Source organism: Rhizobium sp. FG113 (assembly GCF_057809895.1).
The window spans coordinates 332968-443674 of the sequence record NZ_JBMDKV010000002.1; the positions used below are offsets into that span (position 1 = coordinate 332968).

Annotated in this window: 110 protein-coding genes and 2 pseudogenes (1 of these 112 cut by a window edge); 47 read left to right on the forward strand and 65 right to left on the reverse strand. The window is 63.0% G+C overall.

Annotation, left to right across the window (positions count from 1 at the left end; all coding sequences use genetic code 11):
• Positions 1-14 precede the first annotated feature (14 nt).
• The 10 genes from ACODTZ_RS08770 (at position 15) to ACODTZ_RS08815 (ending at position 9711) form a co-directional block, all read left to right on the forward strand.
• Entirely contained in the window at positions 15-188 is a 174-nt protein-coding gene (locus tag ACODTZ_RS08770; protein WP_489025170.1) for a hypothetical protein, read from the forward strand.
• A gap of 56 nt (positions 189-244) precedes the next feature.
• Positions 245-1105: a 16S rRNA (cytidine(1402)-2'-O)-methyltransferase gene (rsmI, locus tag ACODTZ_RS08775; protein WP_051110797.1), complete on the forward strand. Its 861-nt coding sequence runs from the start codon at positions 245-247 to the stop codon at positions 1103-1105.
• Positions 1095-1478 (forward strand): YraN family protein, encoded by a 384-nt coding sequence (locus ACODTZ_RS08780; protein ID WP_489025172.1) that lies wholly within the window; start codon positions 1095-1097, stop codon positions 1476-1478. The genes rsmI and ACODTZ_RS08780 overlap by 11 nt, the downstream gene beginning before the upstream one ends.
• Before the next feature lie 123 nt (positions 1479-1601).
• Positions 1602-2930: a sn-glycerol-3-phosphate ABC transporter substrate-binding protein UgpB gene (gene ugpB, locus ACODTZ_RS08785; protein WP_112981618.1), complete on the forward strand. Its 1329-nt coding sequence runs from the start codon at positions 1602-1604 to the stop codon at positions 2928-2930.
• 66 nt (positions 2931-2996) lie between these two features.
• A complete protein-coding gene (gene ugpA, locus ACODTZ_RS08790) occupies positions 2997-3881 on the forward strand; it encodes a sn-glycerol-3-phosphate ABC transporter permease UgpA (RefSeq protein ID WP_112981617.1) in 885 nt (294 codons plus the stop codon).
• A gap of 14 nt (positions 3882-3895) precedes the next feature.
• Positions 3896-4744, forward strand: a complete 849-nt coding sequence (gene ugpE, locus ACODTZ_RS08795; protein ID WP_018899335.1) for a sn-glycerol-3-phosphate ABC transporter permease UgpE — start codon at positions 3896-3898, stop codon at positions 4742-4744.
• 2 nt (positions 4745-4746) lie between these two features.
• On the forward strand, positions 4747-5850 hold the full coding sequence (locus ACODTZ_RS08800) for a sn-glycerol-3-phosphate import ATP-binding protein UgpC (RefSeq protein ID WP_489025174.1): 1104 nt from the start codon (positions 4747-4749) through the stop codon (positions 5848-5850).
• Positions 5851-5999: 149 nt separating this feature from the next.
• Complete coding sequence (locus tag ACODTZ_RS08805; RefSeq protein ID WP_113010939.1) at positions 6000-6488, forward strand: cupin domain-containing protein; 489 nt, start codon at positions 6000-6002, stop codon at positions 6486-6488.
• A gap of 133 nt (positions 6489-6621) precedes the next feature.
• On the forward strand, positions 6622-7569 hold the full coding sequence (gene gshB, locus ACODTZ_RS08810) for a glutathione synthase (RefSeq protein WP_018899338.1): 948 nt from the start codon (positions 6622-6624) through the stop codon (positions 7567-7569).
• A 609-nt stretch (positions 7570-8178) separates the two neighbouring features.
• Positions 8179-9711 (forward strand): YifB family Mg chelatase-like AAA ATPase, encoded by a 1533-nt coding sequence (locus ACODTZ_RS08815; protein ID WP_489025176.1) that lies wholly within the window; start codon positions 8179-8181, stop codon positions 9709-9711.
• A gap of 76 nt (positions 9712-9787) precedes the next feature.
• Here the strand turns inward: ACODTZ_RS08815 and ACODTZ_RS08820 are convergent, their stop codons facing one another.
• The 3 genes from ACODTZ_RS08820 to ACODTZ_RS08830 all read right to left on the reverse strand — a co-directional run bounded on the left by ACODTZ_RS08820 (position 9788) and on the right by ACODTZ_RS08830 (position 11894).
• Positions 9788-10087: a putative quinol monooxygenase gene (locus tag ACODTZ_RS08820; RefSeq protein WP_489025455.1), complete on the reverse strand. Its 300-nt coding sequence runs from the start codon at positions 10085-10087 to the stop codon at positions 9788-9790.
• 93 nt (positions 10088-10180) lie between these two features.
• A complete protein-coding gene (gene cysK, locus ACODTZ_RS08825) occupies positions 10181-11143 on the reverse strand; it encodes a cysteine synthase A (protein WP_489025178.1) in 963 nt (320 codons plus the stop codon).
• Positions 11144-11276: 133 nt separating this feature from the next.
• On the reverse strand, positions 11277-11894 hold the full coding sequence (locus ACODTZ_RS08830) for a LysE family translocator (protein WP_489025180.1): 618 nt from the start codon (positions 11892-11894) through the stop codon (positions 11277-11279).
• Positions 11895-12150: 256 nt separating this feature from the next.
• Between ACODTZ_RS08830 and ACODTZ_RS08835 the strand changes: the two genes are divergently transcribed.
• Entirely contained in the window at positions 12151-12666 is a 516-nt protein-coding gene (locus tag ACODTZ_RS08835) for a Dps family protein (RefSeq protein ID WP_047506926.1), read from the forward strand.
• Positions 12667-12688: 22 nt separating this feature from the next.
• On the opposite strand, the gene ACODTZ_RS08840 is transcribed toward ACODTZ_RS08835, so the two are convergent.
• Complete coding sequence (locus tag ACODTZ_RS08840) at positions 12689-13594, reverse strand: DMT family transporter (protein ID WP_489025182.1); 906 nt, start codon at positions 13592-13594, stop codon at positions 12689-12691.
• Positions 13595-13696: 102 nt separating this feature from the next.
• On the opposite strand from ACODTZ_RS08840, the gene ACODTZ_RS08845 reads away from it, so the two are divergent.
• Positions 13697-14155, forward strand: coding sequence for an Lrp/AsnC family transcriptional regulator (locus ACODTZ_RS08845; RefSeq protein ID WP_489025183.1), 459 nt, complete (start codon positions 13697-13699; stop codon positions 14153-14155).
• Between the two features lie 4 nt (positions 14156-14159).
• On the opposite strand, the gene ACODTZ_RS08850 is transcribed toward ACODTZ_RS08845, so the two are convergent.
• Together ACODTZ_RS08850 and dut are read right to left on the reverse strand one after the other, a co-directional pair.
• Positions 14160-15059, reverse strand: coding sequence for a GNAT family N-acetyltransferase (locus ACODTZ_RS08850; protein WP_489025185.1), 900 nt, complete (start codon positions 15057-15059; stop codon positions 14160-14162).
• Positions 15059-15529 carry a dUTP diphosphatase gene (gene dut / locus ACODTZ_RS08855; protein WP_112535768.1) on the reverse strand — a complete coding sequence of 157 codons (471 nt, stop codon included), beginning with the start codon at positions 15527-15529 and terminating at the stop codon, positions 15059-15061. Before dut ends, ACODTZ_RS08850 begins: the two co-directional genes overlap by 1 nt.
• A gap of 90 nt (positions 15530-15619) precedes the next feature.
• Here dut and ACODTZ_RS08860 point away from each other — a divergent pair, with 90 nt between their 5' ends.
• The 6 genes from ACODTZ_RS08860 (at position 15620) to ACODTZ_RS08885 (ending at position 21357) form a co-directional block, all read left to right on the forward strand.
• Positions 15620-17203, forward strand: a complete 1584-nt coding sequence (locus tag ACODTZ_RS08860; protein WP_489025187.1) for a peptide chain release factor 3 — start codon at positions 15620-15622, stop codon at positions 17201-17203.
• A 134-nt stretch (positions 17204-17337) separates the two neighbouring features.
• Positions 17338-18375 (forward strand): iron ABC transporter substrate-binding protein, encoded by a 1038-nt coding sequence (locus tag ACODTZ_RS08865; RefSeq protein ID WP_489025189.1) that lies wholly within the window; start codon positions 17338-17340, stop codon positions 18373-18375.
• Entirely contained in the window at positions 18372-19403 is a 1032-nt protein-coding gene (locus tag ACODTZ_RS08870; RefSeq protein WP_489025190.1) for a FecCD family ABC transporter permease, read from the forward strand. Before ACODTZ_RS08865 ends, ACODTZ_RS08870 begins: the two co-directional genes overlap by 4 nt.
• A gap of 10 nt (positions 19404-19413) precedes the next feature.
• Positions 19414-20199 carry an ABC transporter ATP-binding protein gene (locus ACODTZ_RS08875; protein WP_489025192.1) on the forward strand — a complete coding sequence of 262 codons (786 nt, stop codon included), beginning with the start codon at positions 19414-19416 and terminating at the stop codon, positions 20197-20199.
• Positions 20199-20723 carry a tRNA (N6-threonylcarbamoyladenosine(37)-N6)-methyltransferase TrmO gene (gene tsaA / locus ACODTZ_RS08880; RefSeq protein ID WP_489025194.1) on the forward strand — a complete coding sequence of 175 codons (525 nt, stop codon included), beginning with the start codon at positions 20199-20201 and terminating at the stop codon, positions 20721-20723. The genes ACODTZ_RS08875 and tsaA overlap by 1 nt, the downstream gene beginning before the upstream one ends.
• Positions 20724-21069: 346 nt before the next feature.
• Positions 21070-21357: a putative quinol monooxygenase gene (locus ACODTZ_RS08885; RefSeq protein ID WP_489025196.1), complete on the forward strand. Its 288-nt coding sequence runs from the start codon at positions 21070-21072 to the stop codon at positions 21355-21357.
• A 28-nt stretch (positions 21358-21385) separates the two neighbouring features.
• On the opposite strand, the gene ACODTZ_RS08890 is transcribed toward ACODTZ_RS08885, so the two are convergent.
• The 3 genes from ACODTZ_RS08890 to choX are packed head-to-tail and all read right to left on the reverse strand — an operon-like array spanning position 21386 to position 24141.
• On the reverse strand, positions 21386-21595 hold the full coding sequence (locus tag ACODTZ_RS08890) for a TOBE domain-containing protein (RefSeq protein WP_018898137.1): 210 nt from the start codon (positions 21593-21595) through the stop codon (positions 21386-21388).
• 57 nt (positions 21596-21652) lie between these two features.
• On the reverse strand, positions 21653-23167 hold the full coding sequence (gene betC, locus ACODTZ_RS08895; RefSeq protein WP_489025198.1) for a choline-sulfatase: 1515 nt from the start codon (positions 23165-23167) through the stop codon (positions 21653-21655).
• 23 nt (positions 23168-23190) lie between these two features.
• A complete protein-coding gene (gene choX / locus ACODTZ_RS08900; RefSeq protein WP_489025200.1) occupies positions 23191-24141 on the reverse strand; it encodes a choline ABC transporter substrate-binding protein in 951 nt (316 codons plus the stop codon).
• Between the two features lie 99 nt (positions 24142-24240).
• Between choX and ACODTZ_RS08905 the strand changes: the two genes are divergently transcribed.
• Positions 24241-25140 carry a choline sulfate utilization transcriptional regulator gene (locus ACODTZ_RS08905; protein WP_489025202.1) on the forward strand — a complete coding sequence of 300 codons (900 nt, stop codon included), beginning with the start codon at positions 24241-24243 and terminating at the stop codon, positions 25138-25140.
• Between the two features lie 26 nt (positions 25141-25166).
• Here ACODTZ_RS08905 and otsA read toward each other — a convergent pair whose 3' ends face one another.
• The 5 genes from otsA to ACODTZ_RS08930 all read right to left on the reverse strand — a co-directional run bounded on the left by otsA (position 25167) and on the right by ACODTZ_RS08930 (position 31071).
• Complete coding sequence (gene otsA, locus ACODTZ_RS08910) at positions 25167-26543, reverse strand: alpha,alpha-trehalose-phosphate synthase (UDP-forming) (protein ID WP_489025204.1); 1377 nt, start codon at positions 26541-26543, stop codon at positions 25167-25169.
• Positions 26544-26601: 58 nt separating this feature from the next.
• Complete coding sequence (gene otsB / locus ACODTZ_RS08915) at positions 26602-27399, reverse strand: trehalose-phosphatase (RefSeq protein ID WP_489025206.1); 798 nt, start codon at positions 27397-27399, stop codon at positions 26602-26604.
• 90 nt (positions 27400-27489) lie between these two features.
• Entirely contained in the window at positions 27490-29019 is a 1530-nt protein-coding gene (locus ACODTZ_RS08920) for a S10 family peptidase (protein WP_489025208.1), read from the reverse strand.
• Positions 29020-29101: 82 nt separating this feature from the next.
• The gene (locus ACODTZ_RS08925) at positions 29102-30397 is read right to left on the reverse strand and encodes a CynX/NimT family MFS transporter (protein WP_489025210.1); all 1296 of its coding nucleotides are present in this window, start codon (positions 30395-30397) and stop codon (positions 29102-29104) included.
• Positions 30394-31071 carry a FadR/GntR family transcriptional regulator gene (locus ACODTZ_RS08930; RefSeq protein WP_489025211.1) on the reverse strand — a complete coding sequence of 226 codons (678 nt, stop codon included), beginning with the start codon at positions 31069-31071 and terminating at the stop codon, positions 30394-30396. Before ACODTZ_RS08930 ends, ACODTZ_RS08925 begins: the two co-directional genes overlap by 4 nt.
• 849 nt (positions 31072-31920) lie before the next feature.
• On the opposite strand from ACODTZ_RS08930, the gene ACODTZ_RS08935 reads away from it, so the two are divergent.
• On the forward strand, positions 31921-32730 hold the full coding sequence (locus ACODTZ_RS08935) for a class II glutamine amidotransferase (protein ID WP_489025213.1): 810 nt from the start codon (positions 31921-31923) through the stop codon (positions 32728-32730).
• Here the strand turns inward: ACODTZ_RS08935 and coaBC are convergent.
• Positions 32717-33928 (reverse strand): bifunctional phosphopantothenoylcysteine decarboxylase/phosphopantothenate--cysteine ligase CoaBC, encoded by a 1212-nt coding sequence (coaBC, locus tag ACODTZ_RS08940; RefSeq protein WP_489025215.1) that lies wholly within the window; start codon positions 33926-33928, stop codon positions 32717-32719. The two genes, ACODTZ_RS08935 and coaBC, sit on opposite strands and share 14 nt — an antisense overlap.
• 87 nt (positions 33929-34015) lie before the next feature.
• A complete protein-coding gene (locus ACODTZ_RS08945; RefSeq protein WP_489025216.1) occupies positions 34016-34939 on the reverse strand; it encodes a DMT family transporter in 924 nt (307 codons plus the stop codon).
• Between the two features lie 307 nt (positions 34940-35246).
• Here ACODTZ_RS08945 and ACODTZ_RS08950 point away from each other — a divergent pair, with 307 nt between their 5' ends.
• The gene (locus ACODTZ_RS08950) at positions 35247-35675 is read left to right on the forward strand and encodes a DUF2946 family protein (protein WP_489025217.1); all 429 of its coding nucleotides are present in this window, start codon (positions 35247-35249) and stop codon (positions 35673-35675) included.
• 58 nt (positions 35676-35733) lie between these two features.
• Entirely contained in the window at positions 35734-37101 is a 1368-nt protein-coding gene (locus tag ACODTZ_RS08955; protein WP_489025218.1) for a PepSY-associated TM helix domain-containing protein, read from the forward strand.
• 37 nt (positions 37102-37138) lie between these two features.
• On the opposite strand, the gene ACODTZ_RS08960 is transcribed toward ACODTZ_RS08955, so the two are convergent.
• Positions 37139-38038, reverse strand: coding sequence for a LysR family transcriptional regulator (locus ACODTZ_RS08960; RefSeq protein WP_209188888.1), 900 nt, complete (start codon positions 38036-38038; stop codon positions 37139-37141).
• A 112-nt stretch (positions 38039-38150) separates the two neighbouring features.
• On the opposite strand from ACODTZ_RS08960, the gene ACODTZ_RS08965 reads away from it, so the two are divergent.
• Positions 38151-39005, forward strand: coding sequence for an NmrA family NAD(P)-binding protein (locus ACODTZ_RS08965; protein ID WP_489025220.1), 855 nt, complete (start codon positions 38151-38153; stop codon positions 39003-39005).
• A gap of 61 nt (positions 39006-39066) precedes the next feature.
• On the opposite strand, the gene ACODTZ_RS08970 is transcribed toward ACODTZ_RS08965, so the two are convergent.
• Positions 39067-39816 carry an SDR family oxidoreductase gene (locus tag ACODTZ_RS08970; protein WP_489025221.1) on the reverse strand — a complete coding sequence of 250 codons (750 nt, stop codon included), beginning with the start codon at positions 39814-39816 and terminating at the stop codon, positions 39067-39069.
• Positions 39817-39920: 104 nt separating this feature from the next.
• Positions 39921-40685, reverse strand: a complete 765-nt coding sequence (locus ACODTZ_RS08975; RefSeq protein ID WP_489025223.1) for an SDR family oxidoreductase — start codon at positions 40683-40685, stop codon at positions 39921-39923.
• A 124-nt stretch (positions 40686-40809) separates the two neighbouring features.
• Here ACODTZ_RS08975 and ACODTZ_RS08980 point away from each other — a divergent pair, with 124 nt between their 5' ends.
• Entirely contained in the window at positions 40810-41715 is a 906-nt protein-coding gene (locus ACODTZ_RS08980; protein WP_489025225.1) for a LysR family transcriptional regulator, read from the forward strand.
• A 12-nt stretch (positions 41716-41727) separates the two neighbouring features.
• Here ACODTZ_RS08980 and ACODTZ_RS08985 read toward each other — a convergent pair whose 3' ends face one another.
• Positions 41728-42600 carry a LysR family transcriptional regulator gene (locus tag ACODTZ_RS08985; RefSeq protein WP_489025227.1) on the reverse strand — a complete coding sequence of 291 codons (873 nt, stop codon included), beginning with the start codon at positions 42598-42600 and terminating at the stop codon, positions 41728-41730.
• Positions 42601-42695: 95 nt separating this feature from the next.
• Between ACODTZ_RS08985 and ACODTZ_RS08990 the strand changes: the two genes are divergently transcribed.
• A complete protein-coding gene (locus ACODTZ_RS08990) occupies positions 42696-43994 on the forward strand; it encodes an MFS transporter (protein ID WP_489025229.1) in 1299 nt (432 codons plus the stop codon).
• A 63-nt stretch (positions 43995-44057) separates the two neighbouring features.
• Here ACODTZ_RS08990 and ubiB read toward each other — a convergent pair whose 3' ends face one another.
• Both ubiB and ubiE read right to left on the reverse strand, forming a co-directional pair.
• Positions 44058-45632 (reverse strand): 2-polyprenylphenol 6-hydroxylase, encoded by a 1575-nt coding sequence (gene ubiB / locus ACODTZ_RS08995; RefSeq protein ID WP_489025231.1) that lies wholly within the window; start codon positions 45630-45632, stop codon positions 44058-44060.
• 6 nt (positions 45633-45638) lie between these two features.
• Positions 45639-46415, reverse strand: a complete 777-nt coding sequence (gene ubiE / locus ACODTZ_RS09000; RefSeq protein ID WP_489025233.1) for a bifunctional demethylmenaquinone methyltransferase/2-methoxy-6-polyprenyl-1,4-benzoquinol methylase UbiE — start codon at positions 46413-46415, stop codon at positions 45639-45641.
• Positions 46416-46564: 149 nt separating this feature from the next.
• On the opposite strand from ubiE, the gene mutM reads away from it, so the two are divergent.
• The 5 genes from mutM (at position 46565) to ACODTZ_RS09025 (ending at position 52381) form a co-directional block, all read left to right on the forward strand.
• Positions 46565-47470, forward strand: a complete 906-nt coding sequence (gene mutM / locus ACODTZ_RS09005; protein ID WP_489025235.1) for a bifunctional DNA-formamidopyrimidine glycosylase/DNA-(apurinic or apyrimidinic site) lyase — start codon at positions 46565-46567, stop codon at positions 47468-47470.
• Between the two features lie 48 nt (positions 47471-47518).
• Complete coding sequence (locus ACODTZ_RS09010) at positions 47519-48292, forward strand: enoyl-CoA hydratase (protein ID WP_489025237.1); 774 nt, start codon at positions 47519-47521, stop codon at positions 48290-48292.
• A 191-nt stretch (positions 48293-48483) separates the two neighbouring features.
• Positions 48484-48762, forward strand: coding sequence for a 30S ribosomal protein S20 (gene rpsT / locus ACODTZ_RS09015; RefSeq protein ID WP_111563244.1), 279 nt, complete (start codon positions 48484-48486; stop codon positions 48760-48762).
• A gap of 852 nt (positions 48763-49614) precedes the next feature.
• Complete coding sequence (gene dnaA, locus ACODTZ_RS09020) at positions 49615-51165, forward strand: chromosomal replication initiator protein DnaA (RefSeq protein ID WP_489025239.1); 1551 nt, start codon at positions 49615-49617, stop codon at positions 51163-51165.
• A gap of 133 nt (positions 51166-51298) precedes the next feature.
• Complete coding sequence (locus ACODTZ_RS09025; RefSeq protein WP_111563246.1) at positions 51299-52381, forward strand: saccharopine dehydrogenase family protein; 1083 nt, start codon at positions 51299-51301, stop codon at positions 52379-52381.
• 52 nt (positions 52382-52433) lie between these two features.
• Here ACODTZ_RS09025 and fhuF read toward each other — a convergent pair whose 3' ends face one another.
• Together fhuF and gcvA are read right to left on the reverse strand one after the other, a co-directional pair.
• A complete protein-coding gene (gene fhuF, locus ACODTZ_RS09030) occupies positions 52434-53198 on the reverse strand; it encodes a siderophore-iron reductase FhuF (RefSeq protein WP_489025241.1) in 765 nt (254 codons plus the stop codon).
• Positions 53199-53324: 126 nt separating this feature from the next.
• A complete protein-coding gene (gene gcvA, locus ACODTZ_RS09035; protein WP_489025244.1) occupies positions 53325-54209 on the reverse strand; it encodes a transcriptional regulator GcvA in 885 nt (294 codons plus the stop codon).
• Positions 54210-54422: 213 nt separating this feature from the next.
• Between gcvA and ACODTZ_RS09040 the strand changes: the two genes are divergently transcribed.
• Positions 54423-55340, forward strand: coding sequence for a DMT family transporter (locus tag ACODTZ_RS09040; RefSeq protein WP_209188914.1), 918 nt, complete (start codon positions 54423-54425; stop codon positions 55338-55340).
• A gap of 131 nt (positions 55341-55471) precedes the next feature.
• Positions 55472-55924, forward strand: a complete 453-nt coding sequence (locus ACODTZ_RS09045) for a hypothetical protein (protein ID WP_489025246.1) — start codon at positions 55472-55474, stop codon at positions 55922-55924.
• A 29-nt stretch (positions 55925-55953) separates the two neighbouring features.
• On the opposite strand, the gene hemW is transcribed toward ACODTZ_RS09045, so the two are convergent.
• The 4 genes from hemW to rph form a co-directional block, all read right to left on the reverse strand.
• Positions 55954-57156: a radical SAM family heme chaperone HemW gene (hemW, locus tag ACODTZ_RS09050; protein ID WP_112983061.1), complete on the reverse strand. Its 1203-nt coding sequence runs from the start codon at positions 57154-57156 to the stop codon at positions 55954-55956.
• Between the two features lie 10 nt (positions 57157-57166).
• Positions 57167-57811, reverse strand: coding sequence for an RdgB/HAM1 family non-canonical purine NTP pyrophosphatase (gene rdgB, locus ACODTZ_RS09055; RefSeq protein ID WP_489025249.1), 645 nt, complete (start codon positions 57809-57811; stop codon positions 57167-57169).
• A gap of 10 nt (positions 57812-57821) precedes the next feature.
• A complete protein-coding gene (locus tag ACODTZ_RS09060; RefSeq protein ID WP_489025251.1) occupies positions 57822-58226 on the reverse strand; it encodes a VOC family protein in 405 nt (134 codons plus the stop codon).
• Between the two features lie 190 nt (positions 58227-58416).
• A complete protein-coding gene (gene rph / locus ACODTZ_RS09065) occupies positions 58417-59133 on the reverse strand; it encodes a ribonuclease PH (protein WP_112982013.1) in 717 nt (238 codons plus the stop codon).
• A 183-nt stretch (positions 59134-59316) separates the two neighbouring features.
• Between rph and hrcA the strand changes: the two genes are divergently transcribed.
• Complete coding sequence (gene hrcA, locus ACODTZ_RS09070) at positions 59317-60405, forward strand: heat-inducible transcriptional repressor HrcA (RefSeq protein WP_018898172.1); 1089 nt, start codon at positions 59317-59319, stop codon at positions 60403-60405.
• Positions 60406-60407: 2 nt separating this feature from the next.
• On the opposite strand, the gene ACODTZ_RS09075 is transcribed toward hrcA, so the two are convergent.
• Entirely contained in the window at positions 60408-60842 is a 435-nt protein-coding gene (locus ACODTZ_RS09075; RefSeq protein WP_047507031.1) for a GFA family protein, read from the reverse strand.
• Positions 60843-61061: 219 nt separating this feature from the next.
• Here ACODTZ_RS09075 and grpE point away from each other — a divergent pair, with 219 nt between their 5' ends.
• Positions 61062-61682, forward strand: coding sequence for a nucleotide exchange factor GrpE (gene grpE / locus ACODTZ_RS09080; protein WP_018898174.1), 621 nt, complete (start codon positions 61062-61064; stop codon positions 61680-61682).
• A 43-nt stretch (positions 61683-61725) separates the two neighbouring features.
• Here grpE and ACODTZ_RS09085 read toward each other — a convergent pair whose 3' ends face one another.
• Entirely contained in the window at positions 61726-62670 is a 945-nt protein-coding gene (locus ACODTZ_RS09085) for a nucleoside hydrolase (protein ID WP_026282940.1), read from the reverse strand.
• Between the two features lie 288 nt (positions 62671-62958).
• On the opposite strand from ACODTZ_RS09085, the gene ACODTZ_RS09090 reads away from it, so the two are divergent.
• From ACODTZ_RS09090 to ACODTZ_RS09100, 3 genes are all read left to right on the forward strand, one after another.
• Complete coding sequence (locus ACODTZ_RS09090; protein WP_047507035.1) at positions 62959-63390, forward strand: Hsp20 family protein; 432 nt, start codon at positions 62959-62961, stop codon at positions 63388-63390.
• Positions 63391-63440: 50 nt separating this feature from the next.
• Positions 63441-63698 carry a BQ00720 family protein gene (locus tag ACODTZ_RS09095; RefSeq protein ID WP_018898177.1) on the forward strand — a complete coding sequence of 86 codons (258 nt, stop codon included), beginning with the start codon at positions 63441-63443 and terminating at the stop codon, positions 63696-63698.
• Positions 63699-63843: 145 nt separating this feature from the next.
• Entirely contained in the window at positions 63844-64503 is a 660-nt protein-coding gene (locus ACODTZ_RS09100; protein WP_489025255.1) for a carbon-nitrogen hydrolase family protein, read from the forward strand.
• Between the two features lie 35 nt (positions 64504-64538).
• On the opposite strand, the gene ACODTZ_RS09105 is transcribed toward ACODTZ_RS09100, so the two are convergent.
• From ACODTZ_RS09105 to ACODTZ_RS09190, 18 genes and pseudogenes are all read right to left on the reverse strand, one after another.
• Entirely contained in the window at positions 64539-64982 is a 444-nt protein-coding gene (locus ACODTZ_RS09105; protein ID WP_489025257.1) for an NUDIX domain-containing protein, read from the reverse strand.
• A 17-nt stretch (positions 64983-64999) separates the two neighbouring features.
• Positions 65000-65701, reverse strand: coding sequence for a tRNA (guanine(46)-N(7))-methyltransferase TrmB (gene trmB, locus ACODTZ_RS09110; RefSeq protein ID WP_047507043.1), 702 nt, complete (start codon positions 65699-65701; stop codon positions 65000-65002).
• Positions 65702-65705: 4 nt separating this feature from the next.
• Positions 65706-66947, reverse strand: a complete 1242-nt coding sequence (gene metK, locus ACODTZ_RS09115; protein WP_209232534.1) for a methionine adenosyltransferase — start codon at positions 66945-66947, stop codon at positions 65706-65708.
• A 180-nt stretch (positions 66948-67127) separates the two neighbouring features.
• The gene (locus tag ACODTZ_RS09120) at positions 67128-67547 is read right to left on the reverse strand and encodes a helix-turn-helix domain-containing protein (RefSeq protein WP_018898182.1); all 420 of its coding nucleotides are present in this window, start codon (positions 67545-67547) and stop codon (positions 67128-67130) included.
• 151 nt (positions 67548-67698) lie between these two features.
• Entirely contained in the window at positions 67699-69306 is a 1608-nt protein-coding gene (gene lnt / locus ACODTZ_RS09125) for an apolipoprotein N-acyltransferase (protein WP_489025258.1), read from the reverse strand.
• A 77-nt stretch (positions 69307-69383) separates the two neighbouring features.
• Positions 69384-70535: a hemolysin family protein gene (locus ACODTZ_RS09130; RefSeq protein ID WP_489025260.1), complete on the reverse strand. Its 1152-nt coding sequence runs from the start codon at positions 70533-70535 to the stop codon at positions 69384-69386.
• Complete coding sequence (ybeY, locus tag ACODTZ_RS09135) at positions 70532-71047, reverse strand: rRNA maturation RNase YbeY (protein WP_489025262.1); 516 nt, start codon at positions 71045-71047, stop codon at positions 70532-70534. The genes ACODTZ_RS09130 and ybeY overlap by 4 nt, the downstream gene beginning before the upstream one ends.
• Positions 71047-72099 (reverse strand): PhoH family protein, encoded by a 1053-nt coding sequence (locus ACODTZ_RS09140; protein ID WP_026282943.1) that lies wholly within the window; start codon positions 72097-72099, stop codon positions 71047-71049. Before ACODTZ_RS09140 ends, ybeY begins: the two co-directional genes overlap by 1 nt.
• 18 nt (positions 72100-72117) lie before the next feature.
• A complete protein-coding gene (gene miaB / locus ACODTZ_RS09145) occupies positions 72118-73527 on the reverse strand; it encodes a tRNA (N6-isopentenyl adenosine(37)-C2)-methylthiotransferase MiaB (protein WP_489025264.1) in 1410 nt (469 codons plus the stop codon).
• 47 nt (positions 73528-73574) lie between these two features.
• Positions 73575-74372 (reverse strand): lyso-ornithine lipid O-acyltransferase, encoded by a 798-nt coding sequence (olsA, locus tag ACODTZ_RS09150; protein WP_489025457.1) that lies wholly within the window; start codon positions 74370-74372, stop codon positions 73575-73577.
• A gap of 33 nt (positions 74373-74405) precedes the next feature.
• Positions 74406-74834 carry a Fur family transcriptional regulator gene (locus ACODTZ_RS09155; protein WP_018898190.1) on the reverse strand — a complete coding sequence of 143 codons (429 nt, stop codon included), beginning with the start codon at positions 74832-74834 and terminating at the stop codon, positions 74406-74408.
• Between the two features lie 36 nt (positions 74835-74870).
• Positions 74871-75371 (reverse strand): GNAT family N-acetyltransferase, encoded by a 501-nt coding sequence (locus ACODTZ_RS09160; RefSeq protein ID WP_489025267.1) that lies wholly within the window; start codon positions 75369-75371, stop codon positions 74871-74873.
• Positions 75368-76027, reverse strand: coding sequence for a tRNA (adenosine(37)-N6)-threonylcarbamoyltransferase complex dimerization subunit type 1 TsaB (tsaB, locus tag ACODTZ_RS09165; RefSeq protein WP_489025269.1), 660 nt, complete (start codon positions 76025-76027; stop codon positions 75368-75370). The genes ACODTZ_RS09160 and tsaB overlap by 4 nt, the downstream gene beginning before the upstream one ends.
• A gap of 96 nt (positions 76028-76123) precedes the next feature.
• The gene (locus ACODTZ_RS09170) at positions 76124-76690 is read right to left on the reverse strand and encodes a NifU family protein (protein WP_018898193.1); all 567 of its coding nucleotides are present in this window, start codon (positions 76688-76690) and stop codon (positions 76124-76126) included.
• 111 nt (positions 76691-76801) lie between these two features.
• Positions 76802-77293, reverse strand: a complete 492-nt coding sequence (locus ACODTZ_RS09175) for a universal stress protein (protein WP_047507053.1) — start codon at positions 77291-77293, stop codon at positions 76802-76804.
• Positions 77294-77381: 88 nt separating this feature from the next.
• Positions 77382-77813 carry a cupin domain-containing protein gene (locus ACODTZ_RS09180; RefSeq protein WP_489025271.1) on the reverse strand — a complete coding sequence of 144 codons (432 nt, stop codon included), beginning with the start codon at positions 77811-77813 and terminating at the stop codon, positions 77382-77384.
• Positions 77814-77913: 100 nt separating this feature from the next.
• Positions 77914-78978: a tryptophan--tRNA ligase gene (gene trpS, locus ACODTZ_RS09185; RefSeq protein WP_018898196.1), complete on the reverse strand. Its 1065-nt coding sequence runs from the start codon at positions 78976-78978 to the stop codon at positions 77914-77916.
• Positions 78979-79173: 195 nt separating this feature from the next.
• Positions 79174-79329 (reverse strand): annotated as a pseudogene (locus ACODTZ_RS09190) (bifunctional diaminohydroxyphosphoribosylaminopyrimidine deaminase/5-amino-6-(5-phosphoribosylamino)uracil reductase RibD); the annotation flags it as partial.
• Between the two features lie 656 nt (positions 79330-79985).
• On the opposite strand from ACODTZ_RS09190, the gene ACODTZ_RS09195 reads away from it, so the two are divergent.
• Positions 79986-80414 carry a YcbK family protein gene (locus ACODTZ_RS09195; RefSeq protein WP_209189597.1) on the forward strand — a complete coding sequence of 143 codons (429 nt, stop codon included), beginning with the start codon at positions 79986-79988 and terminating at the stop codon, positions 80412-80414.
• Positions 80415-80436: 22 nt separating this feature from the next.
• Here ACODTZ_RS09195 and murJ read toward each other — a convergent pair whose 3' ends face one another.
• The 4 genes from murJ to mutS form a co-directional block, all read right to left on the reverse strand.
• A complete protein-coding gene (gene murJ, locus ACODTZ_RS09200; RefSeq protein ID WP_489025272.1) occupies positions 80437-82020 on the reverse strand; it encodes a murein biosynthesis integral membrane protein MurJ in 1584 nt (527 codons plus the stop codon).
• Positions 82021-82067: 47 nt separating this feature from the next.
• Positions 82068-84965, reverse strand: a complete 2898-nt coding sequence (locus ACODTZ_RS09205) for a [protein-PII] uridylyltransferase (RefSeq protein ID WP_413392441.1) — start codon at positions 84963-84965, stop codon at positions 82068-82070.
• A 110-nt stretch (positions 84966-85075) separates the two neighbouring features.
• Positions 85076-85351, reverse strand: a complete 276-nt coding sequence (locus ACODTZ_RS09210) for a hypothetical protein (protein ID WP_047507061.1) — start codon at positions 85349-85351, stop codon at positions 85076-85078.
• A 4-nt stretch (positions 85352-85355) separates the two neighbouring features.
• A complete protein-coding gene (gene mutS / locus ACODTZ_RS09215) occupies positions 85356-88076 on the reverse strand; it encodes a DNA mismatch repair protein MutS (RefSeq protein ID WP_489025274.1) in 2721 nt (906 codons plus the stop codon).
• Positions 88077-88380: 304 nt separating this feature from the next.
• On the opposite strand from mutS, the gene ACODTZ_RS09220 reads away from it, so the two are divergent.
• A complete protein-coding gene (locus tag ACODTZ_RS09220) occupies positions 88381-90663 on the forward strand; it encodes an NADP-dependent malic enzyme (protein WP_489025276.1) in 2283 nt (760 codons plus the stop codon).
• A 44-nt stretch (positions 90664-90707) separates the two neighbouring features.
• On the opposite strand, the pseudogene ACODTZ_RS09225 reads toward ACODTZ_RS09220, so the two are convergent.
• The 6 genes and pseudogenes from ACODTZ_RS09225 to ACODTZ_RS09250 all read right to left on the reverse strand — a co-directional run.
• Positions 90708-90833, reverse strand: a pseudogene (locus ACODTZ_RS09225) (endonuclease domain-containing protein); the annotation flags it as partial.
• A gap of 42 nt (positions 90834-90875) precedes the next feature.
• Positions 90876-91751, reverse strand: a complete 876-nt coding sequence (olsB, locus tag ACODTZ_RS09230; protein WP_047507068.1) for a l-ornithine N(alpha)-acyltransferase — start codon at positions 91749-91751, stop codon at positions 90876-90878.
• Between the two features lie 109 nt (positions 91752-91860).
• Positions 91861-94128 (reverse strand): hybrid sensor histidine kinase/response regulator, encoded by a 2268-nt coding sequence (locus ACODTZ_RS09235; RefSeq protein WP_489025278.1) that lies wholly within the window; start codon positions 94126-94128, stop codon positions 91861-91863.
• Between the two features lie 55 nt (positions 94129-94183).
• Positions 94184-94687 carry a signal peptidase II gene (gene lspA, locus ACODTZ_RS09240; RefSeq protein ID WP_047507075.1) on the reverse strand — a complete coding sequence of 168 codons (504 nt, stop codon included), beginning with the start codon at positions 94685-94687 and terminating at the stop codon, positions 94184-94186.
• Positions 94684-95544 (reverse strand): TrmH family RNA methyltransferase, encoded by an 861-nt coding sequence (locus tag ACODTZ_RS09245; protein WP_489025280.1) that lies wholly within the window; start codon positions 95542-95544, stop codon positions 94684-94686. Before ACODTZ_RS09245 ends, lspA begins: the two co-directional genes overlap by 4 nt.
• On the reverse strand, positions 95541-96644 hold the full coding sequence (locus ACODTZ_RS09250; RefSeq protein WP_047507079.1) for a class I SAM-dependent methyltransferase: 1104 nt from the start codon (positions 96642-96644) through the stop codon (positions 95541-95543). Before ACODTZ_RS09250 ends, ACODTZ_RS09245 begins: the two co-directional genes overlap by 4 nt.
• 117 nt (positions 96645-96761) lie before the next feature.
• Here ACODTZ_RS09250 and ACODTZ_RS09255 point away from each other — a divergent pair, with 117 nt between their 5' ends.
• Positions 96762-97214: an SRPBCC family protein gene (locus ACODTZ_RS09255; RefSeq protein ID WP_489025283.1), complete on the forward strand. Its 453-nt coding sequence runs from the start codon at positions 96762-96764 to the stop codon at positions 97212-97214.
• A gap of 41 nt (positions 97215-97255) precedes the next feature.
• On the forward strand, positions 97256-97693 hold the full coding sequence (locus ACODTZ_RS09260) for a GNAT family N-acetyltransferase (protein ID WP_112941016.1): 438 nt from the start codon (positions 97256-97258) through the stop codon (positions 97691-97693).
• 5 nt (positions 97694-97698) lie between these two features.
• On the opposite strand, the gene ACODTZ_RS09265 is transcribed toward ACODTZ_RS09260, so the two are convergent.
• The 4 genes from ACODTZ_RS09265 to sppA form a co-directional block, all read right to left on the reverse strand.
• The gene (locus ACODTZ_RS09265) at positions 97699-98604 is read right to left on the reverse strand and encodes a S1C family serine protease (RefSeq protein ID WP_489025285.1); all 906 of its coding nucleotides are present in this window, start codon (positions 98602-98604) and stop codon (positions 97699-97701) included.
• Between the two features lie 168 nt (positions 98605-98772).
• Positions 98773-99105, reverse strand: a complete 333-nt coding sequence (locus ACODTZ_RS09270) for a LapA family protein (RefSeq protein WP_112941013.1) — start codon at positions 99103-99105, stop codon at positions 98773-98775.
• A 121-nt stretch (positions 99106-99226) separates the two neighbouring features.
• Entirely contained in the window at positions 99227-99526 is a 300-nt protein-coding gene (locus ACODTZ_RS09275) for an integration host factor subunit beta (RefSeq protein WP_018898213.1), read from the reverse strand.
• A gap of 29 nt (positions 99527-99555) precedes the next feature.
• Complete coding sequence (sppA, locus tag ACODTZ_RS09280) at positions 99556-100506, reverse strand: signal peptide peptidase SppA (RefSeq protein ID WP_489025287.1); 951 nt, start codon at positions 100504-100506, stop codon at positions 99556-99558.
• Between the two features lie 210 nt (positions 100507-100716).
• Here sppA and lptC point away from each other — a divergent pair, with 210 nt between their 5' ends.
• The 6 genes from lptC (at position 100717) to ptsN (ending at position 105948) form a co-directional block, all read left to right on the forward strand.
• Entirely contained in the window at positions 100717-101382 is a 666-nt protein-coding gene (gene lptC / locus ACODTZ_RS09285) for an LPS export ABC transporter periplasmic protein LptC (RefSeq protein ID WP_047507087.1), read from the forward strand.
• Positions 101383-101393: 11 nt separating this feature from the next.
• Positions 101394-102011 carry an LptA/OstA family protein gene (locus ACODTZ_RS09290; protein WP_112981929.1) on the forward strand — a complete coding sequence of 206 codons (618 nt, stop codon included), beginning with the start codon at positions 101394-101396 and terminating at the stop codon, positions 102009-102011.
• Between the two features lie 37 nt (positions 102012-102048).
• Entirely contained in the window at positions 102049-102831 is a 783-nt protein-coding gene (gene lptB, locus ACODTZ_RS09295) for an LPS export ABC transporter ATP-binding protein (protein ID WP_047507090.1), read from the forward strand.
• A gap of 192 nt (positions 102832-103023) precedes the next feature.
• A complete protein-coding gene (gene rpoN, locus ACODTZ_RS09300) occupies positions 103024-104589 on the forward strand; it encodes an RNA polymerase factor sigma-54 (RefSeq protein ID WP_489025290.1) in 1566 nt (521 codons plus the stop codon).
• Between the two features lie 256 nt (positions 104590-104845).
• A complete protein-coding gene (hpf, locus tag ACODTZ_RS09305) occupies positions 104846-105421 on the forward strand; it encodes a ribosome hibernation-promoting factor, HPF/YfiA family (RefSeq protein ID WP_026282950.1) in 576 nt (191 codons plus the stop codon).
• A 62-nt stretch (positions 105422-105483) separates the two neighbouring features.
• Complete coding sequence (gene ptsN, locus ACODTZ_RS09310) at positions 105484-105948, forward strand: PTS IIA-like nitrogen regulatory protein PtsN (RefSeq protein WP_018898220.1); 465 nt, start codon at positions 105484-105486, stop codon at positions 105946-105948.
• Between the two features lie 76 nt (positions 105949-106024).
• Here ptsN and ACODTZ_RS09315 read toward each other — a convergent pair whose 3' ends face one another.
• From ACODTZ_RS09315 to ACODTZ_RS09325, 3 genes are all read right to left on the reverse strand, one after another.
• Entirely contained in the window at positions 106025-108385 is a 2361-nt protein-coding gene (locus tag ACODTZ_RS09315) for a methyl-accepting chemotaxis protein (protein WP_489025292.1), read from the reverse strand.
• Positions 108386-108611: 226 nt separating this feature from the next.
• On the reverse strand, positions 108612-109511 hold the full coding sequence (locus ACODTZ_RS09320) for a ribokinase (RefSeq protein WP_489025294.1): 900 nt from the start codon (positions 109509-109511) through the stop codon (positions 108612-108614).
• Positions 109512-109561: 50 nt separating this feature from the next.
• Positions 109562-110707, reverse strand: the 3' portion of a protein-coding gene (locus ACODTZ_RS09325) for a DNA recombination protein RmuC (protein ID WP_489025296.1). The gene runs 78 nt beyond the window's last position; only the last 1146 of its 1224 coding nucleotides appear in the window; the start codon falls outside the window, past its right edge — the gene reads right to left on this strand; the stop codon is at positions 109562-109564.

The window sequence follows — 110707 nt, forward strand, 5'->3', positions numbered from 1 at the left end:
ATTGGACGCGCAAAATGGCAGAATTTTGCGGACGAATGCAAGAGGCGCAAAGGTCGCTGCCCCTGCAATTGCCATTTTCGCTGCGGATGCTCACAGAAATCACCGTTACCGGCGAAGTCCTGCCCCTTGCCGAAGAGAAGGGTGTCGCCCATAAAGGCCGGAAGCCAGAAAGGGCAGACATATCTTGAGCAATGACGAGACGACGACAGAGGGCGGCAGGCAGCGCAGCTTCCGCCTGCACAACATGGCTGTTCCCGCCCGCCCGCAGGAGCCCGGCCTTTATCTCGTCGCGACGCCGATCGGCAATCTCGGCGACATAACGCTGCGCGCGCTGGAAACGCTCGCCGGCGCCGATGTGCTCGCCTGCGAAGACACCCGCGTCACCCGCGTGCTGCTCGATCGCTACGGCATCCAGAACCGCCCATACGCTTACCACGAGCACAATGCCGACGAAGCCGGCCCCCGGCTGCTTGCCGCGCTCGAAGCGGGGAAATCCGTGGCGCTGGTCTCCGATGCCGGCACGCCGCTGGTCTCCGACCCCGGCTACCGCCTCGCGCAATCGGCGATCGAAGCCGGCTATCGGGTGATCCCGATCCCTGGCGCCTCGGCGCCGCTGGCAGCTCTCGTCGGCTCCGGCCTTCCCAACGATGCCTTCCTCTTCGCCGGTTTCCTGCCGACCAAGGACAAGGCCCGCCGCGACCGCCTGTCTGAATTCGCCGCCACGCCGGCGACACTGATGTTCTTCGAATCCCCGCACCGCATCGGCGCCACGCTCATTGCCGCCGCAGACGTTCTCGGCGGCGATCGCCCAGCCTCCGTCTGTCGCGAGCTCACCAAGAGCTACGAAGAGTTCCGCCGGGGCACGCTCGCCGAGCTCGCCGCTCACTATGCCGATGTCGACAATGTCAAAGGCGAGATCGTCCTCGTCATCGGCCCGGCGCCGGAGCGCGCCATCGAGGAAACGGACATCGACGCGATCCTCGCCGACCTCTCGCAAACGCTTCCGACCGCCAAGGCCGCCGCCGAGGCCGCACGCATCACCGGTCTCCCGCGCAAGGAGCTCTACCAGCGCCTGCTCGATCGAAAGGCGGGCGATGTCAGGTAACGACGCTACGGACCCGCATCAAAAGGGTCTTCGCCGCAAGGCACTGCGTCGGGGCCATGTCTCCGAATACATCGCCGCTTTCTATCTCATTCTCAAAGGATACCGCATCGTCGCGCTGCGCTATCGCACGCGGCTTGGCGAGATCGACATCATTGCCCGCAAGGGCGATCTGGCCGTCTTCGTCGAGGTGAAGGCGCGTCGCGACGAGGGCGCGGCCGTCGATGCCGTGTCGCATCTCGCGCAGACCCGTATCCGTGGCGCCAGCGACCTCTGGCTCGCCCGGCAGCGCGACCAGGCCCGCCTGTCTCAACGCTACGACATCGTCGCCATCTTGCCCGGGCGATGGCCGGTCCATTTGCGCGATGCGTTCTGATCGCTTTCGTTAGTCGGTTAACATTTTCGGAATTTGTAATCGGCCTGTCATGAAAGCGTTAAGGAGGTGTCACAATAGGCCTCTATTGCGTCCTCACGCCAACAACGGTGGAGAGGGTTTTTCATGTTTAAGTCGATTTCATTGGCCGCTGCTGCGGTTGCTTTGTCCGCTTCCGCGTCCTTTGCTGCAACCGAAGTGACCTGGTGGCACGCCATGGGTGGCGAGCTTGGCAAGAAGCTCGAGGAAGTTGCCCAGAAGTTCAACGACAGCCAGAGCGAATACAAGATCGTTCCTGTCTACAAGGGCACCTATCCCGAGACGCTGACGGCCGCCATCGCCGCTTTCCGCGCCGGCCAGCAGCCTGCCATCGTTCAGGTTTTTGAAGTCGGCACCGGCACGATGATGGCCGCCAAGGGCGCCGTCTATCCGGTCTACCAGCTGATGAAGGACGAGGGTGAGCCTTGGGATCCGTCGAAGTTCCTGGCGCCTGTCGTCGGCTACTATTCCGACGCTGAGGGCAACATCCTGTCGATGCCGTTCAACTCGTCGACCCCGATCCTCTACTACAACAAGGACGTCTTCAAGAAGGCCGGCCTCGATCCTGAAGTCGCTCCGAAGACCTGGGCCGAGCTTGCCGAAATGGGCAAGAAGATCGTCTCCTCCGGCGCTGCCAAGTGCGGCTTCACCATGTCCTACGGCGCGACCTGGGTTGGCCTGGAAAACTACTCCGCCATCCAGAACCTGCCTTACGGCACCCAGCAGAACGGCTTCGGCGGCATGAACGCCGAGTTCACCTTCAACGGTCCGAACCAGGCCAAGTTCTGGGATCATCTGAAGACCTGGCAGGATGAAGGCGTCTACAAGTACGGCGGCCCGAGCGCCGGTGCCGACGCTGCTCCGCTCTTCTATTCGCAGCAGTGCGCAGCCTACATGAACTCGTCCGCTTCGCGCGCCGGCGTCATCAACAACGCCAAGGACTTCAAGGTCGGCTTCGCACCGATGCCTTACGACGACACGGTCACCCAGGATCCGAAGAACTCGATCATCGGCGGCGCAACGCTGTGGGTTCTGAACGGTCAGAAGGACAAGGCTGTCTACAAGGGCGCCGCCAAGTTCTTCACCTACCTGTCGCAGCCTGAAGTTCAGGCCGATTGGCACCAGTTCACCGGCTACCTGCCGATCACCAACGCTGCTTACGAGCTTGGTCAGAAGCAGGGCTACTACGAAAAGAACGCCGGTTCTGACATCGCCATCAAGCAGATCATGCGCGGCACGCCTTCCGAAAACTCCAAGGGCGTTCGCTTCGGCAACCTGACGCAGATCCGCGACGTTATCGACCAGCAGTTCGAAGCCGTTCTCAACGGCAAGAAGACCGGTCAGGAAGCGCTCGACGAAGCCGCAAAGCAGGGCAATGCCAAGCTGCGCGAATTCGAAGCCGCGAATTCCAACTAAGGGTCGCTCCCTCCGTCAGCCCTCTCCGGCCCGTCCGGGGAGGGCATTTTCCTTGAGGGGTCATGCATGCAAACCAAACGCACCGTCTTCCAAAGCCGTCTCCTGCCTTATCTCCTGATCGCACCGCAGCTGCTCATCACGATCGTCTTCTTCGTGTGGCCGGCGGTTCAGGCCGTATGGCAGTCCTTCCTGCGCCAGGATCCCTTCGGTCTGAAGGACACCTTCGTCGGTTTGGCGAACTACACGCGCTTGCTGCAAGATCCGGATTATCTGAATTCGCTGACCGTCACCTTCGTCTTCTCGATCGGTGTCACCGTGCTGTCGATGGGCCTGTCGCTGCTCTTCGCGATCTGCGTCAACCGCGTGATCCGCTCGCAGCGCTTCTATACGACGCTTCTGGTCTGGCCCTATGCCGTGGCGCCGGCCGCATCCGGCCTGCTCTGGTGGTTCATGTTCAACCCGAGCGTCGGCATCATTCCCTATGTGCTGGAACATTTCGGCTACAGCTGGAACCATCGCCTAAACCCGAACAACGCGATGATCCTGATCATCATCGCCGCCGCCTGGAAGCAGATCTCCTATAATTTCCTGTTCTTCGTCGCCGGCCTGCAATCGGTCCCGCATTCGCTGACCGAAGCCGCCGCGATCGATGGCGCCGGTCCCATCAAGCGCTTCTGGACGGTGGTCTTTCCGCTGCTGTCGCCGACCACCTTCTTCCTGGCTGTCATCAACATCACCTATGCGATGTTCGACACCTTCCCGATCATCGACGCGGCCACCTCGGGCGGTCCGTCGCAATCGACCAACATCCTTGTCTACAAGGTCTATGCCGATGGTTTCGTCGGTCTCAATCTCGGCCCGTCGGCCGCGCAGTCGGTCGTGCTGATGCTGATCGTGGTCGTCCTGACCGTCGTCCAGTTCCGCTGGATCGAGCGCAAAGTGCAGTATTGAAGCGAGAGCCAGCCATGGTCGAGAACCGCCCCTTCCTCAATTTTCTCACCCACTTCGTGCTGATCATCGGCATCGGCATGGTGGTGTTCCCCGTCTACCTCGCCTTCATCGCCTCGACGCGCGGTCCCTCGGACTTCTTGACCGGCGTCGTGCCGATGACGCCGGGCCACCAGATGCTGGAGAACTACGGCGTGCTGCTCGGCACCGGCGCATCCAACGCCGGCGCACCGCCATTCCTGTTGATGCTCGGCAACAGCCTGGCGATGGCCATCCTGGTCGCGATCGGCAAGATCGCGATTTCGATCATATCGGCCTTCGCCATCGTCTATTTCCGCTTTCCCTTCCGCACGGTCGCCTTCTGGATAATCTTCATGACGCTGATGCTCCCCATCGAGGTGCGCATCCTGCCGACCTACAAGGTCGTCGCCGATCTCGGCATGCTGAACTCCTATTCCGGCCTCGTCATTCCCGTCATCGCGTCGGCCACCGCCACCTTCCTGTTCCGGCAGTTCTTCCTGACGGTTCCTGAAGAGATGATGGAAGCGGCGCGCGTCGATGGCGCCGGCCCGATGAAGTTCTTCTGGGATATCCTGCTGCCGCTGTCGCGCACCAATATCGCGGCACTTTTCATCATCATGTTCATCTACGGCTGGAACCAGTATCTCTGGCCGATGCTGATCACCACCGAACCCGGCTACTACACCGTCGTCATGGGCATCAAGCGCCTGGCCGCGGTGCTGGATGGCGATACACAATGGAACCTGGTGATGGCAGGCGTCATCCTCGCGGCCCTGCCGCCGGTTCTGGTCATCATTTTCATGCAGCGCCTTTTCGTCAAAGGCCTGGTTGAGACGGAGAAGTAATAATGGCCTCCATCGACGTCGATAATGTCGGCAAGATCTATCACGGCGGCGTTCGCGCCGTTTCCAGCATCGAACTCAAGATTGCCGATGGCGAGTTCATCGTGCTCGTCGGTCCCTCCGGCTGCGGCAAGTCCACCCTGCTGCGCATGATCGCGGGGCTCGAGACCATCTCCGAAGGCGAGGTGAAGATCGGCGCGCGCGTCGTCAACAATGTCGAGCCCGCCGATCGCGACATCGCCATGGTCTTCCAGAACTACGCGCTCTACCCGCATATGAGCGTGCGCCAGAACCTGGAATACGGCCTGAAGAACCGCAAGACGCCGAAGGCCGAGATCGATGCGCGCGTGGCAGAGGCCGCCCGCATGCTGGAGATCAACCAGTATCTCGAGCGCAAGCCGAAGGCGCTCTCCGGCGGCCAGCGCCAGCGCGTCGCCATGGGCCGCGCCATCGTCCGCAAGCCGGCCGTCTTCCTCTTCGACGAGCCGCTGTCCAACCTGGATGCCAAGCTGCGCGTGTCCATGCGCGGCGAGATCAAGCGCCTGCAGCGCCGCCTCGGCACCACCTCCATCTACGTCACCCACGACCAGCTGGAAGCGATGACGCTCGCCGACCGCCTGGTCGTCTTGAACGGCGGCAAGATCGAGCAGGTCGGTTCGCCGCTCGATGTCTACCACCGCCCGGCCTCCACCTTCGTCGCCTCCTTCATCGGCTCTCCGGCCATGAACCTCTTGAAGGGAGAGCTGCACGGCGACAAGCTGGCGCTCGGGCCGAGCCTGATCGACCTTTCCGGTTTCTCTCCGACCTCGGGCGCCGTCACCGTCGGCATCCGCGCCGAGGATCTCTGCCTTGCCGGACCCGACCAGCACGCCATGCCTGTCAGCGTCGAGTACGTCGAGGAACTCGGCGCCCAGCGGCTGGTCCACGGCCTGCTCGGCGATCAGCCGATCACTGCGGTGCTGGCGCCCGATATCGACATTCCCGCCGAACTGCGTCTCACCATCGCGCCCGAAAAGCTGCACTTCTTCGCGGCCGACACAGGCAAGCGCATTGCCGCCGCCGACACTGACGGCGCATCCGCGCCAGCCATGGCTGCCCAGCCCGCTTGAAGATAGCGCCCGCTTTTCGGCGGGCGTTGCAATATCGCGGCACTCGTTACAACTTTAACGAATGTCTGAACGGCTCCGTCAGGACTCCCTGATATTCCCACTTTAGGGGATAGTGTATTCAGGGGGTTCTGGTGGCATCACTGCATCTTATGTTCGCGAGCGCGATGGCCTTGGCCGCCCGCTCCATGCCCGACATCGTGGCATTTCCGCGCGGCAAGTCCTTCGTCGCGCATTCGAGCGATCTCATCGCCATGAAGTCGACGCCGATCAATCCCGACTGGATTGTTGCCGGCGATCCGCAGGCCCGCACCGGCGAGCATTCGCGCGGCCACGACGACGCCGCGCTGACGGCGATCTGGGACTGCACGGCAGGCGAGTTCCGCTGGTTCTTCGGCTGGGACGAGACGGTGATGATTCTCGAGGGCGAGGTCCATATCACCGCCGACGACGGCACCGAGCGCATGCTGCGCGCCGGCGACGTCGCCTTCTTCGCCGGCGGCACCTGGGCCAGCTGGCGGGTCGACAATTACGTCCGCAAGGTCGCCTTCCTGCGCAAGCCTTTCCCCAAGCCGGTGGCGCTCGCCTATCGCCTGCGCAACCTGCTGCGCGGCAGCGGCCAGCAGGGCATCGCGGCCTGAAACACGGCTTGAATTGAAGCCTGAAGGGAACGCCGGCCAATTGCGCCGGCGCACCGCACAAAAGCCGTCCATTGACCGTTGCGTTCGCGCCCTCTGCGGCCTACATCTGTCCGGCAATCGCTAAGGGACAGAAATGGCCAAGATCAAGAACGTAGCGGTCCAGATGGACCATGTCGCCTCCATCAACATCGCGGGCGACTCCACCTTCGCCATGAGCCTCGAGGCGCAGACCCGCGGCTACAAGCTCTTCCACTATACGCCCGACCGCCTGAGTTTCCTCGACGGCAAGCTTTACGCCTCCGTCGAGCCGATGACGCTGCGCGACATCAAGGGCGACCATTTTGATCTCGGCGCGCCCGAGCGTGTCGATCTGTCGACCATGGATGTGATCCTGCTCCGCCAGGACCCGCCCTTCGACATGTCCTACATCACCTCGACGCATCTCTTGGAGCGCATCCACCCGAAGACGCTCGTCGTCAACGACCCGGCCTGGGTGCGCAATTCGCCGGAGAAGATTTTCGTCACCGAATTTTCGGACCTGATGCCGCGGACGCTGATCACCAAGGATCCCGCCGAAATCCGCCGCTTCCGCGACGAGATGGGCGATATCATCCTGAAGCCGCTCTACGGCAATGGTGGCGCCGGCGTCTTCCATTCGACCAAGGACGACCGCAACCTCTCCTCGCTGCTCGAAATGTTCGGCCAGCTCTTCCGCGAACCCTACATCGCCCAGCAGTATCTGCCTGACGTGCGCAAGGGCGACAAGCGCATCATCCTCGTCGACGGCGAACCCGTCGGCGCCATCAACCGCGTCCCGGCCGAGCACGACAGCCGCTCCAACATGCACGTCGGCGGCCGCGCCGAGGCGACCGAGCTCACCGCCCGCGAAAAGGAAATCTGCGCCCGCATCGGCCCCGCCTTGCGCGAACGCGGCTTCCTCCTCGTCGGCATCGACGTCATCGGCGACTACATGACCGAGATCAACGTCACGTCACCAACCGGCATCCGCGAAGTCAAGAAATTCGGCGGCGCCGACATCGCCAGCCTCTTGTGGGATGCGATCGAGCGCAAGCGCGCGTAATATGGGCTAGGGGACGGGCGGCGACGCTTGACGTCCCCGTATAGCGCGACGGCGGCCCGCCCGTCGGTCTTAAACGACGTACGCCACACCCTCCGTCGTCATGCTCGGGCTTGTCCCGAGCATCTGCTGAGCCTCGAACTTGCTCGACGTGAGTGGACAGCTTGCACGACCGTGGCCGCAATCGCGGTCCATTCGCACCCTTGCATCCGTGGAGACGTGCTTAGATCCTCGGGACGAGCCCGAGGATGACGTCTCGTGTGGGAAAAGCATCGTCCCTTCAATAGCTTAGCGCCAGAATCTCGTTGCGAGACGCGGCGGCCGCCGCACCCTCCACCGTCATGCTCGGGCTTGTCCCGAGCATCTAAGCACGCCGAAACGAGCTCGACGTGAGTGGATAGCTTGCACCCCGCCAGCAGCAAGCTCCGTTCCCACCTTTGTTCCGCCCATACAACCCGACACAACCGCCCCACATCAATGGCGCGCAATTGTTCATTTATTGTTCTTGTTTCATTCCAATTTCTATGCCAGATTGCAATCCGCGACCATGATGGGTCGCGGTTTCAGGTGCAAGGGGTTGCACCGCAGGGGATCTGGGCCAAGGGGTTGGGCATGGTGGCGCGCGTCAGCACGGTTGCATTCCAGGGCATAGAAGGGGTTCCGGTCGAGGTCCAGGTCATGGTCGCGCCCGGCAAGCTGATCACCCAGATCGTCGGCCTGCCCGACAAGGCAGTGGCCGAAAGCCGCGAGCGGGTGCATGCCGCACTCCACGCCTCCGGCCTGGCGCTTCCCGCCAAGCGCATCACCGTCAACCTCGCCCCCGCCGATCTTCCCAAGGAAGGTAGCCACTTCGACCTTCCCATCGCGCTCGGCCTGATGGCGGCCCTCGGCGCCATTCCGGCGGATGCGCTCTCGGGTTATGTCGTCATCGGCGAACTCAATCTCGACGGCACGATCGCCGCCGTCACCGGCGCGCTGCCGGCCGCGATCGGCGCCAATGCGATGGGCAAGGGCCTGATCTGCCCGGCCGAAAGCGGCCCTGAGGCCGCCTGGGCCGGCGCCGAGCTCGATATCCTGGCGCCGCGCAGCCTGATCGCGCTCGCCAACCATTTCCGCGGCACCCAGGTGCTCTCGCGTCCCGAGCCGTCGATCCGCGCCACCGCCGCCAATCTTCCCGATCTCGCCGATATCAAGGGCCAGGAAAGCGCAAAGCGGGCGCTGGAGGTGGCCGCCGCCGGCGGGCATAATTTGCTGATGGTCGGGCCGCCAGGGTCCGGCAAATCGATGCTCGCCGCCCGACTGCCGTCGATCCTGCCGCCGCTCTCGGCCGCCGAGCTGCTTGAAGTCTCGATGATCCACTCGATCGCCGGCCAGCTCTCGGGCGGAAAGCTCTCCGACCGCCGGCCGTTTCGCACCCCGCATCACTCCGCCACCATGGCGGCCCTTGTCGGCGGCGGCTTTCGAGCGCGTCCGGGCGAGGCGTCGCTTGCCCATCATGGTGTGCTGTTTCTGGATGAGTTTCCCGAATTCTCGCCGCAGGCGCTGGATGCGCTGCGCCAGCCGTTGGAAACCGGCGAGTGCATCATCGCCCGCGCCAATCACCGCGTCAGCTATCCCGCCACCATCCAGCTGGTGGCGGCCATGAACCCCTGCCGCTGCGGCATGGCGGGTGAGCCCGGCCATAGCTGCGCCCGTGGCCCGCGCTGCATGGCCGACTACCAGGCTCGCATCTCCGGCCCGCTGATGGATCGCATCGATATCAGGATCGACGTCCCCGCCGTCTCCGCCTTCGACCTGATCCGCCCGGCGCCTGCCGAAAAGAGCGCCGACGTCGCCCGCCGCGTTGCCCGCGCCCGTGATCTGCAGCGGGACCGCTTCCGTGCCGCGGGCTTTAGTGAGACCGGCACCAACGCCCGCTGCTCCACCGCGATGATCGAGACCTACGCGGCGCCCGATGCATCCGGCCTGCAGCTTTTGCGTGATGCCGCCGAAAAGATGAAGTTCTCCGCCCGCGGTTACCACCGCGTCCTCAAGGTCGCCCGCACGCTCGCCGATCTCGACGGCCAGGAGATGGTCGGCCGCATCCACTTGGCCGAGGCGATCTCCTACCGCATGGCGGGTGAGCGGCTGACGGCGGTGGCATGAAGGGGGAGGGACGAGCGAAAGCGGAGACGCAGTGGGAGCGTCGTCGCTGCCTTGACGGAGGGGAGTAGTCCGGTGCTCAGGTCTCGCGCGGCGCGCCGACCTCGTAGCTCTGGAGGTTGCGGTCATGAATGCCGAGTGATGGCCATGCGGCGCGCCAGCCGCTCAGGTGCGCGGTTTGAAAGTGGCGGTCGAGCGAGGCTTGGTCGCGCCAGCGTTCGGTGACGTGAATGAGGCCGGGCTCGAGCACGTCCTCGGCGTAGGAGTAATCCAGGCAGCCGTCTTCGGCGCGGCTCATCTCCACCATGCGCCGCATCACAGGGCGTGCGAGTGCGAGGTTCTCATGGGGGAGGCGGATGGTTCCGACGATCAACAGCATGGGGTGGCTTGCTTCGGGTTGGAGGTTGGTGCGGGATTGTAAACGCATGAAGGGCGCCGAAGCGCCCTCCCTGACATCGAGCCAAGCCGATCCTCAGCCGCCGAGGCCTTCGAACAGTGCTGTCGAGAGGTAGCGTTCGGCAAACGACGGGATGATCACCACGATATTTTTGCCGGCGTTTTCCTCGCGGGAGCCGATCTTGATGGCCGCTGCCAGCGCTGCACCCGAGGAGATGCCGACAGGCACGCCTTCGAGGCGGGCGACATGACGAGCGGTTTCGAGCGCGGTCGCGCTGTTGATGGTGACGACCTCGTCATAGATGTGGGTGTCGAGGATGGCGGGCGCGAAGCCGGCGCCGATGCCCTGGATCTTGTGTGGTCCCGGCTGGCCGCCGGAGAGAATAGGCGATTCCTCCGGCTCGACGGCGATCACCTTGATCTCGGGCTTCTTCGACTTCAGCACCTGGCCGGCGCCGGTAATCGTGCCGCCGGTGCCGATGCCCGACACCAGGATATCGACCGTGCCATCCGTGTCGTTCCAGATCTCCTCGGCCGTCGTCTTGCGGTGGATCTCGGGGTTGGCGGGGTTTTCGAACTGCTGCGGAATGATCGCGTCGGGCAGCGTCGCGGCCAGTTCCTCGGCCTTGGCGATCGCGCCCTTCATGCCCTTAGGGCCCTCGGTCAGCACCAGCTCGGCGCCGAGCAGCGCAAGCATCTTGCGGCGCTCGACCGACATGGTCTCGGGCATGGTGAGGATCAGCTTGTAGCCCTTGGCGGCGGCGGCGAAGGCGAGCGCGATGCCGGTGTTGCCCGAGGTCGGCTCGACCAGCGTAGTCTTGCCGGGCGAAATCTTGCCCTGCGCTTCCAGGGATTCGATCATCGCCACGCCGATACGGTCCTTCACCGAGGCGATCGGGTTGAAGAATTCGAGCTTGGCCAGAAGGTTGGCCTTCACGCCCTTTTCCTTGGCGAGCTTGTCCAGTCGAACGATCGGGGTATCGCCGATCGTTTCCGTGATCGAGGAGTAGATGCGGCCGCGGCCCGGTTTCTTCGACATGATAAGGCTCCCTTGATGAAATATAGACTGAGAATAGGGTCTAAGCCGGTGGTCGGCCAGAGTAGCTTCACCCGCCAACCCTGAGGTTCAGAGAAAAAACCCTTTGCGAACCACGGTTTAGCGGATGATTTTTTCAGGCCGCGCGGGTGGCGATGAAGGCGGCGGTGCCCGCCAGAATGCTCGCCGCCACCCGGTTCAGCGCCTGCAGCGCGCGCGGCTGTTTGAGCAACGTGCGCGCTCGCGATGCCAGCAGCATATAGGGGATCAGCACCACCAGCAGCACGACGAAGGTGGTGAGAAGCAGCAGGCCGTATTCGCGCATCCCGACGCTGTCGATGCTGATCAGCGTCGGCACCAGCGCCACGTAAAACAGCATCGTCTTCGGGTTGCCGAGCGTAACCAGCAGGCCAGACAGAAAGCTCATGCCGATATTGTTGGATTTCTTCGCGGCGATGTCCTGCGGCAGCAGGCCGGCGGTCCAGAGCTTGTAGGCGATATAGCCGAGATAGAGCGCGCCGAGGATCTTGATGACGATGAACACCTCGGTGAAGGTCTGCGCCACAAAGGCGAGGCCGAGGATCACGGCGGTCAGATAGGTCATGTCGCCGAGCACCAGCCCGAGGCCCATGAAAAAGGTCTCGCGGAAGTTCGAGCCCAGCGCGCGGGCAACGATGGCTGTAATGCCGGGGCCGGGAATGGCGGCGGCGATGAACAGCGCCGCGGCATAGGCAAAGAGTGCGGTGAACGACATGTGAGCCTCCCAATCGGCTGTGTTCTACGCCTCTTGCAGGACCGTTTCAACAGGCCGTTGGGTAACCTCAACGGGACGGATTTCCGGCGCGCGCCATCTGTCACGGGCGTCTGCTATTGACGCCTCGGGTCGCGGTTCTAGTTCTCGGTTGGTGGCGGATGTCTGGCCTCAGCCGGAGCCGGAACTGTCGGCCACATGGGGGACGCAACCCGTTCCGGCACCCGTATCACGCCGATCTGGCGAAGGAGAAAATTTCATGTCGACACCCGTCGAAAAGCGCAAGACCGCGGCGCTGGCAACCCCGACCGATCTGAAGAGCAACGCCATCCAGGATATCTCCGGCGCGCTGACGGCGCTTCTGGCCGATACCTTCGCGCTCTATCTCAAGACCAAGAATTTCCACTGGCACATGTCCGGCCCGCATTTCCGCGATTATCACCTGCTGCTGGATGAGCATGCCGAGCAGATCTTCGCCATCACCGACGAGATGGCCGAGCGCGCCCGCAAGATCGGCGGCACGACGCTGCGCTCCATCGGCCATATCGGCCGCCTGCAGCGCCTTGCCGATAACGATGCCGACTACGTGACGCCCGAGGACATGCTGGCCGAACTGCGTGATGATAACCGCCAGCTGATCTCGCTGATGCGCGAGACCCACGACGTCTGCTCCGAACACAATGACGTCGCCACCACGAGCCTTCTCGAAAACTGGATCGACGAGGCCGAGCGCCGCCACTGGTTCCTCTTCGAGATCACCCGCCAGGCGAAATAATCGCCATCATTGAGCTCATCGCTCAGGTCCGGGCGCCCCGCAGCGCACCTTTCAGCCGCGCGGGCGTCCAGCCAAGGTTCATGCCCGCCGCCGCCAGAAGAATGATGGCGGCGCCGGCGATCTGCAGCGGCTGCAGCGCATGGCCGAAGGCAACCCGATCGACGACGATCGCCGCGATCGGATAGAGGAAGGATAGCGCGCCGGTCAGGTGGATCGGCAGCTTCTGGATCGCGCCGTAAAGCAGCACATACATCAGCCCCGTATGCACCACGCCCAGCGTCACCAGCAGCGACCATGTCTTGATATCACCGGGCAGGGCGGAAAAGTCGGTGATAGGCGCCAGCATCACGACACCGGTCGAAACCTGGATCAGCGCGATCAGATGCGGCGGCGTGCCTTTCAGCCATTTCGCGGCCAGAGCCGCCAGTGCGTAGAAGAAGGCCGCGCCCAGCGCCATGGCGATGCCGATGGCATAATCGCCGCCCGCGCCCGCCACCTGCGGCTTGCCCTCGACGATCCCGATCATGCCGATGAAGGACAGCACCAGCCAGAACAGCTTCGCCCCGGTGATCCTGTCGCCGAGAAACAGGGCGCCGAGCCCGAGCAGCATGAAGGGCTGCGTGTTGTAGACGGTGGTCGCGACCGAGATCGACGTATGCCCATAGGCGCCGAACAGCAGCAGCCAGTTGAGCACGATCGCGACGCCGCCGAACACGGCGATCGCGAAGGCGCGCAGCCCGATCGCGCCGGGCTTCAGCAATCCCATCGCCGCGCAGACGACGAGCAGGCTGATCGCCCCGAACAGGCAGCGCCAGAAGACCACGCCGCTGACGGGTTGGCCCGATATCACGACGAACCAGCCGATCGTCCCCGAAATCAGCATCGCCGCCGTCATCTGAATGCTGCCGCTGCGGATATCCTGTTGCATCGCAGTCTCCCGTTGTTGAGAGCAAGGATATTGCGGGCGTAGTGCCATTTATATAATCTTGAAGCGCCGAATGGCGGCTTTCACCTTTCATCGTGAGGCGAAATGAGCGTTCAACCTAACAATGATCTCGACGATATCGACCGCCGCATTCTCGAGGCGCTGGCCGCCGATGCGCGCATGTCGCTGAAGGAGCTGGCGCAGGCCGCCGGCCTTTCTTCGCCCAGCGCCGGCGAGCGCCTGCGCCGGCTGGAGGAGCGCGGCGTCATTTCCGCCTTCACCGTCAATATCGATCCCGCGGCCCTCGGCTATCCCCTGCAGGCGATCGTCCGCGTCCGGCCGCTGCCGGGGCAGCTACATGTGGTGGAGCGGATCATCCAGGAGACGCCGGAGTTCGTCGAATGCGACAAGGTCACCGGCGATGATTGCTTCGTCGCCCGCCTCGTCGTCCGCTCCATGGCGCAGCTGGACACGATCCTCGACAAGGTCGCGGAAAAGGCCGAGACCAGCACGTCGATGGTGAAGGCCTCGCCTGTAAAACGCCGCCTGCCGCCGCTGAGCTGAAAGCCTAGAAATCCGCCATCGGCGAAAGCATCGCCGGCCGCTCAAGGCTGATGTCGGCATCGGTGCGGATCATGAACTCAGTGCCGCCGTCAAGCGCCCGCGCCTCGCCCTGCCAGCCGAGCCTGTCCGGCGAAAACAGAACCTCGACTGCTAGCGGCGCAATCCCGAGGCCTCCGAGAATGGCCTCAAGCGGCGGGATGGTTGCGGCAATCACATCCGATAGCACGAATGTGTTGTCGTCCCCCACCTTCCAGGCAATCACCGCCTGCCGGTCTTCAAACCAGCTCAGCCGCACATCCGGATCGAACTGCGTGTTGATCAGGAACATCGCCGCGCTCTCGCAGACCGCCAGAGCGTCGGAAACCGGCGTGCGGGATTTCAACGCCCGCTGCAGCAGCGCGAGATCCTGAGGCTTCCACGGGTCGAGCGTCCGCGCCGGCTGGGCGCTCATAACGGGCTCAGGCGCCGCGCCGGCATGAAGATGCATCGGCAGCGAGCGAAAACCATAGGGCGTGTAGAGATCAGGCTTGTCCGTATAGAGCACGATCGTCTCGAAGCCTTGGGTCCCGCACCAGTCGAGCGCCTTTCGGGTCACGTCGCGATAAAGCCCGCGCCCGCGCCAGGGCGGCCGCACGGCGCCCGATTGCAGGCCGGCAGCGTTGATTTTGCGGCCGTTGATGACGATAGGCATGGCGAAGGCCGAGAGATTGGCGGCCAGCAGACCGGTCTCGTCGAACCAGCCCAAGGGCATGCTGGTGGGATCGGCGCCGCCGAGGCGCTTCAGCGGGTCGAGATCGATGCCGAATGTATCAGAGAGAAGCGACACCAGCGCCGCCCAGGCCTTGTCGTCGGCGAAATAGTCCTGCCGGAAGGTGAGGCCGGAACTATCGGTCGCCTTTTCCATCACACGCCCGTGGAGCCGAAGCCGCCGGCGCCGCGCGCCGTCGTGCTCGCCTCGGTGATCTCGGCGACGCGCGCCTGGGTCACCGGCGCGATCACCATCTGCGCGATGCGCATGCCGCGGGTGATCTCGAACGGCTCCTCGCCGAGATTGATCAGCAGCACCTTCACTTCGCCGCGATAATCGCTGTCGATCGTGCCCGGGGTGTTGAGGCAGGTGATGCCGTTCTTGAAGGCGAGGCCGGAGCGCGGACGGATCTGGCCTTCGAAGCCCTCGGGGATTTCGAAGATCAGCCCCGTCGGCACCAGCGCCCGCTTGCCTGATGCAAGCACCATCGGCGCCCCGTCGTCGACGGCGGCGCGCAGGTCCATGCCGGCGGCGCCCTTGGTTTCATAGGCAGGCAGCTCGATGCCTTCGCCATGGGGCAGACGCAGGAGATTGAGGGTCGGGCGGGTATCTGTGTGAATGGTCATGCGCCATTACTTTGCCCCCGCAGGGCCAAGGTCAATTGCAAAGCGGCGCCTAAATCGCTAGATACGCCGCAACTCCACAGGATTCATAGCATGGCCGAAAGTCTCGCCGAGGCGGTTTCCCGCCGCCGCACATTCGCTATTATCGCCCACCCGGACGCGGGCAAGACGACGCTGACCGAAAAGCTGCTGCTGTTCGGCGGCGCGATTCAGCTCGCCGGCGAAGTCAAGGCGAAGAAGGATCGCATCCAGACCCGGTCGGACTGGATGAAGATCGAGCGCGAGCGTGGCATCTCGGTCGTCACCTCGGTGATGACCTTCGAGTACGAAGGCAATGTCTTCAACATTCTCGACACGCCAGGCCACGAAGACTTCGCCGACGATACCTACCGCACGCTGACGGCGGTGGATGCCGCCGTCATGGTCATCGACGCCGCCAAGGGTATCGAGCCCAGAACGCTGAAGCTCTTCGAAGTCTGCCGCATGCGCGACATTCCGATCATCACCTTCATCAACAAGATGGACCGCGAAAGCCGCGATCCCTTCGAGATCCTGGATGAGGTCGAGGAGAAGCTGGCGCTGGATACCGCTCCGGTCACCTGGCCGATCGGTCGCTCCAAGACCTTCTGCGGCTCCTATCACCTTGCCGACAACACGGTGCGCGGCTCGGATACGGAAGTGACGCCCACCAAGGTCAACGGCCCGCAGGCCGTCGCCGACCGTCTGCCGGACAACGAGCGCTCGGCCTTCGTCGACGAGACGGAACTGGCCATCGAGGCCTGCCGCCCGTTCGACCGCAAGGCCTTCCTCGAAGGCCACCTGACGCCTGTCTTCTTCGGCTCGGCGCTGCGCAATTTCGGCGTCCGCGATCTCATCAACGCGCTCGGCGAATTCGCGCCGCCGCCGCGCGACCAGGTCGCCGATATCAGAACCGTGCATGCCGCCGAAGACAAGATGACGGCCTTCGTCTTCAAGATCCAGGCCAACATGGACCCCAACCACCGCGACCGCATCGCCTTTGCCCGCATCTGCTCCGGCAAGCTGGAGCGCGGCATGAAGGCGCGCCTCGCCCGCACTGGCAAGCAGCTCGGCCTCACGGCGCCGCAGTTCTTCTTCGCCTCGCAGCGTCAGCTGGCCGACACCGCCTTCGCCGGCGACGTCGTCGGCATCCCGAACCACGGAACGCTCAGGATCGGCGATACGCTGACCGAAGGCGAGGCGCTGGTCTTCCAGGGCGTGCCGAACTTCTCGCCGGAAATCCTGCGCCGCGTGCGCCTTGAAGATGCGATGAAGGCGAAGAAGCTCAAGGAAGCCCTGCAGCAGATGGCCGAAGAGGGCGTCGTGCAGCTCTTCTCCCCGGAAGATGGTTCGCCGGCTATCGTTGGCGTCGTCGGCGCCCTGCAGCTGGACGTTCTGAAGGAACGCCTGTCGGCCGAATACACGCTGCCGGTCTCGTTCGAAATGTCGCGCTTCTCCGTCTGCCGCTGGATCTCGTCGGACCAGCCGGCCGAGCTTGACAAGTTCCTGAACGTCAAGCGCGGCGACATCGCCCGCGACCTCGACGGCGACCCGGTCTTCCTGGCGCAGGACAGCTTCTCGCTGCGCTACGAATCCGAACGCTTCCCCGCGATCAAGATGGTCGCGATCAAGGAATATCACGTCGCCAAGGCGGCGTGATGTCGGCGTGATGCCGGCGTGATCCGGTCACGCCTGCGTTATCACGGGGAAGCGGCGCGACTGACTGCGTTTCGCCATATTCCATCGGATATAGCGTCATGACATAGTGGCTCCGATTTCATCGGGAAGCCACCATGCTCAAACTCGCCAGCACCATCCTTGCCGCCCTTCTAACGCTCTACAGCACCGGCGCCTTCGCCCGCCCGTTCACCGATGCGGGCGGCCGCACGGTGGAGATTCCCGATCACGTCACCCGCGTGCTGACAGCGGGACCGCCGGCCTCGGTTCTGGTCTATGTGCTGGCGCCGGACAAGCTCACCGGCTGGGTGCGTGAGCCGAGCGCGGAGGAGAAGCAGTTCCTGGCGCCATCGGTGCAGAACCTGCCCACCTATGGCCGGCTGACGGGGCAGGGCGGCACCGCCAATATGGAGGCGGTGATCGCCGCCAAGCCCGATCTCATCATCGATGTCGGCACCGTCAACCCGACCTATGTCTCGCTGGCCGACAAGGTGCAGCAGCAGACCGGCATTCCCTATGTGCTGATCGACGGCAGCTTCGAGAAGACGCCGCAGACGCTGCGAGAGGTCGGCGACCTGCTCGGCGTCGCGCCGCGTGCGCAGGAGCTGGCCACCTATGCCGAGACGACGCTGAAGACCCTTCACGACGGCTTGGCAAAGCTTCCCTCGGACAAGCGCCCAAGGGTCTATTACGGGCGCGGTCCTGAAGGCCTTGAGACCGGCCTGTCAGGCTCCATCAACATGGAGATGCCGGAGGCGGCCGGCGCCGACAATGTTGCGGCCGCCGCCGGCAAGGGCGGGCTCACCAACGTGTCGCTGGAACAGGTTCTCGGCTGGAACCCCGATATCATCCTCGCGGCCTCGCCCAAGTTCGCCCAGGCCGTGAAGAGCGATCCGTCCTGGGCAAGTGTCGAGGCGGTAAAGAGCGGCAAGGTGTTCACCGCGCCCGCGCTGCCCTTCGGCTGGTTCGATTCTCCGCCCGGCATCAACCGCCTGATCGGCATCCGCTGGCTGGAGACGCTGCTCTATCCTCAAAGCTTCGATGGCGATCTGAAAGCCGACGTGCGGGCATTCTTCAAGCTGTTCTATCAGGTGGATGTGAGCGATGCCGATCTCGACACGCTGCTGAAAGGCGCGCTACCGTCGTCGAAATGAGCAAGGATAGGCAAACCGCCGGCGGAAGCTGGAAACTGATCGTTTTCGGGGCTGCGCTCGTGCTGCTGCTGGCGGTGCTCTCCATGGCGATCGGCAAATATACAGTCCCGCCCTCGTCCATTCTGCGGGCACTGGCGGCCGGCATCACCGGCACGCCATCCGATATCGATCCGATTCAGCAGACCGTGATCTGGAACGTTCGCCTGCCGAGGGTCGCCGCCGCGCTGCTGATTGGCGCGGCGCTGTCGGCGGCCGGTGCCACCTATCAGGGCCTGTTTCGCAATCCGCTGGTCTCGCCGGATATTCTGGGCGTCTCCGTCGGCGCCAGCCTCGGAGCGGTACTGGCGATCTTCATGGAAATGCCGGTTGCGATCATCCAGCTCATGAGCTTCTGCGGCGGCCTTCTTGCCGTCGGCGCGGTCTATGCCGTGGGTGCAGCCGTGCGCGGTCGCGATCCGGTGCTGACGCTGGTTCTGGCCGGCGTGGCGATCGGCGCTCTGGTCGGCGCCGGCATCTCGCTTATCAAGATCCTCGCCGATCCCTATGACCAGCTGCCCGCCATTACCTACTGGCTGCTCGGCAGCCTGACGGCCGTGAGCCGTGCCGATGTCGGCTCCATCCTGCCGGCGATCATCCTCGGCCTTGTTCCGCTCGTCCTGTTGCGCTGGCGCATGAACGTCATGACCCTGGGCGACGAGGAGGCGCGTACGCTCGGTATAGATACCCGGCTAACAAGGCTGGCATTGATAACAGGAGCGACGCTGATCACCGCCGCTTCCGTCTCGATCGCCGGCATCATCGGCTGGATCGGCCTCGTTATTCCACATGTCGCACGGCTGCTTGTTGGACCCGATTTCCGTCGGCTGCTGCCCGCCTCCATCCTGCTCGGCGGGGCCTATCTGCTTGTCGTCGATACGCTGGCCCGTAGCATCGCGATGATCGAGATCCCGCTCGGCATCCTGACGGCGGTGGTTGGCGCGCCGTTTTTCCTGTTCCTGCTCGCGTCAGGCAAAAGGGGCTGGTCATGAGGGATAAGTCATGACGCTGGAACTCCGCAACCTCGCCTTCGGCTATGGCGCCCGCACGGTCGGCCAGGGTGTCACGCTGACGCTTGCGAGGGGCGAGGTTTTGGCGCTGCTCGGGCCGAACGGCGCCGGCAAGACGACGCTGTTCAAGACCATGCTCGGCCTGCTGCCGGTGCAGGCGGGCGAGATCGTCCTCGACGGCGTGCCGCTCACCTCGCTCAGCCGGGCCGATCGCGCCAAGCGCATCGGCCATGTTCCGCAGGCGCATGCCGCACTCTTTCCCTTCACCGTGCGCGACGTGGTCTTGATGGGCCGCGCGGCGCACCTGTCGCCCTTCTCCGCCCCCGGCGCCACGGATCGCGCGATTGCCGACGAGGCGCTTGTCCGGCTCGGAATGACGCATCTGGCCGATCGCCCGTATACGGAGATATCCGGCGGCGAGCGGCAGATGGTGTTGATCGCCCGCGCGCTGGCGCAGCAGCCGGGCATTCTCGTCATGGACGAGCCGACCGCGAGCCTTGATTACGGCAACCAGATGCGCGTGCTCTCGCATATCCGCCGGCTGGCGCGGGAGGGCATGTCGATCGTGCTTTCCACCCACAATCCCGACCATGTCTTCATGGTCGCCGATCGGGTGGCCCTGCTGCACGAAGGCAAGCTCGCCGGGCTCGGGCCGCCGCAAACGGTGTTGACGCCGCAGCGGATCAAGCAGCTTTATGATGTCGATGTGGTCATGGGCGTTCTGCCGGGCGGCAATGCTCCCGTCTGTTCGCCACGCCTGGATACGGGAGAAGATTGATGGTGCGCGAAAACGAAATCCGGAAAAACGAAGTGGCGGTTGATGTCCCGGCTGCGACCGATGCCGGCCTGGTCTTCATCGGCCGCATCCGCACGCCGTGGACCTCCCGCATGGAAACCCCGCGCCAGGGGCGGCATGACGGGCCGATCTGCCGGATCGAGATATTCGAGCCCTGGGCGCAGGCGTTGCAGGGCGTCGAGGCTTTCGAGCGGCTGGAAATCCTCTATTGGCTGGATCGCTCGCGCCGCGATCTCGTGCTCCAGAGCCCGGCCAATTCGGGCAAGGTGCACGGCACCTTCTCGCTCCGCTCCCCCGTCCGCCCCAACCCGATCGGAACCTCCATCGTCAAGCTGGAAGCCGTGGAGGGATCGACACTTCTGGTGCGCGGCATGGATTGCCTCGACGGCACGCCGCTGCTCGACCTGAAACCGGATCGCACCCTCTTCAAACCGATCGCCCCGCCGCAGCCCGGCGATTTCCAGACCGGAGACGAGGGCACGGCGCATTATTGCCTGAAGGCGTGATCGCTGACGTCGCGCCCGCGGCCCCCTCATCCGGCTGCCGCCACCTTCTCCCCACGGGGGAGAAGGGGATGACGGCAAGCCGCCCGCCACGAGTCTCTTCTCCCCAGCGGGGAGAAGTGCCGGAGCGACAGCGAGGCGATGAGGGGGCCACACGGCACACCGCCAGCCATTGCCTGCGGAGAAGCCGAGTCCTGCCACCACCACCCCTGCGACCTATCGCCATTGTGAACGCTTTGCCGCCCATCCGTCATTGTCCCGATGGCATCCGAACGGTAGCTATCGTCCCACGGCCCGCCTCGCCCTCCAGCATGGGTGGCCGCTGTTTTATCGATTAGGAGCAATCAATATGATCGAAGTCATTGCCGCCTTCCGTGCAAAGCCCGGCAGCGAGGACAAGCTGCGTGAAGCGACGCTCGCCGTCGTCGAGCCGACCCGTCGCGAGGAAGGCTGCATCCAGTTTGTCGTCCATGAGGACACGGATGCGCCCGGCACATTCTTCATCCGCGAAAGCTGGCGCGACCAGGAGGCCCTGACCGCGCATTTCGAGCAGCCCTACCTGAAAGCACTCGTGGAACTCCACAAGGACATCCTGGCCGAGCCGCTGAAGCTGCATAACCTCAAGGTCTACGCCTGAGGTATCGACACAATGTCGCCGTTGACCGTCAGTCGACGGCGACCATCACGTCGGAAGCCTTGACCACGGCATAGGCGTCGGAGCCGACGGTCAGCCCGAGTTCCTTGACAGCCTCGTTGGTGATCGACGACGTCACGATAGAGCCGCCCCCGATATCGATACGCACATGCGCCGTCGTGGCGCCAAGCGTGATTTCGACGACCTTGCCCTTGAGGCGGTTGCGTGCGCTGATTTTCATGAGAGTTCTCCTTGTTTCGGTGGCGGAACTTAGCGATTCGCCACCGAAACGGCAATCTTACTCGCCGCGCGGATAGCGCTGGTTTTCTTCCAGCACGTTCAAGTCCATGTGATTGCGCATGTAGCGCTCCGAGGCGCGCTGCAGCGGCTGGTAGTCCCAGGGATAGTAAGCGCCGTTGCGCAACGCCTCGTAGACCACCCAGCGCCGCGCCTGGCTCTCGCGCACGGCGGCGTCGAAGCTTGCAAGGTTCCAGCGCTTCTCCGCCTGTGCGGTCAGATGCGCCAGCGTGTCGGCATAGGCAGGATCGGTGGCGAGGTTCTTCAATTCCTTCGGGTCCGCGTCGAGATCGAAGAGCATCGGCGCATCCTTGTTGCAGAGCGTCAGCTTGAACTTGCCGTCGCGCAGCCCGACCAGCGGTGCGATCGAGCCCTCGGCTGCATATTCCATCGGCACCGGCCCGCGCGTGCCTGTTCCCTTGGCAAGCGGCGTCAAATCCTCGCCGTCGGTCCAGGGCTTGAGCTTGGTGATGTCGATGCCGGCAAGCGCCGCCAGCGTCGGCGTCACGTCGAGCGTCGAGACCGGCTGGCTGATGAGCTTCGGCTCCCAGCCGGGGGCTGCGATTGCCAGCGGCACGCGCGCGGAACCGTCGAAGAAGCACATCTTGAACCACAGGCCACGCTCGCCCAGCATGTCGCCATGGTCGGAAACGAAGAGGATGACGGTATCCTCCGCCATGCGCCCGCGCTCGAGAACGTCGATGAGCTCGCCGACCTTCTCGTCGATATAGGAGATGTTGGCGAAATAGCCGCGCCGCGCATTGCGCACCTGCTCGGGGGTGATCTCGAAGGCGTCGTAGTCACAGGCCTTCAAGAGCCGCTGCGAATGCTGGTCCTGCTCCTCGAACGGGATGGTGCCGACTTCAGGGTCCAGGTGAGGGCAATCCTCATAGAGATCCCAGAACTTGCGGCGCGCCACATAGGGGTCGTGCGGATGCGTGAAACTCACCGTCAGGCACCAGGGGCGATCGTCCTGCCGGCGCGAGAGGTCGTAGAGCTTGCGGGTCGCGTTGTAGGCGACCTCGTCGTCATATTCCATCTGGTTGGTGATTTCGGCCACGCCCGCGCCCGTCACCGAGCCGAGATTGTGGTACCACCAGTCGATGCGCTCGCCGGGCTTGGTATAGTCGGGCGTCCAGCCGAAGTCGGCAGGGTAGATATCCGTCGTCAGCCGCTCCTCGAAGCCGTGCAGCTGGTCGGGACCGACGAAGTGCATCTTGCCCGAAAGTGCTGTGTGATAACCGGCCGCACGCAGGTGATGCGCAAATGTCGGGATATCGGAGGCGAATTCGGCGGCGTTGTCGTAGACGCGGGTGCGGCTCGGCAACTGTCCGGACATGAAGGAAGCCCGCGCCGGCGCGCAGAGCGGGCTTGCCGTATAGGTGTTGGCAAAGCGCACGGAGCGCTTCGCCAGGGCTTTCAGATGCGGCGCGTGAAGAAACTCGGCCGGTCCATCGGGAAACAGCGTCCCGTTATACTGGTCGACCATCAGGATGAGAAAATTCGGGCGCGACATGCTGTTCTAGTGTCCTTGAAGTATCAGAGGCCGAGGGAAGTCTTGACTGCATCCGCGGCGGGCTTGCCGTCAAGCGTCGTGACGCCTGACAGCCACGGGTCGACGGCCGTCGGATTGGCCTTCAGCCATGCGGTTGCCGCTGCCTTCGGGTCCTCGCCGCCGAGGATCGAGCCCATCAGCGAGTTTTCCATGCTGATGTCGAACTTCAGGTTCTTCATGAACGCGGCCGCGTTCCGGCATTTCGCCGACCAGCCGGTGCGGGCCAGCGTATAAATCTCGGCGCCGCCGAAGTTCGCGCCGAAATAGGCATCGCCGCCGGAGAGATAGGTGATCTGGAACTTCTCGTTCATCGGATGCGGCGCCCAGGCGAGGAACACCACGGCGCCCTTGTCCTTGGACGCGCGCTCGACCTGCGCCAGCATCGCCTGCTCGCCGGATTCCACCAGCTTCCAGTCCTTGAGGCCGAAGTCGTTGGCGTCGATCATCTTCTGGATGTTGCCGTTGGCAGGCGCACCCGGCTCGATGCCGTAGATCTGCTTGCCGAACTCGTCGCCATGCTTCTGCAGGTCGGCGAAATCCTTGATGCCCTTGTCGGCCACATAGGTCGGAACGGCGAGCGTGAATTTCGCGCCCTCGAGGTTCTTGTTCATCACCTCGACCGCCTTGGCGGCATTGAGGTCGTCGATGAAGGATTTCTGCGCCGGCATCCAGTTGCCGAGGAAGACGTCGATCTCGCCGTTCTTCATCGACTGGTAGCCGATCGGAACCGAGAGCGTCTTCACGTCGGGCTCATAGCCGAGCGCCGTCAGGATCACGGAGGTGACGCCATTGGTGGCGGTGATATCGGTCCAGCCCGGATCGGACATGCGGATCGTCTTGCACGACGCATCGTCGGCGGCAGCGGCCGACCCAACGGCCAGAGCGGAAAATACAACGCCGGCGGCAAGACGGCGGATCATGGAAACTGCTGTCATCTCATTTCCCCTTTTTTGTCATTTGATAGTTTTATTGAACAACACTAGCATCGTCCCTGTGAAGGCGCCTTTTTTCGATGGTTCCCAACAGGATTTTTTATGGCAGAGCGGCCGATCGATCTGGGGTGGATGCGCATTTTCGCGGAGATCGGCGGCGCCGGCAGCCTGTCGGCCGCAGCCGGCGCGCTCGGCCTCACCCAGCCAGCCGTCAGCTATCAGATCCGCAGGCTGGAAGAGCAGATCGGCGTGACCTTGTTGAAGCGCCAGCATCGCGGCGTCGAGCTCACGCCCGAGGGGCAGCGGCTTTTCGATCTCGTTGCAAAAAGCGTCGATGAGATCGACCAGCTGACCCGCAGGCTGCGCAGCGAAAAGGAGCGCCCGTCGATACGCCTGCATACGGACTACGCCTTTTCCGCGCTCTGGCTGATCCCGCGCATGCACGCGTTTCGGCTGGTCCATCCGGATACGGATATCCAGATCATCGCCACGCAGCGCATGGAGCGGCATCGTTCGGGCGAGGGCGACGTCTCCGTCGTTTTCGGCACCCGCGCCGAATTTGGCCGCGACGCGAAGCTGCTGCTGCCGGAAAAGGTGGCGCCCGTCTGCAGCCCCGGCTTCATCGAACGCAACGGCCCCTTTGAGACGCCCGCCGATCTCGCCCGCAAAAGGCTGATCCACCTCGACACGGCGGCGCCATCGCCCTGGTTCGACTGGCGCAGCTATTTCGCCGAACTCGGCGTCGGGCGCGAGGCCTTTGCCGGGCAGGGCGATCTCAGCTTCAACACCTATTCGCTGGTGGTGCAGGCAGCGCTCGGCGAACAGGGGCTGGCACTCGGCTGGATGGGCCTGGTCGACACGCTGCTTTCGACCGGCATTCTTTCTCTCGCCGGCCCGACGCTGGAAGCGCCGGATCGCGGCTATTTTCTGCTGCAGCCGAAAAGCCGCACGCCCGGGAGCGACGAACTCGGCGCCTGGATGCTGGCCGAAGCCGGTCTCTGACATCCCTATTTTCAATCGGTAGAAGGTCAGGCGGCCAGATCCTGCAGGAAGTCGTCGCACCAGCGCGACACGTCGTGGACCGTGAGATAGTCCATCATCCGCTGCCAGCGCTCCTTCCGCTCCTCGAGCGACATGTTGAGCGCCCGCGCTATCGCGTTGGCGGTCCCCTCTATGTCATAAGGGTTGACCAGAAGAGCGCCCTTCAGTTCCCGGGCGGCACCCGCGAAGCGCGACAGCACGAGAACGCCCGGATTCTCGGGATCCTGCGCCGCCACATATTCCTTGGCGACGAGATTCATCCCGTCGCGCAGCGGCGTCACGAGGCCCACGCGCGCAAGCCGATAAAGCCCGGCCAGGATCGGCCGGCTCAGCGAGCGGTTGATATAGCGGATCGGCACCCAATCCACGGTGCCGAGCGCCCCGTTCACCCGGCCCGCCTGTTCGGCGACCGTGCGCTGCATCTGCTCGTATTCCGGCACCTCCGAGCGCGATTTCGGCGTCACCTGCAGATAGGTCACATTGCGCTGGTGGGCAGGGTTGTTGAGCACGAAGCGCTCGAATGCGTCGATACGCTGCGTCAGCCCCTTGGAGTAATCGAGCCGGTCGACGCCGATGATCAGGTCGCGGCCGATGATGCTCTCCTTCGCCTTGTGAACCATCGCGTGGCTGACGGCCTTGCGCGCGAACTTGGCGAAGGCTTCTGTCTCGATGCCGATGCCATAGGCGCCGCCCTTGAAGATCTTGTCGCCGGAGTTGAAGCGGCCGTCGCCTAGCGCATCGCCCATCTCCTCGCGACGCAGGCAGCCGGCGAAGTTCTCGAGATCGTGGTCCGTCTGGAAGCCGACGAGATCGTAGGCGGCAAGCCCGCGCATGATCTCCTCATGCACCGGCATGGTGAAGAGCACGTCGGCCGGCGGCCAGGGAATGTGGTGGAAGAAGCCGATGCGGTTCTTCACCCCCATCTGCCGCAGCTCGGCGGCAAGCGGAATCAGGTGGTAGTCGTGAATCCAGATCGTGTCGTCTGGTTCGAGCATCGGCGCAAGGCGGTGCGCGAAGAAGCGGTTGACGCGGAAATAGCCCGTCATCTCCTTACGGCCGTATTCCGCCAGATCGAGCCGGTAATGGCAGATCGGCCAGAGCACGCGGTTGGCAAAGCCGAAGTAATACTCCTCGACATCCTTTTCGGTCAGATCCGTCAGCGCATAGGTGATCCGGCCATCCTCGCTGATCTGCAACGGGCCTGGCTCAGCGTCGCCGCTCGACTTGCCCGACCAGCCCATCCAGATGCCGCCGCGCTGCTGGAGTGCTGCCTGCAGGGCCACGGCAAGCCCGCCGGCCGCCGCTGCCGCTCCGCCCTTTTCGGGAACGGGCACACGGTTGGAAACGATGACAAGACGGCTCACGCAATATTCCTTTCAAAAACGGCAGTACGCAAAAATGGCAATCGATAGGTCGCGATCATCAAACGGCGAGATGCGCGATGAGTTCCCGCAGGGCGACGGCTGTCGGCAGTGTCAGTTGCGCCGCCGTGCCGGAGAGTGGTGTTCCGACGCGGATCGAATGTCCGCCCAGCCGGTTGGCGACATGGAACATCGCCTCGTCGGTGATGTCGTCGCCAATGGCGATCGGGCGGCGGCCCGCAAACGGCGGTTCGGAGAGAAAGGTCTCCACCGCATGCCCCTTGTCGGCGCTGGCGGGACGAATTTCGAGCACCATCTTGCCGCGCTGCAGCGTCCAGTTCTCGCCGGCCTTGGCGAGAAATGTCTCCATCAGAGGCTCGAGTTCGGCCTGTCGCTGCGGCGCGAGCCGATAGTGGGCGGCAACCGCGGCCCCCTTGTCCTCGATCAGCACGCCATCGAAGCCTGACGTTTCCTTGCGCAGTTCCTCCTTCAGTTTCTCGAATTGCGCTGTCGGCTCGGCCTGCTCGATCCGCCCGTCCGCGCGGCGCAGTTGCGCCCCATGCAGGCCGGCGATGGGAAACTGGTAGGGGGTAAAGAGCTTGTCGGCGTAGGGCAGCGCCCGCCCGGTTACCAGCGCCACGGCGCCGCCGAGCTTGCGCGACAGCTGATCGAGTTGCTGCGGCAGGGCAGGGGGCACGACAATGCCATCGGGCGTGTCGGCGAGATCGATCAAGGTGCCGTCGATATCGAGAAACAGCGCCCAATCGGCGGCCGAGGACCGGAGCAGATTGAACAGAAACGAGGTCCCGGAAACCTGCTGCGGCTTCAGGGTTCGGGATGGCTGCGCTGGATAGGACATGTGGTCTAAATGTGGCAGCAAGGCCCGATGGCAACCCTAAAAAGTCATCGTGGTCTCTTCGCAGGGCTGCGCGCAGGCGTTCGCAGCCGCTCAATCTCCTGGCGTCACAGGGGCATTGGCCGCATAAAAGGCCTTCGCGTCGCGCGTGAACAAAGCGCCCTGATCGCTGCGTGTGTAGAACATGTGCCCGCCCTGATAGACCTTCAGACCCACCCGGTTAGCGGCAAGCGAAGCCGGCAGATGGTCGACGACATAGCGGCTGACGCCATAGGGCGTCACGAGATCGCTATAGCCATGCGCGATCAGCAAACGGAAGCTTGGAACGGCGGCGAGAAACTGCCTGATATCGCCGGTCACGCTTGCCTGCAGGCGCGACCCACCACCCCGACGACCCCATTCCCACTGACGGTTTATGTCGCTGTCGAGCAGCGAGTAGGTAATCTCCGTCTTGAAGCCGAGCTCGTTGCGGGCGTAGTCGGAAAAAGCGCCGCCATAAGCACGGGTGAAACCGTCAAGAATGGCATCGTCCCCCCTTGCGTCGGCGGTCTCGGGAAAGGCATCGGGCGTGGTGAAGGCGGCGTCATAGGGGCTCGCAACCAGCCCGTCGCTCTTACCGATCTCCTTGGCAAAGGCGTTGCCAAGAAAGCCACGGTTCTTTTCGACCACATCCACGGGGATACCCGTCAGATCAGAAAGCTTGGAATAGAACGCCTTTGCCGCATCGCCCGTGGGCGCCGCGCCTGCCAGCGTCGTCAGATAGTCGCCGAGCGCGAACCGCTCGGCTTCGCGCTGTTTCGTCTCGTCGAATGCCTTTTGCCGATCCATCTGAGCTGCCGCCAGCGACGGCAGTTCCAGCGCCGCGCCGAGCGCGAATTCGTCGGCGCCGAACATCAGCTGTCCCTCGAGGAGCGGCGACAGCATCACCGCGCCCGAGACGATGATGCCCTGCGTATCCTTGAGCGCGCTCGCGACCTTCGCCGCCCGGAACCCGCCATAGCTCTCGCCGAGCAGATATTTTGGCGAGGAAGCCCTGTTGTTGTGCGTGACATAAAGCGCGATCGCCTTGGCCACGCTCTCGGCGTCGGCATTCACATTGTAGTATTTGGTGGCGTCGTCGGGTTTCACTGTCCGGCTCCAGCCGGTACCAACAGGGTCGATCAGCACGAGGTCGGTGAAATCGAGCCAGCTGTTCGGGTTATCGACCAGCCTGGCTTCCGCGCCGTCATCGCCCTTCGGTCCGAAGTCGACGATGCGCGGACCGACGAGGCCGAGATGCAGGAAGGCTGAGGCAGCGCCCGGGCCACCGTTGAAGGCGAAGGTCAGCGGCCGGTTGGCCCCGCCATCCTTCTTGACGTAAGCGGTATAGAAGATTGCCGCCGTCTGCGCGCCATCCTGGCCGAACATGTCGAGCGTTCCGGCCGTCGCGGTATAGGCGAGCTTGCGGCCATCGAGAGTGATCTCATGCTCGGTAACGGAATCCGCCGGCAGCAGCTTGAGCACGCCCTCGCGCGATCCAGCGGATGGTCGCGCGGCGTCTTGCGCATAGGTCAGGGATGGGCCAAGTGCGGCGGTGAGCCCGGTGGCCAGGATGGTGGCCAGGACAATGGATCGAAAACGCACGACTGTTCCTCCGCGGATGCCATCTTTGCGCGGAGCCTAGCATCGGCGCCGCCGCAAATGGCATCAACAGATGGTGAAGGCCTCAATCGGCGGCTTTCTCGACCGTTCGCGCATTCACATGCATCGCCCGCCCGGCGTTCCAGCCATTGATGGCGGCCCCCGCTCCGAGCGCCACGAACAGCACCGCGCACCAGGCAAAGCTCCTGGTCCAGCCGCGGATAAGGCCAACGACGAGTGGGCCGATGGCGGCGAGCAGATAGCCGACGCATTGCGCCATGCCGGAAAGATGCGCCGCCACATGCGGATCGCGCGAGCGCAGCACGATCGTCGTCATCGCCGCCGCGATCAGCCCGCCCTGACCGATCCCCTGAAGCACCGCCCAGAGCCAGACTGTCGAAAGCGGCGCGAAGAGCAGACCCAGCAAAGCGACCACGGCAATGCCGCAAAGCGCCGCGTTGATCACCCGCTGATCCTTGCCGCGCACCGCGATCTGCGGCGCGACCAGGCACGAGGCCGCCTGCACCATCACCGACACGGAAACGATCGCGCCGGCCGTGACGCCATCCATGCCGCGCTCGCGCAGGATCGGCACCAGCCAGCCGAAGACGCAGTAAGCGAGCGCCGACTGTAGGCCCATGAACAGCGTGACCTGCCATGCAAGCCTGTCCCGCCACAACCCCTCGACGGAGAAACCGCTGCGCTTCACCTGTGCTTTCGTCGACAGCACCTGCGGCAGCCAGATCAGGCCGACCACGAGCGCGGGAAGCGCCCAGATCGCCAGTGCCGCCGCCATCGAGCCGCCGAAAGCGCGCTCTAGCGGCAGCGTAAATCCGGCAGCGCCGGCCGCACCCGCGCAGAGCGCCATCGTATAGAAACCCGTCATCAGCGCCGCACGATCAGCAAAATCACGTTTCACCAGACCGGGCAGCAGAACATTGCCGACGGCAATGCAGGCGCCGGCAAGCGCCGAACCGATAAACAGAAGCGGGATGGAGGAAAGGCCGCGCAGTGCCGTTCCGAGCGCCAACAGCAAGAGCACGCCGAGCAACGTCCGCTCGGCGCCGATGCGTTGCGCGAGCTTCGGGGCCAGCGGCGAAAAGGCGCCGAGGCAGATAACAGGCAAAGTCGTGAGCAGGCTGGTGCCAAGCGCCGACAGTCCAAGCTCGCTGCGAATTTCGGGCAGCAGCGTCGAGGCGCTGGAAAACAGCGGCCGCAGGTTGAACGCGATCAGCACGAGGCTGGCGCCGAGCACGAACCGCCCCGTTGCGCTCGTTCCCATTGGTGGCTGCGGTTGCGGCACACTGTCTGCTTCCGCATCGATCAGCTGCTCCTCGGCGTGATCGTAAAGATGGGCGGTGTCTTGCAAAGGCGTAGTCATGAAAGGATCATCCGGTCGAGAGCTGTAATTACGGGAGCCATGAAGGCGCGCACCGCCGCATCCGCTTTTTCGGCGTCGCCGGTGGCGATCGCGTCGATGATGGCGGCGTGGGCCTGCATGTCGGGCTCGGGAATATCCTCGCCCAGGGTCGCCTCGATGGTCTCGGCGATCGAGGCGGAAAAGAAGTCGTAGATTTCGATCATCGCGCGGTTTTGGGAAGCGGCGATCACCGCCTTGTGGAAAGCAAGATCGCGATCGATGAAGGCTGCCTTGTCGCCGCCGTCGAAATTGCCGCGGCTTTCAAGCAGCTTGCGCAGCGTCGTGATCGTCTGCGGCGTGTGGCGCAGCGCCGCCAATCTCGCGGCCTCGACATCGAGCGCGCATCGCGCCTCGAAGAGATCGCGAAGCCCGGCGCGACGCGCCATGGTGAGCGGCAATGCGGTGTCGGTGGTCGAAAGCACATAGGTGCCCGACCCCTGCCGTGTCTCGAGCAGGCCTTGCGAGACGAGCACCCGCACGGCCTCGCGCACCGTTCCTCGGCTGACGGAGAGCATTGCGGACAGCGCCGCCTCGTTGGGCAGCTTGTCACCCACGGCCCAGCGCTTGGCAAGGATATCGGCGCGGATCGCCTCTGTCGCGGTTTCCGCAAGATTGGTTTTCGAAAGCGGCTGCATAGGTGCCCCATAAAGTCATCTGATGACTTTATGAATAGCGATGGAATTACCTTTGGTCAATTAGCGACTTGAAACGGAAAAAGGGCCGCGCTAGCGACCCTTTCCATGAGTTTTGGCCTGTAAAACCGGCCGGACCGCTATGGCGATCCCAGGAAGGCGGGTTTTAGAGCGAGGGCTGCCTCGCCTTCATCACCACTTCCAAGCCCGTTACGAGGTCCGAAATCTCATTAGACATTGGATCACCTTCCTTTCTTTCTGTTTCCGATAGAAGAAAGGTAAGAGCATTTCAGCGGGATGCAAGGCCTAATTTGGTGGTAATGGAGATTGCAACCAATGGATGATATTGCTTGCGCCGTGAGTGGCAAAGCAGCGTCCGTCGCGCCAGCCGGCGGGATCGGGGAAGATGGGCAACCCCGACCGCGGCGATCGGCCTCGCCCTCTCACAAGGAGGTGAGCTATGTGGTTTCCACTTAGCATCACGTTTAGGGTAAGAAAAACCCGGACCAGCTGGTCGCTAGAGGTCCGGGTCAATATCATAGCCTGAACAAGTGGGAGGCAGGCGCCAACCTGCCTCCCACTCCTTGAATATAAGCCATTCCCTCATTTTCATCAAGACACCGCACGCAGTGCTGGTGGTCCGCGCCCGGTTCGCGCAGGCCGCTCCACAACCCCGTTCACAAAACAAAATGCTGCATTGCCGAAGTTGATCGCCGTCAATGTCAGAAAAACGTCATGTTCGCCTTGCAAGCCACATGCTTGTTTAGTTCTTATTAACCATCGGATTCGACAATCGTCGATGCGTTTCAGCATTGTCCCGCCACGATAAGGGCGGGTTGCGGAGTGAATAGCATGTGTCGCTGGGCAGCCTATCGCGGAGAACCCCTCTATCTTGAGGAGCTTGTCTCGTCGCCTGCGCACTCCCTGATCGAACAATCCCACTGCGCCACCCGCGCCAAAACGGCGACGAATGGAGACGGTTTCGGCATCGCGTGGTATGGCGATCACCCCGAGCCTGGCCGCTACCGCGACACGCTTCCGGCCTGGTCGGATTGCAACCTGAAAAGCATCGCACGGCAGATCCGCTCGCCGTTGTTTCTCGCCCATGTCCGGGCCGCGACCGGCGGCGGCACGCGGCGCGACAACTGCCATCCCTTCGTTTTCGCCAACTGGTCCTTCATGCACAACGGCCAGATAACGGGCTTCGAGCGGCTGCGCCGGTCGATGGAGGCGATGCTCGATGATGATCTCTTCAATGCGCGCGGCGGCACCACCGATTCCGAGTTGATGTTTCTGCTCGCGCTCCAGTTCGGCCTGCGCCAGACGCCGATCGCCGCCATGTCGGAAATGATCCGCTTCGTCGAGGGGCTCTCGGAGAACATCCTCGGCTCAACACTGGTGCGCTACACCGCAGCCTTTTCCGATGGCAATGCGCTCTATGCCATCCGCTATGCGACCGATCGCAAGGCGCCGACGCTCTATGCGTCTCCAGTGGGCAAAGGCTATTGCCTCGTCTCCGAGCCGCTCAACGACGATGTCGATGCCTGGGCGGAAATTCCCGATGGCAGCGCCGTCACGCTGACCGGCAAAGGCCTTGACGTCACGCCGTTCCAGCCGGTCGCAGCACCTGCCAAACCCGCGCTCGTCGCTATCCCCGCCTGAGCCGTTCGGCGATCAGCTCCGCAAGCTTCATCGCGACATCCTCCTTGGCCATGTCGGGCCATTGATCGATGCCATCTCGCGTGACGATCTTCACGCGGTTGCGCACCCCACCCATGATGCCGGTTGCCGGCGAGACGTCGTTGGCGACGATCATGTCGGCGCCCTTGCGCTCCAGCTTCGCCTTCGCGTTGCTGTCGATATCCTGCGTCTCGGCGGCAAAGCCGACCACGAGCTTCGGCCGCAGCGTGTGATGCCCGATCGTCTTAAGGATATCGGGGTTTTCGGTCAGCGCCAGCGTCGGAATGGACTCTCCGGGATGCTTCTTGATCTTCTGATCGGAAGCGGATGCCACGCGCCAGTCGGCCACGGCTGCGACCATTATCGCGATATCGGCCGGCAGCGCGGTCAGCACAGCGTCGCGCATCTCCTCGGCGCGTTCGACGTGAATGGTCTTCACACCGGCGGGATCGGCGATCGTCACCGGGCCGGAAACCAGCGTCACATCCGCGCCAAGCCTTGCGAGCGCCGACGCGATCGCGTGGCCCTGCCGGCCGGATGAGCGGTTGGCGATATAGCGCACCGGATCGATCGGCTCATGCGTCGGACCCGATGTGACGATTGCCTTGCGCCCCGCAAGCGGCTTAGGGTTGGTGTCGAGCAATCGCTCCGCCGCGGCGACGATATCCAGCGGTTCGGCCATGCGGCCCACGCCCGCCTCGCGGCTTTCCGCCATCTCGCCGGCCATCGGCCCGATGAAATGGACACCGTCGCTATGGAGCGTTGCGACGTTCCGCTTGGTCGCGGCGTTGTTCCACATATGTGGGTTCATCGCCGGCGCCAGAAGCACCGGGCGGTCGGTGGCGAGCAGCACCGTCGAGGCGAGATCGTCGGCAAGCCCGTTCGCCATCTTCGCCATCAGGTCGGCGGTCACAGGCGCCACCAGCACGAGGTCGCAATCGCGCGCCAGCCTGATATGACCGACATCCTGCTCGTCCTGCCGTGAAAAGAGATCGGTGAACACATGGTCGGCGGCGAGCGCTCCGACGGCAAGCGGTGTTACGAACTGCTGCGCGCCCGCTGTCATCACCGGCCGAACCGAGGCTCCGCGCTCGCGAAGGCGCCGGATCAGATCGAGGCTCTTATAGGCCGCGATGCCGCCGGAGATGATGAGGAGGATGCGTTTGCCGCTGAGAACCATGCCTTCTATCCAACCTGGAATTTACTGGGTAAACCCTAAGCCTTTGGCGGATAATAAGCAATCGGCGCGAGCAGTTCGCTCCGTCGCTCACGCGTGCTGTTGTTGCCTGACATGGCTGAAGATCGCGATCGCCATGCCGACGCCCGCAAGCTGCAGCAACGAGCCGCCGGCCTCGGCAAGCGTCGGAAGCCGCTGTTCGAAGACGAAGCCGAAGATCAGACCGAACACGGTTTCGGCGACGATCAGCTGGGCGGCCAAAGCCAATGGCAGCCTCTTGGAGGCGATCATCCAGAGAAGCGTGGCGAGCCACGCGCCGGCAAGCCCCATGATCAGCGACCACAAAAGGAAGCGCATGAGGTCGATGTCTGTATAGACGATCGGCGTGTTCAGCGATGTCAGCGGGATCAGCACAAGGCTGCCAAGCCCGGCGCCGATGCCCTGCAGACCCGTCCATTGCAGGATGTCGGGCGCATCGGGGGATTGCATGGTGGCGGTGCTGGCCAGCCCGTAGACGACCCAGAGAACGAGCCCGATCGCCGCGGATGCGATGCCGTAGGCGATCATCATCCTGTCGCCCGTTGGCGTCGATGCGAAGACGGCGATGTTCACCCAGGCGATCCCGGCCGCGATCAGCATCAGCGGCAGCGCAAGCAGACGCCACGAGACGGAACGGTCGCGGAAGTTGGCGATCATCGCCAGGATGACGGGCATCGTTCCGATCACCAGCGGCGGAATGGCGACGCCGGCGAACCGGACCGCATAGGCGACGCTGATGAAATAGCCGACATAGCCGATACCGCCGAGCAGCAGCGCGGTGATCATCGGCTTGAGCTTGATGCCGCGCGGCCGGAAGCGCGGATGCACCATCAACACCACGCTGGTCAGCGCGAAGAGGCCATATCGCGCCACGGTGAGGTCGAGCGTCGTGAACGGCGCGATGGCGCGCGGCACGACAAAGGTCAGCCCCCACAAGGCGCAGGTGGCGATGCCGCAGAGAATGCCGAACAGCATGGAGGTCTCCGGAACGGATAGAGCCGCAGGAAATGGGAAGGAATCGGGATAGGCGAAGAGCTGGAAATGCCACTATGCCTGATATCGCGCTTGCGCAAGCGTCCACCAACGACATGGCGCAGGCGGGAAGGGGACAGCCCGGGATTGCAAATCGTTCGAGAGCGGCTCCGATAGTGAGGTGGCCAAAGGTCGCATCCCCCGGCACCGATCGCCTAAGCTTATGAATAGATAGAAAGAATGCAGCCTTGGCGTCGCCGGCCGGCCGCGTGACATTGTCCGCGCGCTGTGGCATGCAGCGGATATGGGGATGATCAGGACAGTTTTGGGGGACAGGGTATCGGCAAGCGCCATCACGCTGCTCGTCGCCCTCCTGCTGCTGATCCAGGGCCTGCTCTCAGGCCAGGCACAGGGATCGATGGCGACCTCCGCCATGGATCCCCTGCAATCGATCTGTTCCATGGCCGGCGAAAGCGTCATCGGCCACGTCGATCATGCCGAAAACACCAAAGACGGCACATCGCATGATCGATCGCATGGCAAGGCCGCCGATTGCCCCTGCTGCACGCTCTGTCGTCTCGCCGCCCACGCAATGCCGGCCATCCTTGGTGCGGACACTGCGATCCTTCACGTCGATGCCGTCGGCACAGCCGCGATCGTCTTCACCGCCGGCAACGCCATCACGCCCAGCCTGCGTGGCCTGATAGGCCAACCGCGCGCGCCACCAAAAATCTCCTGACGTCCGATTGCCGGCGCGACCTGTGCCGGCTTCCTTCTTAATCATCAGGAGACATATCATGTCCGATTTCACCATCGGTCGGGAAGGTGCGAGCGCTGCCGTGCGTTCCCCGTCCGATCTTTATCGCGCCGTCTGGCGCTGGCATTTCTACGCGGGTCTTCTCGTCCTGCCCTTCATGCTTTCGCTCGCCGTCACCGGCGCGCTCTATCTCTTCAGGGACGAGATCGACAATGTCGTTCATGCCGATCTGAAGCGCGTCGCAATCAGCCAGCAGGCAGTGCAGCCGCCATCCGCGATGGTGGATGCCGCCCTTGCCGCCCATCCGGGCACGGCAATCAAGTTCACCGATCCCGTCGATCCCGGCGCGTCGGCGGAAATCACCATCAACACCGCAGGTGACGGTAAAATCGCCGTCTATGTCGACCCCTATAGCGGCAAGGTGCTCGGCGCGCTGCCCGATCGCGGCACGATCATGTGGACGGTCCGCTATCTCCACAGCCTCAAATATTTCGGCTCCGTCACACGCTCGTTGATCGAGATCGCGGCCGGCTGGGCGATCCTGCTGGTCGGCACCGGCATCTATCTCTGGTGGCCGCGCAAGCAGACCGGAGGGGTGCTCAGCATTCGCGGCACGCCCCGAAAGCGCGTCTTCTGGCGCGATACCCATGCTGTCCTCGGCCTCTTCGTCGGTGGCTTCATCGTCTTCCTCGCCGTCACGGGCATGCCTTGGTCCGGCGTATGGGGCGCCAAGGTCAACGAGTGGGCGAACGGAAACAATTTCGGCTATCCGGCCGGCGTGCGCGTCGCCGTGCCGATGTCGGACGAACATCTCGATCATATCGCCAAGACCACATGGTCGCTCGAGCAGGCGCAGGTCCCGCAATCCCCGGGCCACCAGCATGGCGCGATGCCGATCAGCCTGGATGAAGCCGCCGCCACCTTCGACCGCCTCGGCCTGCATCGCGGCTACGCCGTCAACATCCCCACGGATGCGATGGGCGTCTACACCGGCTCCGTCTATCCGGATGATCTTGCCGAGCAGCGCGTCGTGCATCTCGATCAGTTCACGGGAAAACCGCTGATCGACATGAGCTATGCCGATTACGGACCGCTCGGCAAGGCGCTGGAGTGGAGCATCAACGTTCATATGGGGCAGGAGTTCGGGCTGGCGAACCAGCTCGTCCTGCTCGCCGCCTGCATCGGCATCGCGGTGCTGGCGGTATCAGCCGCCGTCATGTGGTGGAAACGCCGCCCCGCAGGCTCCCTCGGCGTCCCGCCCATGCCGGCTGACAAGCGGGTGTTTCGCGGTCTGATCGCCATCCTCGCCATCGGCGGCATCATCTTCCCGCTGGTCGGCCTGTCGCTCGTCGTCATGCTGGCGCTCGACTGGATCTACGTCAGAACCCGCCGCCGCCGATCGATCTGAAAGCCGTGAGGAGGCATCGTTGCTGCCTCCTCACTCCCTATTCCTGAACGATCCCGACACAGAAATCGATGAACGCCCTGACCTTCGCCGGCACATGCTGGCGCGAAGGATAGAAGGCGTAAAGCGGGAAGGTCTCGTCGGGCCAGTCTGGAAACAGGTCGATCAGCTGACCGCTTTCCAGATAGTCTTGCATTCCAAGCGAAAACACCTGCGCGATGCCGATCCCGGCAAGGCAGGTGGCGAGCGTCGTGCCGGCGTCGTTGACGAGAATGCGTCCGCGCGTCTCGATCGGCACGACCTCGGCGCCACGCCGCAATTCCCATTCGAAGGGACGCCCGGTGAGTGAATCCCGGAACTGGATGCAGGTGTGGTCGGCAAGATCGCCGGGCGCCGTCGGCCGTCCGTGCTTGGCGAGATAGGTGGGCGCTGCGATGGTGATCACCCGCGTGCGCATCAGGAGCCGCGAAATCAGCGTGGTCTGCGAGGGATCGCCGAAGCGCACCGCCACGTCCATGCCGTCTGCCACCAGATCGCCGATCTCGTTGCGGGTGATGATCTCGATCTGCAGCTCGGGATAGAGATCGAGAAACGCGCCGAGCCTGGGTCCCAGAACCAGCCGCGAGAAATACGGATCGACATTGACCCTGAGCCGCCCGCGCACCGACTGCGCCACGCCCGAAGCCGCCATCGCCGCCTCCTCGATGCCGCTCAGCAGCGGCGCCACCTGCTCGTAGAAGCGGGCGCCGTCGTCGGTCAGGCGCATGGTGCGGGTGGTGCGGTCGAGCAGGCGCAGACCGATGCGGCCTTCCAGCCGGGCGATGGCGCGGCTGACGCCTGACGGAGACAGACCCATCGCGTCCGCCGCCCGCGCGAAGCTGCCGCTTTCGATCACGGCCGCCAGCACGCTCACCCCGTTCAGCAATCGTCCGTCGAACATCGATCCATCCGTGATTTTCAGTCACCAATACCATGACATATGCGCACTTTAATCAAAGATCGGAAAAGATCATTTTGCGGGCGAACGGAAAACTGAACCAAAGGAGTTTCCAATGTTCGCCATTACAGGAGTAACCGGACAGGTCGGCGGCATCGTCGCCGCGCAGCTGCTGCAGGCCGGCTTGCCGGTTCGCGCCATCCTTCGCAACGCCGAGAAAGGCAAGGTCTGGCGCGAGAAGGGCGCCGAACTGGCGCTTGCCGAAATGACCGACGCCGCTGCGCTGACCGTCGCCTTCACCGATGCGGAGGGCGTCTTCCTGCTGATCCCGCCGACCTTCGACCCGACATCAGGCTTCCCGGAAGTGCGTGCGGTCATTGCCGCCTTGAAGACGGCGCTGCTGCGGGCGCGGCCGCAAAGGGTCGTCTGCCTCTCCACCATCGGCGCGCAGGCAGATGAGCCGAATCTGCTCAGCCAGCTGGGACTCGTCGAGCAGGAGCTTTCGACGCTGCCGCTGCCGATCGCCTTCCTCCGCGCCGCCTGGTTCATGGAGAACGCCGCCTGGGACGTAGCGGCCGCGCGCGAGACTGGCGTCATCGCAAGCTTTCTCCAGCCGCTCGACCAGGCCTATCCGATGGTCTCGGTCGCCGATGTCGGCGAAAGGGCCGCGTCATTGTTGCGGGAGAACTGGACCGGCAAGCGCATCGTCGAGCTGCAGGGGCCGGAGAAGGTAACGCCCGCCGATATCGCCGCCGCCTTCTCCAAGGTGCTCGGCAAGCCGGTCAGCGCGGAAATCGTCGCGCGCGACAGCTGGGAGGCGCTGTTCGAAGGGCAGGGGATGCGCAATCCCACACCACGCATCCGCATGATCGATGGTTTCAACGAAGGCTGGATCTGCTTCGAAGGCCAGCCCGAGAAGGGATCGACGACGCTGGAGACAGCCATCCGGCGGCTGGTCGAAGCCGCCTGACGCGAACGAAAGGCCGCGGACGAAACATCCGCGGCCTTCCATGCGAGCTTGATACTCGATCTCAGAGATTGCTCATCCCGCCATCGATGACGAGTTCGCTGCCGACGATATAGGCGGCTTCGTCGGAGGCGAGGAAGATCACGGTCTTGGCGACTTCGGCGGCGTCGCCGAAGCGGCCGACCGGGATCTGCGACTGGATATGGTCGGCCATCGCCTTCGAATCCGCTTCCGATGCGCCGAGCTTGCTGTAGAGCGGTGTGGCGATCGGGCCGGGGCTGACGGCGTTGACGCGGATGCCACGGCCGATCAGTTCGCCCGACAGCGTCTTGGCAAGTGTCAGCAGCGCGCCCTTGGTCAGCGAATAGACGCTGGAGTTCGGCATGCCGATATGCGCGTTGATCGAGGTGTTGAGCACGATCGCGGCCTGTTTGGAGAAGATCGGCAGCAGCGCCTGGATCAGGAAGAAGGGACCCTTGACGTTGATCGCGATCGACTTGTCGAAGGCAGCCTCGCTCCATTGCTCCACCGGGCCGAATTCGGCCACTCCGGCATTGACGAAGAGGATGTCGAGATGGCCGAAGGCTTGTCTGATCGCTTCGGCGACGACCTGTTGTCCGGCGACATTGCCGGCATCGGCCTGGATGACGATGGCCTTGTCGCCGAGTTCGGCGCGGGCGGCCGCGACGCTGTTGGCGCTGCTGCCGGTGATGGCGACGCGGGCGCCTTCGGCGATGAACTGGCGGGCGGTTTCAAGGCCGATGCCGCTGGTGCCGCCGGTGATAAGCGCAGTCTTGTTCTGAAGGCGTGGCATGGATTGATATCCTTGTGGGGGTTGGGGGCGGTCGGCAGAATGCCTTGCTGTCCGGTTGCGATCACCCCCTCCGAAAGGCGAAGGTGATCGGGCGAGTATGCGTATCAGGTGCGGGTGATCGAGGCGCCGCCATCGACCAGCGAGGCCGTACCGGTCACGAAGCTGGAATCGTCCGAGGCGAGGTAGAGCACCGAGCGGGCCAGTTCGTCAGGCGTTGCCACGCGCTTCAGCGCATGCAGGTTGGTGATGAAGCCCTGCTTGTCCGGCGTATCGTTCATCTCGCGATACATGTCGGTATCGACGGCACCTGGGAGCACCGAGTTCACGCGCACGTTCTTCGGGCCGTATTCGGCGGCCAGCGCCTGCGTCAGGCCGATCAGGCCGGCCTTGCTGGCGGCGTAGGCTGCCACACCGGGGAAGGCGAAGCTGTAGCCGACGAAGGTCGAGGTGAAGATCACCGAGCCGCCGCCATTCTGTTCCATCTGGCCGATCTGGTGCTTGGCGGCAAGGAAGGAGGCCGTCAGGTTGATCGTTACCGCCTCGGTGAATCCGGCTTCCGATACGCCTGTGCTCGGGCCGGCCTCGCCGAGAATGCCGGCATTGTTAAAGGCGATATCGAGCTTGCCGTAGCGTTCGACTGCGGCGGCGACCAGCGCCTTGTGGTAGTCTTCCGAGCGCACGTCGCCGGCAACGGCGACAGCGTCTCCGCCGGCGGCCTTGATCTCCTCGACCAGGCTGTCGAGCTCGGCCTGGCGGCGGGCGCCGACCACGACCTTGGCGCCTTCGGCGGCAAAGAGCTTGGCCGTTGCGCGGCCGATGCCGGCGCTGGCGCCAGTGATGATGGCGACTTTTCCATTCAAGCGGTTCATTCTTCCATCTCCTTTTTGGGTTGGGGTGGCGTTTGCCGCCCCGTTCGATGAGTGGAAGATGGCATTTTCCTTTTGTTCGGATTAGTCTCCAAATAACGGAACTCGAATTCGGAAATGCCGAACGATGATCAGGATTGAAGGAATAACGGCATTCGTGTCGGTGGTGGAATCCGGCTCGGTCAGCGAGGCGGCGCGGCGCCTCCGCCTGTCGAAATCTGTGGTCAGCGAAAGACTGGCCGAACTGGAGCGCTCGCTGGGCGGCATGCTGCTCCACCGCACCACCCGCAAGCTGACGCTCACCGAGGACGGCACCGCCTTTCTCGAACGCGCCGCCCGCATTGTCCGGGAGATCGAGGATGCCACGGCCGAGATGGCCGAGCGGCGCGGTACGCTCTCCGGGCCGCTCAGGATCGCCGCCCCCGTCACCTTCGGCCGCATGCATCTCGGCCCGGCGCTTTATCCGTTTCTGGCCAAACACCCGGAGATCCATCTGGTGCTTGATATCGATGATCGCCGCGTCGATGTTTCATCGGAAGGCTACGACGCCATCGTGCGCAACGGGCCGATCGTCGATTCCCGTCTCGTCGTCTGGAAGCTCAGCCGCAGCCGCCGTCTGCTGGTCGCGTCCCCCGATTATCTTGAACGCCACGGCACGCCGAAGACGCTGAATGATCTCGATGGTCACAAGGGCATTTTCTACACCAATCGCGGCGTCTCCGACTGGCGCTTCCAGACGCCCGATGGCGCCATCGTCGTGCGCGCCAGCCAGGTGCTGGGAATGAACAATGGCGACATGATCCGCGATGCGGCGGTGGCCGGCCTCGGCATCGCGCTGCTCCCCGCCTTCATCGCCGGCCCGGCGGTGAGCGAGGGGCGGCTGAGCGAGATAGACGTCGGCTACAAGCCGGAAGCCGAGTTCATCTATATGGCTCACCCCGAGGGCCGCAATCCCTCCGCCAAGCTGCGCGCCGTCGCCGATCACCTGCGCAAGACCTTTGGCGATCCGCCCTATTGGGATCCATCTGGCTGATCAGAAGGTTGATCAGATCAGGCTCATAAGATTGCCGACGACGCGCGACCGCCGCGCCTTCAGCATCGCCAGCCCAAGCCGCGCCACAAGTGGCGGCCCCTCGATGGGCCGATAGGCGACCCCGTCGAGTTTCAGATGCGCGAGCGAGCCCGGCACGATCGATACGCCGAGATCGGCGGCGACCAGATTGATCACGGACGGGATCTGCGGCGCCTCCTGCGTCACGACAAGCTCGAAGCCGGCATCCCGGCAGCCACGCACGATATCGTCGTAGAGGCTGAGACCGACGGTGCGGGGAAAGAGAATGAAGGGCTCGCCCGCAAGCGCGGCGAGCGGCACCGTCTTCAGCTTCGCCAGCGGATGGTGCGCCGGAAGCGCGATCAGCATCGGCTCGTCGGCCAACCGTTTCAGGAGGACGTCTTTCGGGTCTTCCAGCCCGGGGCGAATGAAGGCGGCGTCGATCTCCTGCCGCATCAGCTTTTCCATCAGCCAGTTGCTGTTCATCTCTGTAAGCGACAGGCTCACATCCGGCCATTGCCCGCGAAACCGGCGGATCGTGCCGCTGACGGCGGTGTTGAAGGCCGACGACGCCGTGAAGCCAAGCGCCAGCCGCCCGGTCTCACCGCGCGTCGCCCGCTGTGCGGCAAGCTTCGCTTTCTCGGCCGAGGCAATCGCCGCGCGCGCCTCCGGCAGAAACGCCGATCCCGCCTCCGTCAGCTCCGCGCCATGCGGCACACGGTGAAACAGCGCCGCCCCGATCTCGTTTTCCAGATCGCGGATCTGCTGGCTGAGCGGCGGCTGGCCGATGCCGAGCTTGGCGGCGGCGCGGGTGAAATTCTGCTCCTCTGCCACCGCAAGGAAATAGCGGATATGGCGTAGTTCCATCGGTATCTCCAAAACCTATCAAGAAAGCCAGTTTCATATATTGGACAAATGATGGTCGGTTGGCTAGATCAGAGGGCGTGAAAGGTTGGTCCTCAATGCCACGCGCCGCAGACAAGCAGTCCGTCCCCTCGGAAATCTCCTCCCGTCCTCATCTGACCGTCATCGAGAATGTCGCCTCCCAGCAGCAGGGAAGCGAAGCGCAGGAAAAGCAGTTCCTGCTGCGCGGCACGCCGGCCTACAGGCGCGCCAGCCTCGCGCTGTTCCTCTCGGGCTTCGCCACCTTCTCGCTGCTCTATTGCGTCCAGCCGCTGATGCCGATCTTCGCCAGCGACTTCGGCATCAGCCCGGCCGCAAGCTCGCTCTCCCTGTCGTTATCGACGGGCCTGCTCGCCTTCGCCATCTTCTGCGCCGCCGCCGTCTCCGAAAGCTTCCGCCGCCGCAGCCTGATGTTCGCCTCGCTGCTGGGTGCCGCGCTTTGCACGATCGCCTGCGCGCTGGTCCCGAGCTGGCATGCGCTGCTGGTCATCCGCGCGCTTGAAGGCCTGCTCCTCGGCGGCGTTCCCGCCGTCGCCATGGCCTATCTCTCGGAAGAGATCGATCCGCGCGGCCTCGGCGCCTCCATGGGCCTCTACATCGCCGGCAACGCCTTTGGCGGCATGGCCGGCCGCGTCGTTACCGGCACGCTGGCCGAGTTCTTCTCCTGGCGTATCGCGCTCGGCACGCTTGGCGCCATCGGCCTTGCGGCGGCCATCGGCTTTTTCCTGCTTCTGCCCGCCTCGCGCAATTTCACCCCACGCAAGGGCTTTAACGCCCGCTTCCATCTCGGTGCCTGGGCCGGCCATATCAGGAGCCCGGCGCTGCCCTTCCTGTTTGCCATCGGCTTCCTCGCCATGGGCACCTTCGTCACGGTCTATAACTACATCGGCTTCCGCCTCGTCGAAGCGCCCTATAATCTGAACCAGACCGAGCTCGGCCTGATCTTCACGGTCTACATCTTCGGCATCGCCGCCTCCTGGATCGCCGGACTGCTCGGAGACCGCTTCGGCCACTTCGTCGTGCTGCCTTCTGGCATCGTGCTGTCGGCGATCGGCGTGGCGCTGACACTCTCGGCCTCGCTGCCGCTGATCATCCTCGGCATCGTGCTCCTGACCTCGGGCTTCTTCGTTGCCCACTCGGTCGCAAGCGCGCTGGTCGGACGGCTGGCCAAGGGCACCAAGGGCCATGCCTCGTCGCTCTATCTCCTGTCCTATTACATCGGCTCCAGCGTCGCCGGCTCCGTCGGCGGCTATTTCTGGGGCGCCGATGGTTGGAGTGCGGTCGTCATCTTCACGCTGACGCTCTTGGCAATCGGCATGGCCGCCGCACTCGCCGCAGCAAGACTGTCGCGCCGATAGCAAAAATAGAGAAAGCCCGCGGCAAGGCGGGCTTTCTCATTATCGGTGCGCTCTTTGGAGCGCTCAGCTAACCACCCAGGCGATATAAACAAGCGTCAGCGCGATCAGCCAGAGCGCGAAGCGCCCGGAGCGGCTGTGGCGGGCTTCTGACCTGCCGATCGCATCGGCCGTCTCGGCGTCGAAGCGCAGGCCGTTCTCGCTCATCCTGAGCAGCTCGTGATGGAACTTCTCGGTCTTGGCGGCGATCTCGGGTGCCGCCTCGGCAAGCTTCACGGCGGCCTTCAGCCCGTCCTTGATATCGGTCGCGATCCGCTTCGGCCCGAGATTGTTGCGGATCCATTCGCCGACCACCGGCTCCGAAGCCTTCCACATGTTGAAGCGCGGGTTGAGGATGCGCGCCACGCCCTCGACCACGACCATGGTCTTCTGCAGCATCACCAGTTCGGGCCGTGCCGCCATGTCGAACAGCTCGGTCACCTCGAACAGCAGCGTCAGCAGCTTGCCCATCGAGATCGTCTCGGCCGGCTGCCCGTGGATCGGTTCGCCGATCGCCCGGATCGCCTGCGCGAAGCTCTCGACATTGTGGTGGCCGGGCACGTAGCCCGCCTCGAAATGCACCTCGGCGACGCGGATATAGTCGCGGGTGATGAAGCCGTACAGGATTTCGGCGAGGAAGCGGCGTTCCTTCTTTCCGAGACGCCCGACAATGCCCATGTCGACGGCGACGATCATGCCCTTGGGATCGACGAAGAGATTGCCCGGATGCATGTCGGCATGGAAGAAGCCGTCGCGCAGCGTATGGCGCAGGAAGGACTGGATCAGCGTGTCGGCCAGCGCATTGAGATCGTGGCCGGCGGCCTTCAGGCCCTCGACATCGGACATCTTGACGCCGTCGATCCACTCCATGGTGATGACGTCGCGTCCGGTGCGTTCCCAGTCGACGGTCGGAACGCGGAAGCCGGGATCATCTTGCGTGTTCTCGGCGATCTCCGAAAGGGCTGCCGCCTCGAGCCGAAGGTCCATCTCGACCTTGGTCGTCTGCTCCAGCGTCTTCGTCACCTCAACCGGCTTCAGGCGCCGGCTGGAGGGCATGAAACGCTCTTGCAGATGGGCGACGAGATACATCGCCTCGAGATCGTGGGTGAAGCGCTGGCGCACGCCGGGGCGCACCACCTTGACGGCGACCTTCTTGCGTCCGGCAGGCGTCATCACCTCGGCCGGATGCACCTGCGCGATGGAGGCGGCGGCGATCGGCTCGCCGAAGCTGACGTAAAGCTCATCCACCGGCCGGCCGAGCGATCCCTCGATATTGGCCTTGGCGGCGGCATCAGGAAAGAAGGCCATCCGGTCCTGCAGCTGCGACAGGTCGTCGGCGAACTCGACGCCGACGACATCGGGACGCGTCGCCAGGAACTGGCCGATCTTCACATAGGAGGGCCCCAGCCGCTCGACGGCCTTGGAGAGCCGGTCGCTGCGCTTCTGGGTCTTGGCACGCTTGCGCGCAAATAGGCCGACGAAGGACTTGGCAGCCGCGACGGATGGCGGAAGCTCGTCGGAAGGCAGCGCCGAGACGACGCCCTCGCGCACGAGAATCCAGCCAACCCGCCAGAGCTGGAAATATGCCGAAACAGTGCTCATTCCGGCTTAAAGCTTCCAGCCGGAGTGAAGGGCGGCGATACCGCCGGTATAATTGGTGTAGCTGACGCGCGAGAAGCCGGCGTTGCGGATCATCGCCGCGAAGTTTTCCTGGTTGGGGAACTTGCGGATGGATTCGACCAGATACTGGTAGGGCTCGGCATCGCCGGTGATCGCTTTGCCGAACTTCGGAATGGCGTTGAACGACCAGCTTTCGTAGACGCGGTCGAGCAAAGGCATGTCGACTTCGGAGAATTCGAGCACCAGCAGCCTGCCGCCGCGCTTCAGCACGCGGTAGGCTTCGCTGAGTGCCACGTCGATGCGCGGCACGTTGCGGATGCCGAAGGCGATCGTATAGGCGTCGAAGCTATTCGGTTCGAAGGGCAGTTCCTCGGCATTCGCCTCGACGAAGGTCAGATTGTCGGAGAGCTTCTTCTTGGCGGCGCGCTCGGCGCCGACTGCCAGCATCGATCCGTTGATGTCGAGCACGGTGGAGTGCGCCATCCGGTTCGAGGCCTCGATGATGCGAAACGCGATGTCGCCGGTGCCGCCGGCCACGTCGAGCGTCTTGTAGCCGGGTTCCTTGCGCGGGTTCAGCGCCGCGATCATCGCGTCCTTCCAGACGCGGTGCATGCCAGCGGACATGACGTCGTTCATGATGTCGTAGCGCTTGGCGACCTTATGGAAGACTTCGTTGACGAGGCCCTGCTTTTCGCCGCCTGAAACTTCGCGGAAGCCGTATGATGTTTCCATGCCGCCGTCGGCGGAGGTGCGGCTGTCTGACATCGAATACTCCAATCTCTTAAATCAACGCGGCGACCATAGCGAAATCAGGCAGGCGACGCTATCTGTGGGCAACGGTCCGGTCCGCGACACCATGGCGCTATAGCGCACATCGCGGGCGGTTGAAACATGTTCGATATAGATGGGTTAAGATGCCGGAATTGCCAGAAGTCGAAACCGTCAAACGCGGCCTCGCGCCCACCATGGAGGGCGCGCGCATCGTCAAATTGGAGCTTAGGCGAGGGGACCTGCGCTTCCCGTTTCCCGAGGCCTTCGGCGAAAAGGCGTCCGGCCGCACCATCGTCTCGCTCGGCCGCCGCGCCAAATATCTGCTGATCGATCTCGACAGCGGCGCCACCATCATCGCCCATCTCGGCATGTCCGGCTCCTTCCGCATCGAGGCCGGCCCGATCGCCGATACCCCCATCTCCGAAACGCCGGGCGAATTCCATCACCCGCGCTCGAAGGATGAAAAGCACGATCACGTGATCTTCCATCTGGAGGGGCCGTCGGGTCAAAGCCGCGTCATCTATAATGACCCGCGCCGCTTCGGTTTCATGGATATGGCCGATCGCACCGCGCTCGACATCAATCCCTTTCTCTATGGCCTCGGCCCGGAGCCGACGGGCAATGCACTGAGCGCCGCCTATCTGGCCGAGCGCTTCAAGGGCAAGGCGCAGCCGCTGAAGAGCGCACTGCTCGACCAGAAGAACATTGCCGGCCTCGGCAATATATATGTGTGCGAGGCGCTATGGCGCTCGCACCTGAAGCCGACGCGCGCTTCGTCCACGCTGGTCACGCCGACCGGCAAGCCCACCAAGCAGCTCGACCTGCTGGTCTCCTCGATCCGCGACGTCATCGCCGATGCGATCAAGGCTGGCGGCTCGTCGCTGCGTGATCATATCCAGACGGATGGCTCGCTCGGCTATTTCCAGCACTCCTTCTCCGTCTATGATCGCGAAGGGCAGCCTTGCCGTACGCCCGATTGCGGCGGTACCATCGCCCGCATCGTTCAGGCCGGGCGCTCGACCTTCTATTGCCCCACCTGTCAGAAGTAACTGGCTGTCAGAAATAAGCCTGGGCATTGGCCCGACCGGGAGGAACGCATGTCTTATGAAACGCTGATCGTCGAAACCCGTGGCGCTGTGGGCCTCATCACGCTGAACCGCCCGCAGGCGCTCAACGCCTTGAACTCGACGGTGCTCAAGGAACTGCTGCAGGCTTACGCCGCATTCGAGAATGACGACGCCATCGGTGCCATCGTCCTGACCGGCTCCGAGCGTGCCTTTGCCGCCGGCGCCGATATCAAGGAAATGCAGTCGCTCGATTTCGCCGATGTCTACGCCCGCAATTTCCTCGGCGGCTGGGACGATGTCGCCAAGGTGCGCAAACCTGTCATCGCCGCCGTCAGCGGCTTCGCGCTCGGCGGCGGCTGCGAGCTCGCCATGATCTGCGACTTCATCATCGCGTCGGAGACCGCCAAGTTCGGCCAACCGGAAATCACGCTTGGCGTCATCCCCGGCATGGGCGGCTCCCAGCGCCTGACGCGCGCCGTCGGCAAGGCCAAGGCGATGGACATGGTGCTCACAGGCCGCATGATGGATGCGGCGGAAGCAGAACGGGCCGGACTCGTATCGCGTGTAGTGGCGCCCGAGCGTCTGCTCGATGAAGCGCTCGAAGCGGCCGCCAAGATCGCGTCGCTGTCGCGCCCCTCGGTGCTGATGGCCAAAGAGGCCGTCAATCGCGCTCTGGAGACCACGCTGGAGGAAGGTCTTCGCTTCGAGCGCCGCCTGTTCCACAGTCTCTTTGCGACGGAAGATCAGAAGGAAGGGATGACAGCCTTCATCGAAAAGCGTAAACCCGCCTTCAAGAACCGCTGACCCCTGAAGAGAAAAGGCGACGGTTCCTTGAAAATGCGCGTTGACGCCGGTCGGCTTTAGGGTTATATGCCCGCCCAAGGTTCGGGAAGCCAGTCCGGTTTTCCGATAATACTCCCGCATTGCTGTGTAGGAAGTGGCTGCAAGGCCCGCGGCGGTAGCGGAATTTGTTCGAATTCTTGAGAGAGGCATCCATGGCCAATACAACTTCGGCGAAAAAAGCGACCCGCAAGATCGCCCGCCGTACCGACGTCAACAAGGCTCGTCGCTCGCGCGTTCGCACGTTCGTTCGTCAGGTCGAAGAAGCACTCGCAGCTGGCGATGCTGCCAAGGCCAAGGAAGCTTTCCAGGCCGCGCAGCCGGAACTGGCCCGCGCAGCAAGCAAGGGCGTCCTGCACGCCAACACGGCATCCCGCAAGGTCTCGCGCCTCGCAGCTCGTGTGAAGGCTCTGTCGGTCGGCGCGACCGCTTAAGCTTCCGTTAATAAAGACAGCTATATGATTAGCCCGGCAACTTTGTCGGGCTTTTTCGATTCCGCCAATTGCCCGAACTATGGTTAATTTGGCGACGATTTCGTGTCTGGCAAATGACACAAAAAAATGAGTAATTACAAAGGCTTGTGTCAGGTTGTTCCTGAACGAAGAGACTCAGACCTTCCCTTGCGGCGTCTAAAACGAGTCAAGAAGCTTTTTTCTTTTTTTCTTTTTATGCGTGTCAAAATTGCCGGTTTCCGGAATCTCCTTGATTCAAAGGCGATTCTTTTTTTGCGCTAATGCAGCGCCCTAAATCTGCCGCAGGAGTCAACCGGCTACGCTTAATTTTGCGGAAATATGCCCGTTGATCTCGACCCCCGATCCTGCCTAAATGCCTCCCAACAAGGGGCTCGGACATCACCTGTTTTAAGGCTTGGTCTGAAACTGCCACGTCGGCAGGACGATGCTTTAGTGTCTTTTGTTGCGGAAGTTTCGACCTCCGGATTTTCACGCACTGATGCAGATTGGACTGCGGCTGTGGCTGCCGCGGAACGGGATCATCTGTGCGCCATTTTTGAGGGCTGCACGCAGCGCGTGCGATCTCGGGAAATGGAAAAAGCATACGCAGGCAGGCGGTGTTCGTTGGACGAGGAGCGGGCACCTAGGAGACAAGAAGCAATAAGACCGCATGAAGCGGTTGGCTTCGCCTCCAACAGTCGCCTCTCGTTAAGAGGCACGCGTTTGAGTGAACCGGCCGACGGCAGAGCATGAGGGTGATGCTGTCTGGTCATAAGCGGGGAAATGATCGGGCGACCAGGATTAGGTCGGCCGATGGAACTATAAGGCGGCAAGATGCACATGAATTCGATGGCGGCGAGTGCTTTGGACAACTCGGACAAGGTATCTCAGACGTTAGGCTCTATTTGCCCAGACGCGGCGGGGGAAAAGGGAGACATGAAGAATGATGGCATACTTTTTGAACGAGCAAGTGCACGCCTGAAGGCGCAGGTCGGTCCGGATGTCTACGCAAGCTGGTTTGCACGACTGAAGCTCCATTCCGTCTCCAAGAGTGTCGTACGGCTGACGGTCCCAACAACTTTTCTGAAGTCCTGGATCAACAATCGCTACCTCGACCTGATCACCGGCATCTTCCAGGCGGAAGACGCTGAGATCCTGAAGGTCGAAATCCTGGTTCGCACGGCAGCGCGCGCAACCAGCAAGCCGGAAGAAACGGCGACCCAGGAGCCGGTATCGTCCGTCGCGCCGATCCGTCGCCCGGCCGCTCAGCAGGCCGGCCAGATCGTGCAGCAGGCTGTTTCGGCGGCCTCTGCCGCGCGTCCGGCCACATCGGGCCAGCCGCTCTTCGGCTCGCCGCTCGATAACCGCTTCACCTTCGACACCTTCGTCGAAGGCAGCTCCAATCGCGTCGCTCTGGCGGCCGCAAAGACCATTGCCGAAGCCGGTCAGGGCGCAGTGCGCTTCAACCCGCTCTTCGTTCATTCCACCGTCGGTCTCGGCAAGACCCATCTGCTGCAGGCAATCGCCAATGCAGCCGTACAGAACCCGCGCCAGCTGCGCGTCGTCTACCTGACGGCCGAATACTTCATGTGGCGTTTCGCGACCGCGATCCGCGACAATGATGCGCTGACGCTGAAGGACTCGCTTCGCAACATCGACCTTCTGATCATCGACGACATGCAGTTCCTGCAGGGCAAGATGATCCAGCACGAGTTCTGCCATCTCTTGAACATGCTGCTCGACAGCGCCAAGCAGGTCGTCGTCGCAGCCGACCGTGCACCCTGGGAGCTGGAATCGCTCGACCCGCGCGTTCGTTCGCGTCTGCAGGGCGGCGTGGCGATCGAGCTTGACGGCCCGGATTACGAGATGCGTCTCGAAATCCTCCAGCGCCGTCTTGATGTCGCCCGCACCGAGGATCCGTCGCTGGAAATGTCGACCGAGCTGCTCAACCACGTTGCCCGCAGCATCACCGCCAGCGGCCGCGAACTGGAAGGCGCCTTCAACCAGCTGCTCTTCCGTCGCTCCTTCGAGCCAAACCTGACGGTCGAGCGCGTGGACGAGCTTCTCGCCCACCTGGTCGGCTCCGGCGAGCCGCGCCGCGTGCGTATCGAGGACATCCAGCGCATCGTCGCCCGTCACTACAATGTGTCGCGCCAGGAGCTGGTCTCGAACCGTCGTACGCGCGTCATCGTCAAGCCGCGCCAGATCGCCATGTATCTGGCCAAGACCCTGACCCCGCGCTCCTTCCCGGAGATCGGCCGTCGCTTCGGCGGACGTGACCACACGACGGTTCTGCACGCTGTGCGCAAGATCGAGGAGCTGATTTCAGGTGACAGCAAGCTGTCGCACGAGATCGAGCTGCTGAAGCGCCTGATCAACGAGTAGTCGCGATCATAGCATCGAAATTAAGCGGCCGGGAGCGATCCCGGCCGTTTCCTTTTATGCGCTGTTTATTTTATACAGCCCTTTCAAGCATACGCGCGGCGGGAGGAAAACGCCGCGCCTTGGGAGGATATAAATGAGCTTTACGAAAATCGCCGTACTCGGTCTTGGCAAGGTCGGGCGGCTGGCCGCCACGCTTTTGCATGAGGGCGGCTTCGAGGTCACGGGTGTGGATGCGCAGCTGCCTGTCGGCGAGGTGCCGTTCAAGTGCCATAGCGGCGATATCTCCGATCCCGCCGTCATCGGTGAATTGCTGTCGGGCGTCGATGCGGTGCTGTCGTGCCTGCCCTATCACCTGAACATCGGGCTGGCGCGCGCCGCCCATGCCGCCGGCATCCATTATTTCGATCTGACGGAAGATGTGCCCACCACCAACTTCATCATTGAGCTTTCAAAGACCGCGCGTGGCCTGATGGCGCCGCAATGCGGTCTTGCTCCGGGCTTCGTCGGCATCGTCGGCTCGAGCCTTGCCGATGGCTTCGACCGCTGCCGGTCGATCCGCATGCGCGTCGGCGCCCTGCCGCAAAATCCGACGGGTCTCCTGGGCTATGCCTTCAACTGGTCGCCGGAGGGCGTCGTCAACGAGTATCTCAACGATTGCGAAGTGATCGAAGGCGGCGTGCGCAAGCTGGTGTCGCCGATGGAGTGGCTGGAGACCATCTACGTCGAGGGCGTGAAGCTCGAGGCGTTCACGACCTCGGGCGGCCTCGGCACAATGTGCGACACGCTCTTGGGCAAGGTCGAGAACCTCGACTACAAGACCATGCGCTATCCGGGCCACATGGACCTGATGAACTTCTTCTTCCACGAGCTTCTGATGCGCGACAAGCGCAAGCTCGCCGGCGAAATCCTGACGGAAGCCAAGCCGCCCGTCGATGACGATGTCGTCTATGTGCATGTGGCCGCCGAAGGCACCGAGCGCGGCAGCCTGCGCCGGAAGGAATTCGTGCGCGCCTATTACCCGATCGAGATATCAGGCGCCCGCCGCACGGCGATTGCCTGGACAACCTCGGCATCCGTCGTCGCCGTCATCGAAATGGTTCGCGACGGCCTGCTGCCCGCAACCGGCTTCCTGCACCAGGAGCACATTCCGCTCGACATGTTCCTGAAGACCCCGACCGGCAGCCTCTTTAAGACGGGTGCGTCCCGCAGAGCCTGAGCGGCCGGCATCTCAACACATCGCCGCTCTCGGGGCGGCGGTGTGGACACCGCTATTGCGGATTGCGCTGGCTGGGCAGTGCGCAGCGATTGCCGCAGCTGGCAACCCCTGGAAGCATGTAGCGCAGGCAGCAGAGCTTGCGCCGCTGGATCATCTGCCCGTCTTCCTCGACCTGTCTGACGCTGCCGCACAAGGGGTTCGGCCCGCCATCCGGCAGGCACCCGCGCACGAAGAGCGGCAGGTCGGGAGCGGAACACCCGCCGCCCTCGCTATCGGTCAGCCGCAGCGTATAGTCGATGTAGACGGCGGCGTTGTTCCACAGGAGCTTTGCCGAGAGGCCGCAGCGCTTCAATCGCTCGACGGCCATGTTGAGATGGCCGGACATCAACGGCCCGACCACGGAAAATTCGTCGCCGCTCGTCTCTTCGCCAATCATGCCGCGATGGGAAACGCCGAAGGCGCGGGGCAGCCCGTCCTCGGTGAGCGCGATCGTCATCTCATCGAAGGTCACCGGCAGCACCTGGCCGGCCAGGCGGCGGGCGAGCAGATAGGGAATGCTGATCCCGGCGAAGTAATAGAGCGACCACATGGAGACGACGGCGCGGCGATCGGTACCTTTGGTGACCTCGGTGTACCGGTGGATCGCCCGCTCGAAACCGCCATCCTCGAAGAATGTTGCGAGCGCGACGCCACCGGCCAGCTCATCCGCCAGCATCATCTTCTCGCGGCACCAGGCGTGATCGCCGGAAAAAGCGTGCGACAAGCCGATAGGCTGCGGGAGCCCGGGCGCCGTCCGCGCGATCTGTTGAACTGCCATGACTGAGGTTCGGCCTTGCCCGTATGCGTCTTAATCCTGACTATGATAATCAGCAAATACGTGGCAGGAAAGTGTTTTATGAGTGCGGGTGTCCACTTTTTCGGCGATTGCTGAAGTAAGCGCGGATTACCGCTGCGCTTCCGACAGCAACCAGCGGCGGAAGGCGGCCGCTGCCGGCCGTTCCAGCGCCTGGCCGGGATAGACGAGATGGAAGGCGAGCCGGCTGGCGACGCCGACGGGGAAGGGGGCGATGAGCTGGCCTTCTTCGAGCTCTGCCGTGACGAAGGAGCGCCGCATCAGCGCGAAGCCGAGCCCCGCCTTCATCGCCTCGTAAGCGCCGTTGCCGTGCATGAAAACAGGGCCTCGGGCGGCATCGACATTGCTCGCGCCCGCCGCCTCCAGCCATAGCTGCCAGTCGTGGCGGTAGACGTCGTGGATCAGCTGGAACCGCGCAAGCGCATCCGGCGATGGATCCGGGCCGAGCTCATCGGCGAGCTTTGGCGTGCAGACCGGCACCAGCTCGTCATCCACCAGCCGTTCGCTGACGAGCCCGTCATAGCCCCCGAGCCCGTGACGGATGGCGAGGTCTATGCCATCGCGCTGGAAATCCATCACCCTGTGCGAGGCGCTGATGCGCACGTCGATCTCCGGGTTCAGCGCTTCGAAGCGCGAAAGCCGCGGCACCAGCCAGTAGGTCGCAAAGCCCGCGGTGCATGTCACGTTCAGCACCGTGCCGCGGTTTCGCGCCGTGATCGCTGCCGTTGCCTCGCGCACCAGCCGAAATGCCGCCCGCAACGTCGTGAAATAGTCGGCACCCTCTGGTGTTAGCGCCAGCGCCCGCGCCTTGCGCTCGAATAGGCGCACGCCGAGCGAAGCCTCGAGATCGCGGATCTGCAGGCTGACGGCGCCCGGCGTCACATTGAGTTCCCGCGCCGCAAGCGTCATGCTCAAATGCCGCGCGGCGGCCTCGAAGGCGCGCAGCGCCGAAAGCGATGGAAGAAAATCACTCATGCTTTAGCTCAGCTCAATCATGAAACGAAAAAGACTCGTTTGTCGCATGGCTCTGACCGCCATAGTATATGCATCAAGGCGATCATTCCAAGCCAGAGCTTGATCGTAACGGATAAGAATAACTCGACAAACGATAACAGGCCGCGCAGGAATCGGGTGGCGCAGGCTAGCGCCGAGCGCTAAGCCAGCCATGCCGCAAAAGGGAGAGAAGCGATGCAGCAGAGACAGATGGGCCTTGCCGAATGGGGAATGTTGCTGGTGCTGTCGCTTCTCTGGGGCGGCTCCTTCCTCTTCAATGGCATCCTGGTGAAAACCCTGCCGCCGTTTACCATCGTCACCGGCCGCGTGCTGATCGCAGCCGTCGCGCTGAACCTGATCGTGCGCGCCACCGGCCACGCCATGCCGCGTGATGGCAAGTCCTGGGCGGCCTTCTTCGTGATGGGCCTGATCAACAACATGATCCCCTTCTGCCTCATCGTCTGGGGGCAGACCCATATTGCGAGCGGCCTCGCCTCGATCCTCAACGCCACCACGCCGCTCTTCGGCGTCGTCGTCGCGCATCTGTTGACGGCGGATGAGAAGATGACCGGCAACCGCCTGCTCGGCGTCATCGTCGGCTTTGCCGGCGTCGCCTACATGATCGGCTTCGATGCGCTGCGCGATCTGGGAACCAACGTGCTGGCGCAGCTCGCCGTTCTCGGCGCCGCACTCTCCTATTCCTTCGCCGGTATCTACGGCCGCCGCTTCCGCCAGATGGGAATGGCGCCGCTTCTCCCCGCCGCCGGCCAGGTCACCGCCTCCAGCGTGCTGATGCTCCCCATCGCCCTCATCGTCGACCACCCCTGGACGCTCGCCGCCCCCTCCATGGAGACCTGGATGGCGCTCTTTGGTCTGGCGCTGCTGTCGACGGCGGTCGCCTACGTCCTCTTCTTCCGCATCCTCGCCACGGCGGGAGCCACCAACCTGATGCTCGTCACCTTCCTCATCCCCGTCAGCGCCATCCTTTTGGGCGCCGCCATCCTCGGCGAGCAGCTACAGGCCAAGCATCTGATCGGCATGGCGATGATCGCGATCGGCCTCGCGGCGATCGATGGGCGGTTGTTTGCGCGGGTGCGGAGGAGGGTGGTGTGAGTGGCCAACGGTTTGACTGAAGGGGCAGGGTATCGCGTTGCCTATCGACGAGGCAGGTGAACTGAGGTTACGTAGATACCTTATCGTGATGCGTCGGCTCGGACATCCGGGCTTCGGTGAGGTGCCAAAGAATGTCTTACTTGAATGTGTACGGGCAGATCTTCGATCCTAGTGAGTGGTTCACCGCAGCTCGGCAACGCGGTGGATCTCCCGATTGGCCGCAACTATTCGAGTTGTTGTATCATCAGGGCGATATCAACAATGCGTCCTTTGCAGCAGTGCCCTACATTACACGCATCGTGATAGAGGAGGGAGGCAGCTGGGAACCTTATGCCCTTGTCGCGTCGATCGAAGAGGCGCGTCAGCTAGGGAAAGGTCCAACGATCCCCCAGGAGTTGGAAGCTGATTATCACGAAGCCATCAAATCTCTGGTTCACGAGTCGTTGAAGGCCTTTGACGATACGTCTGATCGGCTCCTCATCAAGAGCTTTATTGCCATGCTTTCGCTTGCGAAAGGTCAAACCGCAACAGCGACTTTTGCTTTGCTTGACGAGGAAGAACAAGCAGAACTGCTAGCTGGCTGAGTGAGGCTTGCAGACGCTCGTTTCGCAAATCAACAAGCCAGATCAGCCACCACCGAATCCAAGATCAGCATCCCCGACGGCGTGCAGCGGATGCGCGAGTTGCCGATGCGCTCGATAAACCCGTGTTCCAGTAAAAATTCTTCGCGCTTCGGATCCGGATCGCGCCCCGAGAGCTGCTGCCAGCGGGCGAGATCGACGCCTTCGGTGAGGCGGAGCCCCATCAGCAGCAGTTCGTCGGCCTGTTCGTCATAGCCGAGCTGTTCCTGGTCGAGCACACCGTGGCCGTCGCGTTCCACGAGCTCCAGCCAGGCTTCCGGCTTGCGCTCGGTGGCGGTGGCGAGCTTGATGGGCCCGCGCGTCAGCCGTCCATGCGCGCCGGGGCCGATGCCGGCATAGTCGCCGTAGCGCCAGTAGGTGAGATTGTGGCGGCTCTCCGCACCCGGGCGGGCGTGGTTGGAAACCTCGTAGGCGGGCATGCCCTCGGCGGCGGTGATTGCCTGTGTCGCCTCGTAGAGCAGCGCCGACTGGTCGTCGTCGGGCACCACTAGCTTGCCCATCTTGTGCAGCCCGAAGAACGGCGTGCCCTCTTCGATCGTCAGCTGGTAGAGCGACAGGTGGTCGACGGCGTAAGAGATCGCCTCGCGCAGCTCCCGCTCCCATTCCTCCACCGTCTGCTTGGGACGGGCATAGATCAGGTCGAAGGACATGCGCGGAAAAATATCGCGCGCCAGCTTGATCGCCTTCAGCGCATCCTCGACATCGTGCAGACGCCCGAGAAATTTCAGGTCGCGGTCGTTCAGCGCCTGCACGCCGAGCGACACACGGTTGACGCCGGCGGCACGGTAGCCGCGAAAGCGCTCGGCCTCGACGCTGGAGGGGTTGGCCTCCATGGTGATCTCGATGCCATCGGGCATGTGCCATTCCCTCGCGATGCCGTCGAGAATGGCCGAGACCGTGGATGGGTTCATCAGCGAGGGCGTGCCGCCGCCGAGAAACACGCTGGTCACCGTCTTCGGGCCGCTCAGCTGCCGCATCGCCGCCATTTCCTTCAGGAAGGCGGCGGTGAAGCGCTCCTGGTCCACAGGCTGGTGGCGCACATGGCTGTTGAAGTCGCAATAGGGGCACTTGGCGGCACAGAACGGCCAATGCACGTAGACGCCGAAGCCGGGTTCGCCGGTATCGGGCAAAAGAGATGCATAGCGCGTCAGGTTGGGCTGTTCCAAAGTGTCCACGATTCGGGTCTTATGCGTCCAGGCAGGTTTCGACGAAGATCTTGAAGGCGCGGGCGCGGTGCGAGAGGGCGGCAGCGTCGCCGGGCTTCCAGCCGTGCTTTTCTTCCGCGCTCATCTCGCCGAATGTGGTGTCGTAGCCCTCGGGTTGGAAGACCGGATCGTAGCCGAAGCCTTCCGTGCCGCGCGGCGGCCAGGCGACGAAGCCTTCGACTTCGCCACGGAACATCTCGGTGTGCCCATCCGGCCACGCCAGGCAGAGAACGCTGACGAAGCGCGCGGTGCGCTGCTCCGGCGTCGTGGCGCCCTTTTCCTGAAGAGCGGTTTCGACCTTCTGCATCGCCATGGCGAAATCACGCGTACCATCGGCCGTTTCCGCCCAGTTGGCGGTGTAGACACCAGGCGCGCCATCCAGCGCGTCGATCACAAGGCCGCTGTCGTCGGAGAGCGACGGCAGGCCGGAAGCCTTGGCGGAAGCCAGCGCCTTGATCGCGGCGTTTTCCTCGAAGGTCGTGCCGGTCTCATCCGGTTCGGCGAATTTCAGTTCGGCCGCCGATTTCGCCGAAAAACCGAAAGGACCGATCAGGTCGGCGATCTCGCGTATCTTGCCGGCATTGTGGCTGGCAACGACGATGGTGCGGGTATCGAGCTTGCGCATGAGCGGTCCTTCAAAGATTCCAAAGTTTGGGTTCGGCGCATTCCAGGCTGTTGCCGTCAGGATCGCGGAAATAGATCGATCGCGCCTCGTTCGGCCAGCAGAAATCGCTTTCGATGGAAACGCCCGCTTTGTTGAGCTTTTCCGCGATCAAGTCAATCGCTTCCGCACGCATCCGGAAACAGGCATGCCCCGCGCCCGTCGTGCCATGCGGCGGAACCGGCAGCGCGTCGGAAGAGGGCGGCTTGATCGTTTCGTGACGGTTGAAGATCAGAAGAATGCCCGGGCCGCAGCGGAAGAAGACATGCCGGTTCTCATGACGCAGAACTTTCTCGAGGCCGAGAACATCGCGATAGAAGCGTTCGGCGGCATCGAGGTCGTCGACATAAAGCGCGGTTTCAAGAATGCCGTCGATCATGCTGTCATTCTCCGGGAGATGCCTTCGCGTGCTGGCTTAAGACCCTCTCTGGCCTGCCGGCCATCTCCCCCACAAGGGGGGGAGAACCGCTGGGCGTGCCCGCTTGCCTAAATTGGGCGTCGAGGGCTAGGCCGGGTTAAGCCCTCCCCCTTGTGGGGAGGGTTGGGGAGGGGTCTTTATTCAGCTCCCCTCAGGCAATCGCCGCCTTCTGCATCTCCACCAGCTCGGCAATGCCGTTCTTGGCAAGCGCCATCAGCGCGCCGAACTCTTCCTCGCTGAACGGCGTGCCCTCGGCCGTGCCCTGGATCTCGACGATCCCGCCGGCGCCCGTCATCACGAAGTTCGCATCGGTCTCGGCCGACGAGTCCTCGAGGTAGTCGAGGTCGATGACAGGCTGGCTGGCGAACACGCCGCAGGAGATCGCGGCGACGTGGTCCTTCAGGACCCGCTCGACCTTGATCATGTTGCGGCTTTCCATCCACTTCAGGCAGTCGTAGAGCGCGATCCATGCGCCGGTGATCGATGCCGTGCGGGTGCCGCCATCGGCCTGGATCACGTCGCAGTCGAGCGTGATCTGGCGTTCGCCGAGTTCCTTGAGGTCGACCACGGCGCGCAGCGAGCGGCCGATCAGGCGCTGGATTTCCTGGGTGCGACCACCCTGCTTGCCGGCGGCTGCTTCGCGCTTCATGCGGTCGCCGGTGGCGCGCGGCAGCATGCCGTATTCGGCTGTGACCCAGCCCTTGCCGGTGTTGCGCAGCCACGGCGGCGTCTTTTCTTCAAGGCTCGCCGTGCAGAGCACATGCGTGTCGCCGAATTTCACCAGACAGGAGCCTTCAGCGTGCTTGGAAAAGTTGCGCTCGAAGGTGACCTTGCGCATCTGGTCGGTTTTTCTGCCTGATGGCCGCATCCTAATTCTCCTCGGTGCACGGGACCGGGAACGCGGGCGCGATCCCAGGCTTCATCCTATGTGCGGGTCTGTTGTTGACCGCTTCTACGATTGGCGGCGCGCATTTGCAAATTCCCTTTTGCGCGCACGGGGAGATTGGCTATATTTTGCGGCATCATTATCAGCATGGGTGCGCAAGGCTTAATGGAATTCAGGTCGTCGACGATTTCGGACGCCGTTGCCGCGCTGGACGAACGCTCCAAGGAAATCTTCCGTCGCATCGTCGAGGGCTATCTGGAGACGGGCGAGCCGCTGGGCTCGCGCAATCTTTCGCGCATCCTGCCCATGTCGCTGTCGCCGGCCTCGGTGCGCAACGTCATGAGCGATCTGGAAGAGCTCGGCCTCGTCTATTCCCCGCATGTCAGCGCCGGCCGCCTGCCAACCCAGGTGGGCCTGCGCTTCTTCGTCGATGCCTTCATGCAGGTCGGTGATCTCTCCGCCGAGGACCGCGCCAATATCGACCGGCAGGTGCGGGCGGAAAGCCGCGATGGCCCGATGGAAGCGATGATGAACGAGGCAAGCCGCATGCTGTCGGGCATGTCGCGCGGTGCCGGTCTGGTCATCACCTCCAAGAGCGATCCCGTGCTCAAGCACGTCGAGTTCATCCGCCTGGAGCCCACCAAGGCGCTGGCCGTTCTCGTCGGCGATCACGACCAGGTCGAAAACCGCATCATCGAGCTGCCCGCCGGCGTCACCTCCTCGCAGCTCACCGAAGCCGCGAATTTCCTCAACGCCCACATGACCGGCCAGACGCTGCCCGAACTGCGCAGCCAGCTCGGCCGCTTGAAGGCCGATGTGCGCCACGAGCTCGACGCGCTGTCGCAGGATCTGGTGGAACGCGGCATCGCGGTCTGGTCCGGCAGCGCGGATGAAGGCAAGCCGGCTCAGCTCATCATCCGCGGCCGCGCCAATCTCCTGGAGGGGCTGGGCAATCCGGATGATCTCGATCGCCTGCGCATGCTGTTTGACGATCTGGAAAAGAAGGACAGTCTGCTGGAGCTGCTGAACCTGGCCGAAAGCGGCCCTGGGGTGCGCATCTTCATCGGCTCGGAAAACAAGCTCTTCTCGCTCTCCGGCTCCTCGCTGATTGTCGCACCCTATCGCGACGAGGACGACCGCATCGTCGGCGCCGTCGGCGTCATCGGCCCGACGCGGCTCAACTATTCGCGCATCGTGCCGATGGTCGATTACACCGCCCAGCTCATGGCAAGGCTCTCGCGCCCGTCCAAATAGCGCTATTCCGGCAACTGCACGCCGGAGCCGCCCATTTCCGCAGGCATGTCCTTGAACTTCGGCAACCCGTCCTTCACGTGAAGGATCGTGTCCTCGTAGTTCACATGCATGGTCGGCTTGTAATCGAGATCGGGGATAACGGGCGCATAGACGTCGGTCACGCCCCAGAGCGGATGCTCGCTATAGAGATGCCCGCCGCAGGTGTCGCAGAATTTGCGCACGCTGTAATCGGTCTTCTGGAAGCTCTCCACATGTTCGCCACCCTTGGTGACGCGAACCGCCTGCGGCTGCCACAGCGTGAAGGTGTTGATCGGCCCGGCCGACCAGTGCTGGCAGGAGCGACAATGGCAATAGCCCATCGCGACAGGCGTGCCGGTCACGGTCAGTTCCACGGCACCGCAAAAGCATTTCCCGACATAGACGTTTTCGTCGGCCATCTCAGCACCTCCCAGGTTGAGAGATGAGTGTCGCACCGTATTAGGTTTTGCGAAAGTAAGAATGACATGTGGCTGCCGCCTCGTTGTCGCTTTCATAAGCGGTGGCCACGGGCCGAACATGCCTGTGTTTGCGACCTTCTTCGTCACGCAGACTTGATTTTTGATGTTCAAAGTTCGATATCGGGCTCATCCAAAAGCCACCAATGACCGGAGAACGTCATGACTGACGAGACGACGAAGAACGGACCTGACGCAGCCGCGGAAGAAGCCGCAGCCGACGCCGCCGCAAACGTCGAGAACGAGACCGCAGCCGAGCCCGATCCGATCGAGCTCCTGAAGGCTGAGAATGCCGAGCTGCGCGACCGCTATCTGCGCCTCGCCGCCGACATGGACAATCTGCGTCGCCGCACCGAGCGCGAAGTCAAGGACGCCAAGTCCTACTCCGCAGCCGGCTTCGCCCGCGACATGCTGGCTGTCTCCGACAACCTGCGCCGCGCGCTCGACGCCATCCCGGAAGAGGCCCGCGCTGGCGCCGATGCCGGCCTGACGACGCTGATCGAAGGTGTCGAGATGACCGAGCGCTCGATGCTGTCGACGCTGGAGCGCCACGGCGTGCGCAAGCTGGAGCCGGTCGGCCAGAAGTTCGACCCGAACTTCCACCAGGCAATGTTCGAAGTGCCGAACCCCGACGTGCCCAACAACACCGTCGTCCAGGTCGTCCAGGCCGGCTATTCCATCGGCGAACGCGTCCTGCGCCCCGCCATGGTCGGCGTCGCCAAGGGCGGCCCGAAGATCGTCGAAGCCGAAACCAACTCGGTCTTCGACCAGAAGGATGCCTGATCCGATCGGGCCCGCCTAAGCGCGCCTGATCTCATCAAGACAGTCAGATGCGGGCGAAGCGTTCGATCAGGAGATCGAAGAAGCCGTCCGCGTCGACATCGCGCATCACGGTCGCGTTGCGCTTGCGGTCGGTCACGTGCCACCAGTCGACCACGGTCATGCCGACGGTCAGCTCCGACTTCACCTCGATTTCGACATTGCAGACCCGTCCCTTGAACAGCTCCGGCTTCAGCAGATAGGCAACGACCGTCGGGTCGTGCAGCGGGCCGCCGTCCGAGCCGTATTTCTCGATATCGAAGCGCTCGAAGAACTCCAGCATCTCCACCATCGCGATCGCCGGCCGCGTACCGATCTCGGCCATGCGCTTGACGCGCGATTTCAGCGTCAAGAGCTTGTGCGTCACGTCGAGCGGCATCATCACGATCGGCACGCCGGAGCGGAACACGATGTCGGCGGCCTCAGGATCGACGTAGATGTTGAATTCGGCCGCAGGCGTGATGTTGCCGCCCTCGGAATAGCCGCCGCCCATCATGACGAGCTCGCGCACGCGGCCGATGATATCTGGCGCCTTCTGGAAGGCGAGGCCGATATTGGTCAGCGGTCCGAGCGTGCAGAGCGTCACCGTGCCTTCAGGCTCGCTGCGCAGCGTCTCGATGATGAAGTCGACGGCGTGGCCGGCCTGCAAAGGCATGGTCGGCTCGTCGAGCTCGGGGCCGTCAAGGCCGGTCTTGCCGTGCACATGCTCGGCGGTCACGAGCGGTCGGGCGATCGGCTTGTCGGCGCCGGCGAAAACCTTCGTGTCGGTCTTGCCGCAGAGCTCGCAGACGATGCGCGCATTGCGGCTGGTGTAGGAGAGCGGCACGTTGCCGGCGACGGTGGTGATGCCGAGCAGTTCCAGTTCCTCAGGGCTGCCGAAGGCCAGCATGATCGCGGCCGCATCGTCCTGACCTGGGTCGGTGTCGATAATGATCTTTCTCGGGTTTGCCATTCCGTTCGTCCCATCCTCCCGATGCCTTTATCGACGCACATATCGATGCATGCACCATCTGTTTATCTTCCCGGCGCAAATCGGCACAGCCGGCGCGGGGCAGGATTTGATGCGAGGCGCAGCGAGCTTTGTCAAGGCGGTGCAATCGCGTGCTGGGATGGGCGCACGTCTTGCTTCGCTGTCTTCCGCCCTGTCTTGCGAATGACAGCATTCGTTCCCATATTAGCAACATCCGGATGCTGTCTTCAGGTCCGGAAGGGTCGCTTGCATCAAGGACTTGGAACGCTGATGAGCCGTATGACGCCTTTCGCCAGCCCGCTGTTGCTGGGTTTCGACGCCATGGAAAAGACGCTGGAGCGGATTTCCAAGGCGAGTGACGGATATCCCCCTTATAATATCGAGCGCCTCGCCGCCGACCGCATCACTGATGATCCGGAGCGCCTGCGCATCACGCTCGCGGTCGCCGGCTTCAGCGAGGAAGAGCTCGACATCTCCGTCGAGGAAAACCAGCTGGTCATCCGCGGCCGCCAGGTCGAGCAGGGCGAGCGCGAATATCTCTATCGCGGCATCGCCGCCAGGCAGTTCCAGCGCACTTTCGTGCTCGCCGATGGCATGCAGGTTCTCGGCGCGGGCCTGAAGAACGGCCTGCTGTCGGTGGATCTCATTCGCCCGGAGCCGTCGCGTATGGTGAAGAAAATTAACATTTCGGTCCCACAGTAGGACAACGGCGCAAATCGCACCGTTGGTCCCTTCTCTCTGGAGGTACAGGAATGTTGATGAAAGAAGCCAATTCGCACCTGACCAAGACCGAGCTTGCCGGCATCGGCAACGGCGAGGTCGCCTATATCAGGAAAATCCGCTCCGAGGATGTTCCCCGGTGTTTTCCGGAAGCTCCCGATATCGATCCGAACGTCGATCTATGGGCGCTCTTCGGCGCGGACGGAACCCCGATCCTCCTCACGGACAACCGCTCCAGCACCTTCTTCAAGGCCGCTGAAGACGAGTTGAAGACGGTCAGCCTGCACTAAAGGCGGGTCAGCATGAAAACAGACGGCGTTCCCTGGAGCGCCGTTGTTTTGTTTCTGAGGGGCGACTCATGCTACGCCCCATCTCATGCGAATAGCGTCCTTTCAGCGTTTCCCCATTTTCGATGACGCTGAGAAGGCGGCGGGCGTGATCCTGCGCGACCTGACATGGGCCGACAGTCACGGCGCCGATCTCGCCATCTTTCCCGAATGCTACCTCCAGGGCCACAGCTACGACCGCACGATCAACGAGCGGCGCGCGCTTTGCGTCGATGATCCGGCGCTGCACAAGCTGCTCGAACCGCTCTGTTCCACCAGGACAGCGGCCATCGTCGGCTTTGTCGAGCGTCGGGGTGATCTGGTCTACAACAGCGCCATGCTGATCGAGCACGGCGCCGTGGCGGGCGTATACGCCAAGGCCAACCCGCTCGAAGATGGCTGCACGCCGGGCGATGCATTTCCCGTTTGGCAGAGAGCCGGGCGCGGCTTCGGCATCAATATCTGCAGCGACTTCCGCGATCCGGAATTCTCCGATGCCATCGTGGCAAACGGCGCCTCCGTCGTCTGCGCCCCGCTCAACATGATGATCCGGGCGCACAAGGTGGATCAATGGCGCGAGCCCGCGATCGAGAGCCTTCGCGCCTGCGCGGTCCGCACGGGCAGCTGGGTCATCTCCTCCGATGTCGTCGGCGACAGGGGAGATGGCTGGATGAGCTGCGGCTGCACGCTTAGCGTCGGGCCTGATGGCGTGATCGCGAGCAAGGTGCCTGAATGGGAAGAAGGCGCTATCCTGCTGGATATTGATTGACGCTACCGGCCTAAGCCGATGATCAGTCCCGATGCTCAGTCTTGGCCAAACAACATGGACATCGGATAAGGCAGCGCCAGCGGCGGCATGTCGTCTGGTGTGAAGTACCGGATGGATTTCGTCTCGCTGTCCGTCCAGGCGCCGTTGCCGTCGCCAACACGGCACTTGAACAGCGTCACGACATACTCGACCTGATCGCCATTCGGATAAACATATCTGAACTCGTGTCCGCCGAAGACGCCGAGAACACTTGTCGAGGTGACGGCAAGCCCGGTCTCTTCCATGACCTCACGGATAATGGCTTGCTGCGGCGTCTCGCCCGGCTCGATCGCGCCGGCGGGCAGGCTCCATGCTTCTCCGGATGATTTTTCCTGCAGCAGCAGGCGACCCGCCTCGTCATGGATGACGGCGGCGACGGCGGGAAGCAGGATGAGGCGATTGCCGATGAGGCGGCGAAGGTCGGTCAGGGAGGATGCCATTCGCCGACCTCGCTTGATCAGACGCGCTTGAACGTCAGATAGGCCGAGGAGCGACCTTCGCGCCTAGCCTTGGCCTCGTAGCGCGTGCTCGGCCAGCCCTCATAGGGCGTCAGCCAGTCGGCCGCGTTGCTGGCCTGCCAGTCGAAGCCGCCGTGGTCGCGGCACTTCAAGAGCGTCCAGTTCACGTAGGTGTCGATGTCGGAGGCGAAGCAGAACAGGCCGCCGGGCTTCAGCACGCGGTGAAAGCGGTCGAGATTGGTCTTCGAGACGAAGCGGCGCTTCCAGTGCTTCCGCTTCGGCCAGGGATCGGGATAGAGCAGGTCGATCTGGTCGATCGATCCATCCGGCAGCCAGTCGAGCAGCTGTGTCGCATCGTCGTTGTAGACGCGCACATTGCGGGCGCCGGCATTGTCGACGCTGGCAAGCAGCTTCTGCATCGAATTGATGAAGGGCTCGACGCCGATGAAGCCGGTGGAAGGGGTCTCGATCGCGCGGTGGATCAGATGCTCGCCGCCGCCGAAGCCGATCTCAAGACGGAGCCGGTTGGTCTCGACGGGAAAGAGCGTGCTCAGCGGCTCCGGGGGAGCCGCCGAGAGGTCGATGATGAACGCCGGCAAGAGGGTGCTGAGCTTCTCCGCCTGTTGCCCGCGAAGTGCCTTACCCTTGCGGCGACCGAAGAAAGCCTCGGTCGCGCGTCCGCGACGTTCCATGTCAGTCATCGTCTTAAGCCTTGATCGCTTCCTTGAGCGGCTTCACCAGATCGGTCTTCTCCCAGGAGAACGAGCCGTCACGGCCAGCCTTGCGGCCGAAATGGCCGTATGCCGAGGTCTTGGCGTAGATCGGCTTGTTGAGGTCGAGGTGACGACGAATGCCGGTCGGCGACAGGTCCATGGTCTTGCGGATCGCCGCTTCGACCTGGTCTTCCGTCACCTTGTTGCCGGTGCCGTGCAGGTCGACATAGATCGACAGCGGCTGGGCAACGCCGATGGCGTAGGAGATCTGGATCGTGCACTTCTCGGCAAGGCCGGCTGCCACGACGTTCTTGGCGAGGTAGCGAGCGGCATAGGCTGCAGAACGGTCGACCTTGGTCGTGTCCTTGCCGGAGAATGCGCCGCCGCCGTGCGGAGCCGCACCGCCGTAGGTGTCGACGATGATCTTGCGGCCGGTCAGGCCGGCGTCGCCGTCAGGGCCGCCGATGACGAACTTGCCGGTCGGGTTGATGTACCATGCGCAATCCTTGGCGATCGGCAGCTCGCCGAGGGCTTCGCGGATATAGGGCTCCACGACGGCGCGAACCTTCTTCGAATCCCAGCTGTCGTCGAGATGCTGCGTGGAGAGAACGATCGAGGTGACTTCGGCAGGCTTGCCGTCGACGTAGCGAACGGTGACCTGGCTCTTGGCGTCCGGGCCGAGCTTGGCGGCGTCGCCATTGCCTGCCTTGCGGGCGGCGGCGAGCAGCTGCAGGATCTTGTGCGAGTAGTAGATCGGCGCCGGCATGAGATCCGGCGTTTCCTTGCAGGCGTAACCGAACATGATGCCCTGGTCGCCGGCACCTTCGTCGCCCTGCTGGTCGGCGGCGTTGTCGACGCCCTGCGCGATGTCGGCCGACTGCGAGTGCAGGAGAACGTCGATCTTGGCGGTCTTCCAGTGGAAGCCGTCCTGCTCGTAGCCGATGTCCTTGATGGCGCGGCGTGCGGCGGTCTTGAACTTCGACGGGTTGATGACGTCGGCGCCGTTCTTGTCCTTCTTCATCAGGCTCGGCGGCAGGCGAACTTCACCGGCGATGACCACGCGGTTGGTGGTTGCCAGCGTTTCGCATGCGATGCGCACGCCCCATGGGTTGATGCCGGTCTTGGCGGCTTCGCGGTACACCAGATCCACGATCTCGTCGGAGATACGGTCGCAGACCTTGTCCGGGTGACCTTCGGCAACGGATTCGCTGGTGAAGAGGTAATTGGCACGCATTCCGGGATTCCCCTCAAAGAATAAAAAGCTGCGTAGTGGTACTCAGTTCAGGGCTGAAAAACAAGCGCAGAAGGACATAAATATATCTTTATATCTGCGACGAAGTGACAAATTTTGCCCAAAAAACGCAAAAAAGCGGCCTTTACGACCGCTTTCTCGACTGTGACTTATGAGGGATGCTTATTCGGAGTCGGCTTCGGCGGCCAGTGCCTTGACCAGTTCGACGACCTTGCGGCGCACCTTGGGATCGGTGATCTTCACGAAGGCGCGGTTCAGCTGCAGCCCTTCCGAGGAGGACAGGAAGTCGACCACGTAGTTGGAGCTCGAGGCTTCCGCCATGCCACCCGCCATACCAGCGTTCTCGCCGGGTGCATCCTCGAAGAAGAAGGAGACCGGAACGTTCAGAATGCTGGAGATGTTCTGCAGTCGGCTCGCGCCGACGCGGTTGGTGCCTTTTTCGTATTTCTGGATCTGCTGGAATGTAATGCCAAGGCTTTCCCCAAGCTTTTCCTGGCTCATTCCAAGCATCGTTCGGCGAAGACGGATGCGACTGCCAACATGGATGTCGATCGGGTTCGGCTTCTTCTTGTTCTCAATCATGGTGCTGCCCTAACAATAATTCTGCCCTTGTTTAAACCGGCACGCCCAAACCCATCCCCAAAACGCCACGTTGCAAAGTGCGATCTATTCACCTTGAACCATACGTTAAGAATGCCGATCCTAACCACTATGCAATTTTAGGGGTTTTCGGTCAATTACGCTTGAAAACAAAACCAAAACGCGAAGCCATTGCAATTGCAAGCAGAAGTGTCTCGATCAACCAGAAGTACGTTTCGCGTGACAGCGGCGGATGGGCCGGAGAGGCGAAACTATCAAGGGTTGCGTCAATAAAGCCGGTCTCATTGAGCGAAAGACCTGCAATAATTTCACCACGGGGGCTGACAAGGGCAGAAATCCCGCTATTGCCGTCGCGAATCAGCGGCAGACCCGTTTCCACGGCCCGAACGCGGGCCTGCTGGAAGTGCTGGTAGGGCCCCGGCGTGGCGCCAAACCAGGCATCGTTGGTGATGTTCAAAATGGCCGATGCCGAGCCGATATCTCCGGTCATTTCGCCAGGGAAAATGATCTCGTAGCAGACCAGCGGATAGAGCTTCAGTCCGCTTGGCAGCGTCAGCAGCTGGCGCGTGGCGGCCGCCGAGAAGCCGCCGGGCATCTCGACGATATTCTGGATGCCGAACTCGCTGAGAAGGCTCTCGAACGGCATGTATTCGCCGAACGGCACGAGGTGAACCTTGTCGGAGGCGGCGATGATCTGGCCGCGTCCGTCGATCACGTAGATCGAATTATAGTAGCGCGGCGGATTGCCGGGACCCATGTCTTCGACGCGCACGGCGCCGGCCAGCAGCACCTGGTTGTCATCAAGCGTATCAGCGATCCTTGTCAGCGCATCCTGGTTATCGGTCAGGATGAATGGGATCGCCGTCTCCGGCCAGACGATGATGTCGGGCTTGCGTCCACCATCCTTGGGCGCCTCGGCCGAAAGCTTCAGATGCTTCTCGAAGATCGCCGCCCGGTCCGCGTCGCTGTCCATCTTGGCGCTCTGGTCGATCATCGGCTGCACGAGGCGGATGACGGGGCTCTTGTCGGTGGCGGCGGCGGCAACAGGCTTCGGTGCGCCGTAAAGCACATAGGCGCCATATCCGACATGCGCGGCAAGCAGCAGCAGCGCCAGCGAAATGCCGGTTTTGGTGCCCTGCTTGGTGCCGATGAGGGCGGGGGCGGCGAAGACGAAGACGGACAGCGCGGTAATGCCCATGATCCCGATGATGTGGGCCGACTGCATCATCACAGGCACCGGCGTCATACCATAGCCGATGGCGTTCCAGGGAAAGCCCGTGAAGAGCACGCTGCGCGCCCATTCGAGCAGGCCGAAGCTCGCCGCCAGCGCCGCGATCCGCCCGACGCCATCCGACCAGAGGATGCGGGCAAGTGCGGTCGCCAGCCCGTAGAAGATCGCCAACACGGCAGGAAGCCCGAAGATCGCCAGCGGGAGCGCCCAGGCGAACTCCTCGGCGTCGATCATCAGCGCATGCCCGAGCCACCAGAGACCGGCGACGAAGTAACCGAAGCCGAACAGCCAGCCGGTGACGAAGGACGGCCAGAGCCTGCCGATGATGCCGCTGTCGGGTGCGGCCGCGGCACCATCGATCAGCCAGACAAGAAGCGTGAAGGACACGAACATCGCGGCGAAGAAGCCGATGGGCGGAAGGGCCAGAACGCCGAATGCGCCGGCAAGGATCGCCAGCAGCACTCTCTTGTAGCCCCAGACCAGGATGACCCTGTCGGCAATTCGCTCCATGCGCACCCCACCAATCCGCGAATCAACTGAGGTCGCAGTGTTTCAAAAAAGCCGCCCGTTGTCGTGGTTGGCAGTGATCAGTTTGCCGTCGGCGTCTCGCTCTGCCGCTCGTCGCCGTGGTCGAGACCCATTGCGCCGTCACCGTCGCTCTTCGCGCGCCGGCGGATCGCCTGGCGCTTGCGGGTAATCCGCACGCGCTTGATGCGGCGCGGGTCGGCATCGAGAATGTGGAACTCGAAGCCCGGCAGCGCCTGAACGACTTCGCCGCGCACGGGAATGCGCCCAAGCTCGGAGAAGATCAGGCCGCCCAGCGTATCGACTTCGTCGACCTGCTCGGTGATGTCGAAATCGGGGCCGATCGCTTCGGCGATATCCTCGAGCTCGACGCGGGCATCGGCCACGAACATGTCCTCGGAGACCCGCTTGAACATGACCTCTTCGTCGTCATGCTCGTCATCGATGTCGCCGACGACCATTTCCACGATGTCTTCATGCGAGGCCAGCCCGTCAGTGCCGCCATATTCGTCGATGACGAGCGCCATCTGCGTGCGGTTCACCTGCATGCGGCGCAAGAGGTCGGAGGCCAGCATCGAGGGCGGGACGAACAGGATCTTGCGGATGATGCCCGCTTCGGAAAGCGTCTTCTGCAGGTCCACGCGGGCGAGGTCGAAGTTCGGCTTGGCCGAGCGAGGCGCCTTCTGCAGGTTCTCCAGCGCGACCTCGACGATCGGCTCGGCGCCCTTGGCGGCCTTGGTCGATCCGCGGCGCTTGTTGCGCGCCTGCTTGGCGACGTAGGAGAGGAGATCGCGGATGTGCACCATCCCGCGCGGATCATCCAGCGTTTCGGCATAGACGGGCATGCGCGAGCGGCCGGATTCCTCGAACAGGATCATCAGCTCGCCGATGGTGATCGTCTGGTCCACCGCCTCGATATCAGCGCGCGGCACCATCACGTCGGCAACGCGCACTTCCCGGAAGCGCAGGATGTTGTTGAGCATCGCCTTCTCGTCGGCGGAGAAGGCATCGCCATCGGCCGCGTCGGTCATCAGCGCGTCGGCAAGGTCTTCGCGGATGCGCGAACCCTGCTGTGGCCTCAATATGCGGGCAGCCCGCGACCAGAAGGATTGGGATCGTCCGGACTGCCTGCTACTACTGCCACCCTCGTCGGAGGATGATTGATCGGCGGTGTCCTTGGCCTCGGTGGCCGGTCTCGTCGTAAAGTCGCTCATGGTTCCATTTTAAGGTCTTGACCCTCGTATGGGTCAGATAGGCCGAGTTTCGCCAAAATGCGAGTCTCCAGCCCCTCCATTATCTCGGCTTCGGTATCATTATTATGATCGTAGCCGAAGAGATGCAAGAAGCCGTGCACCATTAGGTGAGTGAGATGGTCGTCGAAGCTCTTTTCGAGCTCGACCGCCTCGCGGGCCACGGTCTCGCTGGCGATGATGATATCGCCAAGCATCGGCCCCGGAACCTTGCCCGGCTGAACCGGGAAGGCGGGGAATGAAAGCACGTTGGTCGGCTTGTCCTTGCCGCGCCATTCCGCATTGATGTCCTGGATCGAAGCGTCGTCGGTGAAGACCAGAGACACCTCGGGGACCATCTTCGGAAACGGCTGCTTCTCGGTCTCGCGCAGATAGGTCGCGGCCGTTTCCAGCACGCGGTCGGCCAGCGCGTGAAGCGCGTCTTCGGAGGGCCATTCGCCCTCCTCGATGCTGATCTGTATGTCGAGTTCGGCCATCAGTCCTGCTGCGCGGCCTCTGCTGTATCAGTCAGATAGGTTGCGTCGTAGGCGCGAACGATGCGGCCGACCAGCGGATGACGCACGACGTCAGTGTCCTTGAAGCGGATGATCGAGATGCCCTCGACACCGTTCAGGAGCTGCAGCGCCTCCACCAGGCCCGACTTGACGCCGCGCGGCAGGTCGATCTGGCTCGGGTCGCCGGTCACGATCATCCGCGAGTTTTCGCCGAGACGGGTCAGGAACATCTTCATCTGCATGGACGTCGTGTTCTGCGCTTCGTCGAGGATGACGGCGGCGTTGGACAGCGTGCGGCCGCGCATGAAGGCCAGCGGCGCGATTTCGATGACGCCGGCGGTAATGGCGCGATCGACCTTGTCGGCCGGCATCATGTCATAGAGCGCGTCGTAGAGCGGGCGCAGGTAGGGATCGACCTTCTCCTTCATATCGCCGGGCAGGAAGCCGAGGCGCTCGCCGGCTTCGACGGCCGGACGCGAGAGAATGATCTTCTCGACGACGCCGCGCTCCAGAAGCTGGGCGGCATGGGCGACGGCGAGATAGGTCTTGCCGGTACCGGCGGGACCACAGCCGAAGACGAGTTCGGAGCGCTCGAGTGCGCGCAGGTAGGCATCCTGCGTTGGCGTGCGGGCAATGATGGTCTTCTTGCGCGTGGAAACCTGCGCCATCGTCAGCTTGGCCTTCTTCTCCATCGTCGGCAGGCTCAGCTGATCGTCGGCTGCAACAGCCATGCGGATCGCGCCCTCGACGTCGGAGCGTTCCACGCTGCCGCCCTTCTGGAGCTTGTCGTAGAGATAGTCCAGCGTGCGGCGCGCCTGGTTGGTGGTGACGATGTCACCCGAGATCACGACGGAGTTGCCTCGCGCTCGGGCGTCGATGTTCAGGCGTTCCTCGAGAAGCTTGAGGTTCTGGTCGAATTGACCAAACAGTTCGCTGGCGAACCGATTGTTTTCGAACGTCAGAATAAAGTGATTGGCGTCGCTCGCGATGCGTGGGTGGCGCGGTGAAGAAGAAACCAATTCTTGTCCGTTCAAGCGGTCGAGCTCCTTGAGTTAGGCACCAGCCTCTACCATCTCGGAAAACAGGCTGTTGGGTCCGGTACCTGTGATTCGCACTTTAATAATGTCACCGATTTGCGATGCTTTTGCATCAACATTCACCGACTGAAGCCAGGGGGAACGGCCGATAAGTTGTTGAGACATGCGACCGGGCTTTTCGAGCAACAGTTCGATGGTCTTCCCGACGCAGGATTCGGCAAATTCCTGCTGCTGCTTTAGGAGAAGCGCCTGCAGGCGTTCGAGCCTTTCTGCCTTGATCTCTTCCGGCACTTGGTCCTTCAGATCAGCGCCGGGCGTACCCGGCCGCGTCGAGTATTTGAACGAGAAGGCCTGCGCATAACGGACCTTCTCAACGAGCTTTAGTGTATCCTCAAAATCGGCGTCTGTCTCCCCCGGAAAACCGACGATGAAGTCGCCCGAGAGCGCGATATCGGGACGCGCGGCGCGGATGCGCTCGACCAGCGTCAGATACTCGGCCGCCGTATGGCGACGGTTCATGGCTTTCAGGATGCGGTCGGAGCCGGCCTGCACGGGAAGATGCAGGTAGGGCATCAGCGCTCTCAGATCGCGATGCGCTTCGATCAGCCGGTCGTCCATGTCGCGCGGATGGCTGGTGGTGTAGCGAAGGCGGGCAAGGCCGGGGATTTCGGCCAGCCGATAGAGCAGGTCGCCCAGCGTCCATTCCTGGCCATCAGGGCCGACGCCGTGCCATGCATTGACGTTCTGGCCGAGCAGCGTGATCTCGCGCACCCCGCCCTCGACCATCTTCTGCGCTTCCTCGACGATCTGCGAAACCGGGCGCGACACTTCCGAGCCGCGCGTATAGGGCACCACGCAGAAGGTGCAGAACTTGTCGCATCCTTCCTGCACGGTCAGGAACGCGGTCACGCCGCGCGCCCGGATCTTGGCTTTCTCGGCGATCGGCAGATGTTCGAACTTGTCTTCCAGCGCATATTCCGTATCGACGATGCGCTGCCCTTCCTTGGCGCGGCGCAGCGCTTCCGGCAGGCGGTGATAGGTCTGCGGCCCGATGACGACATCGACGGCGGGCGCCCGGCGAAGGATTTCTTCGCCTTCCGCCTGCGCCACACAACCGGCCACGCCGATCATGAACTCGCGGCCTTCCTTGTTGCGCTCCTTCTTCATGTCGCGCAGTCGTCCCAGCGCCGAGTAAACCTTCTCGGCCGCCTTCTCGCGGATATGACAGGTGTTCAGCAGCACGAGATCGGCCTGCTCCATGTCCTCCGTCGGCTCATAGCCGTCGCGCGCCAGAGCATCGCTCATGCGCGTGGAGTCATAGACGTTCATCTGACAGCCATAGGTCTTGATGAAAACCTTGCGGCTGTTGCTGCCATCACGGAGTGTTGTCTCCGGGGCCGGGAGGAGGGCGCTGTCCTGGGTCATGCCGGCTATTTAGTGGTTTTTGACGCGCGAGAAAAGGGAATCTTGCCTCAGTTTGCGTCCCGGCCTCTAAGCGCCGCACCGAGCATGGCGCGGATGCGGTTGGCGATCGTGGCGCTGACCTGTTTGCGGTTGGTGTCGGCGCTGTAGGAGACGGCTTCGCCGAAGTGGACATCGACGTCGAAGGCGCCGCAGCGGAGCATGTCTTTCAGGTGCGGCAGCATCTCGACATCGCCGGGCCAGGAGGCGAGTGGGCGGTGGTAGCGGCCCATGGGTAGGCCATGCACGCCGGTATAGGCGACCGCGACGGGCTGCACGATGACGGTGCCGGTGGGCGAAGCGGGCACGGCCATGGCGGCGGCGCCGAACAGCGAGGATTTTACCTCCAGCAGTCGGTTGCCATCCGATGTCGTGCCCTCGGGAAACAGCACCACGATCTCGCCGTCGGCCATGCGCGCGGCGATCTCACTCACCTGGTTGCCGGTGTTGCGCTTTTCCTCGCGCACCACGAACACGCTCTTCTGCAGCTTGGCGAGCGTGCCGAAGATCGGCCAGTCGCGCACCTCGTTCTTGGCGATGAAGGCGACGTCGGCGATCGAGGATAGCACCATGATGTCCATCCACGAGGAGTGGTTGGCGCACAGCATCAGCGGCCGATGCGTTTCCATCTGCCCGTGAACGCGAACGCGGATGCCGAGACAGAAGCAGATGATGCGGTGCCAGACGCGCGGCAGCCAGCGGCGCATCTTCCAGTCGTAGCGCAGGGCAAGGAGCTGCCAGGGCATGAGCAGGATGCTGGCGATGAGAATGACGATGCCGGCGAGGGCGACGCGCAGCCAGGCGATCAAATCGAACACTCCGCAGCTGCACGCATCATGATATCAGTGATCGTCCTTCTTGAGCGGTATGCCGTAGAGCTCGAGCCGGTGATCCACCAGCGTGAAGCCGTGCTCGCGGGCGATCCGCTCCTGCAGCGCCTCGATTTCCGGCGAGCGGAACTCGATGACGACGCCGGTCTTCAGGTCGATCAAGTGATCGTGATGCTCTTCCGGCACCGTCTCGTAGCGCGAGCGGCCGTCGCGGAAGTCGTGGCGGGCGATGATGCCGGCGTCCTCGAACAGCTTGACGGTGCGGTAGACGGTGGAAATCGAGATCTTGGCGTCGACCTTCACCGAGCGGCGATAGAGCTCCTCGACATCGGGATGGTCTTCGGATTCCTCGAGAATGCGCGCAATGACCCGGCGCTGCTCCGTCATGCGCATGCCGCGCTCGGTGCAGAGTTCCTCGAGGGTCTTTGCCACATCCGTCATCAGGAGCCTTTCGATAGTCAACGTCTCAAGACGGAACTAGCGAAGAATGCGCTTCATGACAAGCGCCGTAGATACGTCGCCATTGGCGTCCTTGTAGTATCCACGGCGTTCTCCGACCTGGTCGAAACCGAGCTTGCGGTAAAGACCGAGCGCAGCAGCGTTGCCCTTGTCGACCTCGAGGAAGATGCTCTCGCCGCCGCGCTGCTTGGCCTCGCGCATCGCCGCCTGCATCAGCCGCCATCCGAGACCCGACCGTCCGACCTTGGCCTGAACGGCGATCGTCAGGATCTCTGCCTCGCCGGCAACCTCGCGCGCCAGGACAAAGCCCGGCAGCGGCTTCTTCAGGAAGGCGTTGGTCTGCCGTGCCACGAAGCCGAAGACGTTGCCCTGGCTGAGCAGGCTGTAGAACTCGCCGTCGCCCCAGGGACGCGCGAAGCGCTCGCCGTGCAGCGTCGATACCGCATGGCAATCATCGGCATCCATAGGGATGATTTCGAATTCCGGCTTCAGCGACAGATAGGATTCCAGCATGGTCATACTCGCGCAATCGCAAACCCGGCCTGCGGTTTGGCGTCGGGTCCGCGCAGATAAAGTGGCTTCGGCTTTCCGGAAGAGAGGTCGGCGGCAGCGGCAAGGCGCGCCACGATGGAGATGGGGAAATGGTTGGCGTGTTCGCCGGTGGCGTCAGGCCGCAGGAGCGGCGCTGCCGAGCCGGTGACGACGCCGTCGAAGGACGCCGCGAAGGCCTGCGCGTCCTCGACGGTCACGGCCCTGGCTTCATCGAGCGGCGTGCCGTCGGCGTCAAAGGCCTGCAGATAAATCTCGTTGCGCTTGGCATCCATGGCGGCCACCACCTGTCGGCCCGGCGAGCGCTCACGCTCGGCTTCGGCCATGACAGCAAGCGTCGTGATGCCGACGGCGGGAACGCCGAGTGAAAGGGCAAAGCCACGGGCGGCGGCGACGCCGACGCGGATGCCGGTGAATGAGCCCGGACCGATGGTGACGGCAACACGCTCGACATCGGAGAGCTGAACGCCCGCCTGATCCAGCGCGCGATCGACAATTCCCATCAAGTGCTCTGCATGCCCCTTGCCGATCATGTCCGATGCCTCCCCCAGCACCGTATTCCTGCTGCTGTCATAGACAGAAGCAGCGCAATCCACACCTGCGGTGTCGAGCGCCAGTATGATCATGGCATCTATTTCCGAATAAACCGTTCCTGACCTGTCCATACATCGCAAGACGCCGCGTTTGCAAACGCCGCGTCATCGCGATGTGGGTTCAGCTCGTCAGACGGCTTCGACTTCCTGAACTTCCGGCACGAAATGGCGCAAAAGGTTCTGGACGCCGTGCTTCAGCGTTGCCGTCGAGGACGGGCAACCCGCGCACGAGCCCTTCATGTTCAAATAGACGGTGCCGTCCTTGAAGCCGCGGAAGGTGATGTCGCCGCCATCCTGGGCAACGGCCGGACGCACGCGCGTTTCCAGCAGTTCCTTGATGGTCAGGACGATCGTCTCGTCGCCTTCGTCGAAGAATTCGCCATCGGCATCGGCTGCTTCACCAAGCACGGAGGAGGCGCCCATGACCGGCTTGCCGGACATGAAGTGCTCCATGATCGAACCGAGGATAGCGGGCTTCAGATGCTGCCACTCCTGGTCTTCCTTGGAAACGCTGATGAAATCATAGCCGAAATAGACGCCGGTGACGCCATTGATCTCGAACAGGCGCGCGGCGAGCGGCGAAGCGGCTGCTTCCTCGCGATTGCGGAACTCGGCGGTGCCGCTCTCCATGACGATCTTGCCCGGCAGGAACTTCTGCGTGGAAGGGTTCGGCGTGGCTTCGGTCTGGATAAACATGGTGCTCTCCGTGCGGCAGGCGCGCGCCCGCGACGTATTTAGAATTCTTCAAAAGTAGAAATAAGCCGTTTGGCGGTGCAATTCAAGAGACTGATACTCAGGAAATCGCAATCACGCCAACGCGTCCAGTTCCTCATCGCTCAGTGTATCAGGCAAGACGGTAACGGGGATGGGAAAAGCCGCACCACGGCCGGCAACCGACGACACCAGCGGTCCCGGTCCCTCCTTGGCGGAGCTTGCGGCCAGCACCAGAATGGCGATGTCGCGGTCGTCCTCGATGACGGCGTTGATCTGCTCGGCCGCCCCGCCCTCGCGGATGACGATCTCCGGCTCGATGCCGATATTCTCGCGCACCAACTGGGCGGACTTGGCGACCACCGCTTCGGCTTCCTCGCGGGCTTCCGCCCGCATGATCTCCTCGACCCCCAGCCACTGCTGGAAATCGCCGTCGGGGATCACGTAGACGAGCACCAATCCGCCATTGGAATTCTTGGCGCGCCGGCCGGCATAATGGACGGCGCGTTGGCATTCGGGCGTGTCATCGATCACGGCCATGAACTTGCGGCGGTGACCTTCGAGCCGTGAGAGTCGTTTTGATACCATGGGCGCGACTCTGACACTTGATCCGGGAGATTTGCAAGTCCCCGTTTTGCCGCAAATTGTCCGCTCACCGACAGATGTTCGGTCGGGGCTATCGTGGTGCTGCAACGAGCCCGTATAGCAGCATCACTTCCTTGATATGCTCGATATCGGGCTTACCCGCCACGTTGATCACCGATGCGATCTCCTCGAAGAACCGCCTGCCGATCAGGCCCGGTGTCATGGTGATCAGGGCGCGCGCCGTTTCCTGATGCAGGTTCTCATGCGTGTGGACCACGCCGCGCGGAATGAACACCGTGTCTCCGGCCCGCACCTCGCAGCGCTCGCCGTCGACTGTTGTCGTCATTGTTCCGGAGAGACCGAAGATCACTTCGTCGACGTCTTCGTGATAGTGCGCCGCCGGCACGCGCGACTGGTAGGGGACCACGAATTCGAACATGACCATGCTGCCCGCGCTCTGGTCTTCATCGACCAGCAGCCGAACCTCCATCATGCCAATCTGAATGAGGTTCCGGTTGCGCATCTTGGCCTCCTCATGGCTTTGAGGAGAGTACGCCGCAGTCCAGTTTTCGACAAGTCCGACTGGAGAAGCCCGGGCGGCCGAAGCCGCCCGGCTGTTGTTGCTAGTACAGGAAGCCGACGATGTCGCGGACTTCCTTCATCGTCACTTCGGCGCGGGCGCGGGCCCGCTCGCCGCCATCGCGCAGGATCGCGTCGATATGGCTGGTATCGGCCATCAGACGGCGCATCTCGGCGGTGATCGGCGAAAGCACCTTGACCGAGAGGTCGATCAGCGCCGGCTTGAATACGGAGAACTGCTGTCCGCCGAATTCCGCAAGCACCTCGGCCTTCGACTTGTCGGCGAGTGCCGCGTAGATGCCGACGAGGTTGTCGGCCTCCGGGCGGCCCTGCAGGCCGTCGAGTTCGCTCGGCAAGCCATCCGGATCGGTCTTGGCCTTGCGGATCTTCTTGGAGATCGCGTCCTCGTCGTCCATCAGGTTGATGCGCGACAGATCTGATGGGTCCGACTTCGACATCTTCTTGGTGCCATCGCGCAGCGACATGACGCGCGGCGCCGGGCCGTCGATCATCGGCTCGACCATCGGGAAATAGGCGTGCACCGGCTCCTTGCCGACGGTGATATCCACCCCGTATCCTGCCTTGCGGATATGCTCGGCGTAATCGAGGTTGAACTTCATCGCGATGTCGCGGGCAAGTTCAAGATGCTGCTTCTGGTCGTCGCCGACGGGAACATGCGTTCCGCGATAGACGAGAATGTCGGCGGCCATCAGGCTCGGATAGGCGTAGAGACCGAGCGAGGCCTGCTCGCGATCCTTGCCGGCCTTGTCCTTGAACTGCGTCATTCGGTTCATCCAGCCGATGCGCGCCACGCAGTTGAAGATCCAGGCGAGTTCCGCATGCTGCGGCACGGCCGACTGGTTGAAGACGATATGCTTCACCGGGTCGATGCCGGAGGCGATAAAGGCGGCGGCGATCGAGCGGATCTGGTTCGGCATGTCCTCATGCACCAGCTGCGCGGTCAGCGCATGCATGTCGACCACGCAATAGATGCAGTCGTTGCCGTCCTGCAGCGCCACGAACTTGCGGATCGCGCCGAGATAGTTGCCGAGATGGAGATTGCCGGTCGGCTGAACGCCCGAAAAGACCAGTTTCTTGAATTCGTTCATCATGTCCTCGATTAGGCTTGTGGAGGGCCCCAGGGCCAACGGCCCATGTTGCTAACGTCGCGGCTTATGCACGTCGGATGGCTTGTGATCAAGGGGTTGTGGTGGATGAGATCGGAGGTGTTGCGGCTGGGATCCGGAAATCGTGGATGGCGGTGTTGGGCGGCAGCTGCGAACGTGATTGTTGTGCTGTGTGATACCCCCCTCTGCCCTGCCGGGCATCTCCCCCACAGGTGGGGAGATTGGCTGGGCGCGGCCGCTCGCTCTACCTTCATTGGGTGATTGGGGAGCAAGCCACTTGCCGATCTCCCCCCTTGTGGGGGAGATGCCCGGCAGGGCAGAGGGGGGTATTCCACGGCAAAACCTCTCGATCACCACACCCCAATCCACGACACACCAAAACCCCACGCCGCCCGAAAGCCCGTGTTTCCACCATGCAACTTCACTCGGACGGGGCGCCGGAAATCACCTCGATTGAGTAAGTAAAATATGGCGCTTCCCAGCGCCCCGTTCGGCGGTTTTTGTCCGCGACTTCGATCTCTCTGCCTTTCCGCCCAACTTCGCGGCGGAACCATGTGTGCCTCACAGGCACGTCCGGGCTCAACTCGGCACCCTCTTGCGAGAGATACCGCCGTCACCGGAGGGAGATCATTTTCCCCGGACCCGGGTCATGAGGTTTTGCGTCTCACCCTCACGCTCCGCGCCGATCCCGTCTCGCCGGCACGCCTGCCGGTGTATCCGATGACGGGACGCCGACAGTGTAGGGCGGGGTTTTCGAGGCGGGGAAAATCGGCGGGCGATTTTTTGTGAACATGCTCCGCCGATCTCGCGAAAAGGGCATTTCATACTTCATTTTAGGTATCTTGAATGTAGCAATTCGACGTAAAATAAGGCATTCACCTGATATACTAGGTAGGAGTTTCCTTAAATTGGCCATTTTTGAGGAGAGTTTTTCCGCCCGCAAACGCGAGCGCCGTTCTTTGCGGCGCTCCCAACTGGGGGACGACATGATGCATCCTGCATTCTCAATCGCACTCGCCGGCTTGTTCAGCCTCTCCAGCCTCAATGGCGCCACGGCCCAGAATGTTCGAAAACTCTCGATCGGGCCGCTGAAGAAAAATGAAACGCTTGCCTACAGCCTGCAGACCGTCAGCGTCCGCGCCGGCTGCTTTCCGCCGAAACTGAGGGGTATCCTCACCTATATCGCCGACAAGACGGGCCGCCGGCCGCTGGTCACCTCGGGGCTGAGGGCGCATTCCGGCCGCTCGCATTCGCAGCATCGCAATTGCGCCGCCGCCGATATCCGCGTGCCAGGCGTGTCCGACAAGACGATTATCGCCATCGCCGCGCAGGCGCCGGGCATCGGTGGCATCGGCCGCTATTGCAACGGCATCATCCATGTCGATGTCGGCCCGAAGCGCCGCTGGACGCACTGTTAGAACTGCGCCAGCCGGGGGCGGCTCAGCCGTCGGTCTTGGTAACCGCCGGCTTGCGGTTGAGGTTGCGGCGGATCATGCCGAGGTTCGCGCCGCCGATCAAAAACGCGGTGGCGAAATAGACGACCATCGAAATGCCGATCAGCATGCCGAGCGTGCCGACCTTGGTGGCGAGCGAAGCGCTGGAGGCGAGCCACGGCTCCCAGCGGTGCTGGAGATACATGATGACGGCGCCCATGACGGCGGCGGAAACGACGAGCAGCGCCGTGCGCCGCGCGAGCGCCCATTCCCATGTCAGATGCCCGCGTCTCAAGAGCGTGGAGAAGAGAAGAACCGTGCTGATCCATCCGGCCGTGGCTTCCGCGACCGCGATCCCAGGCGCGCCGAGATAGGGAAACAGCGTCAGTGCGGTGGCGCAATTGACGCCGACGGCGACGGCTGAGAAGCGCATCGGTGTCTTGGTGTCCTCGCGGGCGTAAAAGCCCGGCTGCAGCGCCTTGATCAGCACGAAGGCCGGCAGGCCGATACCATAGATCGCCAGGATCGAGCCGACGATCATGGTGTTTTCCTGGTGGAACGCGCCGCGCTCGTAAAGCACGCGGATGATCTCGTCGGAGAGGATCCACAGCGCGAAGGCGGCGGGGATCGTCAGAAACATCACGAACTCGATCGAGCGGTTCTGCAGGTTGCCCGCCTCGCGCAGGTTCCCACCCTTCAGCGCCCGCGAAAGCTCCGGCAGAAGCACGACGCCGACGGCGACGCCGACCACGCCGAGCGGCAGCTGGTAGATGCGGTCGGCATATTGCAGGGCGGCGATCGCACCCTCCTTGCTGGAGGCGATCGCCTGGCCGATCATCTGGTTGATCTGCGTGATACCGCCGGTCACGGCGGCGGGGATGGCAAGGATCAGCAACCGCTTGACGTTGGGCGTGATCTTCGGAAAGCGGATCCCGATACTCATGCCCGCATGCAGCACGCCGAAATAGACGACGGCGAGCTGCAAAACGCCCGCCACCAGCACGCCCCAGGAGAGATACCAGGCGGTCTGCAGCGGTTCGGCGCCGGTGTAGAGCGCGTAGAAGAGCGCGCCGATCATCACGACGTTAAGGAAGACGGGCGCCACGGCGGCGGCGAAGAAGTGATGCAGCGAATTGAGCATCCCGCTCATCATCGCCGTCAGCGACATGCACATCAGATAGGGAAACATCACCGCCGCCATGCGCACGGTGATCGAGAATTTTTCGGGATCGTCGGTAAAGCCCGGCGCGATGATGAAGCGCACCAGAAGCGGCATCGAGAGCTCCATCACGATGGTGATGAGAAGCAGCACCGAGAAGAGAACGCCGAACACCTCTTCCGAAAAACGCTTGGCTCCGTCGGTGCCGTTCGCCTCGATCTCCTTGGCGAAGAGTGGCACGAAGGCGGCGTTGAACGCGCCTTCGGCAAACAGTCGGCGAAACAGGTTCGGAAAGCGGAAAGCCGCGTAGAACACGTCGGCCATCGGCCCGGTGCCGAGCGCTGCCGCCATCAGCGTTTCGCGGGCGAAGCCGAACAACCGGCTGCCCAGCGTGGCACCGCCGACGGTGGCGAATTTCTTGACGAGGCTCATGCGGACGCTCTCATGACGGTTGTTTCAGGCGGACCGGCCGGATCGGCTCAATCCGCCGTCTCCTGGGTGGGGCCGGGGGTGCGTGGTGTGGCCGCCGGCGCGATCATGCCCGACGGCATGCGCTCACGCAGCTCGTCCTGTTCCTCGGCGATCACGGCCTTCATCCGGGCGGTGATGTTGGAGCGCTTGCTGTCGCCCGATATCTTCTGGCCGACGAGATCGGTGACGTAGAAGGTGTCGATCACCTTCTCGCCGAAGGTGGTGATCCGCGCCGACTGGATGTCGAGCGAGAGGTCCGACAGAACGGCGGTCACCTCGGACAACAGGCCCGGACGGTCAAGGCACTCGACCTCGATGACGGTGAACTTGTTCGACAGGCTGTTGGAGATATGCACCGACGGCGGAATGAAGAAGGCCTTGCTCTTCTTGCGGTTCTTGGTGCGGGTCGCGATCACCTCGGGCAGCCGCTTGCGGCCGGAAAGCACGTCCTCGATCATCCGCCCGATCGTGCCGGCGCGGCGAAGCTCGTCGGCATCGTCCTTGAACTCGCGGCTGACATGGATGGTGTCGAGCGCCCGGCCATCGGAGGTCGTGAAGATCTGCGCATCGACGATATTGGCGCCGGCCGCAGCACAGGCGCCGGCGATGACGGCGAGCAGGCGCGGGTGGTCGGGCGAGAGCACGGTGATCTCGGTGATGGCGTGGAAGCTGTCGGTGCGCACCATCGTCGCCAGCGCCTGGCCGGCCTTGTCGGCCTGGCGGATGAAGCCGGCATGGCGCACCTGGTCTTCCAGCGGCACCGAAAGCAGGTAGGGCTGGTAGTGCAGCTTGCTGTAGATCTTGCGGTCCTTCTGGCTCCAGTCGGCAAGCGCGTTGAACAGCGCCTCGGCGGCAACGGCAGCGCGCTCCTTGCGCGACACCTCGGAGAAGCCGCCGGCAAGCAGAAGCTCGGTCTCGTAATAGAGCGTGCGCAGCAACTGGCCCTTCCAGCCGTTCCAGACGCCCGGGCCGACGGCGCGGATATCGCAGACCGTCAGGATCATCAGCATCTTCAGCCGCTCGAGCGACTGCATGCGGTCGGCGAAATCGGTGATCGTCTTGCGGTCGGTGAGGTCGCGCGTCTGCGCCACCATCGACATGGTCAGATGTTCCTCGATCAGCCAGACCACGGTGTCCGTCTGCTTGTGCGACAGGCCGAAGCGGGCGCAGAGCTTGCGGGCGACGCGGGCGCCGGCGATCGAGTGATCCTCCTGGCGGCCCTTGGCGACGTCGTGCAGCAGCACCGCCACATAGAGCGCCTCGCGATCCTCGATCCCGGGCATCATCTTGTTGGCGAGCGGGTGCAGCTCTTCGGCCTTGCCCTTGTCGATCTCCGAGAGCACGTCGACGCTGCGCAGCAGATGCTCATCGACGGTGTAGTGGTGATACATGTTGAACTGCATCATCGCGACGATCTTGCCGAACTCGGGAATGAAGCGGCCGAGCACGCCGGCCTCGTTCATGCGCCGCAGGATCAGCGCCGGATCGCGCTTCGAGGTCAGGATCGAGAGGAACAGCCGGTTGGCTTCCTCGCTCTCGCGCACGCTGTTGTCGATCAGGCTGAGCGAGCGCGTCACGCGCTTCAGCGCATCCGGATGGAATTCGAGCCCGTTGATATCGGCCACGTGGAAGAGGCGGATGATGTTGACCGGATCGCGCTTGAACACGTCGGGGCTGGCGAGCGCGATGCGGCCGCGATCCTCCATGAAGTCGGTGCTGCCGGCGATCTTGCGGGTGCGGTGGGTGAAGCGGCTGAACACGCCCGACAGCCCCGGCGTCGATTTCGCCTGCTGGTCCTCGAGTGCCGCGCAAAGGATACGCGTCAGGTCGCCGACGTCCTTGGCGACAAGGAAGTAGTGCTTCATGAAGCGCTCGACGGCCGAAAGGCCGGGGCGCGAATGATAGTCGAGTGCTGCCGCGATCTCGCGCTGGATGTCGAAGGAGAGCCGTTCCTCGGCCTTGTTGGTCAGGAAGTGCATGTGGCAGCGCACGGCCCAGAGGAAGTCGTCGGCCTTCTCGAACAGGCGATATTCGTGCTTGGAGAGAACGCCGAGCGCCACCAGTTCGGCGGTGTCGCGCACGTGGTAATAATATTTGGAGATCCAGAACAGCGTGTGCAGGTCGCGCAACCCGCCCTTGCCCTCTTTCACGTTCGGCTCGACGAGATAGCGCGTGTCGCCGGCCTTGCGGTGGCGCTCGTCGCGTTCTGCGAGCTTGGCGGCGATGAATTCCGGGCCGGTGCCGGTGACGATCTCCTTGTCGAAGCGGGCCTCGAGCTCCGTTTCGAGCGAACGAAGGCCGCAGATGTAGCGCATCTCCAGGATTGCCGTGCGGATCGTCATGTCGGACTTCGACAGCGCGATGCACTCTTCGACGGTGCGCGTGGCGTGGCCGACCTTGAAGCCCATGTCCCACAGCATGTAGAGGATGAACTCCACCGCCTTATGCGTCTCTTCCGCCGGCTTCGGCTGGAACAGAAAGAGCAGGTCGATATCCGAGCCCGGCGCCAGCGTGTCGCGGCCATAGCCGCCGACGGCGGTGACCGAGAACTTGTCCTTCTGCTTGGGAAAGACGTGGTCGGTGGAAAATTCGTAGAGAACCGTGATGATCTGGTCCTGCAGCCAGGAAATTCGTCGCGCGCATTTCAAGCCGCTGCCGTCGGCAGACAGCAGCTCGCGGGCCTTGTTGCGCCCATCCGTGCTGGCCTTCTTGAAGATAGCGAGCAGATCGGAGCGCATCGCGTCCGGCCGGTTCTTGTTGGCCTCCACCACGGCGTCGCACTGCTTGCGCAGATAGTCGGTGTCGAGAATGTCGGAGAAATCGATATCGTTCGTCGGCGCCATGCGCTGGGCGGCTTCCTGTTCGCGCGGCGCGGCCATCTGCTGCGCCTCTCGTTTCGTCTGCATGCGCTATAGCCTCTTTGCCCGCTGTTTGACACGGGCTTTCATACTGCAAGAACCTTTAATTTTGGCGAAAAGGTGATCGTTAGCCGAGACGGCCTGCTAGGCGGTCGCGCTTAAGCGGCGATCTGCTCGTTGACGGAATAGAGCACCTTGCGGTTTTCGCTGGCGATCTCTTCGAGCATCTCCCTGTCGCATTCGCGGTAGCCCGCCTTGGCGATGGATGCCGTCAGATCGGATATGCGCGAGCAGCAGGCGATGATCTGCAGCAGCCCGAAGGGCGAGGCCCAGCCGCGCGGATTGCCGTGTTCGTCAGCAAGACGAAGCGCCTCGATCGCCGTGAAGATATTGGCGAGCAGCTGCGTTTCGCGAAGCAGGCGGTCCATGAACATGCGCCTACCCCTGCTTCAGCTTCTTCTTGAGATCGTAGAGCGCGTCCAGCGCCTCGCGCGGCGTCATGTCGTCGAGGCTCATGTTCTTCAGCGCTTCGTCGACCTTCGAAGGCCCGCGGGCCACATCCTCGCGCCGCACCGCCACCTGGAAGAGCGGCAGGTCGTCGATCAGCTGGCTCGCCGGGTTCTTGCGGTCGGCGTCTTCGAGACGCGTCAGCACATCGCGGGCGCGGGCCACGACGGACGCTGGAAGCCCGGCAAGCCGCGCGACCTGGATACCGTAGGAGCGGTCGGCGGCACCAGGGCCGACTTCGTGCAGGAAGATCACGTCGCCGTCCCATTCCTTCACGCGCATCGTCGCGTTGGAAAGCCGCGCCAGCTTCTCCGACAGCACGGTCAGCTCGTGGAAGTGCGTGGCAAACAGCCCGCGGCAGCGGTTGGCCTCATGCAGATGCTCGACCGATGCCCAGGCGATAGACAGGCCGTCGAAGGTGGCGGTGCCGCGCCCGATCTCGTCCAAGATGACCAGCGAGCGGCTGGTCGCCTGGTTCAAGATCGCGGCGGTCTCCACCATTTCGACCATGAAGGTCGAGCGCCCGCGCGCCAGGTCGTCGGAGGCGCCGACGCGTGAAAACAGACGGTCGACGATGCCGATATGCGCCGACGTCGCCGGCACGAAGCAGCCCATCTGCGCGAGAATGGCGATCAGCGCGTTCTGGCGCAGGAAGGTCGACTTACCGCCCATGTTCGGGCCGGTCAGAAGCCAGATCGCGCCATCCTTGCCGTCTCCCTCGGGGGAGAGGTCGCAATTATTGGCAACGAAGGGGCCTGTCGACTGGCGGCGCAACGCCTGCTCGACAACGGGATGCCGCCCGCCCTCGATGGCGAACATGGTCGAACCATCGACCAGCGGCCGGCAATAGGCCTGCTCATCGGCCAGCAGCGCGAGGCCCGTGGCAACGTCGATGATCGCAAGCGCCCGCGCACCAGCCTTGATGGTTTCGGCCTCGGCAACGACCGCCGCGCTCATGCGGTCGAAGGCGGCAAGCTCGATCGACAGCGCCTGGTCGGCGGCATTGGCGATGCGGCTTTCGAGATCGGCAAGCTCTGTCGTGGTGAAACGCATGGCGTTCGCCATCGTCTGGCGATGGATGAACCGCGCCTTGGCCTCGGGCGTGTCGGTCATCGGCCCGGCATTGCCCGCCGTCACCTCGATGAAGTAGCCGAGCACGTTGTTGTGCTTGATCTTCAGCGACTTGATGCCGGTCTCGTCGGCATATTGCAGCTGCAGCCCGGCAATCACCCGGCGCGACTGGTCGCGCAGCGCGCGCACCTCGTCCAACTCTGCATTGGCCCCGTCGCGCAGGAAGCCACCGTCGCGCTTCAAAAGCGGCAGTTCGTCGCCGAGCGTTTCGCTGAGAAGTGCCGCCACCTGTTGCGGCAGGGCGATAAGGCCCGCCAGCGCATCGGCCAGTTCCTCGGGCAGCATCGCGGTTTCGAGCAGCCGCGCCACGTCGGTGGCGGCGTTCAGCCCCTGCCGGATCGCCGCCAGGTCGCGCGGACCGCCGCGCTCGAGCGCCAGACGTGACAGCGCACGCGGCATGTCGGGCACGTGTTTGAGGAGATCACGCAGGTCGCCCGAAAGCGAGGGCTCCTCGATCAGGAAGCCGATCGAATCCAGCCGCTCGTTGATCCGCACGGGATCGGTCAGCGGCGACATCAGGCGTTCGGCGAGCAACCGCGCGCCGCCGCCGGTCACGGTGCGGTCGATGGCTTTCAAGAGCGAGCCGTTGCGGTCGCCGGAAAGCGTGCGCGCAAGTTCGAGATTGGCGCGCGTCGCGGGGTCGATGAAGAGTGTCGAGGCAGCGCTTTCGCGCTCCGGCTTGCCGAGCGGCGGCCGTTCGGCGATCTGCGTCTTCTCGACATAGGCGACAGCCGCTGCCGCTGCCGCGAGTTCCGAGCGCGAGAAGGTGCCGAAGCCGTCGAGCGTCGAAACGCCGAAATAGCGCGCGATCCGCCCTTCCGCCGTGGCGCTGTCGAACAGCACGGAAGGCTGCGGCACGGCGGTGCGCCCCAGCACGTCGAACACCGGCTTCAATTCCGGATCGTGGAACATCGTATCCGGCACGATCAGCTCGCGCGGATCGATCCTCAGGATATCGGCAAGCAGCCGCGATGCCTCGGTCTCGGCCAGACGGAAAACGCCGGTGGAAATGTCGATCCAGGCAAGCGCCATCAACGGCTCGGAGGCGCCGCGAATGCGGGTCAGCGCCATCAGATAATTCGATTCCGAAGGCGAAAGCAGCTTTTCCTCAGTGATCGTTCCCGGCGTCACCAGGCGCACGACGTCGCGTTTGACGACCGACTTGCTGCCGCGCTTCTTGGCCTCCGCCGGGTCCTCGACCTGCTCGCAGACCGCCACGCGGAAACCGAGCCCGATCAGCTTCTGCAGATAATCGTCAGCCGCATGAACCGGCACGCCGCACATCGGGATATCCTGGCCCATGTGCTGGCCGCGCTTCGTCAGCGTGATCCCGAGCGCGCGCGAGGCGTCGAGCGCGTCTTCGAAGAACAGCTCGTAGAAATCGCCCATGCGGTAGAACAAAAGCGAATCCGGATTGTTCGCCTTGATCTCGATGAACTGCTCCATCATCGGCGTGGCCGAGGCGCGGCTCTCTTCCGTTGCAAGCTCGGCAGCCGAAAAGGCTTCGTGTCTCAAGGTCATTCGATCGTTCACGGAGTGGGCTTTTCCCTAAAAAACAGGGTGCCACCCTATCGAAGCGCGGCTATAGAAGACAACAGCTATCGGGAAATGGGAGCCGTTAGCCCACAGGAGGATTAAGGGAAGTATTCAACGAGCCGTAAGGTCAGGAACCCCTTGGAAGGGCGCCTGTCAGTTCCACCGGATATTTTAATCGATTGTAGCCGTACGGCTTTTTCGCAAGGCGTCGTGTCAGCCCCAAACAGCGTGTCTATAGAGGGTCGACTAGCGCAATCGAAGGCCGGTTGTCAGGAGATTTGGAGGAGATATGCCCGACATGAACAGCAAGCAGCGCCCCGCCAACGGCATTACCGACAAGGAAGCGCTCGACTTCCATTCGCAGGGAAAACCCGGCAAGCTCGAAGTCAATCCGACCAAGCCGATGGCCACGCAGCGGGATCTCTCGCTTGCCTATTCGCCGGGCGTCGCCGTTCCCGTCAAGGCCATCGCCGCCGATCCCGCCACCGCCTATGATTATACCTCGCGCGGCAACATGGTGGCGGTCATTTCCAACGGCACCGCCATCCTCGGCCTCGGCAATCTCGGCGCACTGGCGTCGAAGCCCGTCATGGAAGGCAAGTCCGTCCTCTTCAAGCGCTTCGCCGATGTCGACAGCATCGACCTCGAGGTCGATACGGAAAATGTCGACGAGTTCATCAACTGCGTCCGCTTTCTCGGCCCCTCCTTCGGCGGCATCAATCTGGAAGACATCAAGGCACCGGACTGTTTCATCATCGAGAGCCGCCTGCGCGAGCTGATGGATATCCCGGTCTTTCACGACGACCAGCACGGCACGGCGATCATCGCCGCCGCCGGTCTCATCAACGCGCTGGAGCTGACCGGCCGCGACCTGAAGACGACGAAGCTCGTCTGCAACGGCGCGGGTGCCGCCGCGATCGCCTGCGTCGAGCTCATCAAGGCCATGGGCTTCGCGCCCGAGAATATCGTGCTCTGCGACACCAAGGGCGTGATCTACCAGGGCCGCACCGAGGGCATGAACCAGTGGAAGTCGGCGCATGCGGTCAAGACCAAGGCGCGCACGCTGGAAGAAGCGATGAAGGGCGCCGACGTCGTCTTCGGCCTGTCGCAGAAGGGCGCCTTCTCCGAGGAGATGATCCTGTCGATGGCCGACCGTCCGATCATCTTCGCCATGGCCAATCCCGATCCCGAGATCACGCCGGAAGAGGTCGCGCGCATTCGCGACGACGCCATCATGGCGACCGGCCGTTCGGATTATCCGAACCAGGTCAACAACGTCCTGGGCTTCCCCTATATCTTCAGAGGCGCGCTCGATGTCCGCGCCACGACGATCAACGACGATATGAAGATCGCGGCCGTCCGGGCGCTGGCGAGCCTCGCCCGCGAGGACGTTCCCGACGATGTCGCCGCCGCCTATCAGGGCAACCGTCCGCGCTTCGGCCCGCAATACATCATTCCGGTGCCCTTCGATCCGCGCCTGATTTCGGCAATCCCCGTGGCCGTCGCCCAGGCTGCCATGGAAAGCGGCGTCGCCCGCAAGCCGATACCCGACATGGCCGCCTATGCCCGCGAACTGTCGGCGCGGCGCGATCTGATCGCCTCGACGCTGGCCAGCCTCTATGAGCGCGTCCGCCGCCATCCCAAGCGCGTTGTCTTTGCCGAGGCCGAGGAGGAGCAGGTCATGCGCGCCGCGCTCTCCTATGCCAACCAGCAGCTCGGCACCGCCATCCTGCTCGGCCGCGAGGATCTGATCCATGCGACGGCAGAGCGCGCCGGTATCGATCTCAACCGCCCCGGCCTGGAGATCGTCAACGCCCGTATCTCGACGCGGGTGGAAGCCTATATCGACTATCTCTACGCGCGCCTGCAGCGCAAAGGCTATCTCCACCGCGACGCCCAGCGCCTGATCCACAACGACCGCAACCACTTCGCGGCCTGCATGGTCGCGCTCGGCGATGCCGACGGCATGGTGACGGGGATCACCCGCAACTACTCGACTGCGCTCGAGGATGTTCGCCGCTGCATCGACGAGAAGCCCGGCCACCGGGTGATCGGCGTGTCGATCGCGCTCTGCCGCGGCCGCACCGTCTTCGTGGCCGACACCGCGGTCCACGACATGCCGTCCGCCGAGGAGCTTGCCGATATCGCGGTGGAGGCCGCCGGCTTCGCGCGCCGCATGGGCTACAATCCGCGCGTCGCCATGCTCGCCTACTCGACCTTCGGCCACCCCTCCGGCGAGCGTTCCGAGCGCGTCCGCGAAGCCGTCGCCATCCTCGACCGCCGCCATGTGGATTTCGAGTATGACGGCGAAATGGCGGCTGATGTGGCGCTGAACCGCAAGGCGATGGAGCAATACCCCTTCTGCCGCCTGTCCGGCCCCGCCAACGTGCTGGTCATGCCGGCGTTCCACTCGGCCTCGATCTCGACCAAGATGCTGCAGGAACTCGGCGGCTCCACCGTCATCGGCCCCATCCTCGTCGGAGTCGACAAGGCGGTACAGATCACCTCGATGGGGGCGAAGGACAGCGACATCGTGAACATGGCCGCGATTGCGGCTTATACGGGGTCGTGAGGTGATTATGGGGTGAGGTGGTTATGGGTGAGGGCGTGCCGTGTGGCCCCCTCATCTGGCTGCCGCCATCTTCTCCCCGCTGGGGAGAAGGGACTCGTGGCGGGCCGCTTGTTCCATCTTCCCTTCTCCCCAGCGGGGAGAAGGTGGCCCGAAGGGTCGGATGAGGGGGCTACACGGAAAACCGCTAAAGAAAGCTAATTACGCCACCGAAATCAGCTGGCAAACCGCCCGGCATCGGCACCGTAATAATTCACATACCGATCCGAAATGCTGGCGATCGGCAGAACGATCAGCACATCCGTCGTGTTGAACGACTTGTCGACCACTGCGGTGGAGCCGACCATGGCGCCGAGGCGCAGGTAGCCCTTGATCAGCGGCGGCAGGGCCATCAGCGCGCGCTTCGGATTGACGGCTTCGACCGGCATCAGGTCCATGTCGCGGGCGAGATGCGGCAGCGCATCGACAGCCCATTCGTCCTTGGCAGCGACGTTGTGGCGGAGGAACGAGAGTGCCAGCGCATGCTGTTCCGGGTGAATGCCGGGGAAGGAGGCGCAGCCGAACATCGCGCTCATGCCGTGCTTCAAGGCATAGGCCCAGTTTCCCTGCCAGAGAAGCTCGACGATGCGCTTGGTGCGGTAGTCCGGCAGCACGCAGGAGCGGCCGAGCTCCATGAAACGCTTATCCGGATGGCGCGCGATCAGCGTGTCGATGTCGAATTCGGAAGCCGAGTAAAAGCCGCCATTGGCCATCGCCACATCCTGCCGCAGCAGGCGGTAGGTGCCGACGATCTGGTCCTCGCTGTCGCCCTCGATCGAGCGATCGAGCACCAGAAGGTGGTCGCAAAAGTCGTCGTAGGCGTCGAAATCACGCTTGCGGCGCATCGCTTCCGCAGGCAGTTCGGCCTTCATCTCGTCCACGAAAACACGGTAGCGCACGGATTGCGCGGCATCGATTTCGCCAGGCGTACGGGCAAGGCGCGTCTCGAGATTGCCGATCCGGCCGAACACGTCGCTCTCGATCTGTTCGGCTTTCCGCGCAGGGGGAAGAGCCTCGACGAGGGTGTCACGGTTGCAGATATCTACGGACATGACGAATCTTTCATTGCCGGCTTTAGGACGCCATAAAACACTTATATGCGACAGCAAAGTGACATTTTAAACCCCCAGATACGCAAGAAACACATGGGTGGCTCTGGCGCTACAATGCCTCCGCGCGGCGTGCGGAGAGCGCGGCGACAGCCTGAACTTCCGTCAGCAGCCGTATGGGGTCTATGGGTTTCAGCATGACGCGGTTTGCCCCGTTCAGCAAGACTTGACGACGCGATTCATCGCGTTTGTCAGCAGTCAAAACGATGATCGGCACCGAGGGAACCTCAAGCCGGCGCTCATGGCCACGTAGCCGGCCAATCATTTCGATCCCGTCGCCGCCGGGCATGGAAAGATCGCTGATGACGATATCCGGCCGCACGCTGCCTTCCGCCAGCGCCGCATCGAGCAGCGCTTCGAAATGCTCGACATGCTGCACGCTATGGCCGGCTTTTTCGAGCATGGCGCGGATCAGCATGGCGTTGATCGGATCGTCCTCGGCAAGCACGATCTTCAGCCCGCTCTGGATGCCCGCCTCCGGGATGCCGGGGCTGAAGCCGGGCTGGTTGTCGTTCAGCGCATCGCGCTTTTCCATGCCGCGCATGCGACCGCGCAAGACGTCGATCAGCGATTGTTCGCGCAGCGGCCGGATCAGCCAGGCATCGAAGAGATCGAGCGAATGGGCGTTGCGCTCTTCCGGATTGACCAGGAAGATCTTGCGCAGGCCAAGGGCTGCGATATCCGTCCGGTCAGCCAAGTGTGCCGCGAATTCGGCCGACATGCGGTGGTCGACGATGATGTCGGTTGGACGCCGTCCGTTGGCCGCCATGTCGAGCAGGATCCAGCGCGCCGTCTCGCCATCCTCGACGAAGTGGCACTGGCCGCCGAGCGTGCGGATGGTCTCCGAAATCGCCATGCGCGCGGCACCGGCAGGTGCGAGCAGCACGACGAGATTGCCCGAGAGCAGCGTGTCGCGGCGGGCTGCGGGCTCTTCGTCTCCCTCGGTGCGGAAGCGGATGCAGAACTCGGTGCCGGTGCCCTTTTCGCTGGCGACGGTCAGCGCGCCGCCGAACTCGCGCATGATGCGCGCCGAGATGGCAAGGCCAAGGCCGGTGCCGTTGCTCTTCTCCACCATGGTGCCCGCCTGTTCGTATTCACCGAAGACACGCGCCTGCTCTTCTTCCGTCATGCCCGGCCCTGTGTCGGTGACGGTGATCGCAAGCTCGCCATCCTGCAGCGACACGCGAATGAACACGCCGCCGACCTGGGTGAATTTCACCGCATTGCCGATGACGTTGAACAAGACCTGGCGCAGGCGGGCCGCGTCGAAGTTCATGAGCTCGGGAACATCCGACGATACGGTCGAACCGATCTCGATGCCCTTCTCGTGGGCGCGGTGGGCGAGCATCTCGACAACGCTTTCAAGCAGCTTGCGCACTGATTCAGAGCGCGGCCGCAGCTGGAAGCGTCCGACCTCGATGGTCGAGAAATCGAGCAGGTCCTCGACCAGCTGGGTCAGCGCATGGCCGGACTGGCGGATGCCGGTGAGGTAATTGTCCTGCTCCTGCGTCATACGCGTCTCGGTCAAAAGATGCGTCATGCCGAGAATGCCCGAGAGCGGCGTGCGCAGCTCGTGGCTGACGGTCGCGAGCAGCCGCGATTTCGAGGCGCTGTTGAACTCTGCCTTCTGCCGCGCCTCTTCGCGCTCCTGCGCCGCGATCCGATCGGCCGTCACGTCGCGGGCGATGCTGTGCAGCAAGAGCTTCCCGTCCGAGGGGTTGCGGGTGACGACATCGCGCCAGAAGAAGATGCGCTGACCCTCGGGCGTCGACATCTCGACATCATAGCGATGCGGCTCCGTGCCGGGGCGAAAGGCGATGCCGATCTCCTCGCAGGTCTGCCCGATCGGGTTTAGCCGCCCGGTCAGCCGGCGGAACATGTCGTTTGCGGCAACGATCCGTCGATCCATCGTCCGGGTCACCGTGATGTCGCCGAGCGCGTCGTGGATGCTGGCAAACAGCGCGGCATCGCTTCCGCCGCGCGCGGTGTCGTCGCCGGCGCGGGCCTTGATGTGATGGCGGCGCGTCGAGAGAACGGCGAAGCAGACGATCGCGGCAAGAACCAGCCCGCCGCTGCCGATCGCGACCCAGAGCAGGCCGCCCATATAGCCGAGCGCGAGCAGGAGGATGGCGGAGAAAATGCCGGCGCCGCCGAGCCAGTAGGAGATCAGCTTGCGCGCGGAGGGGGTAACGACAGGGCTGTGTTCGGGGGTAGCGGGCGACATGTCAGCCGGGATCGCGGCCTGCTCATCTTGAGGATGAGCGGCAGGCGCGCCGAAGGCAGCGGCAAGCTTCTCGTGTAACTGACCCAGTCCGACCATAGGTTCAAATTAGCACGCCGGCTGTTCCAAATGCCTTCAGTAAACCGCTAAGATTTTACTTATCGGCGGTCTTGGGTTGCAATAGCTCGTCCAAAATCACGCATCCCGCGCCGATGGTGATGAAACTATCGGCCAAGTTGAAAACCGCGAACGACCATGTCTCGGTATAGAACAGGATGTAATCGATCACGTGTCCATAAAGGAAACGGTCGAGCAGATTGCCCAGCGCGCCCGATATGATCAGTGCGTAGCCGAGATGGGCGAAGGTGCGCTGCTTGCCCGTGCGATGCCAGAGCCAGAGCACGAAGGCCACGATGATCAGCCGCATGCCGACGATGAACCACCCGTCCATGCCTGAGAGCATCGAGAAGGCGACGCCGAGATTATAGGTGCGGTAGAGCGCCAGCATCGGGATGACGTGCACGGCCTCCTGCAAAGGCAGCGTATGATCGACCACGATCTTGATGATCTGGTCGAGCACCACGGCAAGAACGACGAAGATCAGGATCGGCAACGGGCGCGAAAACAGCGTCGGGCGGTCTAGCGTCTGATCGGTCATTTGGCCTCGGTGAGTGAGAGAAGGTGGCGGCGTGCCTCGAACATCATGACGGCGCTGGCGACCGCCAGATTGAGCGAGTCGGCCAAGCCCTGCTGCGGAATGCGGGCAAGCGCATCGGCTTCGCGCGCAAGCTGCTCCGGCAGGCCGGATTGCTCGTTGCCCATCAGGATGACGATCGGCTTCGTCTTGTAGTCGATCGTGCGATAGTCGACGGAGCCGGCCAGATGCGTGGCGACCAGCGAAACGCCGGCCTGCTTCTTCCAGGCGATGAATTCCTCCGGCGTTGCGCGCGACACAGGCATGGCGAAGACCGAGCCCATCGTGGCGCGTACGGTTTCGAGCGAGAACGGGTCCGTGGTCTCGCCGACAAGGATGACGCCGGAAGCGCCGGCCGCATCGGCGGTGCGGATGATCGTGCCGAGATTGCCGGGATCGCGAACCCGGTCGAGCGCGATCCACGTCTCGCCCTTGGTCGGGCGAATGTCGCGCAGCGGCTTCCAGCGGTTTTCGAACACGCCGACCACCATCTGCGGGTTATCGCGGCGGGTGATCGAGGAGAGAACCTTTTCGCTGACCTCAAGCACCAGCCCGCCGGAGGCGACGGTCTTCGCCGCCATCTGCTCGACCAGCGGCTTGCCCTTGGCGGCCTTGGCGTAAACCAGCGTGCGGATGGTCCAGCCAAGCTCGATCGCGTCGATCACGAGCTTCAAGCCCTCGGCCATGAAGGTGCCGCTCTGTTCGCGGGTCTTCTTGTCGCTGAGCGCCTTGATGTCCTTGATGATGGGATTGGCAAGCGAGGTGACTTCCTTCACCTGGCCGACCCTGCGCGGACCGTTGTCGCGGTGTTCGTGGCTCATTTCGGCACCCAGCGGGAAAAGAGGGATGTGGAGAGCGCCCGGCCCGGCGTGTTGCCGTCCAGTCCGGCTTCGCGGATCACCAGCTCTCCGGATTCGACCACGCCGCCGGCCCCGCGCATCGTCTCGCGCATCAGCTCGTGGATGGAATAGAAGCTGGCGCGGATCGAATAGGCCGTCAGCACGAGGCCGACAGCCTTGGGCGACAGGATCTCGCGGCAGATGTCGAGCATCACGGGCAGGTGCTCGAACAGATGCCAGACTTCGCCATTCGGGCCGCGGCCGAACTTCGGCGGATCGGTCAGAATGATGTCGTATGTGTTGCCGCGGCGTTCCTCGCGCAGGATGAACTTCATCGCGTCTTCGCAGATCCAGCGGATCGGTGCTTTTTCAAGCCCGCTCATCGCCTGGTTCTCGCGCGCCCAGCCGATCGCCTTCTTGGAGGCATCGACATGCGTGACCTCGGCGCCGGCGGCAGCCGCCACCAGCGAGGCAACGCCGGTGTAACCGAAGAGGTTCAGCACCTTCAGCGGCCGGCCGGCGGCTTCGACCTGCTGTTTCATCCACGTCCAGTGAACGATCTGCTCGGGAAACACGCCGACATGGCGAAACGAGGTGAAGCGGCCGAGAAAATCGACGCCGAGAAGGTTGAGCGGCCAGGTCTCGCCCAGCGCTTCCTTGGGAAAACGCCAGCGGCCGGTGCCTTCTTCGTCGGTATCGCCGGTAAAGGCCGCATCGACCTTGTCCCAGACATGTTTGGGCAGCGATGGCTTCCACAGCGCCTGTCCTTCCGGGCGAATGATCCGGTAAGGGCCGTATTGCTCGAGCTTTTCCCCATTGCCGCTATCGATCAGGTGGAAATCGCCGGCGCCGAGGGATTCGAGAATGATCGGAACGCGCTCGGGCGGGCGCTCGCCGGTGCGCTCCATCAATGGGCGCTCCAGTGCCGCAGGCGCGGAGGCGGGCTCGCGCGCGGCCTGTTGCGGCGCTGCGGGTCTGTTCGCGGGCTTCGGCGGGCGGCTGTTGCCGCGCTCGTCGCCGCGTCGTCCACTGGCGGGGCCGGTGCCGGATTTCTGGCCCGGCCGGCGTTCTTTTTGTCTCAACGTGGTGTTCCGCGTGCTGAATTTGATAGAGCCCGTGCAAATAGCATCCCATTTTCACCTTGGCAAAGCGCTTTCCCGCCGCGATATGTTCGACAAGGTGAAAATGGGAGGATTGTGATGGACTTCGTCGGACAAGAGCGGATTACCGCGCCGCGCGACGTCGTGTGGGCCGGCCTCAACGATCCCGATATCCTCAAGGGATGCATACCCGGCTGCCAATCGCTGGAGTTTACGGGTCCCAACGAACTCGTCGCCACGATCAGGGTCAAGATCGGCATGGTGCCGCTCACCTTCACCGGCGAAATCCGCGTCTCCAACATCGATGCGCCCTTGAGCTACACGCTGTCTGCCGAAGGCAAGGGCAGCATCGCCGGCTTCGCCAGGGGATCGGCCGATGTGACGCTCGAGGACGACGGCGGCGAAACCATCCTGCATTATCGCGCCGGCGCCGATGTCGGCGGCAGGATCGCCCAGCTTGGCGCCAAACTCATCGATTCCTCGTCGCAGAAGCTCGCACAGCGGTTCTTTTCCGACTTCAACGCGGCGGTCAGCGCCAAGGCAGCCGAATAAGGTAATTGGCAGCCCATCCCGTCTCCGCTACATCCATAGCCATGCAGTGGACCATCCGATCGCCAGAAAAGGCCGACCTGGAAGAACTCGCGGATATCTATCTCGCGGTGCGTCGGGATACCTTCACCTGGGTCGACCCGCAGGTTTTCCGCCACGAGGATTTTCACGCGCATACGCAGGGCGAACTTCTGTGGCTCGCAGAAATGCCGGATGGCGAGATCGCGGGCTTCATGACGCTGTGGTCGCCCGATGACTTCATCCACATGCTCTACATCAGGAAACAGTATCGCGGCCTCGGCATCGGCCAGGCTCTCCTGAAAGCGCTGCCCTACTGGCCGGACAAGACTTACCGGCTGAAGTGCCTCGATCGCAACGAGCACGCCAAGGCCTTCTATCGCGCCCGGGGGTTCGTGGTGACAGGCAAGGGCTCATCGCGTGAAGGCGAATATGAAGAGATGACCTTCTTCCCCGAGCGCTGATCGCCTCACTGCATCTGCGGCTTGCGCAGGAAGCTGTTGCGATCGGCCGAGTGCACGCGCAGCCAGGCCTCGCGGCCGTCTCGGAGGATACGCATGGGGATCTCGGCGCCGGCGGGGCCGCTGCTCCAGATCTTGCGGTAGAAATCTGCCAACCCATCGACCTCGCCATCACGGATTTCCGAGATGACGTCACCACGCTTGAGGCCGGCCTGATCCGCGGGGCTGCCTTCCGCGACGCTCATGACGATCACGTCGCCATTGCTTTCGGCGGAAAACGCGCCAAGCCATGGGCGCGCCGGCTTGTTGACCTGTCCGCGCGTGGTCAGGTCGTCGAGGATCGGTGTCAGCAAATTGATCGGAACGATCATGTTGATGTCGGCCACCTCGCCACCCTGGCTCATCTGCAGTCGCAGCGAACCGATTCCGATGAGCTTGCCGTCGCCATCGACCAGTGCCGCTCCGCCCCAGGAGGGGTGTGCGGGCGTGGTGAAGATCGCCTCGTCGAGCAGATATTCCCAGTAACCGGCGAATTCCTGCTTGGCGACGATCTTGGCATCGACGAACTCGCCGATCCCGTCGATCAGCGTCACCGATTGCCCAAGCTCGGCCAAGGTGGCGTCGCCGAATTCCAGCGCCGGCAGGTTGAGGGGGCCAAGCGCCTGCAACAGGCCAAAGCCCGTTTCCTGATCGTAACCGAGCGGATGCGCCGCGACCACCCGTCCGTCATGGGCGGTGAGCCACACTTCCTCGGCCTCGGTGATCAGATAGCCGATCGTCAGCACCAGGCCGCTATCCTTGATGACCACGCCGCTGCCCTCGCGCCGGGTGCCGAGCGTATCGGCGGTATAGGCGTCATCGGGAATGATGCCGCGGACGGCGACGACCGATTTCAGGATCTGATCTGTGTTCATGGTTTCATCCTCATGAAGCGACGCGCTGAGGCAGTGAAACTGCTTTGGGAGAAGGGCGCAGCGGGTTCTTTGGACATAGCTATGAAGACAGATGGCGCGGTGCAAGGGCTTGGCAAGCCGAAATCGCCGCGCGCGCTTATGTCAGGAAAGGCTGAAAAGCCTGAAATCTCACCGCGACGGCAACTGTCCGGCGATTTCTTCCGAGCGTGCCTTGTGGCGGTCGGCTTCACTCTGCCAGCGGACGGCTTCCTTGGCTTCGCTGCGGGCGCGCTTGCGATGCTTGCCCTGGTTCATCCAGGTCACCGCCGAGCCCGCGAACATGCCGATGATGAGCGCGATGAAGAGGAAGACGAAGAACGGAGCCGAAAGCGACAGCACCTGGTCTTCGGGCCGGAACGGATTGAACGCCAGCGTCACGCTCTGGCGGTTGGCCACGCAAAAAATGATCAGGATGATGCCGAGCGGCAGCAAGATCAGGAGGTTGATAATCTTCTTCGCCATCGCAGGCCTCCACATGCTCACGCACGCTCATGGTAAGCGGCGCGTTCTTTCAGCCACAGGATAGAAAAGACCTCGTGAAGTTCAAGTGCGGTTTCGCCGCAGCCGGACCTATAGGCGGCGATCAGTCGTCCTGATCGGCCTGTCCCGGGTTCAGCCGCTCGCGCAGCTCCTTGCCGGTCTTGAAGAAGGGTACCCACTTCTCCTCGACGAACACGGTGTCGCCGGTGCGCGGGTTGCGGCCCGAGCGCGATGGACGGTTCTTGACGGAAAAGGCGCCGAAACCGCGCAGCTCGACGCGGTTGCCCGCCGCCAGCGCATCGGTGATCTCGTCGAGAACCGCGTTCACGATATTTTCCACATCGCGATGGTAAAGATGCGGGTTGCGAGCCGCAACTATCTGCACCAGCTCGGACTTGATCACGGTGGCCCCCTTAAATTATTGATTTCTTATCAATCATGGCCAACCTGCCAAACTGAAACGAGCCCGTCAAGAAGCAACTTCTGCGGCAGAATTCCCGTGAGGTCCTGGCTTCTGGCGAGATCGCCGTAACCGAGAAGCGTGAGGATCTGCGAGGCCGCGCCTGCGAGAAGGAACGGCGTGCTGCTCTTCTTGTTCCAATCGATCTCCGGCAGGTCCTTGCTGACGTTCTTGGTGGCGAGATAGGCGCGGATTTCGTCGTCGCCGCCGAGCTGGTCGATGAGCTTCATCTTCAGCGCCTGGCGCCCGGTAAAGATGGTGCCGTCGGCAAGCTTCAGCACGTCCTCGCGCGGCAGCTTGCGGCGATCGGCCACCAGATCGACGAACCAGGCATAGCTGTCGATGATCATGTTGTTGATCATCGCCTTGGCTTCTTCGCTGGCCGGATGGAAGGGCGAGGGCTCCGCCTTCAGCGGCGAGGATTTGATCTCTTCCATGGAGACGCCGATCTTGTCGAGCAGCGGTTTCACCTGCGGATACTGGAAGATCACCCCGATCGAGCCGGTGATCGAGCTGTCGCCGGCGATGATCGTATCGCCTGCTGTCGCGATCATGTAGCCGGCGGAGGCCGCAAGCGTGCGGACATCGGAGACCACGGGCTTCTTGGCGGCGATCGCCCGGATCGCCTTGAAGATCCGCTCGCCGCCATAGGTCGTGCCGCCAGGCGAGGAAATGGAGACGACCAGCGCCTTCACCGCGTCTTCGTCCTTGATCTTGGCAAGCCGCTCAAGCAATTCGCTGTCGTCGGTGATCAGTCCGGAGATCGTCACATGTGCGACATGAGGACGCCGGTTTGCATTGTCGGCGAAGACGAAGCCGTAGAAAGCAAGCGCCAGCGCGAGAAGAAGCAGTACCGCCACGACGCGCCAGAATCCGACCTTGCGGCGCAGCCTGCGGCGATCTGCGATCATGGAGCTGTCCATTTATTCCTCCGGTCGGCAAGTCTGACGCAACTCTTCTTACGTAGAGTGCATAGATATGCGTTAACGCTGTGTCGATTGGTTTTGCGGTTTTCTTGCTTGTTGCAGAAAAAAATCCATATTGGCAAGTCAGTGTAATAATGCGAAATGAACTGTGATCGGGCGAAAGCGCTCCCTATATACGCCGTCCTATCATCGACACGGACCGAATGAATGCTCAACACCTTGGATAATGGCGGACAGGCTGCCTATGCGAAGCCCGCGCAAAGTGCCTATGGCGCCGCGCGGTTTCACTCCGCCCGCGTTCGCCGGCTGAAGGTTCTGCTGCCGGTCGCCGCCGTGATCGTGTCGCTCGCCTTTATCGGCGTGTCGGTCATCCGCACCTATCTGCCCGAGAACATCAAGATCGAAGGCGCCAGGATCGAAAACGGCAAGGTCGTGATGCTGAAGCCGGCGATCGCTGGCCGCAACGCCTCCGGTATCAACTATTCGATGCTCGCCGAACGGGCGCTGCAGGACATCAAGAACCCGAACCTGATCTCGCTCGAGACGGTCAAGGCAGTGGTTCCGGTCAAGGACGATGTGGTCGCCCGCGTCGAGGCGACGACCGCCGATTATGATCGCGCGACCGACAATCTGAACATCACGTCACCCTTCGTCATCAACATGAGCGACGGCCTGACCGCCAAATTCCAGACCGCGCAGGTCGATGTGAAAGGCGGAAAGCTTACAACCAGCGACCCTGTCGACATCAAAAAAGATGGCGCATCGGTTGTTGCGCGCTCGCTCAAGATGACAGATAAGGGACGGACGATCACATTCGAGGGGAACGTTCGAATGAATGTGAACCCCACCGCTATCCGCAAACAGGGCACTTAACCCGGGTCACCATGGCAAAAGATTGTCGCATTTCTACCCGCAAGGCGGGCGCAGTATTCACGAACGGTGCGCTTGCACTCCTGCTGTTGGCCGGAGCCGCGATGGCGCAGGCGACGACCAGCCAGATGAGCGGACTGAAGCTCAACAAGGATCAGCCGATCCAGATTGAAAGCGACAAGCTTGAGATCCACGATCAGGATCACACCGCCGACTTCACCGGCAACGTCAAGGTCGTTCAGGGAACGACCACGCTGCAGGCCGGCCACATGACCGTCTTCTACAAGGCAAAGGGTGCTGCCGATGGTGCCGCGCCTGCGACCAAGGCGTCGGAAACCACGACGCCGGCATCCTCGATGTCGTCGGGCAACACTGACATCGACCACATCATCGTGACGAACAAGGTGTACCTCACCTCGGGCACGCAGACCGCGACCGCCGATAACGGTTCGTTCGACATGGCAAAGCAGCTCTTCATCCTGAAGGGCGACAAGGTCGTTCTGACCGACGGCGGCAATGTCTTTACCGGCTGCCAGCTGACGGTGCACATGGAAACGGGTCAGGCACAGTTGGACAGCTGCGGGGGCCGCGTCCAGATCCAGCTCGATCCGCAATCCCAGAAAAAGAACTGACCCCGGCTGCCACGTGAAATTATTCTCGCTATCGAATATGTTCGGCAAGACCGGGCAACAGGCCGCCGCAGATGGCGCCGTTGACAAGAGCCGCTATCAGGGAACCCTGATCGCGCGCGGTCTGACGAAGACGTACAGCACCCGCCGCGTCGTCAACGGCGTGTCGCTGGTCGTGCGTCGTGGCGAGGCCGTCGGCCTGCTCGGCCCGAACGGCGCCGGCAAGACGACCTGTTTCTACATGATCACCGGCCTTGTCCCTGTCGACGAAGGCACGATCGAGATCGACGGCAACGATGTGACGTCGATGCCGATGTATCGCCGCTCGCGCCTCGGCGTCGGCTATCTGCCGCAGGAAGCCTCGATCTTTCGCGGGCTGACGGTCGAGGAGAATATCCGCGCCGTTCTCGAAGTGCATGTGAAGGACAAGGCGGCGCGCGAAAAGAAGCTCGACGAGCTGCTCGACGAATTCCACATTCGCAAGCTGCGCAAGAGTGCCGCGGTCTCCCTGTCCGGCGGTGAGCGCCGCCGCCTGGAAATCGCCCGCGCACTGGCGACAGACCCGACCTTCATGCTGCTCGACGAACCCTTCGCGGGCGTCGATCCGATCTCGGTCTCCGACATCCAGAACCTCGTCCATCACCTGACGGCGCGTGGCATCGGTGTCTTGATCACCGACCACAATGTGCGCGAGACGCTCGGGCTGATCGACCGCGCCTATATTATCCATGCGGGCGAAGTATTGACGCATGGCCGGGCAAACGACATTGTTAACAATGCCGAAGTCCGCAGGCTTTATCTCGGCGACAACTTCAGCCTCTGATTGCTTATCTTTTTTGATCGTGAGCCCCTTTAATCATGGGGCTCCCGCAGCGGAAATTCACCTTCCCGCATAGTTCCGCTTGACCAAATAGAATAAAAAAGCAATTTTTGGGCCAACTTGGATTTCAGTGGCCTTAGCCCCGTTATAGGACACTGTTTCCCGGAGGAACCGAGCGGGAGTTTTGCGTCCATCATGGCACTTTCGGCCAATTTATACCTGCGCCAAAGCCAATCGCTGGTGATGACACCACAGCTGATGCAGTCCATCCAGCTGCTTCAGATGACGCATTTCGAGCTCAATCAGTTCATCGCCCAGGAAGTCGAAAAGAACCCGCTGCTTGAGTTTCCGTCAAATGACGCCGAAACAGGCAGTGAGCGCGCCGGCGATGACGACGATGGCCATTCCCGCCAGGCCGAAGAGCAAAGCTTCGACGACGATTACGACAGCCGCTCCGAAGTAATGTCCGGCGATTGGTCCGATCGTGCCGATGGCGCCGGCGCCACCAGAATGAGCGACGAACTCGACGCCAACTATGACAACGTCTTTCCTGATGACGGCGTGCCGCAGCGCGCCGACGCTCCCGAATTGATCAGCCAGTGGAAATCCATGCCGGGTGGCGGCGAGGGCGGTGCCGATGGCTATGACCTCGACGATTTCGTCGCCGGCCAGGTCTCTCTGCGTGATCATCTCGCCCAGCAGATGCCTTTCGTCCTTCCCGACATGGCCGACCAGCTGATCGGCCAATACCTCGCCGACCAGCTCGACGAGGCAGGCTATCTCCACGCCGATCTCAACGAGGCAGCCGAGCGGCTCGGTGCTGGTGCTGCCGATGTGGAGCGGGTTCTGGCCGCGCTGCAGACGCTCGATCCGCCCGGTGTCTTCGCCCGCAACCTGTCGGAATGCCTGGCGATCCAGCTGCGCCAGAAGGACCGCCTCGATCCGGCCATGCAGGCCTTCGTCGGCAATCTCGAATTGCTGGCCCGTCGCGACTTCGCGACGCTGAAGCGGCTCTGCGGTGTCGATGAAGAGGATCTGCTCGACATGCTGAGCGAGATCCGCCAGCTGAACCCCAAGCCGGGCAGCGGTTTCGAGACGGCGGTGTCGGAGGCCATCATGCCCGACGTCGTCGTGCGGCCGAGCGCCGACGGCAGCTGGCTGGTGGAGCTCAACCCGGATACACTGCCGCGCGTGCTCGTGAACCAGGCCTATTTCGCCAAGGTCACCAAGAACGGCGATGATCACGCTTTCCTCTCGGAGTGCCTGCAGACCGCCAACTGGCTGACCCGCAGTCTTGATCAGCGCGCCAAGACGATCATGAAGGTGGCGACCGAAATCGTCCGCCAGCAGGATGCCTTCCTGCTCCATGGTGTCGACCATCTGCGCCCGCTCAATCTGAAGACCGTGGCCGACGCCATCAAGATGCATGAATCCACCGTCAGCCGTGTGACTTCGAACAAGTACATGCTGACGCCGCGCGGCCTGTTCGAGCTCAAATACTTCTTCACGGTGTCGATCAGCGCGGTGGAAGGTGGCGATAGTCACTCGGCGGAAGCCGTCCGTCACAAGATCCGCGCGCTTATCGCGCAGGAAAGCCCCGACGCCGTACTCTCAGATGATGATATCGTGGACATCCTAAAGGGGAGTGGGGTGGAGCTTGCCCGCAGAACGGTCGCGAAGTATCGTGAAGCCATGAATATCGCTTCTTCCGTCCAGCGCCGGCGGGAAAAGCGGGCGCTCGCGAAGGTCGCGGGCTTCTGAGGAGTTCGGTCTGTTGCGGCCGACGCGTCCCGCCCCCGCGAGAAAACAGGGCGTGTGTTGACTTTTTGGTAACTTCTGGCTAGAAGCCGCGCCAAATTGACGCTGTGAATGGTGTCTGAGGTTATCCCCATCAATCCTAAGGGCGCCCACTGCCGAGAACTTCGGCCGATCTTGCTTGAGATTGCGCGAAGTGCTTGGATGAGAGTCAGGCTTGGCGTAAACTGGTACTCGCAAACCACATAAGAAGGGAAACTCCATGAGTGTGCGTGTATCCGGTAAACATATGGAAATTGGTGACTCGTTCCGTCAGCGGATAGAGGACCAAATTGCCGTGGCCGTCACGAAATACTTCGACGGAGGGTATTCTGGTCAAGTGATCGTACAAAAGGCCAACGCCCGTTTCGCCGCCGATTGCAAGGTTCATCTCGACAGTGGCGTGATTTTGCACGCGGCCGGCGAGGCAATGGATCCGCAGTTGGCATTCGACGCCGCTTCCGAGCGTATCGAGAAGCGACTTCGCCGTTACAAGCGCAAGCTCAAGGATCACCATGCCGGGAATCATCTGAATGGTTTTGCAGAAGTCGCCTACACCGTCATGGATGGCATGCCGGATCATGACGACGAGATCGCCGATGATTTCGCACCAGCGATCGTTGCCGAAAGCACCAAGCAGATGAAGACCATGTCCGTCGCGACCGCCGTGATGGCGCTCGACATGACGGACGAGCCCCTGTTGCTCTTCCGCAGCCCGGGTAACGAACAGTTGAACATCGTTTACCGTCGGCACGACGGCAACATTGGCTGGATAGACGCAGCCAACATCAAAAGCTGAGAAAACGGAGCGGAGCGGCAGGCATCTGCCGCTCCCCCGGCTTGGCACAAAAGGAAAAAGAAATGGCTTTGGCAGATTTGCTGCAGCAGAATGCGATCATTCCCGCTCTCAGGGTCAACTCCAAGAAACAGCTCCTGCAGGAATTGTCGGCCAAGGCGTCGAAAGTCACCGGGCTGTCCGAGCGCGAGATTTTTGACGTTGTCCTGCAGCGCGAGCGGCTTGGTTCCACCGGCGTCGGCAATGGCATCGCCATTCCACACGGCAAGCTGGCAAGCGTCAATTCCATCGTCGGCATCTTCGCGCGTCTCGACCAGCCGGTCGATTTCGAAGCGCTGGACGATCAGCCGGTCGATCTCGTCTTCCTGCTTCTGGCGCCCGAGGGCGCCGGCGCCGATCACCTGAAGGCCCTGTCGCGCATCGCCCGCGTGCTGCGCGACCACGATCTCGTGGCCAAGCTGCGCGCCACCGATAGCGCCTCTGCGATCTACGCTTTCCTCAATGAAGAGCAGACCTCCAACGCGGCCTGATGCTATTCAATTCAAATGAAAAGAGGCGCCGGATCGCTCCGGCGCCTCTTTTTTTGTTTTGGCTCAGCCGATCGGCTCAGAACTCTTCCCAATTGTCCTGAGCGACGGCTGCCGATCCGTGTGACTGCGCAACGGCGCGGCGCGGGGCAGGGGCGGCTGCCTGGCGGTAGCTCGGCTGCGACGACGGACGATAGCTCGGTGCCGCCGGTGCCCGCATCTGCTGAGCGGTTGAGCGCAGCGATGCGCCATGGTTGGCGTTGCTGACGCGGAAGCGGGCGACGAGATGCTGCAGCGTCTGTGCCTCTTCGTTCAGCGTGACGCTGGCCGCGGTGGTCTCCTCGACCATGGCGGCGTTCTGCTGCGTCACCTGGTCCATCTGGTTCATCGCCTGGCTGACTTCCTTGAGGCCGATCGCTTGCTCGCTGGCCGATGCCGAGATTTCCCGGATCAGACCATTGATGCGCATCACCTGCTCGGAGATGTTGTGCAGCGTATCGCCGGCCCGGCCGACGAGATCGACGCCTTCCTTGACCTGAACGGCCGAGGTGTTGATGAGCGTCTTGATCTCCTTGGCGGCGTTCGCCGAACGCTGTGCCAGTTCGCGAACCTCCTGGGCAACGACCGCAAAGCCCTTGCCGGCTTCACCAGCACGCGCGGCCTCGACACCGGCGTTGAGCGCCAGCAGGTTGGTCTGGAACGCGATCTCGTCGATGACGCCGATGATGCGCGAAACCTCTGTGGAGGACTGCTCGATCCCGTGCATCGAGGCGATCGCCTTTCGCACGACGTCGCCGGAGCGTTCCGCATCCTCGCAGGCGTGGTTGACGTTGTCGGCAGCCGTGCGCGCATTGTCGGCGCTGGAGTTGACCTGTGCGGTCAGCTCGTTCAGGGCCGCAGCCGTTTCTTCCAGGCTTGCCGCCTGCTGTTCCGTGCGCTTGGCGAGATCAGACGCGCTGCCGCTGATCTCGCTGGTGCCGGAGCCGATGTTGACGACGCTGAGGTTCATCGTCGTGATGGTTTCTTCAAGGGCAGCCAGCGCCGCGTTGAAGTCCTGCTTCAGCTTGCCGTATTCGCCCGGGAATTCATCGGTAATGCGGTGGCTGAGATTGCCCTGCGACAGCTCGGACAGACCGGCGCCGACGATGGACACGATGTGGCGCTGTAGCGAAACCGACTGCTGGCGTTCGCTTTCCGAGCGGCCGCGCTCGTCTTCCGCTTCCTGGCGCTGGCTCTTGGCTTCTGCTTCGAGACGGCGGCTGTCGGCGAGCGCATGGCGGAAGCCTTCGAGCGCCTTGGCGACGGAACCGGTTTCGTCCGAGCGATCCTGGCCAGCGACCGGCTGCTCGTAGCGGCCTTCGCTCAGCATCTTGACGCTGGCGACGAGGCCACCGAGCGGCTTCTGCACGAAGGAGCGGACAGCGAAGTAGAGCGCCAGCATGACGGCTGCCAGAACCACGATGCCGGCCACGATCATCATGAAGGTCTGGTCCTGCACCGGCGCGTTGATCGCGCTATGCGGCACGTCGACGAGGATGACCCAGTTGGTGTTCACGTCGGGGAGCGCAAAGGGATAGACCACGCGGTCGAACTGCTCGCCGCCATCGATCGAGAGATTCTTGACGACAGCAGGCGCAAGCGTCGCGAGGCCGGTCTTGACCGCATCGGCACCTTCACCCTCGTAGGGCTTCATCGCCAGATCCTTGGACGGCGCGACGATCCAGTTGCCGCCCTGCGAGAGCAGCGTCACGCGGCCGGTGCCGAAGGGGTGCAGTCCGCCGAGCTTGTCGGCGAGAGACTTCAGCGAAATATCGACGCCGCTGACGCCGATCATCTTGCCACCCGACATGACGGGATAGGCAATGGACGTCATCGCGGTGTTTTCGCCGGTGGTGGTTTCAGCGTAGGGCGAGGAGATCGCGCCCTTCTTGCTGGCGGCGGCCAGGCTGTACCATTCGGCCTTGTAGTCTGATGCGAACACGGAGAAGGTGAAGCCGCCGTCCCGCTTCTTGGTCCAATAGGCGTTGAACGCGCCTGTCTTGTCCGATCCGAGATCCGTGCGGCCGGCGAGCGACGGCGACTGGCCGTCGAATGCGTTCGGCTCTTCGCCGAACCAGCTGCCGAAGGCGAACTGGTTGCGCTCGACATTGGCCTTCAGCATATCGACGATCGCCTTGCGATCGAGGTACTTGCCTTCGTGGCCGCGGCCGATGACGCCGGCCATGGAGCGCGCGGCGCCCGCGAGTTCGCCGACCGAGGACGCGACTTCGTTGGCGATTGATTTCGCCTCGAGATTTGCCTGGTCCATGGTCAGCGTTTCCACGCGATCACGGGTCTCGCCGATGAGGAAGAAATTGGAGATCAGGAGAACCAGCGCGATCGCGCTGCCGGTAATCACAATGAGTTTGGCCGCAAGCGATTTCATGCGAAAGATGAACATGCATTCCTCGGGGGGATCAAGGATGGGCCGGGCGAAGCATCCGCTGGCACAAGAAGCGAGGGCGGCTACATCATGGAGCCGCCGTGGCGAATGCCGTATCCCCTTGGAGAAAGGAGCCGGCGATCACGCGGAAGATCGCCGGAAACCTATTAAATTTAAGTGAAATGCGATGATGTTTCGACCCATCGCAAGCAAACGCATCGCCGATGTCGTCGGCGGATAACGCTTATAGTTTGTTTGCGACGTCTTCGCGCGAGGGAATGGACGGCTGGGCGCCGGCCTTGAGGCATGCGAGCGAGCCGGCAACGGCCGCGCGACGAAGCGCCGGCTCGAAATCGAGCCCTTCGTCGAGGCTGGCCGCGAAGTAACCGCAGAAGGTGTCACCCGCGCCGACCGTATCCACCGGCTCGATCTTCAACCCCTTCGCCCGCGATATCACGCCGTCGCGGATCGCGACCACGCCGTCGCCACCAAGCGTCACGATCAGCGTCTGCCCCGTCTCGGCGTTGAGGCGCTTCAGCGCGGCTTCGCGGTCTTCCGCGCTCATGTTTTCCTGCCCGGCCAGAAGCTCGAACTCGGTCTCGTTGGCAATGACGATATCGGCGAGGCGCCCGAGGCGCGCCGCATCCGCAATCAGCGGTGCGAGATTGAGAACGGTGGTGACGCCCTTGGCGCGCGCGGCAGCCAATGCCTGCTCGACTGATGGAACCGGGATTTCGAGCTGCAGCATCAGCGTATCGCCCTTGCTCATCGCGCCGACAGCCTGATCCGCATCCTGCGCCGTGACCGTGCCGTTGGCGCCCGGCACGACGGCGATCATGTTTTCGCCGTCTCCGCCCACGAGGATGATCGCGGTTCCGGTCGGCTCGTCGGCGCGCTTGACGGACTGGAGATCGGTGCCGGCCTCCTTGAGGAGCGCAAGCGCCTCGTCCGAAAAGCCATCATGGCCGACGGCGCCCGCCATGGTCACGCTGCGGCCGGCGCGACGCGCGGCCAGCGCCTGGTTGGCGCCCTTGCCGCCGGCGGCCGTCGAAAAGCCGTTGCCGGCCACCGTCTCGCCAGGCTTCGGAAGCCGTTGCGTCGTGGCGATGAGGTCCATGTTGATGGAGCCGAAAACGGTGATCATGCGAGGTGTCCTTCCCAGTGTTTTTGTCGGGCGCGACACTGCCGAAGGCATCACTCGTCGTCAACCACCCTCAGCTTGAGAAGTCCTGTTCTACTCTCCACGGATTTCGATGTAGGAGCATTTTCATCCGGAACGCGGCCTGCATCCGCGCCCTCGAATTCCAGCGCCTCGATCTTGGCGCCGCGCTTGGTCAGCTTGTCGGCCGAGGTGACGATCATGTCGACATCCTTCTGCGCCATGGCGAAATGCCCCTGCAGCTTGCGCACACGGTCGTCGAGGCGGCCGAGATCATCCATCAGACTGGCGACTTCGCCCTGGATGACATGCGCCTGCGCCTGCATCCGCTGATCCTTCAGAACCGCCTGGATCACCTGGATCGACAGCATCAGCAGCGAGGGCGAAACGATGACCACGCGGGCGCGATGCGCCTTCTGCACGATCGCCTCGAAATTCTCGTGAATTTCCGCGAAGATCGATTCCGACGGCACGAACAGAAACGCGGTATCCTGCGTCTCCCCCTGGATCAGATACTTCTCCGCGATATCGCGGATATGGGTCTCCATGTCGCGCCGAAACTGCTGCGATGCGGCCTTGGCAAGCTCCGGCCCGCCGGCATCGCGAATGGCGTTCCATGCTTCCAGCGGAAACTTCGCGTCGATGACAAGCGGCGGCGCGCCATTGGGCATGCGGATGGTGCAATCCGGACGAGAGCCGTTGCTCAGCGTCTGCTGGAAAGCATAGGCGCCGATCGGCAGGCCATCGGCAACGATCGTTTCCATCCGCGATTGGCCAAAGGCGCCGCGCGTCTGCTTGTTGGACAGGATCGCCTGCAGCCCGACGACATCCTTGGCGAGCGTCTGGATATTGTTCTGCGCCGCATCGATCACCGCCAGCCGCTCCTGCAGCCTCCTGAGGTTTTCATGCGTGGACTTGGTCTGCTCGGTAATCGTGCTGCTGACCCGCTGCGACATGCCGTCCAATCTTTGGCTGATCGCCTGGTTGAGCTCCGACTGGCGCGAGCCGAACACCTCGGCCATCGCCGCCATTCGGCCCTGCATTTCCGATTGGATCCGCAACAGCTCCATCATCCGCGCATCCGCCTCGGCGGCACGCTCCAGCGCCTCCTCGGCCTGCTCGCGCCGCGCCTGGCCGCCACGAACGAGCAAGGCAAGCATCAAGACGATCACGATGGCCAG

Bases quoted from the DNA above. Each gene is read 5' to 3' on its own strand.
- ACODTZ_RS08770 (WP_489025170.1), top strand. From the start codon at position 15: ATGGCAGAATTTTGCGGACGAATGCAAGAGGCGCAAAGGTCGCTGCCC.
- rsmI (WP_051110797.1), top strand. From the start codon at position 245: ATGGCTGTTCCCGCCCGCCCGCAGGAGCCCGGCCTTTATCTCGTCGCG.
- ACODTZ_RS08780 (WP_489025172.1), top strand. From the start codon at position 1,095: ATGTCAGGTAACGACGCTACGGACCCGCATCAAAAGGGTCTTCGCCGC.
- ugpB (WP_112981618.1), top strand. From the start codon at position 1,602: ATGTTTAAGTCGATTTCATTGGCCGCTGCTGCGGTTGCTTTGTCCGCT.
- ugpA (WP_112981617.1), top strand. From the start codon at position 2,997: ATGCAAACCAAACGCACCGTCTTCCAAAGCCGTCTCCTGCCTTATCTC.
- ugpE (WP_018899335.1), top strand. From the start codon at position 3,896: ATGGTCGAGAACCGCCCCTTCCTCAATTTTCTCACCCACTTCGTGCTG.
- ACODTZ_RS08800 (WP_489025174.1), top strand. From the start codon at position 4,747: ATGGCCTCCATCGACGTCGATAATGTCGGCAAGATCTATCACGGCGGC.
- ACODTZ_RS08805 (WP_113010939.1), top strand. From the start codon at position 6,000: ATGTTCGCGAGCGCGATGGCCTTGGCCGCCCGCTCCATGCCCGACATC.
- gshB (WP_018899338.1), top strand. From the start codon at position 6,622: ATGGCCAAGATCAAGAACGTAGCGGTCCAGATGGACCATGTCGCCTCC.
- ACODTZ_RS08815 (WP_489025176.1), top strand. From the start codon at position 8,179: ATGGTGGCGCGCGTCAGCACGGTTGCATTCCAGGGCATAGAAGGGGTT.
- ACODTZ_RS08820 (WP_489025455.1), bottom strand. From the start codon at position 10,087: ATGCTGTTGATCGTCGGAACCATCCGCCTCCCCCATGAGAACCTCGCA.
- cysK (WP_489025178.1), bottom strand. From the start codon at position 11,143: ATGTCGAAGAAACCGGGCCGCGGCCGCATCTACTCCTCGATCACGGAA.
- ACODTZ_RS08830 (WP_489025180.1), bottom strand. From the start codon at position 11,894: ATGTCGTTCACCGCACTCTTTGCCTATGCCGCGGCGCTGTTCATCGCC.
- ACODTZ_RS08835 (WP_047506926.1), top strand. From the start codon at position 12,151: ATGTCGACACCCGTCGAAAAGCGCAAGACCGCGGCGCTGGCAACCCCG.
- ACODTZ_RS08840 (WP_489025182.1), bottom strand. From the start codon at position 13,594: ATGCAACAGGATATCCGCAGCGGCAGCATTCAGATGACGGCGGCGATG.
- ACODTZ_RS08845 (WP_489025183.1), top strand. From the start codon at position 13,697: ATGAGCGTTCAACCTAACAATGATCTCGACGATATCGACCGCCGCATT.
- ACODTZ_RS08850 (WP_489025185.1), bottom strand. From the start codon at position 15,059: ATGGAAAAGGCGACCGATAGTTCCGGCCTCACCTTCCGGCAGGACTAT.
- dut (WP_112535768.1), bottom strand. From the start codon at position 15,529: ATGACCATTCACACAGATACCCGCCCGACCCTCAATCTCCTGCGTCTG.
- ACODTZ_RS08860 (WP_489025187.1), top strand. From the start codon at position 15,620: ATGGCCGAAAGTCTCGCCGAGGCGGTTTCCCGCCGCCGCACATTCGCT.
- ACODTZ_RS08865 (WP_489025189.1), top strand. From the start codon at position 17,338: ATGCTCAAACTCGCCAGCACCATCCTTGCCGCCCTTCTAACGCTCTAC.
- ACODTZ_RS08870 (WP_489025190.1), top strand. From the start codon at position 18,372: ATGAGCAAGGATAGGCAAACCGCCGGCGGAAGCTGGAAACTGATCGTT.
- ACODTZ_RS08875 (WP_489025192.1), top strand. From the start codon at position 19,414: ATGACGCTGGAACTCCGCAACCTCGCCTTCGGCTATGGCGCCCGCACG.
- tsaA (WP_489025194.1), top strand. From the start codon at position 20,199: ATGGTGCGCGAAAACGAAATCCGGAAAAACGAAGTGGCGGTTGATGTC.
- ACODTZ_RS08885 (WP_489025196.1), top strand. From the start codon at position 21,070: ATGATCGAAGTCATTGCCGCCTTCCGTGCAAAGCCCGGCAGCGAGGAC.
- ACODTZ_RS08890 (WP_018898137.1), bottom strand. From the start codon at position 21,595: ATGAAAATCAGCGCACGCAACCGCCTCAAGGGCAAGGTCGTCGAAATC.
- betC (WP_489025198.1), bottom strand. From the start codon at position 23,167: ATGTCGCGCCCGAATTTTCTCATCCTGATGGTCGACCAGTATAACGGG.
- choX (WP_489025200.1), bottom strand. From the start codon at position 24,141: ATGACAGCAGTTTCCATGATCCGCCGTCTTGCCGCCGGCGTTGTATTT.
- ACODTZ_RS08905 (WP_489025202.1), top strand. From the start codon at position 24,241: ATGGCAGAGCGGCCGATCGATCTGGGGTGGATGCGCATTTTCGCGGAG.
- otsB (WP_489025206.1), bottom strand. From the start codon at position 27,399: ATGTCCTATCCAGCGCAGCCATCCCGAACCCTGAAGCCGCAGCAGGTT.
- ACODTZ_RS08925 (WP_489025210.1), bottom strand. From the start codon at position 30,397: ATGACTACGCCTTTGCAAGACACCGCCCATCTTTACGATCACGCCGAG.
- ACODTZ_RS08930 (WP_489025211.1), bottom strand. From the start codon at position 31,071: ATGCAGCCGCTTTCGAAAACCAATCTTGCGGAAACCGCGACAGAGGCG.
- ACODTZ_RS08935 (WP_489025213.1), top strand. From the start codon at position 31,921: ATGTGTCGCTGGGCAGCCTATCGCGGAGAACCCCTCTATCTTGAGGAG.
- coaBC (WP_489025215.1), bottom strand. From the start codon at position 33,928: ATGGTTCTCAGCGGCAAACGCATCCTCCTCATCATCTCCGGCGGCATC.
- ACODTZ_RS08945 (WP_489025216.1), bottom strand. From the start codon at position 34,939: ATGCTGTTCGGCATTCTCTGCGGCATCGCCACCTGCGCCTTGTGGGGG.
- ACODTZ_RS08950 (WP_489025217.1), top strand. From the start codon at position 35,247: ATGATCAGGACAGTTTTGGGGGACAGGGTATCGGCAAGCGCCATCACG.
- ACODTZ_RS08955 (WP_489025218.1), top strand. From the start codon at position 35,734: ATGTCCGATTTCACCATCGGTCGGGAAGGTGCGAGCGCTGCCGTGCGT.
- ACODTZ_RS08960 (WP_209188888.1), bottom strand. From the start codon at position 38,038: ATGTTCGACGGACGATTGCTGAACGGGGTGAGCGTGCTGGCGGCCGTG.
- ACODTZ_RS08965 (WP_489025220.1), top strand. From the start codon at position 38,151: ATGTTCGCCATTACAGGAGTAACCGGACAGGTCGGCGGCATCGTCGCC.
- ACODTZ_RS08970 (WP_489025221.1), bottom strand. From the start codon at position 39,816: ATGCCACGCCTTCAGAACAAGACTGCGCTTATCACCGGCGGCACCAGC.
- ACODTZ_RS08975 (WP_489025223.1), bottom strand. From the start codon at position 40,685: ATGAACCGCTTGAATGGAAAAGTCGCCATCATCACTGGCGCCAGCGCC.
- ACODTZ_RS08980 (WP_489025225.1), top strand. From the start codon at position 40,810: ATGATCAGGATTGAAGGAATAACGGCATTCGTGTCGGTGGTGGAATCC.
- ACODTZ_RS08985 (WP_489025227.1), bottom strand. From the start codon at position 42,600: ATGGAACTACGCCATATCCGCTATTTCCTTGCGGTGGCAGAGGAGCAG.
- ACODTZ_RS08990 (WP_489025229.1), top strand. From the start codon at position 42,696: ATGCCACGCGCCGCAGACAAGCAGTCCGTCCCCTCGGAAATCTCCTCC.
- ubiB (WP_489025231.1), bottom strand. From the start codon at position 45,632: ATGAGCACTGTTTCGGCATATTTCCAGCTCTGGCGGGTTGGCTGGATT.
- ubiE (WP_489025233.1), bottom strand. From the start codon at position 46,415: ATGTCAGACAGCCGCACCTCCGCCGACGGCGGCATGGAAACATCATAC.
- mutM (WP_489025235.1), top strand. From the start codon at position 46,565: ATGCCGGAATTGCCAGAAGTCGAAACCGTCAAACGCGGCCTCGCGCCC.
- ACODTZ_RS09010 (WP_489025237.1), top strand. From the start codon at position 47,519: ATGTCTTATGAAACGCTGATCGTCGAAACCCGTGGCGCTGTGGGCCTC.
- rpsT (WP_111563244.1), top strand. From the start codon at position 48,484: ATGGCCAATACAACTTCGGCGAAAAAAGCGACCCGCAAGATCGCCCGC.
- dnaA (WP_489025239.1), top strand. From the start codon at position 49,615: ATGCACATGAATTCGATGGCGGCGAGTGCTTTGGACAACTCGGACAAG.
- ACODTZ_RS09025 (WP_111563246.1), top strand. From the start codon at position 51,299: ATGAGCTTTACGAAAATCGCCGTACTCGGTCTTGGCAAGGTCGGGCGG.
- fhuF (WP_489025241.1), bottom strand. From the start codon at position 53,198: ATGGCAGTTCAACAGATCGCGCGGACGGCGCCCGGGCTCCCGCAGCCT.
- gcvA (WP_489025244.1), bottom strand. From the start codon at position 54,209: ATGAGTGATTTTCTTCCATCGCTTTCGGCGCTGCGCGCCTTCGAGGCC.
- ACODTZ_RS09040 (WP_209188914.1), top strand. From the start codon at position 54,423: ATGCAGCAGAGACAGATGGGCCTTGCCGAATGGGGAATGTTGCTGGTG.
- ACODTZ_RS09045 (WP_489025246.1), top strand. From the start codon at position 55,472: ATGTCTTACTTGAATGTGTACGGGCAGATCTTCGATCCTAGTGAGTGG.
- rdgB (WP_489025249.1), bottom strand. From the start codon at position 57,811: ATGCGCAAGCTCGATACCCGCACCATCGTCGTTGCCAGCCACAATGCC.
- ACODTZ_RS09060 (WP_489025251.1), bottom strand. From the start codon at position 58,226: ATGATCGACGGCATTCTTGAAACCGCGCTTTATGTCGACGACCTCGAT.
- rph (WP_112982013.1), bottom strand. From the start codon at position 59,133: ATGCGGCCATCAGGCAGAAAAACCGACCAGATGCGCAAGGTCACCTTC.
- hrcA (WP_018898172.1), top strand. From the start codon at position 59,317: ATGGAATTCAGGTCGTCGACGATTTCGGACGCCGTTGCCGCGCTGGAC.
- ACODTZ_RS09075 (WP_047507031.1), bottom strand. From the start codon at position 60,842: ATGGCCGACGAAAACGTCTATGTCGGGAAATGCTTTTGCGGTGCCGTG.
- grpE (WP_018898174.1), top strand. From the start codon at position 61,062: ATGACTGACGAGACGACGAAGAACGGACCTGACGCAGCCGCGGAAGAA.
- ACODTZ_RS09085 (WP_026282940.1), bottom strand. From the start codon at position 62,670: ATGGCAAACCCGAGAAAGATCATTATCGACACCGACCCAGGTCAGGAC.
- ACODTZ_RS09090 (WP_047507035.1), top strand. From the start codon at position 62,959: ATGAGCCGTATGACGCCTTTCGCCAGCCCGCTGTTGCTGGGTTTCGAC.
- ACODTZ_RS09095 (WP_018898177.1), top strand. From the start codon at position 63,441: ATGTTGATGAAAGAAGCCAATTCGCACCTGACCAAGACCGAGCTTGCC.
- ACODTZ_RS09105 (WP_489025257.1), bottom strand. From the start codon at position 64,982: ATGGCATCCTCCCTGACCGACCTTCGCCGCCTCATCGGCAATCGCCTC.
- trmB (WP_047507043.1), bottom strand. From the start codon at position 65,701: ATGACTGACATGGAACGTCGCGGACGCGCGACCGAGGCTTTCTTCGGT.
- metK (WP_209232534.1), bottom strand. From the start codon at position 66,947: ATGCGTGCCAATTACCTCTTCACCAGCGAATCCGTTGCCGAAGGTCAC.
- ACODTZ_RS09120 (WP_018898182.1), bottom strand. From the start codon at position 67,547: ATGATTGAGAACAAGAAGAAGCCGAACCCGATCGACATCCATGTTGGC.
- lnt (WP_489025258.1), bottom strand. From the start codon at position 69,306: ATGGAGCGAATTGCCGACAGGGTCATCCTGGTCTGGGGCTACAAGAGA.
- ACODTZ_RS09130 (WP_489025260.1), bottom strand. From the start codon at position 70,535: ATGAGCGACTTTACGACGAGACCGGCCACCGAGGCCAAGGACACCGCC.
- ybeY (WP_489025262.1), bottom strand. From the start codon at position 71,047: ATGGCCGAACTCGACATACAGATCAGCATCGAGGAGGGCGAATGGCCC.
- miaB (WP_489025264.1), bottom strand. From the start codon at position 73,527: ATGACCCAGGACAGCGCCCTCCTCCCGGCCCCGGAGACAACACTCCGT.
- ACODTZ_RS09155 (WP_018898190.1), bottom strand. From the start codon at position 74,834: ATGACGGATGTGGCAAAGACCCTCGAGGAACTCTGCACCGAGCGCGGC.
- ACODTZ_RS09160 (WP_489025267.1), bottom strand. From the start codon at position 75,371: ATGACCATGCTGGAATCCTATCTGTCGCTGAAGCCGGAATTCGAAATC.
- tsaB (WP_489025269.1), bottom strand. From the start codon at position 76,027: ATGATCATACTGGCGCTCGACACCGCAGGTGTGGATTGCGCTGCTTCT.
- ACODTZ_RS09170 (WP_018898193.1), bottom strand. From the start codon at position 76,690: ATGTTTATCCAGACCGAAGCCACGCCGAACCCTTCCACGCAGAAGTTC.
- ACODTZ_RS09175 (WP_047507053.1), bottom strand. From the start codon at position 77,293: ATGGTATCAAAACGACTCTCACGGCTCGAAGGTCACCGCCGCAAGTTC.
- ACODTZ_RS09180 (WP_489025271.1), bottom strand. From the start codon at position 77,813: ATGCGCAACCGGAACCTCATTCAGATTGGCATGATGGAGGTTCGGCTG.
- trpS (WP_018898196.1), bottom strand. From the start codon at position 78,978: ATGAACGAATTCAAGAAACTGGTCTTTTCGGGCGTTCAGCCGACCGGC.
- ACODTZ_RS09195 (WP_209189597.1), top strand. From the start codon at position 79,986: ATGCATCCTGCATTCTCAATCGCACTCGCCGGCTTGTTCAGCCTCTCC.
- murJ (WP_489025272.1), bottom strand. From the start codon at position 82,020: ATGAGCCTCGTCAAGAAATTCGCCACCGTCGGCGGTGCCACGCTGGGC.
- ACODTZ_RS09205 (WP_413392441.1), bottom strand. From the start codon at position 84,965: ATGCAGACGAAACGAGAGGCGCAGCAGATGGCCGCGCCGCGCGAACAG.
- ACODTZ_RS09210 (WP_047507061.1), bottom strand. From the start codon at position 85,351: ATGTTCATGGACCGCCTGCTTCGCGAAACGCAGCTGCTCGCCAATATC.
- mutS (WP_489025274.1), bottom strand. From the start codon at position 88,076: ATGACCTTGAGACACGAAGCCTTTTCGGCTGCCGAGCTTGCAACGGAA.
- ACODTZ_RS09220 (WP_489025276.1), top strand. From the start codon at position 88,381: ATGCCCGACATGAACAGCAAGCAGCGCCCCGCCAACGGCATTACCGAC.
- olsB (WP_047507068.1), bottom strand. From the start codon at position 91,751: ATGTCCGTAGATATCTGCAACCGTGACACCCTCGTCGAGGCTCTTCCC.
- ACODTZ_RS09235 (WP_489025278.1), bottom strand. From the start codon at position 94,128: ATGGTCGGACTGGGTCAGTTACACGAGAAGCTTGCCGCTGCCTTCGGC.
- lspA (WP_047507075.1), bottom strand. From the start codon at position 94,687: ATGACCGATCAGACGCTAGACCGCCCGACGCTGTTTTCGCGCCCGTTG.
- ACODTZ_RS09245 (WP_489025280.1), bottom strand. From the start codon at position 95,544: ATGAGCCACGAACACCGCGACAACGGTCCGCGCAGGGTCGGCCAGGTG.
- ACODTZ_RS09255 (WP_489025283.1), top strand. From the start codon at position 96,762: ATGGACTTCGTCGGACAAGAGCGGATTACCGCGCCGCGCGACGTCGTG.
- ACODTZ_RS09260 (WP_112941016.1), top strand. From the start codon at position 97,256: ATGCAGTGGACCATCCGATCGCCAGAAAAGGCCGACCTGGAAGAACTC.
- ACODTZ_RS09265 (WP_489025285.1), bottom strand. From the start codon at position 98,604: ATGAACACAGATCAGATCCTGAAATCGGTCGTCGCCGTCCGCGGCATC.
- ACODTZ_RS09270 (WP_112941013.1), bottom strand. From the start codon at position 99,105: ATGGCGAAGAAGATTATCAACCTCCTGATCTTGCTGCCGCTCGGCATC.
- sppA (WP_489025287.1), bottom strand. From the start codon at position 100,506: ATGGACAGCTCCATGATCGCAGATCGCCGCAGGCTGCGCCGCAAGGTC.
- lptC (WP_047507087.1), top strand. From the start codon at position 100,717: ATGCTCAACACCTTGGATAATGGCGGACAGGCTGCCTATGCGAAGCCC.
- ACODTZ_RS09290 (WP_112981929.1), top strand. From the start codon at position 101,394: ATGGCAAAAGATTGTCGCATTTCTACCCGCAAGGCGGGCGCAGTATTC.
- lptB (WP_047507090.1), top strand. From the start codon at position 102,049: ATGTTCGGCAAGACCGGGCAACAGGCCGCCGCAGATGGCGCCGTTGAC.
- rpoN (WP_489025290.1), top strand. From the start codon at position 103,024: ATGGCACTTTCGGCCAATTTATACCTGCGCCAAAGCCAATCGCTGGTG.
- hpf (WP_026282950.1), top strand. From the start codon at position 104,846: ATGAGTGTGCGTGTATCCGGTAAACATATGGAAATTGGTGACTCGTTC.
- ptsN (WP_018898220.1), top strand. From the start codon at position 105,484: ATGGCTTTGGCAGATTTGCTGCAGCAGAATGCGATCATTCCCGCTCTC.
- ACODTZ_RS09315 (WP_489025292.1), bottom strand. From the start codon at position 108,385: ATGTTCATCTTTCGCATGAAATCGCTTGCGGCCAAACTCATTGTGATT.
- ACODTZ_RS09320 (WP_489025294.1), bottom strand. From the start codon at position 109,511: ATGATCACCGTTTTCGGCTCCATCAACATGGACCTCATCGCCACGACG.